Here is a 92,266-nt window from a genome sequence, read left to right as displayed (position 1 = left end):
TAGGGCAGAGGTGGAAGTGCAGCAATGCATGGAGCTGACTGTTACTAATCGGTCGAGGGCTTGACCTGAAGACTTAGAGAAGCCGAGCCAAAGGCAGAAATCAGGCAGGTGAGACGCAAGTCGAACCGGAACTGGTAAAAGGCAAATCTAAGTATTACGGAAAAGTGTTGCAAAGTGAAAAAAAAAGATGTATAATCGTGTATGTGGTTTTGAAGGTATGGAAATACTTTTAATAAAGAAGAAGTAATCCTCGATAGCTCAATGGTAGAGCATTCGGCTGTTAACCGAAGGGTTGTTGGTTCGAGCCCAACTCGGGGAGCTTTTTTACTGTAAAGAAACGAGAAGGCTCCATGGTCAAGCGGTTAAGACACCGCCCTTTCACGGCGGTAACAGGGGTTCAAATCCCCTTGGAGTCACTTTCAAAAAGTACTTGCATATTTTTGAAAATATGGTAATATAATATAATGTATGGCGCAGTAGCCAAGTGGTAAGGCAATGGTCTGCAACACCAGTATCCACCGGTTCAAATCCGGTCTGCGCCTCTATTTAAAGCCTGGAAATGGAAAATTTCTAAGGCTTTTTTTATGTAATATAGAAAATGTAGTCCCTAAAAAATCTGTCGCTGAAAAACAGCGGCAGAACTTTTATAGGATCTTATTATTTGGCAATTTTATATTTACGTTTATGTGTCAAGTATTTTAAATCTGTCTACAAGATTCTTTAACATCTGTGCCTGAGCTGAAAGTTCTTCGCTGGCAGCTGCACTTTCCTCTGCTGTGGCTGAATTTGATTGTATTACATCGGAGATTCGGTTGATGCCTTGTGTCACCTGTTGAATTGCATTCGCCTGCTCATTAGAAGCCAAAGATATTTTATCAATTTTTACGATTACTTGATTGACTCCTTCCACAACTATATGCAAAGCCTCAGCAGTTTCATCTACGATTTTTGTCCCTTCTTCTACTGCCGCCAAAGACCCGTTAATCAATGCGGATGCATTTTTGGAAGCCTTCGCAGATTTGCTGGCAAGGTTGCGGACCTCACTTGCAACTACAGCAAACCCTCTGCCAGCTTCCCCGGCGCGTGCGGCTTCCACCGCAGCATTCAGCGCAAGTATATTTGTTTGAAAAGCAATATCTTCTACTGCCTTATTGATAGTTACAATTTCTCTGGAACTATTGCTGATTTTTTCCATTGCTTCGATCATATTCTGCATTTTCTGATTACTATGGGTCATTTCTTTTCCAACAATATTAGCTTGTCCGCTGGCTGTCTTCGCATTGACAGCAGTTTCTTTTACCTGTGTAGATATTTGTTCTATGGCAACTGCAAGTTCTTCCACAGATGAAGCTTGTTCAGAGGAGCCATAAGAAAGATCCTGCGCACCAGAGGATACCTGTTCACTGCCTGCAGATACCTGGTCAGCGGCCATATTGATTTGATGAAGGGTTTCGCTTAAATTGTCTCTAAGCGTCCTCATTGACGTAAGAATTTCACTGTAATTTCCGGTGTAAAATTCTAAAGCATTGGAATGGGCTGTAAAGTCTCCCTTCGACAAATCATACATTATATGTGCAATATCCAGAATAATCTTTTCTTGTGTATGGATTAGATTACGGATGCTTTCGGATAATTTTCCTAATTCATCTTTGGATGTATACATAATATTTGTGGAATCCAACTCGCCCCTTGCTAATTTTTGGGCAGCAAGTTCTATTTCATTGATTGGCCTTCGTATACCGTTTGAAATATATATTCCAAGAACCGCAGCGAGAACCCCTCCTAACACAGTGATTGAAAGGATGAGAACAATCGCCGTCTTTTGCGCCTGTTGGCCGCCATCTACCATTTTCAAGGCGTTCTCTCCCGCAACATCTGCAATTTCCTGCAGCTTATCACCCATTTGATCAAGAAGAGGTATGTAGCTGTTTATTGCCACCTCAAAAGCTTCGTCACTTTTTAATGCCATCAATAAATCAAATACCTGATCTCGATATATCATCGCCTGAGACAGAATTTCATCCACTTCATCCACTAACTTTTTGTCACCTTTAAATCTTTCTCTTATGACTGGAAAAGTTGCCCTCATATTAGCCAGGCTTTTACTGGCTTTATCAACCATCTCTTTTACCGTATTGCTGTCTGTTTCAATGACTGCTTCTAAAATATCAGCCCGGGCTGATTGCATCTCTCTTCTGGCTATTGACACATTAGTTGTGACTGTATAGTTGTTCTCATAGAAGCTGGTTAAATTATTGCCCAGTTTATTGAGCAAAAAAAAGGAGATGATGCTGGCAAACATGCTAATGAAGATGATTATCACATAAGATAACAATAGTCTGGAACGTATTTTCATATTTTTCATTTAGAAACTTCTCACTTTCCTTTTTCTGTAGCGTATCAAGGAGTTAATAATTTATGGATCCTCTGGCAGTCCGTCCTCACCTTTATCATATACCACTTTATTTTTCATTATAACAATAGAAAACCAAAATAGCAATGAGCAAAAGAATATTTTAAACTCATAAAAAACACCAAAACCTTTTATTTTAGGTTTTGGTGTCTACAAAGTATTATTGATATAACGGCTTAATGCTCTGGTGGTGCAGGGGATACGTTTAGTCCCGGAAATAAGAGACTGGTGACATTTTTTACACCCAGTTCATCCAGACGGGTTACTGCAAATTGTAGCTCATAAAACAGCAGGTTCTCCAACACGTCGGTCAATCCATCCCAGTCGCAGCTGTCAAGTTTTTCAAGAAAGAAATTAAGATAGGGGAGATAAAATTTGTTGATTTCCTCTCGGGAGCCGTGCATACTGCGTAGGGGATAACCCCAAAGAAGAAAGCAAACTAAGTGCTCATATATCTGCTGCATGGTTTGATTTTGGGTGTAACGGGGGATAATCTCGACGGAAGCGTACACAACTGACTCATACCGAAAGTTTTCTTTTGTGTACGCCAATCGCTTTTTCCACATATCAACGGCGGAAGGGTTCGTTAAAACACTTTTCATACAGGCTGCGCAAGTCATTGCCAGAATTTGCAGGCTTTGTGCGAAGTTCAGCAGCCGTTTTTGAATCAGTGGCTGGTTAAAGTCGCAATTTTCCATACTGTGTTCTACACTTAAAATTTTAGTGCCAACTCCATTAATGGATTGGGTAACACCTAATTGATTCAGCATTTTTATGGTGCGGCGGACTGTTATAGCAGAAACCTGCATATATTCTGCAATTTTTGCAGGGGGTGGCAGGAAACCGTCCTGTGCGAAAATGCCCAGACGGATACCCTTTAAAATATCTATCCCCAAGGAGTAGCATCGCTGTGAGGAGTTCTGATAGGCGTTCCAATGGAAGGAAACGGGTACTTCGTTCTTTGACGGGGTGATGTAGTACTGATAAAACCATTGGATTGCAGATGTAATGTGGGCTTGAGAGTATGTGACTGTTTTCCAAAGCCCGTCCCAATCTTTCTTTCGGCAGAGATTTATCATATCCAGCAAGGGGATGTTGTAGTCTTTTAAATCCACTATGTTTGCAGGTAAGCTCATAAAAGGCGCTTGACAAAAAAGAAATGCTTGCCAGATTAGCCGCAGCACAAGGTCATTTTTGAGTGAACCGTAGATTAGATGAATGCGTTGAACTATGATATAGGGTCTAAGTATTTTCTGTTGTGAACAAAGGCGCTCTAATTCATCCAGCTGCACCGTTCCTGCATTTTTCATACCATACCACAGGACGTGACTGAAAAGTGGTGTAAAAGATTGGCAAAGGTCTATGACCGCATCTTTACGTGGAGAGAAGAACGTCTGGATATTTCTATCTATCTCCGCTTCCTCAAACTGAATGGCTACAGCAGCTCCAGCCTTCTTGGTCAAAGTGATATAGCCTTCCTTTTTTAACTGGTGATAAGCAGCTTTTACTGTATCCAGCGAAACGGAAAACCACTGGCTTATGTCGTCCATCTTGGGCAGCGGGTCTTTAAATTTATAGGTTCCGAATTTTATCTGCGACAACAATAAGTCGTAAATGATTTTATGTAATTCCATCACTCATCCATCCTCTGCAAAGTTTGTTGCTGATAAGGAGATATCTTATCCATTTAATTTATAATAGCATACAATACAGGATATTACTAACAGCATTTCTGGTGTGAAGAACAGTAATTTTTCCTTTTTATATTCTTTTGTTATGCTAAAATAAAGGTAACTATGAATCAGGTACGTATGGCCTTAGTTGCCCCAGTGAGGGGGGACAATAGTATATTACTGTGTAAACCGTTAGGATATAGGAAAGGCGGAAACTATATGAATACGATATTGATCGTAGAAGATGATAAAGAAATCAGTCAGCTTCTTACCGAGTATTTGAATGAAAATGGCTATGAGACAATTGCCCTGTATCAGGGATTAAAAATTATGGATTACTTAAAGAAAGGGGAGGTAGCTATGATACTCTTAGACATCATGCTGCCGTATAAAAATGGAGACCAGATTCTGGCTGAAATTAGGTCTGTATCAAAGGTACCTGTGATTGTCATTTCTGCTAAAGGCACAACCCAAAATAAGATCGATCTGCTTCGAATGGGTGCAGATGACTATATCACGAAGCCTTTTGACTTAGAAGAAACCTTGGCCAGAATAGAAAGCAATCTCCGCAGAGTGAGGTTTCAGGAGAAGCCCTTAAGTCTTTTGAAATTCCAGGGATTAGAGCTAGATGCTGAGCGGCATCTGGTGTATTGCCAGGGACAGGAAATCAACCTGACATCTAAAGAATACAGCATTTTGGAGCTCTTGATGTGCAATCCGAATAAAGTCTTTTCAAAAGCTAATCTATTTCAAAGTATATGGAGAGAGGAATACCTGAGTGAGGACAATACGTTAAATGTGCATATCAGCAATTTGAGAAATAAACTTAAGGCTGCGAATCCACAGCAAGAATATATTGATACGGTATGGGGCATTGGATACCGCCTGCATAAAGATTGAAGGAGTAAATTATTAGGCTTTACTTTTATTTTATAAATTACGGTTGGTATTTAAGAAATTCTTTAATCTTTTCTATTAAACTAAGCAGAATAGAAAGGAGTGGATACAGATGAGCACTATTATCTTAAAAACTACTAATCTGACCAAGCGTTATAAGCAGACAACGGCCTTGGACCATGTCAACCTACAGATAGAGAAGGGAAAGATTTATGGGTTTATTGGTCAGAACGGGGCAGGAAAGACAAGCCTTCTTCGATTGATTACAGGTCTTTCATTTCCCACAGAGGGCAGCATGGCTTTGTGGGGGAAAAGCGGGAGGTCCCAACTGCAGGAACAGCGCAGGAGGATAGGATGCATGATTGAGACTCCGGCATTATACCCCAACTTAACTGCAGCACAAAATATGGAAGTGCAGCGGTTACAGAGGGGGATTCCGGATAAGTCTGTGGCAGAAGACTGCCTGTGTATGGTAGGGCTGAATTCTACAGGGAAAAAGCCGGTGCGAAATTTTTCATTAGGTATGCGCCAGCGTCTTGGAATTGCTATGGCTCTTATGAATACTCCGGAATTTTTAATTTTAGACGAACCTATCAACGGCCTGGATCCTTCTGGTATTGCGGAAGTCCGTAAACTGCTGAAGCAGCTCAATAGGGAATACGGAATGACGATTCTGGTGTCCAGCCACATTCTGGAAGAGTTATATCAAACAGCGTCGCAGTTTATACTCATTCATAAAGGAAAAATTATTGAGGAGATAACCCACCAGGAATTAGATCTGCGGTGCAAACGTCATATTTCCATTCGCGCGAAGGAACCAGAAAAGGCCCTGTTGATCCTGGAGGAACGTCTTCATACACAAAATATGAAGCTAATGCCGGATAACACGATTCAGCTGTATGATCAGCTGGAGCAGCTGGAGGATGTGGCAAAGATTCTGTCAGATGCACAGATCCTTGTTACGGGTCTTCAGATTTCCGGAGATACCCTGGAGAATTATTTTCTGGAGAAAATAGGAGGGACGCCCTGTGAGTGATCTTCTGAAGGCTGAATTCTATAAAATGTTCAGGACGAAAATGCTTTGGGGACTGTTAGCATTTGCGGCGGTCATGGGTAATCTTATGATTTTAGATGGTAATCTGCCTGGGACGGCCCGGGAGTTTTTAGATGCTTTTGTGTATAACATGCCGCTTCTCTATTTTCTGCTTATTATTTTTGGGGCAATGTTTATTGGGACAGAATTTGATAACCGCACACTGCAGAGTTATCTTACTGCTGGTCATAAAAGAGGTACGGTATTGGCAGCAAAAAGTATTTCTTATTTTGCAGCCTGCCTTGTGATTCTGTTTATTCCCCTTTTTGGGGATCTGCTGCTGGGAATAGCTGTTTGGGGGAACAATGGGAACGGTTCAGCAGGTACTGCAAGAACAATGTTTCTTGCTCTTTATATGATTCTGGCTATGGGAAGCCTTATTTTACTTTTGGGATTTGCCTTTCAGGATACAGGCAAAACGCTTACAGTCCCTCTGATACTGTACTTTTTGATGATATTTTTTATGAATGGCGACTCTGCACAGATAATTGCCAGGTATCTTCCCATGGGGCAGCTCAGGCTTTTGGCATTACATCAAATGGAGGGCATTTATGTGCAGACACTTGTGACAGACAGCCTCTGGATTGCCGGCGGGTGTATAGGGGCATATGGCTTTTTTGTCCATTCTGACTTAAAATAAGGGGGAATATATTTGAATAATCTGTTTAAAATGGAGCGATATCAGTTGTTTCACAATCCCATCTATTGGAGCACCCTTGTTGGGGTTTTTTTCCTGGGCTTTCTGACGGGGGAAACCTATTTACGGGAGCCCCTAGGTCCTGGAAGCGGAGTTTCTTCTGCTCTGTGGGATATTCTGGATGGTATGGTATATGATTCTACGTTTTTGCTGATTTTGCTTTCTAGCATTTTAGCTCTGATGCTTGGACAGGAGTTTACTTGGAGAACCATTAACATGGAGATATGTACGGGCCATTCAAGGTCTTCTGTATTTGCTGGAAAGATATGGGTATATCTATGTGCATTTAACCTTTTGATGCTGGTATTCCCTCTGGGGGGCTGCCTCAGGGAGTTCTCACGCTTTGGACTGGAAAATGCAGGGGTGTTCACGGGCCACGTGTTAAAGGCAGTATTCTACTCGTTTCTTTGCAATAGTATCTGCTTTATGATTCCGGTGTTTTTCTGCATAGTACTCCGCAGTATGCCGAAAGCGCTGGGCGTGACAGCTCTGGTAACATTTTCCATGAGTATGTATTTGGGATATGGAATGAAGCTTGGATTGCCCTTGCGTTTTCTGCCGATTTTCCAAATTAGAAATGCAGTGGCAGATCCCAGGTTCATCTGTGGGGAAAGCGTTATTGTTCCACTGGTCTGGGGGATTGTGCTTTTTTTTGCATCATGGAAAGTTTTTCAGCAGTGTGAGCTGAAATAGTTGGAGGTGCCAGACATGATTGCAGGGATAATAGTTCTTTGTGTACTGCTTACTGTGGTTACTACACGGTATTATTTACTAAAGCGGGAGATTCGAAGCTTATCTCATCAAATCGGGGCATGGTTGTCTGATGAGACGGAAAAAATGCTGGATATCTCGCTCATAGACCGGGATCTGGAGAGTCTGGCAGCCCGTCTTAACCGGAACCTTGAGAAACAGCGGTCAGCAGTTGCGGGAGCCCTGCAGCATGAGGAGCATCTCAAGGAGTCCATAGCCAGCATCTCCCATGACCTGCGGACGCCCCTGACCGTGATTATGGGGCATATCCAACTGCTACAAAATTCTAAACTTGCCAAAGAACAGAAGGAGAGACTAGAGATCATTCAGCGCAGATGCTGGCGCATGAATGGATTAATCGCTTCGTTTTATGAGTTGGCAGTACTGGATACAGAGCAGTTAAAGCCGCAGTATGCAGTTACCAATGTATCAAATCTGCTTGCAGAATATTTGATAGAGAATGCACCTCTCTTTGAGAAAAAGAACATTCAGCCTGAAGTGATGTTCCCAGATGTCTCTGTGTTTGCAAATGTGGATCCTGGTATGTTAGGAAGAATTTATCAGAATCTTCTGGGAAACGCAATCCAATATTCCGGAGGAATGCTCAGAGTATCTCTGGAAACACTAGGTAATGATAAGCTGTTGTTTCGGATAGAAAACACAATTAAGGAAGATAAAAAAATAGAAACGGAGCGGCTGTTTGAACGGTTCTATACAGGAGACCAGTCCCGGCAGGGAGATAGCACCGGACTTGGTCTGGCTGTCGTAAAAAAGCTAGTGGAAATGATGCAGGGGTCGGTGAACGCATCTATAAAGGAGGGGATCCTGACCATTATTGTAATTATTTAAGTGTGACACCCGGTTAGCCCGGGGAGAAGACAAAGGGACAGATGAAAAATAAAAACTTAAGGAAGAAATGATATGAAGAGCAGCAGATGGAGAAGGTTATCAGAGTTATGGAAAACAGTATGGGTATTAGTATCATGGAACTGGACTGTTATTCTTTTATTTGAAATATTATATAAAATTTTGCTTACTGTTATGGCTCATTTTGGGGAGAGCATTATTACCTATGCTCTGGAGTCGGCAGGTGTAAGCTATCTTACAAACCAGAATATACTGGAGGTATTCAAAAATCCAGTCTCGTTAATCTCCCTGCTGGCCCTTTTCACCCTGTTTATCTATTTTTCATTTTTAGAGATAGCAGCCATCATTTTATACTGTGATTGTGCCAGGGAGGGAAGGAGGACAGGGCTCATGTGGCTTCTCCATCACAGCTTCAAAAGGGCATTGGCGATTTTTATGCCGAAGAATCTGGGTATGAGTATTGTAGTACTCCTTCTTATGCCATTGACCGGGATTCTTTTTGTGTCCGGTCCTCTGCGTTCACTCAAGATACCTGGTTTCATTTTAGAGTTTATAAAAGGACAGCCTTTGCTTGGTGTTATTTATTTCGGAATCACTTTGCTGCTGTTATTCTATTTCCTCCGATGGATTTTCAGCATTCACGAATTTGTGTTATATCCATGCAGCTTTAAAGAGGCAAGGATGAAAAGTGTAAAATTGGGAAAAGGTAAAAGAATCAGAACCTTTTTCCTTGTTCTGATCGGAATTCTATTTATCCATGTTATGGCATTGGGGAGTAAAGCAATCTATGTTTTATCACTTTTGCTTTGGACTAAATTTACCGTGAGCCCCCGGGAGGCAGAGTATGCATTCTGGTTCCATTATTATAGACAATCTGCTGTGGGTACGATTCTCTTTGCGTCTATAAGGGCTGTTTTCCTGATCAGTATAGTCATGGCAGCTTATTATAAGTACCAGGGCAGAACTATAGATAGGGTAAAGAGAAAAAGCACTTGGAGGAGGAACGTCTATAAATGTGTGCAGGTGTTGGTTTCCGTTATCTGTGTGACCATGTATTCAGAGATGATATATCCCCTTCAAAACGATATATTCAGAGATGAGAATATACAAATTGTGGCACACAGGGCCGGAGCTGTATTTGCACCGGAGAATACTCTGGCTGCTCTGAAAGAAGCTATCCGAAGCGGGGCAGATGCAGCAGAGATCGATGTCCAGCAAACGAAGGACGGCGTACTTGTGGTAATGCATGATACAGACTTTAAGCGGATTGCGGGGGTATCACAGAAAATTTGGGATGTAACCTATGAGGAGGGCAAGAGGTACGATATAGGAAAGCATTTAATGCAGGGATTTGAAGGAGAATATCTTCCCACACTGGAGGATATGTTAAAAGAAGCCCATGGTAAGATAAATCTGATGATAGAGCTGAAGAGCAGCGGGCATGAAAAGAAATTGGAAGAGAGAACCGTGGAGTTAATCCGCAGATATCATTTTGAATCCCAGTGCACAGTTGCATCTATGGATTATTCCATCCTTGAACGTGTGAAGGAGCTGGACCCCCATCTAAAAACGGTGTATATTGCAGCGTTAGCCTATGGAGATATGACAGAACTCAACGCTGCAGATGCATTTAGTATTGAGGAAACTTTTATTACGCCGCAGCTTCTTGCACAGGCCTCTGTTCTGAACAAAGAAGTCTATGCATGGACAATAAACGACGAGAAAAGCATGAAAAGGATGATGAAACTGCAGGTAAGCGGGATTATCACAGACAATACGTATTTTACCTCTTATATTCTGAACACAAAGGGGCAAAGCGAGTGGGTGATGAATTTAGCGGAAAAAGTTTTATGAACGTACAGGCTGGATAATCCCGTCAATCCCCGAGACTCCAATTTCCAAAAGAGTTTTCTTGGTTGTGATAAAATTATTGTCCATTAAATCCCTCCAGCTTCGTGCAAACTGTGTGGTATCTTTGTCACTGAGGCTGCGAAGCATTGACAGGGATAAGCTTTTCCACCCAGGAACAGTTTCCGCTCCTGTCTCATCCAGCCGCAGTACACTTCCTTTCAGCAGTAAAATGGTAATCTGACGGTATATTTCCTGAATACAGGCAAGCGGACAGCAGTGGACTACAGCCTGCATACATGCACTGATAACTGAAACCATAGATTTTTTTTCCTGAGGGATGGACAATGCCTGCTGGATGGACATAAGGTATTCTTCTGTGAAATTGGGAAAGGTGAACTTTATTACAGATTCACCTGTGACAGCCAGGAACTGAAGGGCTTCTAGAAAGTCTCTCAGATTATCATCAAAAGTCAGAGCCTTTAGCTTATAGGGGATACTGGAGTCTCCTGAGCAAGTAACGCGGGTGCCCACTCCATTGATGGTTTTTACTACTCCCAGCTGATTAAGCAATTGCATAGTGCGGCGGATCGTGATGGCTGACACATGATAAATATCTGCCAAAACTGCTCCGTTGGGAAGTAAGGTTCCGATAGGGTATTGTCCCTGATTGATTTTACAGATCAGTTCAATTGCCACGATATCACAGTAGCGGGTTCTTCCTTTATGAGGTTTCCAGTCAAAAGGCTCTTTTTCCTCACTGAGGGTGTGGGTATTTCTTATATATGGGTCAATCCTTTCAAAGAAAGCTGTACTTATAGCCTCCAGCTGCCGGATGATCTCCGAAGGAGTCTTTTGGGAAGCGGTCTGTGCACACTCCAGAAGGACTGCAGCAGTCTTTTCTAAAAACAAATTCGTATCATCCTTCCCATAGAGGGTATTCAGGATGTCCAGAAAGGAACTTTCAGCAAAAAATCCTATATCGTAGTACAGGCTTAATACCGTACGGCTGCCCAGGGCCTGAAGATATTTATAAAAGGTTTTGTAAAGAAGCTTCCCGTAATGAGTGGGGCTGCCCTTCTGCCCGGTTTCTCGGGGAAAAGCAAAGGCCTCTGTTGTATAAATACCCTGCATACAGATAGATGGGGAAATCAGATGAATGCCTTTGCAGAGATCTCCCAGGGCAGCTGCACGGCTCCTAAAAACATTACTGCTAAGATAATTATGATATGGCTTTGCCAGGACAACAGTTGGTTTCCCCCGGCAAAGCTGAACAAGACCATTCGTCTCAAGGCGCTTAAGGGCTCTCTGAGCCGGACAATATGAGACTCCATATCCCAATGCGATCTCCTGGGCGGATGGGAAGCGCTCCCCATCGTCAAAGAAACCCAGCTGGATCTGTCCGGCAAGACTCCGGTAAATGGTTTGTTCCTGACTGTTAGAGTAAGACATATGTACTTCCTTTCAATGCTCAGACAAGTAGTAAAATAACTGTTGAAGGCTCCATGGTTACCCTATCCATCTTTGCAGTACATTCATCAGCTGTTCCACATCAATAGGTTTTGCAATATGGTCATTCATTCCCACGCTACGCGCTTTGCCCACGTCAGCCACAAAGGCGTTGGCAGTCAGGGCCAGAATGGGAATGGTATGTGCGTCTATCCGCTTCATGGAGCGGATGGTTTCAGTGGCGATATAGCCATCCATCTCAGGCATCTGAATATCCATAAGCACGGCGTCGTAGTAACCGGGAAGGGAGGCCTGAAAGGCCTCTACCGCATGGCGGCCGTTTTCTACGGCATCCACTGTGATGCCCTGCATCTCAAGCAGCTCAGCGGCAATCTCACGATTCAAATCATTATCCTCGGCAAGAAGAATATGCTTTCCCGGGAGACCGGGATGTTTATTCTCTGCCGGATCATCAAGGGCATCCTGACGGCTGGTGGAGAGGAACAGCTGCAGAACATGGAGCATTTTGGACTTAAAGAGAGGCTTGGTAATAAACGCATCCGCCCCTGCACGGACAAACTCATCTTCAATGTCGGAGTAGTCATAGGCGGAAATGATTATGATTGGCACATGCTCTCCAAGCTGTTCCCGGATGGCTTTCAGGGTTTCCAGCCCATCCATCTCCGGCATCTGCCAATCCAGGATAACAGCAAAGAAATCATCCTTCCGGCTATGGGCAAAGGCCACGCATTCCACAGCTTCAAGACCTGATAATACCCAAAATCCGCGCATTCCCAGTTCATTCAGAAGTGCTGTGGCGTTCTCACAGACGATTTTGTCGTCGTCTACTACCAGTACAGGGAGACCTTCCAATTCTTTTTCACAGACCTCTTCCTCACTGATCCACTCAAACTGAACAGAAACAGTAAACTGTGAGCCTTCTCCCGGCCGGCTCTTGACATCGATAGAACCGTTCATCATCCTCACAATATTCTCTGTGATGGCCATACCGAGCCCAGTTCCCTGAATCTTGCTGATGCGGGGATCCTCTGCCCTGGAGAAAGGCTCGAAGATATGAGGAATATAGTCGCTGTTCATACCAATTCCATTATCCTGTATAACAAACTCAAACCGGGCTTTCTCGGGATTCAGAGAGGGAAGTTCGTTGATGAACAGACTGATCTTTCCTCCGTTGGGGGTATATTTAATGGCATTGGACAAAAGGTTCATAAAGACCTGATGCAGACGGTCACCGTCCGCTACGATTTTCTCGTGGCGGACCTGTCCCACACTAATCTGGAATTCCAGCTGCTTTTCTGCAATCAGCGGTTTGCACATATCGGCTACATTCTGTGTAAGCTCAGGCAGATTTACCTCTTCCGGCATAAGATCAATTTTTCCGCTCTCTATTTTGGACATATCTAACACTTCGTTAATAAGACTGAGCAGATGGCGGCTGGAGACATTAATTTTATTCAGGCAGTCATGGACCTTTTCCGGTGAGTCTAGATTAACCTGGGCAATAGCGGCCATTCCCATAATGGCGTTCATAGGGGTACGGATATCATGAGACATTGAGGACAGGAAATTTGTTTTTGCAGAACTGGCCACCTGCGCCGTCCGGTAGGCATCCTCCAGAGCCAGGCGCTGGCGCTCCTGTTCTTTCCGTTCCTGGGTTACATCAATCCCCACACGGTAATAGGAGGGAATTCCATCCCAGCTGTTCTCTCCGCTTATGTAGCATAAGGTCATGGTCAGAATTTTGAGCTCTCCGCTGTGAGAGATCACTCTGGCTTCTATAACTGCGCTTTCCCCTGTTTCCCGAATCTTCTGCATAACCGCTGTAACACGACTCTTATCCTCTGGATGAATATAGGTACACTGAAAGTGAAGTTCTTTTTCCAGCTGTTCTTTCGTATAGCCGATGACCTGCAGAAACTCGGCTCCGTACCAGAGGATGGTCTGGCAGTCTCTGGCGTCAATCCGCACAAAACCGCCGGGGATGGTCCTGAGAAGGGATTCCCTCTCCCTGTCCTTCTTGGCAAGTTTGTATTCCGTGCTGTACATATCATGAGACAACTCTATGCGGGCTTTGCGCCCCTTCCAGTTTACAATACGATTTTTAATCATAAAGGTCCGTTTCAGCACAGGGTTATTAAATTCCCATTGGTAAAATTCATCTTCCCGCAGCTTGTCATTGGTACAAAAGGGACAGGGGGAGGTCCGTCCCTGAATCACTTCGTAGCATTTCCGCCCCACTATGGATTCTCTGTGTGACTGAAGTGTCTCACATGCAACGGTATTTACAAAAAGAAGCTCGTAGGTTTCCATGTCACAGATATAGACATTTCCTACATATTCATCCATCATCCATTCAAAATACCGGGATTTCTCGTCCCGTGCCGAAATGATGTCATGGATGTCTGTATATACAGCCAGAAGGACAGGACAATCGCCGGATTGCTCCTGAGTGATGGTTCCCGTCATGCGAACCCATCTGCAGCCATTGCCCTTCTGAGGTGTCCGGCAGTCCAGGGTAAAAGTCTTATCTCCATTTTGAAAGGCAGCATAAGCGGTGTCTCTGATTTTAAGAAATTCTTTGATGTGTTTTTGATAGTATTGAGAGAGACTTGGAAAAAGTGTCTGGTATTCAGATTCTGTATATCCCATACTTTCGTAAAAATATTGATTTGCACAAAGGAGGGTGAATTCCTTATCCAATCTATATTTGCTGGCACTAATGCCAAGGGTGTCTATAAAAGCGTCCCGGTATCCTTCCATAAAAGTTCTCCTTTGTCAACCATAAATGTATTTGATGGAAATTTGTCAAATGTTAATCTTGATCATATTATATCTAATCAGATCTTCAAAAGCAATACAATACTGTATTTTCCCGTGGGCAGCCGGCCGATCGCAAGAGCCCTGGGGGAACGGGTGATTTTTACTTTTGTTTTGCATGCAAATATGATACTATTGTATTTATAAGCAGGTTCTGCGCCAGCGTGAGAACCTGCCCAGAGCATTTGCAAAAATGTGAGAGGGATAAGAGGATGGAAGAAAAAGCACCCAAGTATTATGTCATAAAAAAAGATATTATCAGGAAAATTGAGACTGAGGAGTATACTGCGGGGGAGACCATACCCAGCGAGCGGATACTTATGGATTACTATCAGGTGAGCAGGATCACCATCCGCAAGGCCGTGGATGAACTGGTCATGGAGGGATATCTGTATAAGGTACAGGGAAAAGGCACCTATGTAAAGACGGATGAAAATAGCCATGACTTATTTGCCATTACCAGTTGTACGGAGGATGTCAGGAAGATGGGGATGACCCCTACGAAAAGAGTGATTGTATCTCAGATTGTGCCTGCAGACAGAAGCAAGGCCAAAGCGCTGGGGCTGCTCCCTGGGGAGGAGGTTTTCCGCCTTGGCAGAGTCTTGTATGCCAGCGGGGAGCCATTGAATTATACGGTGACCAATCTGCCGTATAAACTTTTCCCCAGAATTGACCGGCATGATTTTGCGGCAGAGTCCCTGTATGAGACATTGAACAACGAGTACGGCTGTACACTTACTAAGGCAAGAAGAACTCTGGAGGCTGTTCTGGCCACAGATGAGATTGCAGAGTATCTGGACATAGGAGTGGGGATGCCTCTCATAAAGTTTGGATGCACTACCTACGGAATGATAGACGGGGAGGAATTTCCGGTGGAACGTTTTCACTGCTACTACCGGACGGACAAATATAAATTTTATATTGATCAGATAGCATCAGAAAATAACAGTTAATGTGAAAATATGAAACAGACAGAACCAGTTTTCCAAAGGCGGGGCCTTGGGAAACTGGTTCTGTTTTTCCCCGAAACGTACTGGTATCCTGCTGTGATATAAAAAAGTTGAAATTTTTCGTGTAGAAAATTTCTGGTTAAAATTGTAGAAAATCACCAAAAAACTAAAAAATGAGGGTAATCTATTGACAAAAACGGATAAAGGAGTAATATAAAAGCACAAGTGGTCATGACGACATAACGACATAATATGATGAGCTGAACAATACAAGAAAAAGGCAGGGTGAAGATGGAGGAAGAACACATACCCAAGTATTTCTCACTAAAGAGAGACATTATTCAAAAGATTGAAATGGAAGAATATGCAGGAGACTTGCCCATACCCAGTGAGAGGGAAATGATGGAGAACTACCAGGTAAGCAGAATTACCGTGCGCAAGGCCATTGATGAACTGGTGAAGGAAGGATATTTATATAAGGTTCAGGGAAAAGGTACTTATGTAAAATCCGATGAGAACAGCCAGGACCTGTTTGCCATTACCAGCTGTACGGAAGACGTTCTGCGGCTGGGGCTTCAGCCCTCCAAGCGGTTAATGACGGCAGAATACATACCTGCGGACAGCAAGAGGGCAAAAACGCTCCACATTACTACGGATGACCGGGTTTTCCGTATGGGCAGAATCCTGTATGCACAGGGAGAACCGCTGAATTATACGGTCACTTATCTTCCGGAAAAGATATTCTCCGGCATTGATCAATATGATTTTGTGAATGAATCTCTGTATCATGTCATTCCCCGCCAGTACGGGATACGCATAACCAAGGCCAGAAGAACCATTGAAGCAGTTCTTGCCAAGGACGAGATTGCGGAATATCTGGATATTGAGGAGGGGATGCCGATTATACTCTTTGGATGTACAACCAGTGGTATTGTAAATGGGATGGAGGTCCCCATAGAGTACTTTAAGTGCTACTACAGGACAGATAAGTTTAAGTTTTCTATTAACCAGATAAAATAAAGGAGGAAGAAAGGATGAAAAAAGGAACAAAGAAATTTTTAGGAGGATTACTGGCAGCTGTGATGGCTGTGGGTATGCTTGCAGGCTGTGGAGGTGATTCCGGGAAGGAAGACGGCAAAGAAGCGGCAGCAGGGGGCAGCGACGTTAAGATGGCTATCGTATGCTCTAACTCCGGACAGAACGACAATGGGTATAATCAGTCAGCCTGCACGGAGGGAAAAGAGATTGCAAAGGAACTGGGAGCAGAGTGTAAGATTGTGGAACCGGTAAATGGAGTTCCGGCAGCTCTGGAAACTCTGGCAGAGGATGGCTATAATCTTATCTTTAGCCTGGAGTATGATTTTGACGCTTTAATCAAAGGCGTTGGGGGAGCAAAGCCCATCGCAGAGCAGTATCCGGACACTTGGTTTGTAGTATTTAACGATAATCCCAACAGAGACGATAAAGGGGAAACAATCCATGATAACGTAATCTCTGTACTGTTCGATGTGCACGAAGCATCCTACCTGGCAGGATACCTGTCTGTGTATATGAATGAAAATATGGATAAACTGTTCCCTGAAGGATATTCCTTAACTCCGTTAGAACAGTCCAGAGGAATCGGATTCATCGGGGGAACCAACTCCAACGGTATTCTGGTTTATTCCTACGGATTTATCCAGGGAATCAACAAGGCAGCAGAAGAACTGAATGTAAACTATGATTATTATGCAAAATATGATGCTGGATTTACAGATCCCGCGCTGGGCAGCACTGTAGCAGGTACCTTCTATGAAAGCGGGGCCAATGTGGTTTTCGCAGATGCCGGTGTGGTAGGGGATGGAATCACTTCCAAAGCGAAGGAAGTTGGCAAGATAGCCATCCAGACAGATGCGAATCTGGACGATCAGCAGCCAGGACATGTATTAACCAGTGTACTGAAGATCACCGGAGTGCCCGTAAAAACGATTACGCAGGCATTTGCAGACGGAAAGATCAATGAGATGGAAAAGGAACAGAGCTACAATCTTGCGTCCGGCGCGACCGGTATTACAGACTTGGCAGAGATGAGTAAGCATGTGGCAGATTCTGCTGTATGGGATGAGATAAAAGCTAAAACGGATGAAATCAGCAAGCAGATTCAGGATGGATCCATTGATGTTGTTAATAAACAAATCGGAGAAGAATTCGATCCCGCAACCTGCCCCCATGTCACCATTAAAACAGAGTAGGAACAGCGGAAGAAGAGGGGCCTTTGGAATAAGGCCCCTGTCTGAGAAGGAGCAGATTCATGAGTATCATACAAACGGTTGATCTAACAAAGAAGTTCGATGCCTTTGTGGCAAATGATAAAATCAATATATCGGTAGAGCCCCAGGAGATCAAGTGTATTGTGGGGGAAAACGGCGCAGGAAAGTCTACCCTTATGAACATGCTGTACGGTGCTCTGCGTCCAAGCAGCGGCAAGATTTTAATCGAGGGAAAAGAAGTTGTATTCAAAAGCCCCACTGACGCAATCAGGCATGGGATTGGTATGGTTCATCAGCACTTTAAGCTGGTTCCCAGTCTTACCGTGTACGAGAATATACTTCTGGGGAGCGAGATTAATAAGACCTGGAAGGGAAAAAAGAGCCCTTTTATTGACCGGGACGCAGAGATTCAAAGAGTGAGGGAGCTGATAGAACAGTACCACTTTCAAATTGATCCTCTGGAGAAGGTAGAGAATATCTCCGTAGGCCTGTGCCAGCAGGTGGAAATCCTTAAAATGCTGTACCGGAATGTCCGGATCCTAATTCTGGACGAGCCCACCGCAGTGCTTACGCCTCAGGAGGTGGATCGCCTGATGGACAATCTGAAAGAGCTGCGAAATAATGGGAAGACAATTATAGTAATTACACATAAATTAAGAGAAGTTATGGAACTCAGTGACAGTGTAACCGTAATTAAACAGGGGAAGGTAATCGGAAATGTGGCTACCTGTGATACCAGTGAACAGGAACTGGCACAGATGATGGTGGGCAGGGATGTTGTTCTCACCGTGAGCAATGAGAACGGAACCCCATGCGGCTGCGAGGTGGCCTATTGTGTAAAAGATGTATGTACTGTGAACGGAGAACAAAAAGAGATTCTCCATGATATCTCCCTGGAAGTACACAAAGGTGAGATTCTTGGAATCGCAGGAGTGGAAGGCAACGGGCAAAGTGAACTGATCAAGGTCCTCACCGGACTGATGACTGTAACAAAGGGGAAGGTTACCCTGTGCGGCTGTGATGTGACCAACGCCTGGCCGGATGAGCTTAGAAAAAAAGGTCTCGGCATTATCCCGGAGGACCGTTATGCCCAGGGGCTGTGCAGGGATATGACAATACCTGAAAACTGCATTGCCGGTTATTTTGGAAATCATGAGGTGTGCAAGTCCGGGGTGCTGCATGGCAGAACCATACGAAGGCTCGCAGACTCTTACATAGAAAAATACGATATCCGTGTTGCGGATCCGGAGGGAGAGATCTCTCAGCTTTCCGGGGGGAATGCCCAGAAAGTAATTATTGCCAGAGAACTGGAGAATCATCCAAAGGTTATGATTGCGTGCCAGCCTACCAGAGGGGTGGATATCGGGTCCATTGAGTTTATTCACAAGCAGCTGCTGAAATTCAGAAATGAGGGATATTCCGTACTGCTCATCTCCAGTGAGCTGACGGAGATTATGAGTCTGTCTGACAGAATTGCCGTTATGTATAAGGGAGCAATCATTGGTGAGGCGGATCCCAGTGTACCTGTAGAAGAAATCGGCCTTTTAATGGCCGGAGCAAAAGCCAAGGAGAGAACAGCATGAAAAAATCAGAAAAAAAATTCAATATTTTTCCTAAAATAGTGAATACATTGCTGCCGGTACTGCTGGCCTTTCTGATCGGCGCCATTATCATTGCAGCCATAGGGGAAAACCCTCTGACCGTATACCGGATCATGCTGGGAAAATCCCTGTTTACTGCCAAAGGACTTTCTAACACCCTTCACTATGCCTCTCCGCTGCTGCTGACGGGTCTTGCCATAGCCATTACCTTTAAGGCCAATATTTTCAATATGGGCGTGGAGGGACAGCTGCTGCTGGGCGGCTTTTTCTCAGGCCTTGTGGGTGCCTCCCTGCAGATTGGGAGCCCGGTGCTTCACAAAATCATCTGTATGGCGGTTGGAATGCTGTTCGGTGTCTTATTTGCTCTGGTTCCGGCGCTCCTGAAGGCATTTTATCATGTGGACGAGATGGTCGTTACCCTGACATTGAACTATGCCATGATTAAGATTCTGGAGTACCTGTCCTCAGGACCTTTCAGAGAGGACGGATCCGGATATGTCTGTACGCCTACCATAAAGGAAACGGCTATGTTTTCCAGACTGGGGAACTCAAAGCTGACATTGTTCTTTTTCATAGCTCTTGGAGTTCTGATTCTAATGGCCTTTGTGATGAGAAAGACAAAGCTTGGATATGAAGTAACGGCAATCGGTAAAAACCCGGAATTCTCTGAGGCTACCGGTATGAGGGTGCGCAGAAAGATCATTGTCCTTATGTGTATCAGCGGCGCTTTGGCAGGACTGGCCGGATCCGGACAGATGATGAGCGAGGCGTTTAAGTATACACTGACCTTCTCCGGGACCACTGGACTTGGATGGGACGGTATGCTCATTGCGCTGCTGGGACGTCATACCCCGGGGGGGATTCTGCTGGCCGCAGTATTCTACAGCGGACTGAAGACAGGGGCGGATAATATTAATATGTATACGTCTGTGCCCAAGGAAATTGTGGGTGTCCTACAGGGATTGATCATACTTTTCCTTGCAGTACGGTTCTTTAATGAAAAATACGGGTTTACTGAACGCTATAAAATGTGGAGAGAGAGCAGGAGGGTGACAGAATGAACTTCTTAGGAAATATTTTATATGATTCCGTATACCATGCCACACCTATATTGCTGTGTGTGCTGGGAGGCATCTTTGCCTACAAAGCCAATGTTCTGAATATTGCGCTGGAAGGTATGATGCTGGCAGGGGCATTTGTATCCATGCTGGTCTCCTATCTCACAGGAAATATTGCCCTGGGATATATCGCGGCAATTGCAGTCTGCCTCCTTATCGGCCTGATTTTCTCCTTTATGACGGTTACGTACAAAGGTAATGTTATAGTGGTGGGTCTGGCTATCAATATGGTGGTTCCGGCCATAGCGGGTTTTGTGCTCCAGTATATGGAGTCGGCTAATATCCGTCTTACCTGGAAGAATGTATCTGATTTTAAAATACAGATCCCGGTGATCGATAAGATACCCATTCTCGGAGACATCCTAAGCGGTCACACGCCTATTACGTATCTGTCCTTCATAGGCATTTTCTTTATCTGGCTTTTGATGTACCGTACAAAATTCGGCATATATGTCCGGGTAGTGGGGGAAAATGAAGATGCGGCCAGGAATCTGGGGCTGAATACCAATAAGTACCGCTACCTGGCAATTCTTCTGGGAGCATTCTGCTGTTCTCTGGCCGGGATCAATCTGGCGCTGGAGCGTATGGTACTTTTTACAAATAATATGACCGCAGGCCGGGGCTTTATTGCTATCGCCGCAATCTACTGCGGCCAGGGAGATCCGGTGTCCAGCGCCCTTTATGCCATTGTATTCGGCGCGGCCAGAGCTCTGGCGGTTAATATGGGGCTTTACGCCGGTCCGGCTGCCGCTCTGTTTGATGTGATTCCCTACGTGGTTATGGGAATTGTGCTGACTATAGTGTCAATGCTCAAATACAGAAACCAAAAAGTCAGAGGATTCCATTAGATGCTTGAAGGAAAGGATAAGGTATGTATAAGACAGCGCTGCTTATTGTAGATATGGTAAAAGATTTTACGGATCCCGAGGGACTGGTTTTCTACCCTCAGAACCGGGAGATTCTGCCCAGGATTAAAAGGGTTCTGGATAAATGCAGAGAAAAGGATGTGCTTGTAGTCTTTCTGCAGCACTGCAACAGAAAAGGGAAATTCGACCGGAAGGCTGCTTCCATGCGCCCGAACTGCATAGAGGGCAGCGGGGGAGAAGAGATTGACCCTATGCTTCCGGTTCAGGAGGAGACAGATTACGTAATCAAAAAAAGGAGATACAGCGGATTCTTCGGAACGGATCTGGACCTGGTATTAAGAGAGAACGGGGTAAAAAATGTTATCGTTGTAGGTACAAAGACAAACTGCTGTATCCGGGCAACCATCACAGATGCCTTTTATCTGGACTATGACGGCTATGTGGTTTCAGACTGTGTTGCCACCAACTCTGAGACAGTAAACCAGGTGCATCTGGAGGATATCAGCAAGTATCTGGGGACTGTAGTGGACACAGAAGAATTATTTGGTCTGCTGGACAGCGGGAAATTATAAAGGGGGAAGAGCATGAGACAGATTGATGTATTAACCAGCGGATATGTAAGCATGGACCATATCATAAAGATTGCCTCGCCGGCTAAAGTTGGATATACTTCCCTGGTCACCAACCGGAATAACGTAGATATCTTTTACGGGGGATGTTCCGTCAATATTGCTTACGGCCTCAGCCGGCTGGGCCTCAACGGCCTTCCTGTTCTGAGGGTCGGAGGAGATTATATAGAAAACGGATTTAAGGCATTTCTGGAACAGGGCGGGGTATCCACAGAGGGCATCCGGGTCATTGAGGAGGAAGCTACTTCCGTGTGCTATCTGCTTCAGGACAATCAAAACGATCACATAACTATTTTTTATCCGGGAGCTATGGATGAGAAATACGCACAGCCACTGGAAGATGAATTATTTCAGAATACACGTCTGGGTGTGATTACCGTTGCCTCAAGGGCAGACAATGAAGAGTTCTACCGGCAGTGTGTCCGTCATCAGGTACCTGTTGTCTTTGGAATGAAAGATGATTTTGATGCTTTTCCCCAGGAGTTTCTGAAGGTTCTGCTCACCGGGAGCAAAATAATTTTTACCAATGAAGTGGAGCGGGGGATCATCGAGCAGATCTATGGGTTGGGGGATATCACAGAGCTCTTTTCTCTGGGAAGTGCTGAGATTATCGTGACTACCCTTGGAAAAGAGGGAAGCATCTGCTATCAGCGCACCCCTCAGGGAGTGGTAAAACATCAAATCGGGATCTGCAGAGCCGATGAGATTGCAGATGCAACAGGTTCAGGGGATGCCTATATCGCGGGCTTTCTCTATGGCTATCTCAAAGGCATGGAGCCGGCAGAATGCTGCAGGCTGGGCAGTGTACTCTCCTGGTTTGTTCTTCAGGCAGAGGGCTGCTGTACAAACATGCCCACAGAGGAAGCGCTGCTGGAAAAATACAGACAGCTGCTGAAAGAAAGCGGGAAGTGAGGAGAGAAAATATGAGCACATTATATTTAGGAGTGGATGCATCCACTGTGGCCAGGTACGTCCTTTTTTCAGGGGATCCCTGGCGGGTGGAGGTTTTAAAGCAGTATCTGGACAATCCCAGGAAGGTTGCCTTTCAGAGAGAGTTCAATACCTATACAGGTACATACAAAGGAGTGGAGGTAACCGTTACCTCTACCGGAATCGGTGCCCCTTCAGCGGCCATCGCCCTTGAGGAAATGTATGAGGCAGGCATGGAGGTTGCGGTGCGAATGGGAACAGTCATGGGGCTTCAGGATGATCTCCTGGGAAAATTTATCATTCCTATAGCAGCCATGCGCAGGGAGGGGACCAGTTTATCCTATGTGGAAGAATCCTATCCCGCAGTGGCAGACGTAGATCTGGTGAATGTTATGAATGAGACTGTAAACCTAATGGGAGCGGAGTATGTCAATGGAATTAACTGCACTATGGACGGGTTTTACAGTCAGATGCACGATTCCAGGTTCTCAAAGGAGTGGGGCCGGGATATGGCAGGTACCTTTGAAGAACTCCGCAAATTAAAGGTTACAGGGATTGATATGGAATCCTCCTGCTTATTGACACTGGGAAGATTAATGGGAGTCAAAACCTGTATTGTGACTATGACTACTGTACTGGAAAATCTGAAAGAAACTCTTCAGGGGCAGGCAAGAAAGGACGCAGAGGATCTTCTTTGCCGCACCGTACTGGAGGGAATCTATCGGTACGATGAAAGAAATAAGGACGGGAGGCTGTAATTATGAATAAAGCAGGATTATTTACAACAGAGGCAAAGACAATTATCGGCATGGTACACTGTCTTCCCCTGCCCGGGACCCCGGGGTTTGACGGGGACTACCAGGGGATCATCCGCCGTGCAGTGGAGGATGCCGTTACCCTGGAAAAAGCCGGAGTAGACGCTGTGATTGTAGAAAATATGGGAGATACTCCTTTTAAAGCTATGCTGAATACCGCCCAGGTGGCCGCGCTGTCCGCTGCTGCTGCAGCGGTAAAGGACGCAATCCGTATTCCTGTGGGGATCGATGCGGCATTTAACGACTGCAAGGCTTCCCTGGCCATTGCGGGGATTACAGGGGCACAGTTTATCCGCGTCCCGGTATTTGTGGATACCGTATTGTTCACCGACGGAGTGATCGCACCCTGCGCCAGAGAATGTGTGGAGTACAGAAAGCAGCTGGGCCTGGAGCACGTAAGGATTCTCGCGGACGTACAGGTAAAACACGCCCATATGCTTCTTCCCCATATTACAGTGGAACAGTCTGCAAGGGAGGCAGAGGCAAACGGAGCGGACGGTATCATTGTGACGGGAAGTGAGATTGGCGTGGAAACCCCAATTGATATGATAGCAAGAGTAAAAAAAGTAGTGCATCTTCCTGTATTTGCAGGGAGCGGCGTAAAGGCTTCGAATATCGGGGAGCAGATGCATGTGGCAGACGGCGGTATCATAGGATCCAGCCTGAAAAAGGACGGAATTCTGACGAATCCCATTGACTATGAACTGGTCCGTGAAGTTATGCAGGGAATGGAAGAATAAAGAGGAGGAAAAAAATTATGATGAGACCTATGAAACTGGCAGGCAGCCAGCTGTTATTTGGAAAGGGCTGCCTGGAACACATAAAATCTCTGGAGTATAAAAGAGTAGTAATTGTTCTGGGAGGATCCAGCATGGTAAAAAGCGGTATGCTGGATAAAGTAAGGGATATGTTTAAGAGCAGCGGCGCAGAGGTTGCAGTAATCGAGGGTGTGGAGCCGGATCCCTCCTTTGCCACTGTAAAGCGGGGGGCAAAGGAGATGCTTGCGTTCCGGCCTGACTTGATTGTTGCTCTGGGCGGAGGCTCTGTCATGGACGCCGGCAAGACGATGTGGATCTACTATGAACATCCGGAGCTGGAGACACTGGAGGATGTATTACAGGCCGTACCGTTTCCAAAGCTGAGAGAGAAAGCACACTTCTGCTGCATTCCATCCACAGCAGGAACCGCCAGCGAAGTATCCCGGTCAGTGGTAATCTCTGACACAGAGACAGGAATGAAGCACGGCATTGGCAATATGGAGATGATGCCTGACATTGCTATCTGTGACCCGGAGGTAACCCTGTCAATGCCTGCCCGCATTACCGCAGAGACAGGAATGGACGCCCTGACACATGCTATAGAGGCACTGGTTTCTACAAGGGCAAACTATATTGGCGACACTCTGGCCCTTCAGGCAGCTCTGGATATTATGGAGTATCTGCCCCAGGCATATGCAAACGGGGGAGATCTGGAGATAAGAGAAAAGATGCTGAATGCTTCTATGGCTGCCGGTCTTGCCTTTACAAATGTATCTCTAGGAATCGTTCATTCTATGGCCCATACGCTGGGAGGATATTTCCACGTACCTCACGGTCTGGGGGACGCCATGCTTCTTCCCTACATTATAGAGTTTAACAGTCAGGATGAGAGGGCAGCCGGCATTTATCGTTCCCTGGCTGAGAAGGCAGGGGGAGAGGAGCTGGCAGCGATGATCCGGGAACTGAACGGAAAATTACATATTCCGGCATCTTTTCAGGAGATTATTAAAGAAGAAGAAAAATATAATGAGCTTTTAGAGGAAATGGCAAAGGCAGCGAAAGCTGACGGCTGTACAAAAACCAATCCCGTCATACCGGAGTTGGATCAGTTTAAAGCATTATTCCAGAAAGCATATAAAGGAGAATAAATCATGGAAATCATATGTTATTTATCCAACGGCTATCCCACAATTGAGAGCAGCTATGAGATGGCAATCGAATACGCCGATGCAGGGTGTACAATGATAGAAATTGACTTTCCCTCCAGGGATCCATACCTGGAAGGAGAATATATTGCAGGAAGAATGGCAAAGGCGCTGGAAGCCTGTGATGATTACGACAAATATATGGAGAGTATGGTGGCCGTGAAAAAAAGACTTCCGGATATTAAACTGCTGGTTCTGGCCTATGAAAATACCGTGGAAGAGATTGGCACGGAAAGATTTATCAGCTTCTGCCTGGAGAATGATTTTAAAGATATTCTTCTGGTAGGCCTGAAGGACAATCGGATCAAAGACCAGATCATTGCCGCCGGTCTGAGAGTGTCATGCTACGTACAGTACCAGATGCTGCCTGAGGAAATCGAGATGGCAAAGCAGTCCAATGGCTTCGTCTACATGCAGGCTAAGCCAACCAAAGAGGTGAATCCTCAGTACCCGGATCTAAAAGCTTGTATTGCCCATCTGCGTGCCTGCGGAATCGAACGCCCCATCTACTGCGGAGTGGGCGTGCATGCACCGGAGGATGTGCGTATGGTGAAAGAAGCCGGAGGGGACGCGGCATTCGTGGGAAGCACCATCCTAAAGCTTCATGAAGATATTCCTGCTATGAAGGAAATGATAAGAAAATTTGCAGAACAATGCTGAGGAGGTAAGGAGAGATTGGGAAAAGCAGACAGCTATAAAGCACAGAGCATTTCTATTATTACTCTGGGGGTAGAGGACGTGGATCGCTCAGTAAAGTTTTATGAGGCCCTTGGATGGGAATTATCCCCGGATTCGGATCCCGGGATGTGTACCTTTATGGTTACAAGCAACATTGCCATAGGCCTTGTACCCTATGACTTTCTGGCCAATGACGCCCTTCTTCCCGTGAGCCCCAAGCAGGAGTACCACGGATTTACACTGGCGCTCAACGGCGCCAGCCCGGAGGAAGTTGATGCATTGTTTAACCGGGCCGTAGAAGCAGGCGGAAAAAGCCACCAGGTACCTCAGTGGAAGGACTGGGGGGGATATGAGGGGTATTCAGGGTATTTTCTGGATCCTGACGGGTATCCCTGGGAAGTGGCATATGCTCCCTTTCTAAAGTTATCTCCGGATAACCGATTGCTGCCGAATATAAAAGAAAAGTAGAAAAAGACACTGCCGGAGCACATCCGGCAGTGTCTTTTTATCCGCAGCAATAACCTGCTGACAGGCTAAAGGATTGAAAGCATATAGGACTTTCTGGTGAGGAGTGCAGCCTGCAAAAGCATATAGTTATCCCACGGATAGGGGCATATGTATATTATAAAGGAAGGTTTATAAATAAAATAGAGAAGAGGTGTCAAAAAATAGCATAAAGTGACGAAATTGCGGCTATAATCTCTACAATTGTGGCGTAATTTGATATAATCCTTTTCATAAGGATGGAGAGGAGCCGTAAAAAATGAATACAATTGACAATATAAGGTTTTACTTTTTGTCCATTCATAAGTTTGTATTCAGCAGGGAGTGGATTGGTTCCCGGCGTATGATACCCTACAGCATGTTCTGGTATGTTGAGGATGGAGAGGCGGAGCTTCGCATAAATAAGGAAAAAGTAAAAGTCTATAAAGATCAGATTGTATATATACCCAGAGGATGCGGATTCAGCTACAGTGCGGCCAGCAGCAAATTTTCTATCATAGATATCCGTTTTATGACTTCTGTGTACTATGAAGGGGGCGACGTGCTGGAAGATTACTTTGGGATCCCCAGGGTGACAGACAGTGAGAATGAAAAACTGTATTTTTCACACATCTATAATTGGAGTAATAAAAAATCTCATACAAACATTTTTTTCATAAAAGGTTATATGAATCTGCTGATTGCCAGTTTGTGCTCTCACAACCCGGACTGGCCTGCGGACAGAGACATTGGCAGGATTGCCGCTAATATCAATGAGGGCCTGATAAAGAACTATGAGAATGTGGATACCAGAATTCGGTTGGTACTAGACTATATCGCCGTCCACCCTTCCGAGAGGTATACACTGGAAAGTATGGCGGAGATTGCAAGATTAAGCAAATCACGGTTCCGTCAGCTATTTAAAGATCAGCTGGGGAAATCCCCCAAACAGTATCTGCGGGAAATCCGAATGATTATGGCTGCCCGGCTTCTTCTGGAGACAGATGATTACATCAGCGGAATCGGGTATCAGGTGGGATACGAAGATCCCAATTATTTTGCCCGGGAGTTTAAGCTGTCTTTTGGCATCACTCCAAAAAAATACAGAGAAATGAAGGAAATCGTAATATAAAATGTCTGCTCTTGTGCTGAGAGCAGGCTTTTTTCATATATCATTTATATAGATGCTTTCCGAATTCATATGCTTCCTGCAGATGATTTGTTTGAGCGATTTGCGGCTTCCCATTGGTATCCCCGCAGCCGCCCTGTATCACAAGAATATTCTTCATTATTCCAGATCCCTCCCTAAGTTTGTTTGTCGCTATGATTTTATCATATTTATGAAAGCAAATCTACTTTTGCAAATTATATATACACTGTGCTGGACGAAAGGACTGGAATTGGATATAATCGAATTATGTAAAATTATAGCAGAAAGGGCAGAAGATTCTAAGAGAAGGTAATACATATGAAATTGGGCAATAAGTTAGAAGTGGTACAAAGCCAGACTCTGTCAGCAAATCAGGTACAATCGCTGAATATCCTGGCCTATACGAACCAGGAGCTGGATGAATTCCTTACCAATGAATATCTGGAGAACCCGATTCTGGATTGTGTATCCAACAAAGAGGAAGAGATGCTGACCAATGTTGAACAGCTCTATGAAAAAGGGATATCCTATAAGGATCACTATATGGAATGGGAAGAGGAAGAGATTCAGCGGAAGAATGATATAGCAGCAAAACCGGCGGACGAATTAAAAAGTATGCTGCTTATGCAGATGGACAAAAAGAAGTATACAGCAGGAGAGTGGAAGCTCATACAGTATCTCACAGAATGTCTGGATGAGGACGGGTTTTTTCCATATGAACCTCAGGAGATAGCTGACGCTTCAGGATTCGGCATAGAGTCAGTGAAGGCATGTCTCAGGGAATTAAAAAATCTGGAACCTGCAGGGGTATTTTCCAGGGACATCGGTGAGTGCCTTCTGAAGCAGATAGAGGCGGAGGGATTGGACGACGGAAATCTGTCTGCCATCATCAGGGATTATATGCCGGAGATTATGAAAGGGCACATTGGGGAAGTGTCCAGGAAACTGAAACTGACCACTGCCGAAGTGAAAAAATACATTCATGTCATAGGAGGGCTGAATCCCCGGCCTTTGATGAATGTCCAGAGAGAGTCACCGGAATATATCATCCCGGATGTAATTATTACCCGCCAGCATAACCAGTGGGAGATTCAGCTGAACGACGGCTGGATGGGGGAATACAGGTATAATGATTATTATATACGTATGATGCGGGAGGCAGAAGATCCGGAACTGGCAGCTTATTTTAAGGAGAAACTGGAACGGGCCAGGTTCATTGTGAACTGCGTGGAGCAGAGACGGAGTACCATCATCCGCATTGTAGAGGCGATTTTGGAACTGCAGAAGGATTACTTTGAGAACCGCGGGCAGCTTCAGCCGATGAGTATGTCAGAAGTGGCCAAAAAGGTAGATATGCATGTGTCTACGGTGAGCAGAGCTGTAAAGGGCAAGTATCTTCAGTATAGGAATGTAGTTCTTATGAAGGATTTATTTACCGGAGCTGTTGGGACGAAAGAGGGAACCGGGGAAATGTCTGCGGATGGGGTGAAAAACCGGATCGCACAGCTCATTGGAAAGGAAAAAAGTGAAGAGACCCTCAGTGATTCCAGGATCGCGGAGATTCTGAAGGCGGAGGGGACGGATATTTCCAGGAGGACGGTGGCGAAATACAGGGCGGAGCTTGGAATCCTGGATTCCAGGCAGAGGGCGTATGTGAATTGACAATCCTACAGCGCTGCATTAAGATAACAATATGGAGTTAAAGGGTAAAGTTAGCAAATATATAATCACAGGAGGTTAACCATGGATTACTACAATTTAATGGAAAAGAGAATGTCAATCAGAGATTTTAAGGACTGGGATTTGTCTGAGAAGCAGATGGAAGATATCCGGGAACATTTTCAGAAGGGTTCCAGACTGATTCCCCACATTGACGTGGACCTTGTGCTGCTGCAGAAGGAGGGGGAGAAGCTTCTGGATGGAGTTGCGGGATATAAGGGCTTTTTGATTAAGGCACCGTATTATCTCTTAATCTTATCCGAGGATCATCCATATGCGGCTCAGAATGCAGGGTACATAGGGGAAGATTTGGTTTTGAAGCTGTCGGAGATGGAGCTGGACAGCTGCTGGGTGACACTGACTGACAGTGACGCTGTTAAGGAGGCTGTGGGACTTTCTTCTGATAAAAATGTCGCGGCTATTATTGCGTTTGGATACGGGAACTCTCTGGGGGACAGAACACGTCTGGATATTAAGAGTCCTTCTGATATACATGTCATCACAAGAGAAGGGCACCTGGCTCCTAAAATCTGCGTGGAGGATCTGGTATATCTGGAAAAATGGGGGCAGAAATCAGGCTGGGAAGAGGATGTGATCGACGATACTATGGAGAAAGCCTTCTATGGGGCCAGTATTGCGCCGTCCTTTCTGAACCGGCAGCCCTACCGTTTTATCTATGACTATAATCAAATGATTCTGGCAGTGAAAGAGGATGAGCTTACAGGAGAACATGACGGAAAGCTGAACCAGGGAATTGTAATGTTTCACTTCTCGGCAGTTCTCTCCCAGTGGAGGCCAAGAGAGGTTCAGTGGGTCATGGGAGCGCCGGATAAGACTTACGAGATACCCGGGGAATATGAGATTGCAGGGTACTGCGAAGTATAAAAGATACTTACATGCTTCAGCGCATCAATCCTTCAAATTGCTGTCTGGATAAAGCAGGAAACCATTGACAGATATGTCCTGATTGGGGTATGATAGTAATCAGAATTTTAAGAAAGATTTTATAGATTATCCCTATAAAGTCGATCTGAAAGCGTGATATTGAAGGAGGATATGAGATGAAAAACATGAAAAGAATTGCAGCTTTTTCCGTGGCTGCAGTATTGGCTGTGTCTATGATGGCCGGTTGTGGTGATGACAAGAAAGACAAAGCAGAAGGATCTGAGGCGGCAGGCGCAGGAGAAGAGACCTTCTTAATCGGAGGCATCGGCCCTGTAACTGGAGCTGCTGCTTCTTACGGAACCAGCGTTAAGCAGGGAGCTGAGATTGCGATTAAAGAAATTAATGATGCCGGCGGAGTGAAAGTGGGAGACACTACTTACAAATTCGCGCTGGAATTTGCAGATGATGAGGCTTCGGAAGATAAAGCGGTTCAGGCGTATAACACGGTTATGGACAAGGGAGCCAATGCAATTATGGGGTGTGTAACCAGCGGTGCCTGTATAGCTATTGTAGATCAGACATACCAGGATGGTATTCTGCAGGTAACCCCATCCGGTTCTGCAGAGGGCTGTATTGCCAATGACAATGCTTTCCGCATCTGCTTCTCAGATCCGGAGCAGGGCAAGGCAATGGCAGATTACGCGATTGATACTATGGGACTGAAAAAGATTGCCGTTATCTATAACGCAGCAGATGAATACAGTACAGGTCTTCAGAAAGCTTTTGAAGAAGAAGTAAAAGCAAAAGGCGGAGAGATTGTAGCCAGTGAAGCATTCAACACCAATGATGTTGAATTTAATACACAGCTGACCACAATCAAAGGTACGGATGCGGAAGCCATCTACGTACCTGCTTACTATCAGGATGCTACTTACATTACAAAACAGGCGAAGGATATGGGGATGACACTGCAGTTCTTAGGTTCTGACGGATGGGACGGCGTTCTTGATACAGTATCTGATGCTTCCACAGTAGAGGGATGTGTATTCTCCAGCCCATTCTGTGCAACGGTTGATGATGCAGATGTGAAAAAGTTTGTGGATGCTTATAATGAAGCCTATAAAGCAACTCCTGACCAGTTTGCTGCAGATGCTTACGATACTGTATACACATTCAAAGCAGCCATGGAAGAGGCTGGAAGCATTGAGAGTGCAGATATGATTGAAGCTATGACAAAGATTACTGTCAGCGGAATGACAGGCGATGAGATTACTTTTGACGCCTCAGGTGCTGCTGTAAAGGAAGTTAAGTTTGTAGAAGTAAAAGACGGAGCATATCAGTACAAAGCAGAGTAGTAAATCTGTAATCCATAGGATGATAGCAAAAGGAGATGGCAACAGCTGTCTCCTTTTACGGCTCCAAAGATATGCAGGATTTAAATATTACGAAAGAAGGTGGAGAAAGTATGGATTTGGTAAACAGTATCCTGGAACAGCTGATTAATGGATTGCGGACAGGAAGTATCTATGCGCTGATCGCTCTGGGATACACCATGGTGTACGGTATCGCGAAGATGATAAACTTTGCCCATGGAGACATTATTATGGTAGGAGCTTACGCCCTGTATGTGTTTGTAGGGCTCCTGGGACTTCATCCGGTGCCTGCGGTTCTGCTCACCATTGTGGTATGCGCAGTCCTCGGAATTACCATTGAAAAGGTGGCTTATAAGCCTCTGCGAAACGCAACCCCTCTGGCGGTGCTGATAACGGCGATTGGTGTCAGTTATCTTCTGCAGAACCTGTCACTGCTCATTTTTAAGGCAACCCCCATTCCTTTTGGTTCTATCATCAGGGTTCCGTCTGTGAAGGTGGGGAGTCTGAATATCTCAGGAATCACGATTGTGACTCTGGTTGTGACGACGGTTTCTATGATTGCTCTGACTTTGTTTATCAATAAGTCAAAAGCTGGACGTGCTATGAGGGCCGTATCGGAGGATAAGGGAGCGGCAGAGCTGATGGGAGTAAATGTAAATCAGACCATTTCCCTTACATTTGCCATCGGGTCTGCACTGGCTGCAGTAGCGGGTATCTTATTCATATCACAGTATGAGACCCTGCTCCCCACTATGGGGGCATTGCCTGGAATCAAAGCTTTTGTTGCGGCAGTGCTGGGGGGAATCGGCAGTATTCCCGGTGCCATGCTGGGAGGAATCATCCTTGGAATTATAGAGTCTCTTTCTAAGGCATACATATCCACACAGCTGGCAGATGCAATTGTATTCGGCATTCTGGTCATCGTGCTTCTCGTGAAACCCTCTGGTTTGCTGGGCAAACTGAAGATTGAGAAAGTGTAGGTGAGACAGATGAAGATAAACAAAAAGACCATAATTAATGTAATTATAGCGGTTGGTGTCTATGCCGTGATTCAGGGCCTTATCAGCGGGGGTATGCTGAGCAGGCAGATGACATCACTGATTATTCCTATCTGTGTGTATGTTATGATGGCAGTATCTCTCTGTCTGGTGGTAGGATTTCTGGGGGAACTGAGCCTGGGGCATGCAGGATTTATGTCTGTAGGGGCTTATTCCGGTGCTCTTTTTCTGACACATACAGAACTTCCCCAGCTTCCGGCAATTCTTATCGCCCTTTTGATCGGGGGAAGCGCTGCGGCCGTCTTCGGCCTTATCATAGGCGTGCCGGTGCTCAGGCTGAAAGGTGACTATCTAGCCATTGTGACACTGGGATTTGGAGAGATTATCAAATCTATCATCAACTTTATGACACCTATTACCGGTGGGGCAAAGGGGCTTTCGAAGATTCCTCTTTACACCACATACCGTAATTTTACCTTTGTATTTATTCTGACAGTTATTGTAGTGCTGCTGGTATCCAATATTGTGAGATCCCGCCACGGACGCGCAATTACTTCTATCCGTGACAACTACATTGCAGCGGAAGCGGCAGGGATACCTGTGAGCCGCTATAAGATTATGACGTTTGTAATTGCAGCTTTTTTTGCCGGTGTCGCAGGTGTTGTTTATGCGGGAAACATCGGTATATTAAAGCCGGTGAATTTTGACTATAATACTTCCATTGAGATACTGGTAATGGTAGTACTGGGCGGAATGGGCAATATCAAGGGATCCATTATTGCTGCTGTAATTCTCACAGCACTTCCGGAGGTGCTCCGGGGAGCGGCGGATTATCGTATGCTTTTATACTCCATCGTGCTGATTGCCCTGATGTTATTTAATAATTCCCCTATCAAGCGCGCTTTCATGGACAGAAGAAATATGCGTCAGGCGGGCAGACTTCAGAAGGAGGGAGAATAAGCATGGCATTATTAGAAGTAAAGAATCTCGGGATCTCCTTCGGAGGGCTCAGAGCAGTAGACAATCTGAATATGACCATAGAAGAGGGCAGCCTGGTGGGGCTGATAGGACCAAACGGCGCAGGCAAAACAACAGCTTTTAATCTTCTCACCGGCGTCTACCAGCCTACGGACGGTACGATTAGCCTGAACGGGGAAAAGATTGTGGGAAAAAAGCCTGCCGAGATCTGTCAAAGCGGTATTGCCAGGACCTTTCAGAACATCCGTCTGTTCAGTAAGATGAGCGTTAAGGACAATGTAAAGGTGGCTCTCCACAATCAGATTACTTATCGGCTGGCGGAGAGCATGCTGCATTTGCCCGGGTATTTTAAACGGGAAAGGGAAATGGATGAGAGAGCAGGAGATATTTTGAGAGTTTTCGACCTGGAACAGTTTTCAGAGACTCTGGCATCCAATCTTCCCTACGGAAAACAGAGAAAGCTGGAGATCGCCCGTGCTCTTGCAACCAATCCCAAACTTCTTCTGTTAGATGAACCTGCTGCGGGGATGAACCCCAATGAGACAGCGGAGCTGATGGAAACCATAGAACTGATCCGTAAGCAGTTTCAGGTGACGATCCTTCTGATTGAACATGATATGAAACTGGTGGCGGGAATCTGTGAATATTTGTATGTGCTGAATTTTGGCACGGAGCTTGCCAATGGAACCCCGGAAGAAGTACTGAACGATCCCAGAGTTATCACAGCTTATCTGGGAGAATAGGAGGAGGAGACCAATGGCAATGTTAAAAGTAACAGACCTGATAGTAAATTACGGCGTAATCCAGGCAATTAAGGGAGTCTCTTTCGAGGTAAACGAAGGGGAAATTATTGCCCTGATCGGAGCAAACGGCGCAGGAAAGACTACGATACTCCAGACCGTAACAGGACTAATCAGTCCCAAATCAGGCAAAATAGAGTTCGAAGGAAAAGAAATCACCAAGACTCCTGCACACAAGATTGTGACCCTGGGTATGGCTCATGTACCGGAGGGACGCCGGGTATTTGCTGATTTGACAGTATATGAGAACCTGATAATGGGGGCTTATACAAGAAAAGATAAAAATGAGATAAATGAGAGTATCCGTGAGGTGTATCAGCGTTTTCCCCGGCTGGAGGAGAGAAAGAATCAGCTGGCAGGTACCTTAAGCGGCGGAGAACAGCAGATGCTGGCTATGGGCAGGGCCTTAATGTCTCATCCCAAGATTATTCTCATGGATGAACCGTCCATGGGTCTTTCCCCAATCTTTGTAAATGAGATATTTAAAATCATTCAGGATGTAAGCGCAGGCGGTACTACCGTACTGCTGGTAGAGCAGAATGCAAAAAAAGCATTGTCTATCGCGGACCGTGCCTATGTGCTGGAGACGGGAAATATTGTCCTGGACGCAGAGGCGTCTGTGCTTATGGAAGATGATTCAATTAAAAAAGCATATCTTGGAGAATAGGAGGGGACTTATGGAACATCTGGTTTTTACTATTGCCCGGCACTATGGAAGCGGAGGGAATACCATCGGCCACATGCTGGCCCAAAACCTGGGGATTCCCTGCTACGAAAGGGAGATTCTCCGTCTGGCCTCCGATGACAGCGGGATAAATGAGAGACTCTTTAATGAGGCGGATGAGAAGCTGAGAAGTAATCCCATCTTTAAAAGAAGAGGGACTAATGTATACAAAGGAGAGTTGATTCCACCCGGAAGTGACGATTTTGTATCCAATGACAACCTGTTTTATTATCAGGCTAAGGTGATGAAGGATCTGGCCCAGTCACAGTCTTGCGTTATGGTAGGACACTGTGCCGACTTCGTACTGAAAGAGTATCCCAATGTGGTGCGGGTGTTTATCCATGCGCCATGGGATTACTGTGTGGCCCGCTGTATGGAGAAAAATGATATTGATGAGCGGGAAGCAGAAAAGTATATCGAAAAGGTGAATAAGTATTTTGGAGATTATTATTACTACTATACAGGGAACTACTGGAACGATGCGAGGAATTATGATTTGTGCCTCGACAGCAGCAAGATGAGCTGGGATGAGTGCGTGGAGGAGATCAAAGCCTACACAAAAATCCGGTTCAGAGAAGAACTCTGAGTACGCAGGTGATATAAGACCCGGGAGCGGAGAGCAGGTGGGAAACCGCCGGACTCTGCTTTTGGGTCTTTTCAGCAATTACAGGGAGATATATACCCTGGGGTGAGGAGAATACATATGAAGAAAAGACGAACAGGCAGACGATATTTTGCGGCCTTGGCAGCAGCAATTATTCTTCAAAGCATGGCGGTGTTCTGCGTCTGGGGGGCAAATCAGACAGCACCGGACAGACAGGATACAGAGACAGAAGGGAAAGAGGAACAGATCCCTCAGACCGGTCTGTGGCACCAGGAGGAGAAAGGACGCTGGTACGAGATGCCGGACGGTACAAGGCTGGCTTCCTGCTGGAGGTTTATTGACAATGTATGGTATGCGTTTGACGAAGACGGCTGGGCAAGGACCGGCTGGTTTCAGGAGGGAAGCAGATGGTATTACCTGAATCAGGACGGTGGTATGGCTACGGGCTGGCTGCTGAATGGAGGCCAGTGGTATTACCTGAGGGAGAATGGGGCCATGGCGACCGGCTGGCTGCAGGAGGGAAGTACCTGGTATTACCTGAGCGGAAACGGGGCCATGGCCACGGGCTGGCAATGGATCGGCCGTTCCTGGTATTATCTTAGAGGGAACGGAAGTATGGCCACAGACTGGCTGAAGGAGGGGAGCACCTGGTACTATCTGAAAGACAGCGGAGCTATGGCCACGGGCTGGCAGCTGATTGGGAATACCTGGTATTATCTGAAAGGAAACGGGGCCATGGCCACGGGCTGGCTGCAGGAGAGAAATACCTGGTATTACCTGAAAGGAAACGGAGCCATGGCCACGGGCTGGCTGCAGAAGGGAAGTACCTGGTATTACCTGAAAGACAGCGGAGCTATGGCCACGGGCTGGCAGCTGGACGGAAGCACCTGGTATTATCTGAAAGGAAGCGGAGCCATGGCCACGGGCTGGCAGCTGATGGGGAATACCTGGTATTATCTGAAAGGAAACGGGGCTATGGCCGTCGGCTGGCAGTTGATTGGGAGCACCTGGTACTATCTGAAGGACAACGGGGCCATGGCCACGGGTTGGATCCAGCTGGGGAATACCTGGTATTATCTGAAAAGCAGCGGGAAAATGGCAGCTGACGAGTGGATAGGAAACTATTTTGTGGATAAGAGCGGCGCCTGGATCCCGGACAAGGCGAGAGGGAAACTTATCGCCATAGATGCCGGACATCAGTTAAAAGGAAACAGTGAAAAGGAACCCATAGGACCGGGAGCGTCGGCAACAAAAGCGAAGGTTACCGGAGGGGCGAAGGGAACCGCCACGGGACTGTACGAGTATGAATTAAACCTGCAGGTATCATTGAAATTAAGAGATGAACTTAAAGCCAGAGGATATGAAGTTTATATGATACGTGAGACGAACAATGTAAATATCAGCAACGCGGAAAGGGCTAAGATGGCAGCCCGCGCCGGTGCGGATATCTTGGTGCGGATTCACGCAAACAGCGACTCCAGCAGCTCAGCGACCGGCGCCCTGACGATCGCACCGTCTAAAAACAATCCGTATATCAGGGGACTTGTAAACGATTCCCGCCGTCTTTCCCAGAATATCCTGGACAGCTTCTGCGCAGCAACAGGTGCCAAGAACAGAGGGATTCTTACCTCTGACGAGATGAGCGGTATCAATTGGAGTACAGTGCCTGTTACCATTGTTGAGATGGGATTCATGAGCAATGCTTCCGAAGACCGCAGGATGGCGGATGCAGGTTACCAGAAAAAGATGGCAAAGGGAATTGCCGACGGGATAGATAACTATTTTAACTAGGGGAGGAGAACAATGAGAGTATGAAGAAAAAGGCATTTAGAGCGGCATTTCCGTATACTATACCAATCTGTGCAGGCTTTATGTTTCTTGGGATCGCATACGGAATCTTTATGCGGAGCAAGGGGTTTGCCTTCTGGTATCCCATGCTGATGAGCGCCACTATCTTTGCGGGGTCTATGGAGTTTGTGGCAGTCAGTCTGCTGCTTTCACCCTTTCAGCCATTTTATGCTTTGCTTCTGGCGCTGATGGTGAATGCCCGGCATCTGTTTTACGGCATATCCATGCTGGAAAAATACAGGGGAACTGGCAGAAAAAAGTGGTATTTAATCTTTGGCATGTGTGACGAGTCCTTTTCTATTAATTGCACCACAGATCCCCCGGCAGGCATTGATCGGGGGTGGTTTATGTTTTTTGTAACTCTCCTGAATCAATGTTACTGGTTTGCAGGTGCAACTGCGGGGGCAGTGCTGGGGGGCTTCCTCCACTTTGATACAAAGGGTCTGGACTTTGTGATGACTGCTCTGTTTGTTGTGATTTTCCTGGATCAATGGTTCGCATCCAGAGATCACTTCCCTGCGGTTATCGGAGTGGTGGCCACCGCAGTCTGTCTGTTTCTGTTCGGACCTGACAATTTTATCCTGCCGTCCATGGCAACTATGCTGGCCATACTGACTATCCTGAGGGGGAGGCTGGAGAAGAAAGAAGGTGACGTATGTCCATAACACAGCAGATGATAACCATAGGAATGGTAGTACTGGGAACTATGCTTACCCGCTTTCTGCCTTTTATGATTTTTCCGGATAATAAGCCGATACCCAAATATATTCAGTATCTGGGCAAGGTACTGCCCTACAGTGTGATAGGGCTTTTGATTGTGTACTGCCTCAAAGGGGTATCCTGGACTTCCCCGTCCTACGGCCTTCCGGAGATCATTTCAATTGCAGGGGTAGTCTGCGTCCACCGTTGGAAGAAGAATATGCTGCTGTCTATTGCCACAGGCACGGTACTGTATATGATCCTGGTGCAGGCAGTTTTCTGATCCAGAGCCTTGTTGGATGCCAAAAAGGGTTGTATAATGAAGAAAATGCAGGAAAACAGTGCGGACAAATCTTCAGAAAAGGCAGATGAGTACTATGGAAGAGACAAAAGACAGTACCTTGTTACAGCCCGACCTGAGACGGGGACTTACATCGGAACAGGTGAGGCAGAGAAAAAAAGACGGCCTGCTAAATGAGCAGGAGGATAAGAACAGTAAAAGCATAAAACAGATCGTCAGAGACAATCTCATGACGTTTTTTAACTTGATAAATATTATTCTGGCCGGACTTGTAATCTTCGTGGGTTCTTTTAAGAATCTGCTTTTTATGGGGATTGTGATCTGCAACACCGGCATTGGAATCTTTCAGGAAATACGGGCCAAGAAGACACTGGACAAGCTGTCCCTGATTACTGCCACTAAAGTCAAGGTAGTAAGAGAGGGAACGCTGAAAGAAATCCCTGTGGAGGAGGTCGTGCTGGACGACATTATGCTTCTGGGGGCGGGAAATCAAATCTGTGCGGATGCCACGGTGAGAGAGGGCATGCTGGAGGTCAATGAATCCCTTATCAGCGGGGAGTCGGATATCATTGTAAAGCGGCAGGGGGACCAGCTGTTTTCCGGAAGCTTTGTGGTGTCCGGGCAGGCGATGGTCCAGGTAATCCATGTGGGAACAGAGAATTTTTCCTATAAGATCATGTCAGAGGCCAGAGCATATAAAAAGCATAAATCAGAGCTTCAGAAGTCTATAGATGTGATTTTGAAGATTATTGGCATTCTGATTATCCCTCTGGGGGTAGGGATGTTCTACAGCCAGTATGCGGTGGCCCACGCCTCCTTTGGGGATGCTGTGGTGAACATGGTTGCCGCAGTTTTGGGTATGATCCCGGAGGGGCTGGTACTGCTGACCAGCATCGCCCTGGCCGTAGGCGTTATTCATCTGGGGAAACATAATACCCTGGTACACGAACTCTTCTGTATAGAAACCCTGGCAAGGGTGGATGTGCTCTGCCTGGATAAGACGGGAACTCTCACGGAAGGGCGGATGAAGGTGGAGGATGTGATCCCCCTGGAAGAAGTCCCGGTGGATGAGATTGTGGGAAATATGCTTCACTGCCTGAAGGATAACAATGCCACCTTTATGGCAATGAAGGAATATTTTCCGGATCGTGCGGATTATACTGCCGTGCATACTATACCATTTTCTTCTGCCAGGAAATACAGCGGTGCATCCTTCCAGGGGAAGGGTACCTTTCTGATAGGGGCATATGAATTCATGTTCCCTCAGGAGAAGGAAGAAGATTCTCTCAAATATCAGATTGATCAGCATACCAGGAAGGGCATCCGGGTGCTGGTTCTGGCCCACAGCGAGGAAATTGCCGAGGAAAACGAGCTGCCGGAGGATATGATTCCCTGCGCCATTATACTTTTAAGTGATATTATCCGGGAGGACGCCAGAGAAACCTTGAAGTACTTTGCGGACAGGGATGTGCGGCTTATGGTGATATCCGGGGACAATCCCGCCACGGTCTCCAATATTGCGAAGAAGGCAGGACTTGCAGATGCAGATTCTTATGTGGATGCAACCACTTTGGATTCTGATTCGGCTCTGGAGGCTGCGGTTGAGAAGTATCATATATTCGGGCGTGTGACACCCGAACAGAAGAAGAAGATTGTGCTGGCCCTGAAAAAACAGAAACACATTGTGGCAATGACCGGTGACGGGGTAAATGACGTTCTGGCGTTAAAAGAGGCAGACTGCAGCATTGCCATGGCAGCAGGAAGCGATGCCGCCAAGAACTGCTCCAATCTGGTACTGTTGGATTCTAATTTCAGTTCTATGCCTTACATTGTAAAAGAGGGGCGCAGAGTGATCAATAATATTCAGAGTGCAGCCTCCCTGTTCCTGGTAAAGACAATCTTTTCCCTGGTACTGTCTATTTTCACCTTGATGTTTACCTGGCAGTATCCCTTTATTCCCATCCAGCTTTCTGTCATCAGTATGTGCGGTGTGGGAATTCCTACCTTTATTCTGGCTCTGGAGCCCAACTTTAACCGGGTGAGGGGAGACTTCCTGAGAAACGTGCTGCAGAATGCTCTCACGGGAGCGCTCACCATTGTGGCGGAGGTGATTCTTATCACAATCCTCTGCGGATACCTGAAGTCAGGTGCGGCTGTGCGCTCTACCATGTGTGTGCTGGCCACAGGTGTGGTCAGCCTGTATATGATCCGGAAGGTGTATCCTTTGCAGTCGAAGCTTAGAAAGGCTGTTTATTATGCCATGTTTGGCTTGTTCTTCTGCTGCCTGTTTGTGCTTCCGCCACTGTTTAGTGTAGAGGACATACCGTTCCGGGAAATGATAGTTTTGCTTCTTCTCCTCATTTTTACTCCTTACCTGATAGACGGCATATATGGCGCCATGGAGTGGGTCAAATCCTGGTGGAGGAAGATGAGATTAAAATGGAAGGAAAGAGAACACTGGAAGCCGGACAGTTAAAGCCGGCCGGTTCTTCATTCCGTGGGAGTCCTAAATAGGGCTCCCACAGCCGAAGGCCAGGATAGAAAATGAATAAATAGGTATAATTTACAAATTTATTCATATAATAGAAACAGATACAGCAGAATTCCTCCCTATGCTTGACAAAGAATATAGATAGGACTATAATAGGGGAGTGATAAGAAATTAACGCGGGGTGGAGCAGTCTGGAAGCTCGTCGGGCTCATAACCCGAAGGTCACAGGTTCAAATCCTGTCCCCGCTACTACAAAGAAAAGTCAGGACATTGTTGTCTTGGCTTTTTTTATGGATATCTTTAGAAGCCCTGCCGGTAACTGACTCTATAAAACCTGGTGTACAAATAATAAATTGTAGCTTATACTATACTTAAATATAAACAGGTATATGCGGACAGTTGCTCCTATGCCTGACATAGGAAGTATTGGGAGGAAAAGAGATGGCAAAGTACAAGTGCAGACAGTGTGGTTATATTTATGATGAAGAGGAGCAGGGGAAACCAATTGGGGAGCTGGAGGCATGTCCCATATGCAGCCGGCCGGCAGGTATCTTTGAGAAGCTTGGGGAGGCGGTACAGGCTGCTCCTAAGCCGGGAGAGCAGAGACGGGATCTGGATTATCCGGCGGAATATGCAAGGGTTGATGAGTCCTGCCGCTATATGAAGGAGATCCATGAGATGGCGGTGACGGGCAGGCCAATCATTGAGGCTATGGGAACCAGAATGGCAATGCCAGGATGGGATGATATCCTGATTCTGGGGGCTCAGCTTAACCCAATGCCGCTGGATGAGCATGCAGAGGTAAACACCACCACCGTGATCGGAAAGCATGCAAAAAAGCCTATGGTCATAGAAAATCCGGTATACATATCCCATATGTCCTTCGGCGCCCTTTCCAAAGAGACAAAGGTGGCCCTGGCCAGGGGCAGCGCCATGGCACAAACTGCTATGTGCAGCGGAGAGGGCGGAATACTTCCGGAAGAAATGGCGGCAGCCTACAAATATATATTTGAATATGTTCCAAATCTCTACAGTGTAAATCCTGAAAACCTAAGAAATGCCGATGCAATAGAAATTAAAATCGGGCAGGGTACCAAGCCCGGAATGGGAGGGCATCTCCCGGGGGATAAGGTAACGCCCGAGATTGCCAGGATCCGAAATAAGCCTCTGGGAAAAGATGTGATAAGCCCCTCCAGATTCTCTATGGTACAGTCCAGGGAAGATTTAAAGGATCTGGTAGATCAGCTTCGGATGGCTTCTGACGGGAGGCCTGTGGGAATTAAGATCGCTGCGGGACGGATTGAGAGGGATCTGGAATTCTGCGTCTATGCCGGACCTGACTTTATAACCATTGACGGAAGAGGAGGGGCTACAGGCGCCAGTCCAAAATTGGTTCGGGATTCTGCCAGTGTTCCCACGATTTATGCTCTGTACAGGGCCAAAAAGTATCTGCGGGAAGCAGGAGCCGACATTGATCTGGTTATTACCGGAGGGCTAAGGGTATCGTCCGACTTTGCGAAGGCCATAGCCATGGGAGCGGACGCGGTGGCAGTGGCCTCTGCGGGGTTAATTGCCGCGGCCTGTCAGCAGTACCGCATCTGCGGCACAGGGAAATGCCCGGTTGGAGTGGCAACCCAGGATCCTGCACTGAGGGCCAGATTTCAGGAAGACGCGGCGGCGGTTCGGGTGGCCAATTTCCTGAACTGTACCCGTGAGGAATTGAAGACATTTGCCAGGATCACGGGACATGAGGACATTCATGAACTGGATACAGAGGACTTGTGTACCATCAGCAGAGAAATCTCAGAGTATACCAATATCAGACATGCATAAGTGATAAAAAATTCAGGGGCGGCAGATACTCGGCCGCCCCGTCAGTGAGTGAGGAGTTAAACGTATGGCAGAGATTAGAAAGATAGGAATTATCGGGCAGGGGGCTTTGGGGGTCATGTATGGCTGGCAGCTCACCAGGCACTTGGGAAGTGAGCGCGTGTTTTTCATTGCGGATTCCCGGAGAATTGAAAAGTATCAGAGGGAGGGGATTTACTGCAACGGAGAGAAGACAGAGTTTCAATATCTGACGCCGGATACAAAGGGAGTACAGGCTGATCTGCTTATATTCGCCGTAAAATATACGGCCATTGAGGAAGCTCTTGACGATACGGCAAACTTTGTAGGGGGTTCCACTATTCTGTTATCTCTGCTCAACGGTATCGCAAGTGAGGAGCGGATTGGAGCCAGATACGGGGAGGATAAGATGCTGTACTGCGTGGCCCAGGAGATGGATGCCCTGAAAGAGGGAAACCAGTTCAGCCATACCAATATGGGCACATTAGTAATCGGGAACCGGGATAATAAAAGAGATGAAAGGCTTTCAGCTGTGGAGAATATTCTCAGGAAAGCCGGTATTCCGTATCTGATTCCGGAGGACATAATGCATTGCCTGTGGAGTAAGCTAATGTTTAATACAGGAGTCAATCAGACCGCTGCAGTATATGCCTGTAATTACCGCCAGATGCAGGAGGAGGGGCAGATCCGTGACACCGCTCTGTCTGCTATGGAAGAGGCAAGATGTATTGCAGAAGCGGAGGGAACGGTGATTACAGACAGAGAATTTTCAGAGTGGATGCAGATCCTTGGGAGGCTGAATCCGGAAGGAATGCCGTCCATGCGGCAGGATACCAAGGCTAAGCGCAAAACAGAGGTGGAGCTGTTTTCGGGGACCCTAAGAAAGCTGGGAAAAAAGCATCAGATACCCACACCGGTCAATAACTGGCTGTATGAAAAAATACAGGAAATAGAACATGACAGAACGCTGGGCGGAGGGGACGAAACACTATGAGGCTGACACTGGAAGAAGGACGTCCCCTTTATATACAGGGGCGTCCCCAAAAAGAGATACGGACGTATGAGCTCCTGGAAAAGCTTCAGATTCCTTTTCAGAGGATCGATCATGAGCCTATGTACACCATAGATGCCTGCGGGGAAGTAGACCGGGTTCTCGGAACAGAGATATGTAAAAATCTGTTCCTGTGCAATTCCAGAGGGACAGAATATTATCTTTTACTGCTCCCGGGAAGAAAGAAATTTATAACAAAAGAAGTATCAGGGAAGCTTGGCACTACAAGGCTATCCTTTGCCGGGGAAGCGCAGATGGCTGAGTATCTGGATCTCACCCCCGGCTCTGTGAGTGTTATGGGGCTTATGAACGATACCGGGTGCCGGGTACAACTGGTGATAGACCGGGAGGTTAAGGAACAGCCATCCTTTGCCTGCCATCCCTGTATTAATACCTCAAGTATACGGATGTCTACAGCGGATCTCCTGGAGAAGTTCCTTCCGGCAGTGCATCATACGCCTGTATTTTTGGAATTATAGTGGGGGCAGGCGGGAACTTGAAAACCTGCAAAATAATAGACAAGAAAAAGTGGGTATCACTGGTAAAACTTGACAAAAATAGTAGAAATGTCATATTTTGTAGAAACTTAATAGATTTGTAATTGAATCTTTTCCTAAAACCTTGTATCATAAGAGAGTAAATAAGGGACTGAAGAAAAGGGAAGAGGTAACAATGAACATAGATGAGAGAAACTTGGATTCGGAAGAAATAGAATATCAGCGAAGACGGGCAGAGAGAATGAGAAAACGGAGAGAAGCCCTGAGGCGGCAGCTGTTTATCAGAAAGTGTATCCGCCTGGGGGTGATAGCCTTTCTTCTTGTATTGATCGCAGGGGTGGGAGGTTATAAGCTTGTAAGTTTCATCGGCGGCAAGACCCAGTCGGGGAATGCCGGGGTTGTAGATGTACAGGCCAAGACCCCGGACGATCCCAGTGAGGCGGCCCGTCAGCCCATCAGGGATGCCGATAATATGGAAAAGCTGGCATCAGCGTCCACCGGATGGCAGACCGATGACAAGGGAACCTGGTATCAGAATGCGGACGGCTCTTTCTATGTCAGCGGATGGAAGGAGATAGACGGCAACCAATATTATTTTGATGACAGCGGATACATAATCAAGGATGACTGGCTGGAAAAGGACGGGGAAGATTTTTATTTCAATGCAGACGGCCAGTACGACGCAACTGTTAAAAAGCCTATGGTAGCTCTTACCTTTGATGACGGACCGGGCAAATATACGGACCGGCTCCTGGATGTGCTGGAGGCTAACAACGCGAAGGCTACTTTTTTCCTCCTGGGACAGAATGCAGAGAAGTTTCCGGAACAGGTAAAGCGGGAAAAGGACCTTGGGATGGAGATCGGCAACCATACTTACGACCACCAGATACTGACAAAGATAGATATCGGGAATGTAAGCACTGAAGTATCACAGACAAATGAAGCGATCAAGAATATTATCGGGGAACCGGCAACTGTAATGCGTACGCCTGGAGGAGCCCAGAACGCTGACGTTTTGGCCCAGATTGGGATGCCGGTTGTCCTGTGGAGTATTGATACAAAAGACTGGAAGACGAAGGATGTACAGAATACCATAGATGTTACGCTGAATAATGTGCAGGATGGTTCTGTTGTGCTGATGCATGATATCCATGAGTTTACGGTAGAGGCAGCGGAGCAGATTATACCTGCATTGGTAGAAAAAGGATATAAGCTGGTTACCGTCAGTGAGCTGGCAAAAGCGAAGGGAATTACCCTGGAAAACGGCAAGTCTTACTCCTACTTCGGAGAAGGAGAGCAGACGGTAGAATAATAGAAATAATTACATAGCAAAGGAACCGCCCGACAGTTACTGCTGCCGGGCGGTTTTTTGGTTAAGTCTTATTTTCCGTAGTATGCTTTCAGATAAATCTCCTTAATCTCGGACATCAGCGGGTATCTCGGATTCGCTCCGGTACACTGATCATCAAAAGCCTGTTCCACCATTCTGTCAAGAGTATCCAGGAAGTATTTCTCGTCAACTCCGTAATCCTTGATGGTTTTCTTAATGCCTATCTTTTCTTTCAGCTCTTCCAGAGCCGCAATTAATTTGTCAAAGGTATCCGAATCGTCCTTGCCCACAATTCCTGCAAAACGGGCGGCTTCCGCATAGCGCTCCAGTGCGTGTGGATACTGATACTGAGAGAAGGTACCCATCTTTGTAGGAGCGGCGGCCGCATTGAATTTCATAACCTCTGTCAGGATAATAGCGTTTGCCACACCGTGAGGCAGGTGATGGAAGGCACCTAATTTATGTGCCAGGGAGTGGTTGATCCCAAGGAAGGCATTGGCAAAAGCCATACCGGCCAGACACGCCGCATCTGCCATCTTAACTCTGGCTTCCACATCTGCAGCTCCGTATTCAAAGGCTCTTGGCAGATATGTAAATACATTTTTGATAGCCTTCAGGGCAAGACCGTCTGTGTAGTCGGTAGCCATAATGGAAACATAGGCCTCAAGTGCGTGTGTCATAACATCAATACCGGATGCGGCGGTCAGGCCTTTCGGCTGATTCATCATATTATCCGCATCGATGATCGCCATATTAGGCATTAATTCGTAGTCTGCAAGGGGATATTTGGTTCCTGTCTTTTCATCGGTGATAATAGCAAAAGGAGTAACCTCTGAGCCTGTTCCGGAGGAAGTAGGGATGGCGATAAAGAACGCTTTCTCACCCATCTTCGGGAAAGTATAAACTCTCTTGCGGATATCCATGAAGTCCATTGCCATCTTCATAAAGTCTGCGTCCGGATGCTCATACATCACCCACATAATCTTGCCGGCGTCCATGGCGGAACCGCCGCCCAGGGCAATAATGCAGTCCGGCTCAAACTGTCTCATAGCCTCAGCGCCCTTAGTAGCGCAGCCAAGCGTAGGATCCGGGGCAACTTCATAGAAACAGGTATGCTGAATTCCCATCTGATCTAATTTATCTTCGATAGGTTTGGTATATCCGTTTTTATAGAGGAAGGTGTCGGTTACAATGAAGCATTTCTTTTTGCCGTACACTGCTCTCAGCTCATCCAGAGCCACTGGCATACATCCTTTCTTAAAGTAAACCTTATCAGGCGTTCTGAACCAAAGCATATTTTCTCTCCTCTCTGCAACGGTCTTGATGTTAATCAGGTGCTTCACTCCGACGTTTTCAGAAACAGAGTTTCCGCCCCAGGAACCGCAGCCCAGTGTGAGAGATGGCTCCAGTTTAAAGTTATAAAGATCACCGATTCCGCCGTGGGAGGAAGGGGTATTAACCAGGATACGGCAGGTTTTCATGGCAGCCGCATGTTTTGCCATCTTTTCGGTCTCCGCCGGGTTTACATACAGGGAGGATGTATGGCCGTAACCTCCGTCCGCAACTAATTTTGCCGCCTTGTCAAGGGCCTCGTCAAAGGTTTTGGCTTTGTACATAGCAAGTACCGGTGATAATTTTTCATGGGCAAATGGCTCGGAGATATCTACAGAATCAACCTCACCGATTAATATCTTAGTCTCAGGGGGAACCTTTACTCCGGCCATCTCAGCGATAGTTGCGGCTTTTTGGCCAACAATCTTAGCATTGACTGTACCGGACGGAGCCAGGATAATACTGCGGACTTTGTCCAGCTCATCCTTTTTCAGGAAATAGCAGCCTCTGTAGGCGAACTCCTTTTTCACTTCCTCATAGATGCCGGCCAGAACAGTGACAGACTGTTCCGAAGCACAGATCATTCCGTTGTCAAAGGTCTTTGAGTGGATGACAGAATATACAGCCATCTTTATATCCGCACTGTCGTCAATAATGACCGGGGTATTTCCAGGGCCAACACCGATAGCAGGTTTGCCAGAGGAATATGCGGATTTGACCATACCGGGGCCGCCGGTAGCCAGGATACAGTCAGCTTCCTGCATTACCTGGTTAGTAAGCTCCAGAGAAGGTACGTCGATCCAGCCGATAATTCCTTCCGGTGCCCCTGCCTTTACAGCTGCTTCCAGCACAACCCTGGCAGCCTCAATGGTACAAGCCTTGGCGCGGGGATGAGGACTGATAATAATGGCATTTCTTGTTTTCAGACAAATAAGGGTCTTAAAAATGGCAGTAGAAGTAGGGTTGGTGGTTGGGATAACCGCAGCGACCAGTCCCAGTGGTTCTGCGATCTTTTTGATTCCGTATGCCGGATCTTCATCGATAACACCGCAGGTCTTTGTGTTTTTATAGGCATTGTACATATACTCTGCAGCATAATGGTTTTTGATTACTTTGTCCTCGACCACACCCATACCTGTCTCCTCCACAGCCATTTTGGCTAATGGAATACGCTGCTGATTGGCTGCTATAGAGGCGGCCAGGAAAATATTGTCTACCTGTTCCTGAGTAAAAGTCGCGAAAACCTTCTGAGCCTCTTTCATTGCGGCTAATTTAGCTGCCAGTGTCTCCGGGCTGTCCACGATAGTTGGAACTTTTGTTTCTTTTTTTGCCATAAGTTAATCCTCCTTAAATTGAATAGAAAAATGGTAAAAAAGCTTCTTGTGATTGATAATATTTTAACAAATGTTAAAGGGATTATACCTCATTGTTAAAATATAGTCAATACATTTTTTGGGAAAAAATTCTTCAGAAACAGGCTTTTTTGAACTTTTGTTGAATTGAATTTTCATAGGTTGAGTATAACACAGAATTGACCCGAAAGGAAGAAAAGTTAAATAATAAACAAGAAAAAGGAATACAATTACAGGAAAAAACAGTGTGATAATAAAAAATTGAGAAATCTTTATGAAAAATTAACGCAAAATAAGCACTGTACAGGCAAATGAATTGCCATAACAGCGCTTATAATCAAAAAATATTCGATGCCTTTCCGTTCTGTGACAGAACGTTTGTCTTTAATCTGAAAATTGTACGTGCTGGAAAATTCTACAAAATATAAACAAAAAATTAACGATTTTCTCTCTTCCTCATGCGGGAATCCAGTATTTTTTTCCGAATCCGGAGACTGTTGGGGGTAATCTCCAGAAGCTCATCACTGTCTATAAATTCCAGGGCCTGTTCCAGGCTAAGGATCCTCGGGGGCGTCAGCTTTAAAGCCTCGTCGGCGGAAGAGGAGCGGGTATTGGTGAGGTGCTTTGTCTTACATACGTTCAGTTCAATATCCTCTGCCTTGCCGTTCTGGCCGATGACCATGCCGGCATATACTTTCTCGCCTGGTCCAATGAACAAGGTTCCCCTGTCCTGAGCGGAAAAGAGGCCGTAGGTTACAGCATCCCCTGATTCAAAGGCAATGAGAGAACCCTGCTTTCTGTACTGGATATCACCCTTATAAGGACCGTATCCGTCAAACGCAGTATTGATGATTCCATTCCCTTTTGTGGCAGTCATAAACTCACCCCGGAATCCAATCAGACCTCTAGAAGGAATGTGAAATTCCAGACGGGTGGAACCATCGCTGGCAAGACTCATACCCTGCAGTTCTCCCTTGCGTTCACTGAGTTTTTGGATTACCGTTCCGGAAAACTCTTCGGGCACGTCAATATAAGCGATTTCCATGGGTTCCTGAAGCTTGCCCCTCTCGTCCGTATGGTAAAGGACCTCTGCCTTGCTCACTGCAAACTCATATCCTTCCCGGCGCATATTTTCGATCAGAACGGAAAGATGCAGTTCTCCCCTTCCGGACACTTTAAAACATTCGGTAGTGTCTGTGTCTTCCACCCGAAGGCTTACGTCGGTATTCAACTCCCTAAAGAGCCGCTCCCTCAGATGCCGGGAGGTTACATACTTACCTTCCTGGCCGGCCAGGGGGCTGTCATTTACCATAAAATGCATGGCAATGGTAGGCTCGGAAATCTTCTGGAAGGGAATGGGATCAGGATTGTCGGGAGAGCAGAGGGTATCCCCGATATGAATATCAGAGATTCCGGAGATTGCTACGATAGAACCCACAGAGGCAGAAGAAACCTCTGTTTTGCTTAACCCGTCGAACTCGTACAGCTTGCTGATCTTGACCTTTTTCTTTTTGTCCGGGTCGTGGTGGTTCACAATGACAACTTCCTGATTCACAGAAATGGTTCCGTTGTCTACCTTTCCCACGCCGATACGGCCAACGTATTCATTGTAGTCGATGGTGCTGATCAATACCTGTGTTCCTGCATCCGGGTCTCCCTCAGGAGCGGGAATATATTTCAGGATAGTCTCAAACAGCGGCTCCATATTGTGGGGCGCGTCATTGAGATCCAGGACTGCATGGCCTCTTTTAGCTGAAGCATACAGAAAGGGACAATCCAGCTGCTCATCCGAGGCATCTAGGTCCATAAGGAGTTCAAGCACTTCATCGATCACTTCGTCAGGACGTGCTTCCGGACGATCGATTTTATTTATGCATACAATTACATGGAGATCCAGCTCCAGAGCTTTTTTCAGAACAAATTTGGTCTGTGGCATGGCGCCTTCAAAAGCATCAACCACCAGAATTACGCCGTTAACCATTTTCAGCACACGCTCAACCTCACCGCCGAAATCTGCGTGCCCGGGGGTATCTATAATATTAATTTTAGTGTCCTTATAATAAACAGCAGTATTTTTGGACAGAATGGTGATTCCACGTTCTCTTTCTATATCATTGGAGTCCATGACCCGTTCCTGTACTTCCTGATTCTCACGAAAAACACCGCTTTGCTTCAGCAGCTCATCAACCAGAGTGGTTTTACCGTGATCTACGTGTGCAATAATAGCCACGTTCCTAACATCTTCTCTTTTTATTTTCATTGTTACATCCTCTCTTCTATAGTAAGAAGTATAGCCAACTAATAAATTCTTAACTTATAAATTTTAGCATACAACCCTGTCACATTCAAGAGGTCAAAAATTTTTCATTTTTTTAGTTCTAAAATGTTCTGCCGGAGAATAAATATGATATAGACAAAATACCACAAAGAGGAAGGGGAACTATCATTCATGGCAGATAAGATTATTGAAAACAACCAGGTATCCATTATGGGGAGAATCGCATCAGGATTCACATTTAGTCATCAGGTATTCGGAGAAGGCTTTTACACGCTTGACCTTATGGTGAAAAGACTAAGTGATTCAGAAGACCGCATTCCGCTGATGATATCGGAGCGTCTCATTGATGTGACACAGGACTATGAGGGGGAATACATCCAGGTTCACGGACAATTCCGCTCTTACAACCGTCACGAGGAGAAAAAGAACCGCCTTGTGCTGTCCGTATTTGTACGGGAATTAAGTTTTGTGGAGGAGGAAGACGACTCCATTAAGACCAACCAGATTTTTCTGGATGGCTACATCTGTAAGCCGCCGGTATACCGCAAGACTCCGCTGGGGCGGGAGATTGCCGACCTGCTTTTGGCAGTAAACCGGCCGTATGGCAAATCAGATTACATACCCTGTATCTGCTGGGGAAGAAATGCCAGGTATGCTTCGGCATTTACAGTAGGCGGTCATGTGCTTGTATGGGGCCGCATTCAAAGCAGAGAGTATATCAAAAAGATTGGAGAGAGTGAGACAGAAAAGAGAATAGCCTACGAAGTATCCGTAAGCAAGCTGGAATATATGGAATAAAACCGTTTTATTTTTAGCAAATCTTGCAATCTTCTACCAGGTGTAGTAATATATACACGTTATCTGATGAAAGTCGGCAGATATTATCAATAGAAGAGACTCTTTGGCCGGCTGCGGGATTTCAAACAGACGTGTAGGGACAGGTCTGGAAGAGGTAAAAATATGGAAAAAGGTTTAGTCGAGGTATACTGTGGGCTGGGCATGGGCAAGACGCCGGTTGCGATTGGCCAGGCTATCAGAGCTGTAGGTCAGGGCAAATCAGTGATTCTCATACAATTTCTTAAGGGAAGAGCAATGGATGAACTGAATTTTATGGAACGCCTTGAGCCAGAGATAAAAGTATTCCGTTTTGAGAAGAATGAGAAGTATTATCAGGAACTGACCGAGGAAGAAAAGCAGGAAGAGGACTGGAATATTAAGAATGGTCTGAATTTTGCACGGAAGGTTCTGGGAACCGAGGAATGTGACTTATTAATTCTGGATGAGATTCTGGGAGTAGTGGAACATGGCATCATAACGGGAGAGGAATTGAAGACTCTTATAGAATGCAAGGACAAACACACAGGTTTGATTCTTACCGGTTATCATATGTGTGAAGAAATCAGGGATTGTGTGGATACAATAACGATATTTGAAAGCATGGAAAATGAGAAAAAAAAGCAGGAAGACGATAATAAATAGAGATGAAAGCCGGACTTTATGGACCTCAGCACCGAAAGGTGCTGGGGTCCATTTCCCGTTTTGGGGAAAATTGGAAGAATATTCCAGAGAGAATATACAGAATTGAATGGATATATGAAAGTAGGAAGTATTCTTAAAACGAATAAATAGATACCAAAATTGGAATTGTTAATTTTCAGAACGTTTGTTAGTATTTGACTATAAAATACAAGAAAATACAAAATGAAGAGAGAAAATTGTGCATTACGATGAAAAAATCAGTACTACTATGTGCGGGACCACGAAAAAATGATGAAATTTCATCGAAGAAAGGAGAAGTACTTATGAAAAGAAAAAAACTGGTAGCACTCTTAATGGCAGCCGCTATGGCTGTTTCCATGCTTGGAGGATGCGGAGCGGATGACGGAAAGAGCGAAGACGCTTCCAATGCTGCGGAGACCGGAGATGCGGAACCCGACAAAGAAGAGGCAAAAGACGATGCCGGTGAGGAAAGTGCTGATTCGGGAAGCGGCTGGAAATCAGATCCAGACCATGAGCCGTATGAGATTGAGATCTATACAAACGCTCAGGGCGGAGCAACCTATGTTCTTGGTGTTGCCTTTGCAGATTTAATTAACAAATACAGCTCCTGGCTGAAGGCCACAGCTATGGAGTCTCCGGGACCAGACCAGACAGCTTCTATGGTTTTAGCGGATGATAACTATAAAGAACACGTGATGGGGTATATGATTGGCGTGGATGCAATCCTGGGAGAAGATCCTTTTACTGAGCCTAATTATGACCTTCGCTGTCTGATCGGCTATGGACTGGTATCCAATGTTTTCCTTACACTGGATGAGAATATAAAGACACTCCAGGATTTAGACGGCAAGACAGTTGCTCTAAGAACCAAACCCAATGTTCCGGCCGTTGATATCCCCACAAAAATGTTTGAAGTTCTGGGGATTGAGCCCAAATATGAATATCTTTCCTTTGCGGATTCTGCCACTGCGCTGGCTGACGGGAAAGTAGACGCCATCTTATCCGGCGGTATGGCACTCAATGCGGAGGCAACAGAGTGGACGCAGATGGCAGCCTTGGCAGAGGTATATGCCCGCAATGATGTTTATTATGTATCCCTGGACGAAAAGGCGCTGTTTGAAGCAAAGGACGCTCTGAACCATTCCCTCCTCCCGGGCGTTATGACTCTGGAGCCCGGGCAGTATGACTCCAAATTTAATGATGAGGTTACCATTATGGCGGATTACCTGTGCTGGTATGTACACAAAGATTTCCCGGAGGATGTTCAGGAAGAGCTTTTGAATATCTACTATGAACACTGCGATGAATTTGCGGAATATAAGGATGAAGGCAGATACTGTACAAAAGATAATATGGGCAAGATTGATACCCCAGAGCTGATCTCCGATGTGGCAAAGAAATTCTATGAAGAGAAGGGCATTGAAGTAAATTACAGAGAAACTCCTTATGAGACCTATGTTCCGAAATAGATAATAGGCGAGGCTGAAGCAAAGCAGATGATGCGAAAGTACTGATTATCTGAACACGGTATACTCATTTTGTATTGAACTATTTTAAACGGTTGTTATGTATATTGGAAGAGTGCGGCGGATGTATCTTTTTGTATCCTGTCCCGGCAGAGAGCGACATCCGCAGCGCCCCTGAAAGAAAGATAGTAAAAGTGAAAATAATACCATATTTATAAGAATAAATGAAACAGCCATAAGTACTCAAAGGAGGTGTACAGATGGGATTTGGCAAGAAAAAGAAAGATAAAGAAGAACAGGCCATAGAGCAGGCGGTGGAAGTCAAAGCTTACGGGGGTGTCCTGCCGGAAAAAGTCTATGATTATCTGCTGGTTGTGTTCTGTCTGGCTATGTGCATGATGCATATGATATGTGCTAAGAAATCGTTTCTGCAGCAGGAAGTATATCTGACCATGCATATGTTTTTTTCGTTTATAATTTTATTTTTGTCAACAGCGAAAAAGAGCGAAAGTAAAATACATAATGCGTTTTTATTTTTGTCAGTGGCGCTGACATTTGCGTTTACCATCTATGTGTGCTGTAATCTGGAGGCTCTGAGAGTCCGTCAGTGGGTCAGCACAAATCTGGATATTGTCGTGGGATGTACCATGATCGTCCTGGCGCTGTATGCATGCTGGCTGGGGTTTGGAAAATTTATCCCCATACTTGTAATCATTGTCTGCATCTATCCGTTTTTCGGAAAGATGATGCCCGGACCGTTTCACACGAGTGCCCTTCCCTTCAGCAGGACAATCTCCAACCTTTCCATAGGGCTGACTACCGGGCTGTACGACAGTACGCTGACCATATCGGCGAATTATACCTTTTTATTCTGTGTCTTCGGCGGTGTTATGTCAGCCACAGGAGTGCAGAAATTTTTCGGCGAATTTGGAAAATGGACTGTGGGACGTTTCCGGTCCGGGAGTGCTCAGATTAGCGTGGTGAATACGGCAATGGTTGGCATGGTATGCGGAAATGCCATTGCAAATGTAACCATGACCGGACCTTATTGTATCGATAACATGAAAAAGAACGGCTATAATCCTACGACTGCTACTGCCATTTCCTGTGTGGGGTCTAACGGAGGACAGATCCTTCCGCCGGTTATGGGAATTGTAGCTTTTTCTATGGCTGGATATGCCGGAATCCCCTATTGGACCATCTGTAAAATGGCTATTATTTCTGCCATTCTTTATTACCTCTCCCTGTCTCTGTATGCCCATCTTCACGCCCTGAAGACCCCGGAGCTCAGAACACGGATTGTGGAAAAGCCTGTGGTGGACTGGGACGTAATGAAGTGGAAAGGCCCCGCATTTGTGGTACCTTTTATCATTATTATAACCCTGCTGATCCAGGGGAAATCCGTTATGGTGTGCGGCTTTTGGGCTATTATCTCTGTTATTGTTATGAGCTATCTGGCGCCAAAGAGACACAGACCAAAGTTTCGTGAGCTGATAGGCGGATTTGTGGAAGGGGCAAAGCAGGGGGCCCAGATGGGAGCCTGCTGTGCTGTCATCGGTATGCTTGTGTGTACCTTCACCACCAGCGGAATGGGCGTAAAACTTACCTCTGGTATTGAGAGCTGGAGCCACGGGTCTTTATTCCTGGCCCTTTTGATTCTCTATATTGCCAGTATTATAGCCGGTATGGCAGGGGTGTCTGTGGCAGCGTACTTTACCGCGGCAGCATTTGCGGTTCCCGCCCTGCAGAAGCTGGGGATTGCCTATGCCACCGCTCACTTCTTCTGTGTCTATCCGGCTTCCTACTCAACGATTACACCGCCGGTAGCCCTGACCACTCTGGTGGGCACACAGATATCCGGGACACCTTATGGCAAGACTGCTATAGAGTGCTGTAAGATCTGCGGCGTTTCCTTCCTGGCTCCATTTTTATTTGTATATGCACCGGTTCTGCTGCTGGAGGGAAGCCTGACGGATCCTACCTCCTATATCCAGCTCCTGGCGGTCATTGTACTTACCGTCGCGGCGCAGTTCTGCTGGGTAAATTATTTCTGTACGGACCTTACACTGCTGGAGCGGGCGATGTTTTTCCTCAGCTTCCTGACATTGATTCTCTATATCTTTATGAGCATGAATATATTGTGCATCATTGGCCTGGCGCTCTTTGCAGCTGCCACGGTGTCTCACGTAGCAAAATGGAAAAAGAATAAAAAGAAATTAGTTTCATCTGCTGCTGTCTGAGCAATGGAGACTATATAATCCTGGATTATTCATGTTAATTTGTATGTCAATGCTGCAAGAGTAATTCAGGATTATTAGGTTTCTGTGCTGCGTTCCTAATGAAAAGAGGTGACAGAACTATGGATTTTTTTAAGGAATATACAAAAAAGAGCTGTTCTCCCGACGAGGCGGTGGGCAGAATCCCCTCCCTGAGCCGCGTTCTTCTGTGCAGCGAACCGGCTGCCCTGGCGGAGGCGCTTTATAAACAGAGGGAGAGATTTCATCCCTTGTATCTTTATTCTATGATGGGATTTGCAAACCCTGAGATCTACCAGCGGTTATACAGCGAAGGGGCCAAAGAAAACTTTTCTGTGGGGATTAGCTATATGACAAAACCCGAGGCCCAGGCAATCAGAAGAGGGATAAAAATAGATCACCTTCTCACCCATTTCAGCAATATCGAGGAGATGTTCCGGGAGAGAATACGGCCGGATTATGTCCTCTGTCACGTATCCCCTATGGACTCAGAAGGGTATCTCTATATGGGAATCTGTCCCGGACCGGGGAGAGTCTCCATCGACAGCGGGGCAAAGGTAATTCTGCAGGTGAACCGGAATCTGCCTATGATTAACACAGACTTTAACAGAATACATATCAGCGAGGCCGAGGCACTGTGTGAAATGGATACCGTGCTGGCGGAGATACCGGATATGGTTCCCACGGAATTAGAAAAGAAAATGGCTCAGCATATTGTGGAGCGGATAGACGATGGCTCTGTGATTCAGCTGGGGGTTGGAGGCGTGCCCAGCGCTGTTGGAAATTTTCTGGGACATCACAGACATCTGGGAATTCACACGGAGGTCTTTACCGACGTTATGAGAGTACTGATGGAAAAAGGGGTGGTGGATAACAGCCGAAAACAAGTCCGTCCCGGCCAGTCAGTGGCAGGATTTCTCCAGGGAACCAGAGACACCTATAAATTTGTCCATGAGAATAAGGAACTCTATTTTGATCGTCTGTCCTGGGTGAATCACCCGGAAACCATTGCCCGGAATGATAATATGATATCCATTAATTCCTGTATGGCGGTAGACCTTCGAGGCCAGGTATGCTCTGAGTGCATTGGGCTTGATACTTATGCGGGGAGCGGCGGCCAGCTTGACTTTGTCAGAGGGGTGCGGGGTTCCAAGGGCGGAAAATCCTTTATTGCCATGAGATCCAGTCTGGAAAAGGCGGACGGCACCAGTATATCAAAAATTACGCTGACGCTGCCTCCAGGCTCTGCGGTTACCACCCCCCGCAATGACACGCATTTTATTGTAACCGAGTATGGTGTGGCGGAGATGAGAAACCGTACACTGAGTGAAAAGGCAAAAGCGCTTATCGGCATCGCACATCCGAAGTTTCGTGAGGAACTTATGTATCAGGCGAAACAGCAGCTGATAATTTAGCTAAGTACTGCGGAGGTAGAACTATGAACCGAATTGTAATTGATCAGGAGCTGTGCAAGGGATGCGGTTTCTGTATTGCTTACTGCCCCAAGGAGATAATTCATCTGGGCAGTAAATGTAATTCCCTGGGGTTTAAATATGCTGAGACAGAAGCGGGGGAAGGAGCCTGTACGGCATGCAAAGTATGTGCCTTAATGTGTCCTGATGCGGCAATTACTGTTTTTCGCGAAAGCAGATAAGACGCAGGCCTCCGGCTGGGCCGAAAAGACAAATGTGCTCCCTTCCGGAGCGTCAGAGTATCAGGAACTATGAGATGGAATAGGAGGGAAATTATGTCAACCAAATTTATAGACGGCAATGTGGCTATGGCAGAAGCTGCGGTAGCAGCCGGGTGCCGGCTGTTTGCCGGTTTTCCCATTACTCCCCAGAGCCCTATGCCGGAGTATTTATCCGGCCGGCTTCCGGAAGTGGGAGGAAGCTTTATTCAGGCAGAAAGCGAGGTAGTGTCTGCCAATATTTTATTAGGGGCAAGCTGCGGAGGGCTCCGCTGTATGACCAGTACCTCAGGCCCGGGGTTTTCTCTGATGGCAGAGGGCATCAGCTTTATCATAGGATGTGAGGCCCCCTGTGTTTTCATTGATGTGGCCAGACCGGGGCCGGGAATGGGGGGAATCGGCGGATGCAGCCAGGATTACCTGTATGCGGTAAAGGGGCTGGGCGCCGGAGGGGGCCGAGCTTTTGTCATTTCGCCCAGTACGATCCAGGAGGCGGTAAACATAGTTTATGAGAGTTTTGATATTGCAGATCGATACCGGACGCCTGTAGTGGTGCTGACAGATAAGCTTCTGGCGGCCACAACAGAGGTGGTGGAACTTCCGCCTCTCAGAGAGCTTTCCACATTACCCGACAAATCTTCCTGGCTGATTACCAAAAGGGACAGTATGAAGTTTGAAGATAAACGAATCTGCCAGTCTATGCTTCTGCCTGTATCTTCTCAGGAAGAATTCTGCATAAAGCTGGCCGATAAGTATAAAGCGTGGGAAGAAAACGAAATCAGATACGAGGAATTTATGCTGGAGGATGCAGAAGCAGTTCTCTTTGCCTACGGGTCCGTGGGGCGTATCGTAAGAGAAGCAGTACGGCAGCTGAGGAAGGAAGGGATAAAAGCAGGGCTGTTCCGCCCCATTACACTTTTTCCATTTCCCCGAAAACAGATTGGCAGCCTGAATTACGGAAGGATAAAAAAGGCAATATGTGTGGAAATGGCCATCCCCGGCCAGATGCTGGAGGATGTGGAACGGAGTGTAGAAGGCCGGATTGAGGTGGACTTCTACGGGAGAGGCGGCGGTATGCTGGTGACGCCGGAAGAGGTAGTCTGCCAAGTAAAACATCAGATGGAAGGGAGCGGTGACTGATGGAACAGGTTGTTTATGAACGATCCAAACTATACAAGGGCAGCCATCCCCTGTGCTCTGGGTGTATGCATGGCCTGATAGGAAAATTAATTCTGGACACCATGGATGAATTGAAGATTGCTCCGGAAAATACGACACTGCTGTTTCCCCCGGGATGCGGACCCCAGCAGGATTTCTGCATTAATATTAATACCGTGATGGTAGGGCTGGGGAGATCGGCTGCTGTGGGAACAGGGATCAAAAGGGCGGATCCGGACCATTTTGTCTTGTGCTGGGACGGCGACGGGGCGGACGCCGCGATTGGGATTGGCGATGTAATCCATGCGGCCGCCAGAAATGAAAATCTTACGGTGATTATGGTGAACAATTCGCTGTTTGCCAATACAGGAGGGCAGATGGCGCCCACAACGCTGATGGGACAGAAGTCCACTACCTGCCCCCGTGGAAGAATGGCTGACCGGGAAGGCTATCCCATTAACCTGGCAGAGATTCTGGCTCAGGTGGAGGGGACCCAGTATTCTGCCCGGATGGCGGTATACGATCCGAAACATGTAATGCAGGCAAAAAAGGCCTTAGAGAAAGCATTCCGTCTTCAGACAGAACACAAAGGGTTTGCCTTTCTTGAGTTCTTGTCTAATTGTCCCACGAACTGGCATATGACGCCTCTCCAGTCCATAGAACACATTAAAGAAATGTCGGAGAGTCAGTATCCAATCGGTGTTTTTAAAGGAGAATAAGCATGGAAAATAAAATCTTTTTAGGAGGCCTGGGAGGCCAGGGTGTAGTCCTTGGGGGGAAGCTGTTAGGAATGGCCGCGGTGGAGGCGCATCAATATGCCACCTCTTATTCTGAATATGCGCCTGCCATGAGAAACGGATATACTTACACCACTTTGATTCTCTCTGACAGAGAAGTGGGAGCGCAGGTGACAGCATCTTATGACTGCATGGCTTTCTTTGACGAGGAATCTTGTGCAGCCCAAAGCCAGTATTTAAAGGACGGGGGAAGCTATATCGTAAATACCTCTCTGGTCAGAACCATGCCGGAGGAGAATAAGGGAACTGTATACCTTATACCGGCATCCGATATTGCGGAGGAACTTAAAAATGACAGGCTTTTAAATGTGATTATGCTGGGGGCTGTGGTGGAAGCTACCCGGGGGGTGGAACCCTCGGTGATGGAGCAGGTGCTCCAGTCTGCCTTCGGGAAAAAGCCCCAGATTGCAAAGCTGAATATTGCGGCATTCCGACGGGGAATGGAGGCGGTCAGAAGCCAGAGAGCTGCAGATGAGGAGGGAGGAAGTGTATGAAGATAGGAATTCTTGGGGCCGGCGCCATGGGATCCCTTGTGGGCGCCCATCTGATGAAGGGCGGTGCTGAGGTATACTTTGTAGATCCCTATGTGAAGCATATGCAGGCCGTGGAACGGGAAGGGCTCCATATGGAACTGGAGGAACAGGAAGAAGAAACCGTAAAAATAACCATGGCTGTCTCAGATGCCTCAAAGGCAGGAACCTGTGATCTGGTAATTCTGCTGGTTAAGGGAATGAACACGAAAAGCAGCATTGAAGCCAACCGGGAACTGTTCGGAGAGGATACGGTTGTAATCTCTCTGCAGAACGGACTGGGAAATGTGGATATACTAAAGGAATTCTTCTCCACAGGGCAGATTGGGTATGGGGTGTTAAAAGCATCTGCCACCCTCAGAGCGCCGGGAAGAATCGCAGGGCGGGTAAAATTTCCGTACAGTCCCAAGGGCGTCTGGTTCTCCCCTCTAGAGAAGGACACCCCATACCGGCATCTCTTTGAGGAGATGGAGAAGATACTGGAGAGGGGAGGGTTCCCCGCAGCTCTGTCTGAGCAGACAGAGGCAATTATGTGGGACAAGCTGTTTATCAATATACTGTATAATGCCCCCTGTGCTCTGGTACAGCTGGCAGGGGAGGACTTTATGAGACATGAGGAGGGCAGAAAGCTCCTGAAAGAACTGGCCCGTGAGGTCTGTGAGGTTGCATCCGCCAGAGGAGTACCCATGGATCCGGAGGAATACTGGAAAAAAGAGCGTGAAAATATGGCCCAGGTGCCTCTTAACGAGCATCACTTTACCTCAACCGTACTGGATGTCTTTAAACAGAGAAAGACAGAGGTAGAGTTCCTGAACGGGGCAGTGTGCAGGGAAGGAAAAAAGTACGGGATTCCCACGCCATACAATGAGGCAGTTTATTATTTACTTAGAGTGCGTGAGGATACGTATGATTTGATGTTTGAGGGGTAGGGGGGCGGTGAAAAAGTTATCCCATCCTCCTTGTTTTTGAATATAATATTTTTATAAAAGAGGCATTGACAAGGATTTTTAATAATGCTATAGTTACTGTAAATTATATAAAGAATGATAGAGGTTGCGCTTTTTATGAGTATTTTATCAGATGTGACAGGCACAGATGACGATAGAAAAAAGGAAACGGCGCCGAAAGGGTGGGAACCCTGCAGTCCTATACCTTGGGCATGAAGTGAATAATTTCATGACTGTCATCGTAAGATGGTGCGCTATCCGAAGAATTCATAAATGTGATACAATGTAGTATTCTTTAGAGGCGGCTTACGGGTTTGCCTCTTTTCTTTATTAGCAGAATTATATGCAAACCTAAAACCGAGTGGAAATGAAGGAGGAATTATTATGGCTATTTTTACAGGAGCAGGCGTAGCGATTGTTACCCCTATGTATGACAATGGAAAAGTTAATTTCGACAAATTGGGAGAATTGATTGAATTTCAGATTGAAGGGGGAACGGACGCCATTATCATCTGCGGCACTACCGGGGAATCTTCTACCCTGACCCATGAGGAGCATCTGGAAGCTATCAAATATACCGTTGACAAGGTAGCGAAAAGAATACCTGTTGTTGCAGGCACAGGTTCCAATTGTACGGAAACTGCAATCTATCTTTCACAGGAGGCAGAGAAATTCGGCGCAGACGGCCTGCTGATTGTGACTCCTTACTACAACAAAGCAACTCAAAAGGGGCTGATCGCCCATTATACGGCAATTGCGAATGCAGTCAGCATTCCGCTGATTATGTATAATGTGCCCAGCAGAACCGGATGCAATATTCTGCCTGAGACTGCGGCATATCTTGCTAAGAATGTAGAAAACATTACGGGTATCAAAGAGGCAACAGGCAATATCGCACAGGTGGCTAAGACCATGCAGCTTGCCGGAGATGACCTTGACCTGTATTCCGGAAATGATGATCAGATCGTTCCTATTATGTCACTGGGCGGAAAAGGTGTGATCTCCGTATTGTCAAATGTGGCGCCCAGAGAAACCCACGAGATTGTATCTAAATATTTGGAAGGAGATGTGAAAGGCAGCTGTGCACTGCAGCTCAGAGCGCTTCCCCTTGTGAATGCGCTGTTCAGTGAGGTCAATCCTATTCCTGTGAAGGCTGCTCTGAATCTTATGGGGAAAGAAGTTGGACCATTGAGAATGCCTTTGACAACTATGGAAGAAGAAAATCAGAAAAAATTAGCCCAGACTATGAAGGATTTCGGTATAGAGCTGGCATAGGACAGAAAAGGGGATAAACAGATGACAAAGATTATAATGCACGGATGCTGCGGCCATATGGGGCAGGTGATTTCCGGTTTAGTAAAAGAAGATCCGGCAGCCGAGATAGTGGCCGGTATTGATATGGCAGATAATGGCCGGTGTGAATATCCTGTATTTACAGATATTGATACCTGTGATGCAGAGGCAGATGTTTTGATCGATTTTTCTTCTGCAAAAGCGACGGACCGCCTGCTGGATTACTGTGAGAGAAGAAAACTGCCCGTTGTTTTGTGCACCACCGGACTCAGTGAAGAGCAGCTGGAAAAAGCACGGAGGGTCAGCGGGGAGGTGGCAGTGCTGCGTTCCGCTAACATGTCTCTTGGAATTAATACACTGTTAAAGCTTGTACAGGACGCTGCCAGGGTTTTGGCAGAAGCCGGATTTGATATGGAAATTGTGGAAAAACACCACAAATTAAAACTGGATGCTCCCAGCGGAACAGCTATTGCGCTGGCAGACAGCCTGAATGAAGCCATGGATCACCAGTATCATTATGTATATGACAGAAGCCAGAGGAGAGAGCAGAGGGATCCAAAAGAAATAGGAATCTCTGCGGTCAGAGGCGGGACCATCGTGGGGGATCACGATGTGATCTTTGCGGGTCCGGACGAGGTCATAACGTTCTCCCATACAGCGTATTCCAAGACTGTGTTTGGAAAAGGAGCTGTGGAAGCAGCCAAGTTCCTGGGTGGAAAGCCGGCAGGGATGTATAATATGGCTGATGTAATCCAGGCAAAATAATATGAAAAAATTGGGAAAAGATCCATATACTCGTGGGTCTTTTTTCTTTATAAAATAGTTTCCGGATTCAAAGATTTTATCCTGCGAATAAATCAGGAGAAATCAGCACATATTAATAACACTGAAGATAAAAAAATAATGAATCAAAGGAGACTATAGTGATGAAGAAATGTAAAACACTTTTGCTTGGTGCCCTGTTAGTTCTGACTCTCAGCTTTGCTACAGGATGCGGAAGCAATAATGACAACGGAGATAACGGCAGCAATACGACAGAAAACGGAACAACCGACAACAAGGATACGAAAGACACTGACAGCAATACTCCTAATGACACAAACAGTAACAATAACAGTGTAACAGAGGGAAATGACGCTGACGGAGACGGTGTTGTAGATGAAGTTGGCGATGACATCAAAGACGGCGTTGAGGATGTAGGCGACGGCATTGAGGATCTTGGAGATGACCTCACAGGAAATGACGCCAATGGCAATGCCAATGACAACACAGATCCAGGTGCCAACAACACAACAACAGAAAATAATACCCAGGCAAAATAAAGGTACAGGGGCAGGGAGTGTACTCTCTGCCCTCCCTTTTTGGGTAAAGCCGTATTGATCAATTAGTCTTAACATGGTATGATACCCCATATAGTAGTAACAGGAGGTTTTCGGATGAATTTTCGCCCTTGCATAGATATACATAATGGTAAAGTAAAACAGATTGTCGGGGGGACTTTGAAGGATGAAAATGACATGGCGGCAGAAAACTTTGTAGCCGAACAGGATGCGCCCTTTTTCGCAAAGATGTATAAGGAGTCAGGGATTCGGGGGGGGCATATTATTCTGCTGAACCCTCTGGCATCTGCTTATTATCCGCAGACGAAGGGCCAGGCTCTGGACGCACTCAGGGAGTATCCCGGCGGCCTCCAGGTGGGCGGAGGAATCACACCGGAAAACAGCCTTGAGTTTCTGCAGGCAGGAGCAAGTCATGTTATCGTAACCTCTTATGTATTCAGAGACGGAAAAGTATCCATGCAAAACCTGGAGCGGATGGCTGAGACCGTTGGCAAAGAACATCTGGTGCTGGATTTGAGCTGCAGAAAGCGTGATGGGAACTATTATATAGTTACGGATCGGTGGCAGAAATTTACAGAGGTGACAATCAGCAGAAGTGTGCTCCGGGAGCTTGCTTTTTTTTGCGATGAGTTTCTGGTTCATGCAGTGGATGTGGAGGGAAAAGCATCGGGGATTGAAACCGGTCTAGTATCCCTGCTTGCAGAGGGCAGTGAGATTCCGACCACCTATGCAGGCGGTGTGGGTACCTTTGAGGACTTAAAAACTCTGGCAGAGTTGGGAAAAGGCCGCCTGGATGTCACCATTGGCAGTGCACTTGACTTGTTCGGAGGTCCCATGAAATATGAGGACGTCTTAGAATGCTGCAGAAATAACTGTCAAATATAATACAATAATGAAAATTTTCTAAATTCCGTTGCAATAAAAACTGAATATTGATATAATGGGGTTACATTACAAATGACCTTGGTAAAGAATTCCAAAGGGATTTGTAAAATACACGTTAAAGGGGTTGACAGCATGAATTTTATCATAAGTGGAAAAAATCTTGAAGTAACCGACGGGTTACGCACAGCAGTCCAGGACAAGCTTGGAAAGTTAAGTAGATATTTTACGGAAGATACGGAAATTATAGTAACGCTCAGCGTGGAAAAGGAGCGCCAGAAGATCGAAGTTACCATACCTGTGAAGGGTAATATTATCCGTTCAGAACAGGTAAGCAATGATATGTACGTATCCATTGATCTTGTGGAAGAGGTCATAGAGCGCCAGCTGAGAAAGTACAAAAACAAAATCATCCAGAGAGAGCAGGGCGTAAAGGAGCAGGAAGAATATACTCACTTCCAGAAGGCTTATGTGGAAAAGGATTATGAGGATGATGGAGAGATAAAGATTATCCGTACCAAACGTTTTGGTTTCAAACCCATGTATCCGGAAGACGCCTGTGTGCAGATGGAGCTTCTGGGGCATAATTTCTATGTTTTCCTGAATGCGGAGACAGAGGAAGTAAATGTGGTATACAAGAGAAAAGGCAATACTTATGGTTTGATTGAACCAGAGTTCTAAGATAAGAATCACCGGCACCCGGAGCCTGCAGAGGGCTTTCGGGTGCTTTTTCATGGTTTGTTCACGAAAAATTTATTGTTTTCAACATAGGAAAGTGCTAAAATGAACAATAGTGCTATGACTTAATTTGAAAACGAAGAAAAAATAGGAGTATTTTTTATGAATGTTATAAACAAGATATTCGGAACCCATAGTGAAAGAGAAGTAAAGCGGCTGGTGGCTACAGTGGACAAGATCGAGGCTCTGCGCCCCAAGATGCAGAAGCTCAGTGACGAGGAGCTGCGGGAAAAGACCAGGGAATTCAAAAACCGGCTCTCTGAGGGGGCTTCTCTGGATGATATTCTCCCGGAGGCTTTTGCCACTGTGAGAGAGGCGGCCAAGCGTGTTCTCAATATGGAACATTACCGGGTACAGCTGATCGGCGGTATTATCCTGCATCAGGGGCGTATTGCGGAGATGAGAACCGGTGAAGGTAAGACACTGGTATCTACGCTTCCTGCCTATCTGAACGCTTTGGAGGGGGAAGGGGTGCATATTGTAACGGTCAATGATTACCTGGCGCACCGTGATGCGGAGTGGATGGGCAAGGTTCATGAATTTTTGGGACTGACGGTAGGTGTGGTGCTGAATTCCATGAATAATGACGAGAGACGCGCTGCCTATGCCTGTGACATTACCTATGTGACGAACAACGAGCTGGGCTTTGACTACCTGCGTGACAACATGGTAATTTACAAAGAACAGCTGGTGCAAAGAGATCTCCACTATGCTATCATCGATGAGGTTGACTCGGTTCTCATTGATGAGGCGAGAACCCCTCTGATTATATCCGGACAGAGTGAAAAGTCCACCAAGCTCTACGAAGTCTGTGACATTCTTGCCAGACAGCTGGAACGGGGCGAGGCCAGCGGTGAGATGACGAAGATGACCGCTATTATGGGAGAGGAAATCATTGAAACCGGGGACTTTATCGTTAATGAAAAAGATAAGATTGTAAACCTGACAGAACAGGGCGTCAAGAAAGTAGAGAAGTTCTTCAGCATTGAGAATCTGGCGGATCCTGAGAATCTGGAGATTCAGCACAATATTATACTGGCTCTGCGGGCGCACAATCTGATGTTCAGAGACCAGGATTATGTGGTAAAGGATGATCAGGTTCTGATTGTAGATGAATTTACCGGCCGTATTATGCCCGGGCGCCGCTATTCTGACGGGCTTCACCAGGCAATTGAGGCAAAAGAGCATGTGAAGGTAAGAAGGGAGAGTAAAACCCTGGCAACCATTACCTTCCAGAACTTCTTTAACAAATACACCAAAAAGTCGGGTATGACAGGTACGGCTCTTACAGAGGAAAAGGAGTTCAGGGAAATCTACGGCATGGACGTTGTAGAGATTCCAACGAATATGCCTGTCATCCGTAAAGACTACGACGATGCGGTATATATGACCCAGAAGGAAAAGTTCCGGGCTGTAGTGGAGGAGATCAAAGAGGCTCACGCCAAGAATCAGCCGGTTCTGGTCGGTACCATTACCATTGAGAACTCCGAGCTTCTCAGCGGCATGCTGAAAAGAGAGGGAATCAAGCATACGGTATTGAATGCCAAGTTCCATGAGCTGGAGGCGGAGATTGTAGCCGGAGCCGGAGAGGCCGGAGCGGTTACCATCGCAACCAATATGGCCGGGCGTGGTACAGATATCAAGCTGGACGATGTGTCCAGAGAAGCAGGCGGACTTAAAATTATTGGTACGGAGCGCCACGAATCCAGGCGTATTGACAACCAGCTCCGCGGCCGTTCCGGACGGCAGGGAGATCCCGGTGAATCCAGATTCTATATTTCTTTGGAAGACGATCTGATGCGTCTGTTTGGTTCGGAAAAGCTGATGAATGTATTTAAATCTTTGGGTGTTGCGGAGAATGAGCAGATTGAGCATAAAATGCTGTCCAGTGCCATTGAAAAGGCGCAGATGAAGATAGAGAGCAATAACTACGGAATTCGTAAGAACCTGCTGGAATATGACCAGGTAAATAACGAACAGCGGGAGATTATCTACAAAGAGAGACGCCGTGTTCTGGACGGAGAGAACATGAGAGAGTCTATCTATAAGATGATTACTGATATCGTGGACAGTACGGTAGATATGTGTATCTCTGACGACGTAGAGAACGACGAGTGGGATCTCAGCGAACTGAACAGTGTATTAATTCCCATCATACCGGTAAAACCAGTGACAAAAGAGAAGGTAGATGGGATTAAGAAAAATCAGCTGAAACAGGATCTGAAGGAAGAGGCAGTAAAGATTTATGAAGAAAAAGAAGTGGAATTCCCGGAACCAGAACAGCTGAGAGAACTGGAGCGTGTCATTCTGCTGAAGGTAATCGACCGGAAGTGGATGGATCATATCGATGACATGGATCAGCTGCGTCAGGGAATCGGCCTGCAGGCCTATGGCCAGAGGGATCCGAAGGTAGAATATAAGATGAGCGGCTATGAGATGTTCAATGCCATGACCGCTGCGATCCAGGAGGATACACTTCGTCTGCTGTACCATGTAAAAGTAGAGCAGAAAGTAGAAAGAGAGCAGGTAGCAAAGGTAACCGGAACGAATAAAGACGAATCCGGTCCTAAGAAACCAATGCAGAGAGCAGTGAAAAAAGTATATCCCAATGACCCGTGTCCATGCGGCAGCGGCAAGAAATACAAACAGTGCTGCGGGCGCAAAGCAGTCTAAAGGGTAAAAAAGGGGACGTGTTCTTTTTAGAAAGAACACGTCCCCTTTTGGGATCGGCCTGTCCCTTTATACAACAGACCCGTCCCTACATGACTTCTTCCCCGTCTGTAAGATGCCCGAAACTATCCTGGACATATTCGATAAATGTCCGGGATACATCGCTTAACATTTCTTCTTTGGTTGCCAGTGCCAGATTCACTATGGGATGTTCTTTCAGATAGACGATATGTATTCTGGGGTCTTTCATATACTCGATAGATGCCTTCATCATAAGAGAGATGCCCTGGCCGTTTGCCACCAGATTCTTAATGGTGCTGGAGCGGAGGTCCAGGCATCGTTCTTTTGGAATGAACCCCGCCTTTTTGCATGCCTTGATGCAGGTCTGATGCATACCGGTATTGGCTCCCAAAAAAAGAAATTCTTCATCCTCGGCCTCTTTTAGGTCGATTTCATCTCTGTTTGAAAAACGGTGGTCCTGACCGGTAATCAGTACCAGTTCATCATCGATCAAAGGGTAAATTAAGAATTCTCCTTCCGGAATATGATGACTTCTCAGAAAAACCAGATCGGCATCTCCCTTCTCCAGATCCTGGACTACGTAGCTTCCGTCCTTTTCCAGAACCTTTACTCTTACCCCAGGGTATTGCTGCTGAAAATGAAAAATGATGTCCGTGAGTCCGTAATGATTCATGACAGGTATGGCGGCTATCCTCAGGGTGTTCTTGGATTCGTCCGTATATCTCCGAAGCCTGCTGAGCATTTCTTTATACTCCTGCAGAATTCTTTGAGAATACATCACAAATTCCTCTCCCCCCTCGGTGAGCTCGATATTCCTGGTGGTCCTGTCAAAAAGTTTGAATCCCAGTTCTTCCTCCAGTGCTTTGATTTGCTTGGAGAGAGAAGACTGGGAGACAAAGCTTTCTTCGGCAGCAATAGAATAGTTCTTATATTTCGCAATTGCCAGAAAATGTTGTAATTGTTCAAATGTCATTCATCTCTCTCCTTTTATGCCTGCTCAACAAACTGTCAAGACTTATTATATCGCAAGATTCCGACGTTATCAAGCGGACATGAAACTTAATCTGACATCGGTTCGCGTACTTATTCGTTCCAGGAATAAAAAGGGAGGGAAAAGCGAATTGATACAACAGCCATAAAAAAGTAAACTTAAGTCATAAAATAAAAAATGCTTAAGCAGTATATAAAAAATAAGTGTGGAAAAGGAGAATGAGTATGGCGACAAAATTTAATCCAATCCTGGATCCCAGAGGGTATCAGGAAAGAAAAATGATTCAGCTAGCGCCCCGGGTATCTCTGGAAGAGCTGAAGTCAGGCAAAATACTTTTTTATAATAATACAAAACTTGGATTTTGTAATTATTACACGGTTTTTGATCGCATCAAAGAGCACTTTACAGAACTGGGGATTACAAACTTCGTAGAGTATACAGAAACTGTCCGGGGGAAGGATGCGGAGGCTCTGAAGAAATATGCGGAAATGCTGGCAGAAGAAAAACCAACGGCGGCTATTGTTGCCTTTGGTGATATGGGAACTTCTTCTTCCACCACCGTGTTAAGCATTGCCCTGGAAGAGCTGGGGATTCCTACTGTCTATATGACAGCACCTCCAGGAACCGGAATCACAGAGGGCGTCGGTGTATACCGTGCAGGACATCTCTGCCTCTGTTCGGTAGACATCTATCAGGCAAGTACCGTAGAGGAAGTGGCGGCTCAGGTGGATTTAAAATGGGATTACATCATAGAATCTCTGACCAGTAACGGAGAAAAGCTGGAGGAGCTTGCACACATTGACTTTAAGATGGACAAAGTACCTCCGAGAGCAGACGGACTGCTCCCAGTGACGGAGGAATTAGATATAGAAGAAGAAAAACTCTGTGAGCCGGGTGCTTATCTGGAGGAAATCAACGATTTCTTCAATGCAGAGCATATCAGCGACGGGCTTCCGATTATTCCTCCTACGAAAGCCCGGTACGAGAAAATGATGGAGTATTGTCCATTTGAAGAAGATCTGGTGCTGTGCAGCCCCAGCGGACCCAGCGGGAAGACTGTTACCGTTAAGGATGTGGCAGTGGCAGCAATTATGGCAGGATGTAAACCCACGGCCATGCCCATACTGGTAGCAGTATTTAAGGCACTGAACAGCCCCCTGTATAACCTGAACCAGTCTGTGACAACCTCTCACCCCGGCGGCAACATGGTAATCGTATCTGGTCCCATTGCGCAGGAAATTGGAATCTCCGGCAAGCAGGGCTGCCAGGGACCGGGCTATCCGGCCAATGCGACCATAGGAAGAGCCGTTAACCTGGTTATTATGAATATATTCCGCTCAGTTCCCGGGGTATGTGATCTGGACTGCATTGCTTCCCAGGCAGAATTTACCTACTGCTTTGCAGAGGAGCCTGAACTGGCACAGTGGAATATGATCAATGAGGATCGCTATGATTCAGATACAACCACAGTCTATGTACTGAAGGCAGAACCCATTCATGATATTATCGACTTCCTGAGCTTAAACGGACACGATCTGCTGGATACCATAACACACTGCTGTACCACACTTGGATCCAACAATGCCTATATGCCTGGCCCGCTGGTAGTCTGCCTGACGCCTGATCATGGAATGATGCTGAAGAAGTCCGGTTATACAAAGGAAATGATTCAGGAACATATTCATCAGTATGTATATCATGAGGTTCCTATGGTCCGCAACCGTGGACTTGTACCGGTGCGTCCGAAAGAATGGGAGAACAGACATCCTCTGCCAGTAACGCGCTCACCAAAAGATGTGGAAGTAGTAGTGATCGGCGGCCGGGGCGGCCATTCTGGTGTAATCCTTCCTTGGGCGCTTCACAGCGAAGGATGCGTAGAGCCGGTAGCTATGCCGGATGGAACCATTGCAAAATCAATTGAAGATTTCAAAAAATAGAAAAATAAAATGAAGGAGGGCACGTTATGGGGTACGACACACAATATGATGTAATTGTCTGCGGCGGCGGAACTTCAGGTGTGGCTGCGGCAATCGCCAGCGCGAGGAATGGTGCAAAAACCTTATTGATTGAGAAAACAGGAATCCTGGGAGGTCAGATGAGTCTTTCCGGACCTCCCGGATTTGCCTATGCAAGATTATTTAACCCCCGGGGCAAAAGAGATATCGGAGGGCTGGTGGAAGAAACATATCAGAGACTTCTGAAATCCGGGCATGCGCTGCCTGAGTGGAGAAGCAAGATCAGGGAAAAAGCAGGCTACACCTTTTCCTATGTAGATCCAGAATGGTGGGTATACCTCATCTTTGAAATGATGGAAGAAGAGGGGGTGGAACTCCTTTTAGACACTCTGGTGGTAGGGGTTACCAAGGAGGAGAACACCGTAACCGGAATTATCGTTGAAAATGCTAACGGCAGAAATGAGATGAAAGCAAAACGTGTGATCGACTGTACCGGAGAGGGATATGTGGCTATCCAGGCAGGATGTGAGACTGCGTGCGTCAGCCGCGATATTATCCAGCCCCATACCCTGGCATTCACCGTGGACGGGGTAGACTGGGACAAGCTCTTAACCTATATCCGCACCAATCCGGATCAGTTTTCCTTTAAACAGTTAATCTTCCCCTATGAGGATGCAAATACAAGGGAAGAAGTAGAAGATATGTACCGTAAGTGCTACGACATCAAAGAGCTGGGAGAGATCATGGGCTTTTATGAGCTGCGTGATATGGCCCTGAAAAACGGAGACTGGCATCCATATTCAGGAGCCGGGTTCTTCCTTACCCCAAGAGAAGGGGGACACATTCAGGCCCACTTCCAGCATTCCTCCCAGGTGGATCACGCGCTTCCTACGGATGCGTGGGATCTTACCAGATGCAACATTGAATGCAGGAAGCAGAATATGATTGCCTGGAGATTCTTCAAAAATTATGTGCCCGGATTTGAGCACGCATATATTACCAAGACCTGCACAGAGCTTCGTCTGAGAGAAGGTCCCAGGATTGTGGGCGAGTATATCCTTACCAGGGACGACGTGGAAGCATGCCGTCAGTTTGAGGACACGATTGGCAAGACTTCCTTCAAGGCAGGTGGATACCATGTGGCAGCCATGGATACACTGGCTGTATGCGTGGACGGCAAAACAGATATGGCATTCCCAAAGGATGGAGGATCTTACGATATTCCTTACCGGTGTCTGCTTCCTAAAACCATTGACAACCTGCTGGCAGCAGGCAAATCTGTTTCCACCGACCGGCCGGCATACCTGCGCTATCTCCACCAGACCATGGTAACCGGGCAGGCGGCGGGGACTGCAGCGGCACTTTCTGTAAAGAAGGACGTAACCCCCAGAGAACTTCAGAAGGATATCAAGGAACTGCAGGATAATCTGGTAGCTCAGGGAGCGATCCTGTTTGAGACAAGATAATAGTAAGGATTGTAGATAAGGATCTCCGTCTTGCGTTATAATGCTATAATGTGGGGCGGAGATTTTTGCAGAAAGAAGGGAGCAGTACTATGAAAATGATGATTGACGGACAGAAGACAGAGTCCGGTGACGGTAAAACTATACCGGTTATCAATCCCATTACAAATGAAGTGATTGACACCATACCTATGGCCACCAAAAAGGATGTGGACAGGGCGCTGGAGGCTTCCAAAAGAGGACTGAAGAAGTGGAGCGCTGTGCCCCTAAAGGAAAAGGAAGTTATTTTTGAGCGCTTTTTCCGGTTAATGGAGGAGAACAAAAGGGAGATTATCGGAACCCTGATGCGAGAAAGCGGAAGCAGCGTGCGAAACGGCCTGTTTCAGTGGCAGGGGATACCAGGTCTGTTCCGGGGATACCTGGAGACTGCAAAGCGCTGTGACGGGAAGCTTTTAGTGCCCGGCACTGAGGCCGGGCATGACGGCAAGACGGAGCAGGATCTGCAGATGGTAGTTTACGAACCGGTGGGAACCGTTCTGGCTATCGTACCCTTCAATGCTCCTCTGATGCTTTTCGGTTACAAAGTTGCCCCGGCTCTGGCTGCGGGGAATGCAGTAATTGTAAAGCCGCCCACCAGCAACCCACTGGCATTGATGAAGCTAATAGAGTTGCTGTGGGAGGCCGGTGTGCCGGGAGAAGCCCTGCAGGTGGTAACCGGTGCAGGGGGCGACATTGGGGATTGGCTGGTTGAAGATCCCAGAGTGGATGCCGTGACCCTTACCGGAAGCACAGAAGTAGGACTACATATAGCCGGCATCATGGCCAAACGGCTGGCGCCCTGTGCTCTGGAGCTGGGGGGGAATGATCCTTTTATTGTTCTGGAGGATGCAGATGTGGAGGCAGCCGCCAGGGAGGCAGCAGCCTGGCGGATGAATTCCGCGGGGCAGGTATGCATAGCCCCCAAGAGGTTCATTGTACAGAACTCCGTGAAGGAACAATTTACGAAGACAGTACTGGATGCAGTATCTAAAATAGAGATGGGATATGATATGGACGTAGAGGCAGAGCTGGATCAGTACATTGGGCTGGACTTCTCTCAGCTGAAGCCGGGAAAAACTCTGATGAACAGTCTGATTTCGGAAAAGGCGGCCATTCAGGTAGAGCAACAGATAAAGAAGACCCTGGACCAGGGGGCAAAGCTTTTGATCGGGGGCAGACGGAAAGGTGCGTTTATTGAGCCTACGGTAATTGGCGAGGTGGATAAGTCCATGGATATTGCCCGGGATATGGAAATCTTCGGTCCTGTTATGCCCATCATAGGATTTGACACTCCTGAGGAAGCGGTGGAAATTGCCAACAGCAGCTGCTTCGGGCTTTCGGGCTGTGTGATGACCAGAGACTGGAAAAAGGGCATGAACCTGGCGAGAAGCATAGAGTCCGGCGGTGTGGTAGTGAACGGGACAGGGACCTACCGGAACATGATGCAGCCCTTTGGCGGATATAAGCTGAGCGGTACGGGAAAAGAAGGTTTTACCACTTTGGGAGAGGTCGTAAAGGAAAAAGTAATTGTATTAAAGGGATTTCTGCAGTAAGAGACTTTCCACGGGAATGGGGTATATATTCTTTGGGGGAATAGATTGGCTGAGAAAACCGAATTGATAAATTGTATAAAATTGCTATATTATAGGCTTAATGGTAATGAAAATTGGTAAATACATACAAGAAGGGAGGGCTGCAGAAACAATGACAAGGCGTGAAAATGTGATATTGGCTATGAAACATCAGGAAACCCTGTGGATTCCCAATAATATTACAGACTGTGACATCGTATTGCAGCAGGCGGTGCAGGAGCGGTATGAAGGCCGCACGGAGGGCAGGGACGAATTCGGGGTAGAGTATGAGTACAACCTGGAAGCCAACGGGCCTGTACAAAAGGTAGGAACCCGGGCAGTATCCTGCGTGGAGGAATGGAAAAAGGAAATAGTCTTTCCCAACGTGGAGGACCGGGATTGGGAAGCTCTGGCAGCCAGGGATACCGCAGGGTGGGACAGAGAAAATAAGTTTTCCATTGTCCAGCTGTTCAACGGTATGTTTGAGCGGGCGCATCTGATGATGGGATTTGAGGATGTGTTGTGTGCACTGCTGGAGGATCCGGAGATAATGGAAGACTGGTTCCGGGAATTTACCGATTACAGACTGAGGCTGATCCGGCAAATAGGAAAATATTATAAACCGGATGCCATTATGGTTTTTGATGACTACAGTGCAAAGGAATCTATGATGATGTCTCTTTCCACATGGCGGGAACTCATAAAGCCTCAGCTTAAGAGAATGGTGGATACTGCCCATGAAATGGGAATGTTTTATATTCTCCACTGCTGCGGGTTCATGCGCCCCATGATAGAAGATTTTATTGAGCTTGGAGTGGACGCTGTTCACCCGGTACAGATCTCCAATCATCCGGAGGAACTGAAGGCGAAATACGGCAGGGACTTATGTTTCTGCGGGGGATTTAACAATGTGGAGATTCTGGACAGGGAAGATGTCACCCCGGAGGAGAGCCGGGAGGAGATACGGAGAGTATTTCAAAAGGTTGCCCCGGGCGGCAGCTTTGTGGCCTGGAAACCCTTCTTCTGTAAGCATCCCCGAATCTTTTTTGAGGAGTTAAAGCCCCTGGTAACAGAAAAAATGAGGGAGTATGGAGCAGAGATACCCCCGGAGCTTCGGTAGATAACATCTAAAAGGAGGAAATTTGGAATGAAAAATCACAGCTTTTCAGTAAAACAGGATATTGAATTTGGTGTCGGCATTGTTGAAAAATTAGGGGAATATATTCAGAGACTGCATGGGACCCGGGTGCTTCTGGTATCTGATCCGGGTCTGGTGAAGGCTGGCATTACGGGAAGGGTGGAGAAGATTATCGGGGCTGCAGGTTACCCCTGTGTGACTTTTACTGATGTGGAGCCGGACCCCGGCTGCTGGGTAGTGGAAAAAGTAGTTAAGATTATTGTGGAAGAAAAAGTGGACTGCGTGGTGGCAGTGGGAGGCGGAAGCTCCATGGATACGGCAAAGAGCGCTGCTCTGGTGGGGTACAGCGGAAAGCGTCTTCAGGACTTCTGGGGATACTATCTTCCGGTGGAACATGACCCGATTCCGGTGATCGCCATCCCCACCACAGCAGGTACCGGCAGTGAGGTGACAAGAAATACGGTTATCACAGATGAGAATAAATACAAGATGGTAATCCTGAATGATAAGATGCTTCCTCAGGTGGCTCTGCTGGATCCGGAACTGATAACTACACTCCCCGCAGGAGTTGCGGCTTCCACAGGAATGGATGCTTTGATCCATGCGGTAGAGTGCTATATGAGCGATCTGGCGACTCCGTTTTCCGACTCTGTGGCGGAAAAGGCTATGGAATTGATCGGACCTGCCCTGCCAAGGTTTGTGGCGAACCGGGCGGATATAGACGCAGCCTCTGATATGATTATGGGAAGCACGCTGGCGGGAATCACCTTATCCCTCTGCCTGCCGAACCAGGCCCACGCTTTGTCCCATCCTCTGACGGGGTTCTACCATGTGCCTCACGGACTGGCCAATGCCATGCTGTTCCCCACTACCATGGAGTTCAATGCGCTTGCCGACAGGGGAAAATATAAGAAAGTATATAATCTGCTCCGCAGGGAACACGCCTATACAGAGAACTTTGAGACAGAAATGCTCATTGACTATCTGGTGAAGCTCAATGAAAAGCTGGGCCTGCCTAAGAATCTTTCAGAGATGGGAATCGGTGAGGAGCATCTGGAAGAGATGATTGCGGACGCGCAGAAGACAAAAATCTGGGAACACTGCCCGAGGCTTACAACGCCGGAGGATATGCGAAGATTATATCTGAAAACCATGTACAGGGGAACACCCAAAGAAAAAGAAATAAAATAGTGAGAGTAAGGGGGTGAGGGTATGCCAAAGTATAATAGTCTTAGATCTGCCATCGAATTATTAAAAAAGGTTCCGGGCCAATATATAGAAACCGATGTTCCGGTAAAACCCCATGCGGAGATCTCCGGGATCTACCGGTATGTAGGGGCAGGGGGGACCGTCAAAAGGCCTACGAAACAAGGCCCGGCCCTGATGTTCAATCAGATCACAGGCCATGAGGATGCAAGGGTGCTGATTGGCCTTCTGGCATCCAGAGAAAGAGTGGGACTTCTTCTCGGGGAAAAGCCGGAGCGTCTCGGCTTTCTTTTAAAGGAAGCGGTAGAACATCCCATCCAGCCGGTGGTTATTTCAAACGCTGAGGCGGACTGCCAGGAGGTAAAACACTTTGCCACTGAGGAAGGGTTCGACATCAGAAAGATCCTTCCGGCGCCTACCAATACGCCGGAGGATGCCGGCCCGTATATCACCATGGGTATGTGCTATGCATCGGATGTTGAGACAGGGGAATCGGATATTACCATCCACAGGCTCTGTCTGCAGAGCAAAGACACCATTTCCATGTATTTTGTTCCGGGCGCCAGACATCTGGGGGCTTTCCGGGAAAAGGCGGAGGCTTTGGGCAGACCCCTCCCTATATCCATCAGCATTGGGGTGGATCCTGCCATTGAAATAGCCGCATGTTTTGAGCCGCCCACAACGCCTATCGGATTCAATGAGCTTTCCGTAGCAGGGGCTATCAGAAATTCCGCGGTGCGGCTGACCAACTGTCTCACCATAGAAGAAAAATGCATTGCCAATGCAGAATATGTTATTGAGGGGGAATTGATTCCGGACTCCTATATCCGGGAGGATATCAATACCAACACAGGGAAAGCCATGCCTGAATTCCCGGGATATACGGGAAATGCCAATCAGGCGGTTCCGCTTATCAAAGTAAAAGCAGTCACTCACAGGGAGAATCCTATTATGCAGACCTGCATCGGGCCCAGCGAGGAGCATGTAAATATGGCGGGTATCCCAACAGAGGCCAGCATCATACAGATGGTAGAGCGGGCTATGCCCGGCCGTCTTCAGAATGTGTATTGCTGTTCTGCCGGAGGGGGTAAATATATGGCGGTTCTCCAGTTTAAGAAGAGGAGCCAGAGCGACGAAGGCCGGCAGAGACAGGCCGCCCTGCTTGCATTCTCCGCATTTTCAGAATTAAAGCATATTTTTATTGTAGATGAGGATGTAGATCCCTTTGATATGAATGATGTATTGTTTGCCATGAATACCAGATACCAGGGGGACATTGACACCATCTTCATCCCTGGAGTCAGATGCCATCCCCTGGATCCTTCCCAGAAGATGGAGTACAATCTGGCGTTGCGGGACAACGGCATTTCCTGCAAGATGATCTTTGACTGTACGGTGCCGTATGCCCAGAAAAAACGGTTTGAGAGATCCAAGTTCCTGGAGGTGGATTACAGGAAATGGTGTCCGGAGCTATAAACAGCTGACAACAGAATTACATATGAGAAGGCGGCCTTAGGAAACCATCCAGGGCCGTTTTTTCGCAAAAAAAGGAGTGAACGTGTGATGAATGCCAAAGAAAATATATTGATGGCCTACCGGCATGAAGAGCCTTTGTGGGTACCCAGCCAGACCACGGATCAGGATACCTGTCTTCCCACAATCGTGATGGAGGGACCAAAGGGATACGGCGTTACCGTAGATGCCTTCGGCGTATCCTGGACCTTTGCAGAGGGGATGGAGGGGCCTATGGTGACCAGGGGAACAAAAAGACTGGAGGATATTACGGCGTGGAGAGCCCATCTGAAGATACCGGATCCCAAAAGCTATGACTGGGAGAGAGGCGCCAGGGAGGATACCGCACAGTGGGACAGGGAGAATAAGCTTAGCAGTGTGATTATAATAAACGGTCTATTCGAGCAGTTTCACGCTATGACAGGGGTGGAGGACGCTCTGTGCGGCCTTCTGATGGAAGAAGAGGCGTCCGAAGATCTATTGGGAGCTCTCACAGACTACCGGATAGAGGAAATAAAATTAATCGCTCAATACTATAAACCCGATAAGATACAGTTCCACGATGACTACGGATCCAACGACAGAATGTTTATGTCCCTGGAAACCTGGAGAAACATGATAAAACCCCATTTGAAACGGATTGTGGACACGGTACACAGCCAGGGCATGCTGTACGAACACCATTCCTGCGGGTACATAGCCCCTCTTATTGAAGATTTTATAGAGCTGGGGATAGACGCCCTGAACCCTCTGCAGTTATCCAACCATCCGTACGAGCTGAAACAGAAGTATGGAAAGCAGATCTGTTTTGTGGGAGGATTCGATAACCAGGGGATTCTGGACAGACAGGGCGCAGGATACCGTGAACGGTACGAGGAGTGCCTATACCGCATCGGATTAATGGCTCCGGGAGGAAGCTGGGTGGCGGAACCGGCTATGATCGATCCTGGGATTACCGGTCCTCTGGTGGACGCCCTGTATGAGTATAATGCTCCTTTGTGGGAGAAAGCCGACTATTGTCCCCCCGAGAAACCAAAGCAGATGACCAGGACGGCTTATACTGCGGCACATGAGGACGGGACAAAAACCGATTTCTGAGGGATTTCCGGGATTCATTCCCGCAAGGAATAGATCTTTCTTGAAATTCGAATTGTAAAAACGAATGAAAATACTATAATTACCTTAAAAGATATGCAAAATGCATAAAAATTTTATATAACTATATGTAAATATAGTAAAAATGTCGTAAAAAAGAACGGACAGGCAAGCAGGGAGGAAAAGGCCTATGAGCATATCTAATTTTCTGCATGTGGGGATTACGGTGCGGGATATTGAAAGAACTACTGCGTTTTATACAAAATATTTTGGGTTTCAGCTGGAGTATCAGGATGTGTTTTCAGAGGAATTTATCAGTTTGCACAATACGCTGTACCAGCTGTCAGATGGAGCTTTTTCAGATTTTTGCTTCTTAAAGTCCCCGGATGGGATTGTACTGGAGCTGTTTCAATTTCATCCTCAAAAAGAAGGAAAAGGAACAGTTTGGAACCAGCCGGGCTATACCCATATCTGTCTTCGTGTTCCCGATATATTTGAAGCATATGAAACTATGAAGGCAGACGGGGTTTACTTTTTCTTCCCTCCGGACAGAAGAGCAACCCCGGAGGAGCACTGGGCATTTTTAAAGGATCCGGATGGGAATTTAATTGAACTGCAGGACTAAGGAGTGTAACTTCGGATGTATTTTATATGAAAGCAGTATAAAACAGGAAGGAGAAAGAGTATGAAACCATTGCAGATTGCAGAACTGAGGAGTATCTATGAGATGCTCTCTCTGAAAGGAAAGGCAGCTCTTGTGACCGGAGGGGCCGGGGGGATCGGAAGATCCTGTGCGGCCGGACTGGCGGAAGCAGGAGCGGATATTGTATTGATGGATATTCCCCAGAAGGCACAGATTCTGGATGAGAATTGCAGAGAGATCGAAAAACGGTATGGAGTAAAGACTGGGAAATGCATGGGAAATGTTGCAAACGAAGCAGATGTGACCAGAATGATCCAGGAGACAGCAGAGCTGTTTGGAAGGCTGGATGTTGTATTCTCCAATGCCGGTGTTGCGGGACGCAGCGACAGTCCTTCCGGTATTCCCCTGGAGGAATGGAAGCGTGTGGTAGATATCAACCTTACGGGAATGTTTCTGGTTAACCGGATCGCCGCGAACAAGATGAAAGAGCTGGGAAACGGAGGCTCTATCATCAATACTGCTTCTATGTCAGGGCACATCATCAATAAAGGGAGCAGAAAGGATATGAGCCAGCATATGGCCGTGTATGCAGCCACAAAGGCAGGTGTGATTCAGTTCACCAAGTCTATGGCAGTCAGCTATGTGGAGGACGGCATCCGGTGCAACAGCATCAGCCCCGGGATGATTCTCTCCGGTCTGCACGATGATATGGATATGGCTCCTCTGGAGGAATTTGTAAGGGATGCGGTTCCTATGAACCGGTTTGCGTCCCTGAATGAGATTATGGGAATTGTTGTATTTCTGGCTTCCGAGCTGTCCTCTTATGCAACAGGAAGTGATTTTCTCATAGACGGCGGAGTGACCATCTGGTAAAGGAGGGGCAGGGATGAAAGCAGTTATGCTGGTAAAGGCATTTAATGAGAGTACCAAAGAACTGGGAGAGGTAGCCTGTATGGAGGTGCCGAAGCCGGAGATTGTAAATGATGACGAGGTTCTGATCAAAGTAGCGTATGCCTCTGTGTGCGGTTCCGATCCCCATCTGCTGGAGGGATATTTTGAGCTTCCCATTCCCTCGCCCTGCGGACACGAGCTTTCCGGAACCATCGAGGCCCTGGGACCAAAGGCAAACCGCAAAGGGCTGAAGGTGGGGGATAAAGTAACCGGCAATTTTTACCGGACCTGCGGTTCCTGTGACTACTGCCTTGGAGGGGAATCTCAGTTCTGCGAACATGCGGAAGGCCTGGGGGCCGCCCAGGCGGAGTACATTGTATGGCATGAGGATCAGGTATATAAGCTGCCGGAAGGGGTAAGTCTTTTGGACGCAGCACTGACAGAACCCTTTAATATTGCGGTGCGGGCAGTGGAGCTGGCGGACTTCCGGCTGGGGGCCCATGTGGCTGTCTCCGGCGGGGGCGGCATCGGCCTTATGATGACCCAGCTTCTGAAACGGAGCGGTGCAGGGCGGGTGACCGTGCTGGAGCCTATGGAGGGAAAGCGAAAGAGAGCGTTGGAGATGGGCGCCGATTACGTGCTCAATCCTCTGGATCCGGATATTGAAGAGCAGGTGCAAAAAATTACGGGCAAAAAAGGCTTTGATGCAGTGATTGAGTCCTCCGGGAACGGACCCGCGGCCAGAAAAACCCTGGATTTTGCCGCCAGGGGCGCACATCTGGTATTCATGTCCATGTACCGGCGGGACTATGAAATGTCTATGAATCTCCTGGAGTATACCTACCGGAAGGAACTGAGAATCCAGGGAATGTATCTGGCCCAGGAATCCTTCCCCAGGGCTGTTAATATGCTTCCCCAGATGAATTTTAAGCCCGTGGTGGAAAAGATATATGCATTGGATGAGTGTAAGCAGGCTTATGCGGATCAGAAATCAGGGAAATATGCAAAGCTGGTTTTTGACTGTACCAAGTGAGAAAGGAGCTTTTATGATAGAGTCTTTGGAACATGCATTTTCCCTGAAGGAGAAAGTTGTCCTGATAACCGGGGGGAATAAGGGAATTGGAAAAGGAATCTCCCTGGCCATGGCGCAGAGCGGAGCCAGCGTTGCGATTATGTGCAGAAACCTGGCAAGCGCAGCAGAGACCATAGAAGAGTTAGAGCAATTCGGCGGTGTCCACCGGGCCTATGAAGGGGATGTGACAAAACAGGAGGATGCTAAAAGAGTGGTTGCCAAAGTGGTTGAGGACTACGGAAGAATTGATGTGCTGGTAAACAATGCCGGGATTGCCACTCCCTTTGATCCCATGGAAGACACAGATGATCTGAGCGGGTGGTACCGGGTATTGGACGTAGACTTAAACGGAACATTTCTCATGTGCCATTATGCAGGGCTGAAGATGAAGGAACAGAACGGAGGGCGGATCATTAATATCACCTCCAATTCTTCCAGGATTGTGAATATCCCCCAGAAAAGCTGTTCCTACAACGCGGCCAAAGCGGCCGGGGACAGGCTGACCAAGTGCCTGGCCTATGAATGGGCGCAGTATGGAATACGGGTAAATGCAATTGCTCCCGGATATACAGAGACCAATCTGGTAACGGGAGTGAAGGATGAGGGAGAGACGAAGGGCTGGACGGATTACTGGCGGTCCTGCACTCCCACCGGGCGTTTTGGCAAACCCATTGAAATCGGGGCTGCGGCTGTCTATCTGGCCAGCGAGGCGGCAGAACAGGTTACGGGAGCAGTCCTTACCATAGACGGAGGATATATGCTGGCGAGATAGGAGGTGCGCTATGAGGAATTCAGAAAACTGGGTAGATATGCGCGGCATCTGCAAGCGGTTCGGCGGAGTTGTGGCTCTGGACAACGTATCTCTCAAGGTGAGAAAGGGTGAGATTCACGCGCTCATGGGAGAAAACGGGGCCGGTAAATCCACAATTATGAAGATTTTGGCTGGCTCCCTGGAAAAGGATGAGGGAGAAATATATATAGGAGGCAAGCTTGCCAATATAAAAAGTCCCAAGGATGGTATGGCCCATGGGATCTCCATTATCTATCAGGAGCTGATGCTGGTAAACGATCTTACAGTGGCAGAGAATATTTTCATCGACAGTCTGAACAAAGACAGTAAGATTATCAATTGGAAGGAGCTTCGGAAAAAGGCTCAGGAATATGTGAACGAGACAGGATTTTCGGATATAAAAGCAACGGATGAGGTAGGTGACTTGACAGTGGCCTATCAGCAGGTGGTGGAAATCTGCAAAGCCCTGTCCAGGAATGCTTCTGTGCTGATACTGGACGAGCCTACTTCTGTACTTTCCAACAATGAGGTCGTGCACCTGTTCCGGCTGCTGCGGAAACTGCGGGAGGAGGGAGTAGCCATCATCTATATCTCCCACCGGCTGGAAGAGGTCATGGAGCTGTGCGACAGAATTACAATTATGAGGGACGGTACCTACATTGACACGGTGGAGACTACTTCCATTACAAAACAGGAGCTGGCTAATAAAATGGTAGGCAGAGAGCTTCAGGACTACTATCCTAAGCGGGAGGTCCGGATAGGGCCGGTAAACTTCAAAGTGGAAAACATCAGTGTCAGGGGAAAGGTTAAAAATGTTTCTTTTGAGGTCCGCCAGGGGGAGGTCCTGGGGATCAATGGTCTTGTAGGGGCCGGGAGGACAGAGACCATCCGCGCTGTCTTCGGAGAGGATAAAAGAGATTCCGGCAAAATCTATCTGAATGGCAAAGAAGTAACCATTCGAAGTCCCAGAGATGCCATACACAACGGGATAGGACTGCTGCCTGAAGACAGAAAAACCCAGGGAGTTCTGCTGGATCTTCCGATCCGAAATAACATTACTCTGGGATGCCTGAAGCTTTTTAAGACAGCTTTCGGTAAAATTTCAGGTAAGAAGGAGACAGCGTATATCAACGATATGGTAGAGCAGCTGTCTATCAAGGTGGGAAGTATAGAAAATGATGTGTCCAGCCTGTCCGGCGGAAATCAGCAGAAGGTGGCAATTGCCAAGCTATTGGCCTCAGACTGTAAAGTACTGCTGCTGGACGAGCCTACCAGGGGTGTGGATGTAGGTGCAAAAAGAGAAATCTATAAAATTATCAATGATTTTGCGGCCAGGAACTATTCCATTGTGATGATATCTTCCGAGATGCAGGAAATTATGGGAATGTGTGACCGGGTGATTATCATGAGAGGCGGCGAGGTCACCGGGGAATTGGATAAGAAAGACTTTTCGGAAAGTAACCTAATCTCTTACTCTATGGGAGTCTAGGCTTCTACAGGATTATAAAAGCGGAGGATGCGAATATGAGCGAGGCAAAAGTAGCCAATAAATTCAACTTTAAGAAGTTTTTTAAGGAAAACAATGCGATTATCATCTTTGTTTTACTGATTATAATTGCCAGCTGCCTGTCACCCAATTTTCTTTCCCAGAGAAACGTTGTGAATGTACTGAGGCAGCAGGTGCCGTATGCCCTGGTGGGGATCGGGTGCATGCTTGTCATTATGACCGGGGGCATTGACCTGTCCTGCGGTGCAATTCTGGGGGTGGGAAGTGTGGTAATCGCCCTGCTTCTCACAAAGGAAAGCATAACATCAGTTCCCGCCCTTCTTGGGTGTGTTGTGATCACTGCCCTGGTGGGCGGAGTCATTGGCCTGCTGAACGGTGTGCTGGTGGCGTATTTTAAGATGGCGGCATTTATTGCCACCCTGGCGGTTATGACGATGGCCCAGGGTCTGGCTTACATTCTCACAAACGGACAGCCCATCCGTCTGCCGTCCACTCCTGCCACAGATGCACTTATTGCATTTGCGGAGATTAAAGATCCCCTTCTGGGAGTTCCGGTTGCTGTATACGTAACGCTGGTTGTAATTCTGCTTTTTGTGTTTTTAATAAAATGGACTTCCTACGGGCGTCTTACCATAGCGTCCGGCAGCAATGAGACCGCAGTGCGCCTGTCCGGTATCAATGTAAATCTTTACAAGGCAGCGGCATATACCATCTGCGGTGCGCTCAGTGCACTTGCCGGTATCTTTGTTACCTGCCGTGCTGCCATCGGAACTCCTGCTACCGTATCCGGGGGATACGAGCTGGATGCAATTGCTGCCGTGGTTATCGGCGGTGCGAATCTGGAAGGGGGAAAGGCATCGGTTGTAAATACCATCATCGGTGTGCTGATCATGGCGTTAATAGGAAATATCATGAATCTGCTGAGTATTGCTGCTTATCCTCAGAAGGTTGCAAAGGGTGTGATCATCATTGCGGCTGTTCTCCTGAAAAGTATAGGAAACAAAAAGCAGTAACAAAAGGAGTGAAATGAATTCACTAATAAAAAAGCGTAAATGAAAGGAGAAGGATTTATGCAGAAAAAGAAAGTAAGAAAACTATTGGCAATGGCACTGACAGTGGGGATGGTAGCAGGTTCCCTGGCAGGCTGCGGGGACACCAAGGCAAACTCTGATGAGGTGAAGGAAGAACCGGCAGCGGAAACGAAGGAGCCGGAAGCGGAGGAATCCGATGCCACGGACGCCAGTGACACCAAGACCCAGGACACTGCCGATACAGGCGACTTACATGAGATCTACAAGCTTACAGAGAGAAATGCGCTGAGCGGACTGGTATCTCCTGCCATGAAGGACAGAAAGGATATTGACAAGGCACTGCCTGCAGAGCAAAAAGGAAATCTTACCATTGGCTTATCTATGGGACAGATGGGAAGTTCTTTCTTTACAGAGATGATCGACAGTGCAACAAAAGCGGCTGAGGATTATGGGTATGAGTTGGTTATGCTGTGTGCGGACGGCAATATTTCCAAGCAGAGCGCAGATGTGGAATCCATGATTACAGCGGGATATGATGCGATTATCCTGAATCCCATGGACGTGACAGCAGCGGCAGCAGATGTAAAAAGAGCGGTGGAAGCAGGAATTCCAGTAATCGGCGCCGGTGTTGACTTTGCAGAGGACGTGCCGGTGGTTACTTCTATCCTTGCCAACAACTACTTCGGGGGCTGGGAATCCGGACTTTATATGGGGGATTTCTTCAAAGATCAGCATATTAAGGCAGCCGCAATTTTGGGTATGATGGGACACACCATTGATGAGAGCCGTATCAACGGCATGATCGCAGGAATACTGTACAAACGTGCGGAACAGCAGGGCAATCCCTACTCCTGCCAGGAAGATGCATACCTGGAGGCAAATGAACTGTTCAGTGAACTGAGAGACAAAGGTAAATTCAGCAGCGACAAATGGGACTTTGAAATTGTTGCCCAGGGCCAGGGAGACTGGACCAATGAAGGCGGACTTGCAGCAGCAGAAGATATCATCGCCGGAAATTCTGACATTAATTTAATTATGGCGGCCTGTGACCCCATGGGCGCCGGGGCAATCAAGGCAATCAAAAATGCGGGTCTTACTCCCGGTAAGGACATCTATGTAGCCTGCGCCGCAGACGGAGGAAAGGAAATGTTCCCGTACCTGGAGAGCGGAGAAATGCTGGTAACCGGATATAACAGCCCGAACTTAAACGGTTCCGCCGCAGTGGATCTGATTCATATGATGTTTGAGGAAGGATACGATGCAAGTAATCTTCCTGCCGCATCGGATCTTCCGAATGGGGCTATCACAAAGGAAAACTGGAAAGAGTATGAGGATCCGGATCTGCAGTACTGCAAGGTACTTCCTTTTGAGTGGAAAACCATTGATCAGATCAGAGAAGAGGTACAGAGCAAATAGTGTGCTGAAATATAGGGAATGAATTCTTGGGCAGGAGGTAGCGTATCTCCTGCCTAAAGACAAAAGGGACTTCGGGTGAAGTGTATGGAAAAAATGAAATCAGTATATTTTGCAGCAAAGGATAAGATTGAAGTCCGGGAAGTGGATATTCCAGAGGTACGTCCCGGAATGGTTAAGATAAAGACAGCCTATGCCGCTCTTTGTGCCACAGATGTGCATATGGTGACCATGGGAGTTCTGGGGGCTCAGCCGGGGATTCCTCTGGGGCATGAGGCGTCGGGCGTGATCACCGAACTGGGAGAAGGAACCGGGGATTACGGTTACCGGATCGGGGACAAGGTGGTGGTGGCCCCGGTGGCAGTGTGCGGAAAGTGCCCTATGTGCAAAAAGGGGCTGCCCCAGTACTGCCTTCAGGCAGCGCCGGTAGCGGCATTCAGTGAATATATTGTCACAGACATCAGCGCAGTATATAAGATACCCGCGGATGCAGATCTGAAGAAATATTCCCTGGTGGAGCCTTCCGTGTGCACCATACGCGCCATGGACCTGGCAGGTATCAAACACGGACAGACCGTGGCGGTGTCGGGGATCGGCGGCATAGGTTCCATACTGCTGAATATGGTGCTTCTCGCAGGGGGCGCCAGGATAACAGCCATTGATCCCGTGCCTGAGAAGCGTCAGCTGGCGCTGGACATGGGCGCGGAGTATGCGCTGGATCCCTTTCATGATGATTTGGAGAAGAGAAGCATGGAGATTACTGAGGGAAATGGGTTTGACCACGTATTTGAAGTGTCGGGCTCGCCAAAGGCGGCCAATGTATGCCTTGACCTTGTGGCTCACTGCGGCAAAGTAACATATTTTGCAGTGTTTCCCCCTGCGTATGAGATGCCTCTGAATCTCTATAAACTGTATATGAAGGAGGCCAGTATTCAGACAGTATTTACCAGCCATTATCTGTTCCCACGGGCAATTAACCTCATTCCCAGGGTACAGACGGAGAAAATTATCGGAAAGGTAATTCCTCTGGCACAGGCGCTGGATGCGTTTGCATTATTTCAGGAGTCCAGATATCCTAAGATTTTACTAGAATGTTAAACAGGCAGAATTCCAGAAGGGAGGAATATATATGGCCGACAGACAAGTTGTAATGAGTTTAAAAGAAAAAGCGTATCAGATGCGGGTGAACCTGCTCACTCTGTGCGGAACCTTTGAGGGCAGCGTCCACATAGGCGGAGATTTATCTATGACAGATATCATGATTGCCCTATACCACTATGGGCTGCATGTGGATCCAAAGGATATTAAGATGCCGGGACGGGACCGCTTTATTCTCAGTAAGGGACACGGTGCGGTAGGAATGTATATCGCTATGGCGCTGAAAGGATTTTTTGATTTTGATGAGATTCTGAAGACCTACGGCCAGCTGAACAGCGCATACGGAATGCATCCCTGCAAGGTCAATCTGCCAGGGGTGGAAACCTCTTCCGGGTCACTGGGGCACGGACTGCCCATTGGATGCGGCATGGCCTTTTCCGCAAAGGTAAACCAGGAAAAGCACAGAGTCTTTGTTCTCCTGGGCGACGGGGAATCCCAGGAGGGAACCACCTGGGAAGCGGCGCTGAACGCCCATCAGTATAAACTGGGAAACCTGGTTGCATTTGTAGACCGGAACTGTCTTCAGCTGGATGATTTCACAGAGGATATGATGAGGATGGAACCCTATGGGGACAAGTGGAAGGCATTTGGCTGGAATGTAGTGGAGGTCGACGGACACAATATGGCCCAGCTGGTGGATGCCATGGATCAGCTGCCTTCTCCCGAGTCGGATACCCCCACAGTTGTTATCTGCCGTACGGTAAAAGGAAAAGGCGTTTCCTTTATGGAAAATAATCCTGACTGGCATGCGGGTTCTGTCAGCGAGGAGGATATGAATAAGGCGCTTGCAGAGATTCGGGCAGCCTGGGATAAAGAAAGGGGTGAGTAATATGGGTGTAACGTTTAATTTTGGCCAATTCGCGGCATCCAGAACGATCTGCGGAGATACTCTTCAGGAAATGGGTGAGAGAAATCAGAAAATCTATGTGCTGACAGCGGATTTGATGCGTACCTGCAGTGTAAAAGGATGCAGAAAGGCATTCCCGGAGAGATTTATCAATGCAGGAATTGCAGAGCAGACGATGCTTGGCATGGCAGCGGGACTTGCCCTTGAGGGAAATATTCCCTATGCCACTACTATGTCCACCTTTGCTTCCATGCGCGCCTGTGAACAGCTCCGGACAGATATCTGTTACCAGAATCTTCCGGTGCGCATCATAGCGACAAACGGGGGGCTTACCTCCACCGGGGGCTCTACCCATAATGCCATGGAAGATCTGGGAATTGTACGCTCTATGGCAAATATGACTCTTATCGTTCCGGGGGATCCGGGAATTGTGAGGGATGTGCTGCTTTCTACCGAGAATCATCCCGGCCCGGTGTATATACGTCTGGCCAGAGGAAAAGGCGAGCCTGTGGTATACCAGCCCGGAGAAGTAACCTATCAGGTGGGGAAAGCTATCGAGACAAGGCCCGGAAAGGACGCGGTTATCATAGCCTGCGGGGTTATGGTAGCTCAGGCTGTTGATGCGGCGAATTCACTGGAAAAAGAAGGGATTTCTGTAAGGGTGCTGGATATGCATACCCTGAAACCCATTGATGAGGAAGCCATTGTGAAAGCGGCGCGGGACACCGGTGCGATCCTGACACTGGAAGACCATTACACCATTGGCGGCCTGGGAAGCGCTGTGGCAGAGGTAATTGCAGATAAGAACCTGGACTGCAGGTTTACCCGTATGGGTATCCCCCAGGTATTCCCGGGATTCGGCGATGGACCGGAGCTTTATGACAAATACGGATTCGGCCTGGAGGGAACCATCGCGGCATTGCGTGACATGATAAAATAGGGGGAAAGAGAATGAGAGAATTTGACCTGTTTGTAAATGGAGAGTGGATCTGTCCTGAAAGAGAAGCATGGATTGACAACGTTAATCCTGCAACGGGAGAAGTCTTCTGCCGGGTGAGCGCAGCGGGAGAAAAAGAGGTAGAAGAGGCCCTTCGGGGCGCCTATGAAGCCCGGAAAAGCTGGGGACGCTCCCTGGCCAAGGAAAGAGAAGCCATTCTCTTAAAAGCCGCTGACTGCCTGGAGGAAGACGCAGAAAAGTATATACCGTGGCTGATTGACGAGAGCGGATCCTCCCTCACAAAGATTACTGCAGAGATTGCCAGTTGTGCCGGACTTATCCGGACCGCTGCCGGGGAATGCTGCCGTATAGCGGGAGGGGTAATACAGGGGGAATACCCCAATCACCTCTCCTACTACACAAGAAATCCGCTGGGGGTGGTGGTGGGAATCGCCCCGTTTAATTATCCTTTATTTCTGGCAATCAACAAAGTAGCATTCGCCATTGCAATGGGAAATACTTTTATTCTGAAACCGTCGTCCTACACGCCCTTATCCGGTCTTGTGATTGCCAGGTGCTTTGAAAAGGCCGGGCTTCCCAAAGGTGTGCTCAGCGTCCTTCCGGGGTCCGGAAGAGTGGTGGGCGACGCCCTGACCGCCGATAAAAGAGTGCGGATGGTTGCCCTTACAGGTTCCAGCCAGGTGGGGCAGAGGATTGCCGTGCAGGCCGCCTCCTCCCTGAAACGCTACTCTCTGGAACTGGGAGGGAAGAACCCTATGTTGATATTAAAGGATTTCGATGTGGATAAAGCGGCGGATATTGCTGTCTTCGGTGGATATTTCCATCAGGGGCAGATCTGTATGGCCACCAGCAGAATCATTGCCGAGGAACCTGTCTATGAGAAGTTCTGTGAAGTGATGGCGGGGAAAACGGGCAAGATCATCATGGGAGATCCCCACGATCCGGACACAATCGTTGGTCCCCTGATTCACGAAAAACAGTGCCGGGTTTTAGACCGTCTGATAGAAGATGCGGTGAGCAAAGGGGCAAAGCTTCTTGCCGGGGGAAAGCACAGGGGCGCTTTTTACGAACCAACACTTTTAAAGGATGTCACCCAAGAGATGGATATTTTCTATGAAGAATGTTTCGGACCGGTGGTATGTGTAATCTGCGCAGAAGATGCCCGGCATGGGGTGGAGCTGTGCAATGATAATGAGTATGGCCTGTCCAGTTCTATTCTGACTAATGATATCACGCTGGCCATCTCCCTTTCTGAGGAGATAGAGGCGGGGATGGTGCATATTAATGAATCTACAGTTGTGGGATCCACCCGGGCACCCTTCGGAGGCGTGAAGATGAGCGGCGTAGGGCGGGAGAACAGCTCATTTTCAGCGGAGGAATATACGGAACTGAAATGGGTTACGGTTCAGCATTAAAGAGAGGGGGACAGTGACAGAACAGCAGTGCCGGGGGGCCAGAGGTGACCTGGCACTGCTGTTCTGTCATCTGGTTATTGGAAGGGCGAACTGGTATAATCATTCCATTTCTGCCATAGCTGTGTAGAGTTTACGACAGCATAGGTTGCCAGAGATATATCTTTGTTCTCTAGGGCATTCAGCAGAAGGGTATGATTTTCGATGGTTACTTCCGGTGAACTTTGTACTTGTCCCTTTCCATAATTACTTAGCATATAAGGCGAAAACAAACTCAAAGAAACCGCATATACGTCAGCCAACAGACGGTTTTTGGAGGCTTTTCCTAAAATGTTGTGGAACTGAATATCTAAATCATGTAAGACTACTGGCGATTTCTGCTCCTCATTTGTTATATATTGTGAAAATTGAAAAAGATTATTCTTTAATTCTTTTAAAATATCTTCAGTGACATTTCTTATGGCAAGCTGCATGATGCCTATTTCCAGTTGGATTCTATAATCTACAATTTCTTGAAAATCAATATCCTCTAATACAATTTTATATAATAAAGAATCAAAAGCCTTATTTTGGCGGACGTCGGAGATGTAAGTGCCATCACCCCTGCGTACGTTTAAAAGACTGATGGCTTCGAGACGTTTTACGGCTTCTCTTACCGAACCGCGTCCGACACCTAATTGTTCGCAAAGTTCATTTTCTGTTGGAAGCTTATCCCCTATACGCAATTCCCGGTTAAGGATAAGGTTTCGAATATAATTAATGACAGATTCAGTCGCTGTCTGGGTATGAGATGTATTTTCGGAAGCAGTTTTAAATGTGTCGGTAATATAATTTTGCATGTGTTTTCCTCCTATGGTATGAATGTACCCCAAAGCACAAAAAAATTCAAGTGCAAAAATGGAAATAATGCACAAAATACTAATTGGTATGATGTAACATATGACATATTTTAGGAAATACAACAAAAATCATTGAAAAAGTAAAAGATAAGTGGTAATATCTCATTAAAACATATGATGAATATAAATGATACATCATACAAATAGCACGAATTTCTAAAGGAGGTAACAACGATGAAAGCGATTGTAAAGACAGGACCCGAGCCGGGAATCGAACGGGAGGACATTCCTATTCCCGATCCGGGGGCCGGAGAGGTTTTGATCAAGATTGAAGCGGCGGCAATTTGCGGAACAGATATGCACTATTATCATTGGAATCAGGC

General features: G+C 46.9%; 79 protein-coding genes, 4 tRNA genes and 1 riboswitch (1 of these 84 only partly in view). Of the genes, 75 read left to right on the top strand and 8 right to left on the bottom strand.

Features of this window, described 5'->3' with window-relative positions:
- Positions 1 to 247: 247 nt before the first annotated feature.
- The 3 genes from GKG41_RS09325 to GKG41_RS09315 all read left to right on the top strand — a co-directional run bounded on the left by GKG41_RS09325 (position 248) and on the right by GKG41_RS09315 (position 542).
- A tRNA-Asn gene (locus GKG41_RS09325) sits at positions 248 to 319 on the top strand.
- A 25-nt stretch (positions 320 to 344) separates the two neighbouring features.
- Positions 345 to 416 (top strand) — tRNA-Glu (locus GKG41_RS09320).
- Positions 417 to 470: 54 nt separating this feature from the next.
- Positions 471 to 542: transfer RNA gene (locus GKG41_RS09315), tRNA-Cys, on the top strand.
- 140 nt (positions 543 to 682) lie between these two features.
- Here GKG41_RS09315 and GKG41_RS09310 read toward each other — a convergent pair.
- Together GKG41_RS09310 and GKG41_RS09305 are read right to left on the bottom strand one after the other, a co-directional pair.
- Positions 683 to 2,365, bottom strand: coding sequence for a methyl-accepting chemotaxis protein (locus GKG41_RS09310; RefSeq protein WP_154258234.1), 1,683 nt, complete (start codon positions 2,363 to 2,365; stop codon positions 683 to 685).
- 224 nt (positions 2,366 to 2,589) lie between these two features.
- The gene (locus GKG41_RS09305; RefSeq protein ID WP_154258233.1) at positions 2,590 to 4,047 is read right to left on the bottom strand and encodes a GntR family transcriptional regulator; all 1,458 of its coding nucleotides are present in this window, start codon (positions 4,045 to 4,047) and stop codon (positions 2,590 to 2,592) included.
- 258 nt (positions 4,048 to 4,305) lie between these two features.
- Between GKG41_RS09305 and GKG41_RS09300 the strand changes: the two genes are divergently transcribed.
- From GKG41_RS09300 to GKG41_RS09275, 6 genes are all read left to right on the top strand, one after another.
- Positions 4,306 to 4,986 (top strand): response regulator transcription factor, encoded by a 681-nt coding sequence (locus tag GKG41_RS09300; RefSeq protein ID WP_154258232.1) that lies wholly within the window; start codon positions 4,306 to 4,308, stop codon positions 4,984 to 4,986.
- A gap of 109 nt (positions 4,987 to 5,095) precedes the next feature.
- On the top strand, positions 5,096 to 6,019 hold the full coding sequence (locus tag GKG41_RS09295; protein WP_154258231.1) for an ATP-binding cassette domain-containing protein: 924 nt from the start codon (positions 5,096 to 5,098) through the stop codon (positions 6,017 to 6,019).
- On the top strand, positions 6,012 to 6,716 hold the full coding sequence (locus GKG41_RS09290) for an ABC transporter permease (protein ID WP_154258230.1): 705 nt from the start codon (positions 6,012 to 6,014) through the stop codon (positions 6,714 to 6,716). Before GKG41_RS09295 ends, GKG41_RS09290 begins: the two co-directional genes overlap by 8 nt.
- Positions 6,717 to 6,728: 12 nt before the next feature.
- A complete protein-coding gene (locus tag GKG41_RS09285) occupies positions 6,729 to 7,466 on the top strand; it encodes an ABC transporter permease (protein WP_243141006.1) in 738 nt (245 codons plus the stop codon).
- 15 nt (positions 7,467 to 7,481) lie between these two features.
- Entirely contained in the window at positions 7,482 to 8,372 is an 891-nt protein-coding gene (locus GKG41_RS09280; RefSeq protein ID WP_154258229.1) for a HAMP domain-containing sensor histidine kinase, read from the top strand.
- A gap of 72 nt (positions 8,373 to 8,444) precedes the next feature.
- Complete coding sequence (locus tag GKG41_RS09275) at positions 8,445 to 10,244, top strand: glycerophosphodiester phosphodiesterase (protein ID WP_154258228.1); 1,800 nt, start codon at positions 8,445 to 8,447, stop codon at positions 10,242 to 10,244.
- Here the strand turns inward: GKG41_RS09275 and GKG41_RS09270 are convergent.
- Positions 10,239 to 11,690 (bottom strand): GntR family transcriptional regulator, encoded by a 1,452-nt coding sequence (locus tag GKG41_RS09270; protein ID WP_154258227.1) that lies wholly within the window; start codon positions 11,688 to 11,690, stop codon positions 10,239 to 10,241. The genes GKG41_RS09275 and GKG41_RS09270 overlap by 6 nt on opposite strands.
- A 57-nt stretch (positions 11,691 to 11,747) precedes the next feature.
- A complete protein-coding gene (locus tag GKG41_RS09265) occupies positions 11,748 to 14,468 on the bottom strand; it encodes a response regulator (protein ID WP_154258226.1) in 2,721 nt (906 codons plus the stop codon).
- A gap of 269 nt (positions 14,469 to 14,737) precedes the next feature.
- On the opposite strand from GKG41_RS09265, the gene GKG41_RS09260 reads away from it, so the two are divergent.
- From GKG41_RS09260 to GKG41_RS09105, 31 genes are all read left to right on the top strand, one after another.
- On the top strand, positions 14,738 to 15,478 hold the full coding sequence (locus GKG41_RS09260; RefSeq protein ID WP_154258225.1) for a GntR family transcriptional regulator: 741 nt from the start codon (positions 14,738 to 14,740) through the stop codon (positions 15,476 to 15,478).
- Between the two features lie 288 nt (positions 15,479 to 15,766).
- Positions 15,767 to 16,495, top strand: a complete 729-nt coding sequence (locus GKG41_RS09255; protein WP_154258224.1) for a GntR family transcriptional regulator — start codon at positions 15,767 to 15,769, stop codon at positions 16,493 to 16,495.
- A 14-nt stretch (positions 16,496 to 16,509) separates the two neighbouring features.
- Positions 16,510 to 17,706, top strand: a complete 1,197-nt coding sequence (locus tag GKG41_RS09250; RefSeq protein ID WP_154258223.1) for a BMP family ABC transporter substrate-binding protein — start codon at positions 16,510 to 16,512, stop codon at positions 17,704 to 17,706.
- Between the two features lie 59 nt (positions 17,707 to 17,765).
- A complete protein-coding gene (locus GKG41_RS09245; protein WP_154258222.1) occupies positions 17,766 to 19,307 on the top strand; it encodes an ABC transporter ATP-binding protein in 1,542 nt (513 codons plus the stop codon).
- On the top strand, positions 19,304 to 20,386 hold the full coding sequence (locus GKG41_RS09240; RefSeq protein WP_072854448.1) for an ABC transporter permease: 1,083 nt from the start codon (positions 19,304 to 19,306) through the stop codon (positions 20,384 to 20,386). Before GKG41_RS09245 ends, GKG41_RS09240 begins: the two co-directional genes overlap by 4 nt.
- Positions 20,383 to 21,291, top strand: coding sequence for an ABC transporter permease (locus GKG41_RS09235; protein WP_154258221.1), 909 nt, complete (start codon positions 20,383 to 20,385; stop codon positions 21,289 to 21,291). Before GKG41_RS09240 ends, GKG41_RS09235 begins: the two co-directional genes overlap by 4 nt.
- Positions 21,292 to 21,314: 23 nt before the next feature.
- The gene (locus GKG41_RS09230; protein WP_072854450.1) at positions 21,315 to 21,881 is read left to right on the top strand and encodes an isochorismatase family cysteine hydrolase; all 567 of its coding nucleotides are present in this window, start codon (positions 21,315 to 21,317) and stop codon (positions 21,879 to 21,881) included.
- Positions 21,882 to 21,893: 12 nt separating this feature from the next.
- Entirely contained in the window at positions 21,894 to 22,850 is a 957-nt protein-coding gene (locus GKG41_RS09225; protein WP_154258220.1) for a PfkB family carbohydrate kinase, read from the top strand.
- Between the two features lie 11 nt (positions 22,851 to 22,861).
- Positions 22,862 to 23,626, top strand: coding sequence for a nucleoside phosphorylase (locus GKG41_RS09220; protein WP_154258219.1), 765 nt, complete (start codon positions 22,862 to 22,864; stop codon positions 23,624 to 23,626).
- Between the two features lie 2 nt (positions 23,627 to 23,628).
- Positions 23,629 to 24,423, top strand: a complete 795-nt coding sequence (locus GKG41_RS09215; RefSeq protein WP_154258218.1) for a BtpA/SgcQ family protein — start codon at positions 23,629 to 23,631, stop codon at positions 24,421 to 24,423.
- A 17-nt stretch (positions 24,424 to 24,440) separates the two neighbouring features.
- Entirely contained in the window at positions 24,441 to 25,589 is a 1,149-nt protein-coding gene (locus GKG41_RS09210; RefSeq protein WP_154258217.1) for an iron-containing alcohol dehydrogenase, read from the top strand.
- Positions 25,590 to 25,592: 3 nt separating this feature from the next.
- Positions 25,593 to 26,306: a tryptophan synthase subunit alpha gene (locus GKG41_RS09205; RefSeq protein ID WP_154258216.1), complete on the top strand. Its 714-nt coding sequence runs from the start codon at positions 25,593 to 25,595 to the stop codon at positions 26,304 to 26,306.
- A gap of 15 nt (positions 26,307 to 26,321) precedes the next feature.
- Complete coding sequence (locus tag GKG41_RS09200) at positions 26,322 to 26,792, top strand: VOC family protein (RefSeq protein WP_199884589.1); 471 nt, start codon at positions 26,322 to 26,324, stop codon at positions 26,790 to 26,792.
- 295 nt (positions 26,793 to 27,087) lie between these two features.
- On the top strand, positions 27,088 to 27,939 hold the full coding sequence (locus tag GKG41_RS09195) for an AraC family transcriptional regulator (RefSeq protein WP_154258215.1): 852 nt from the start codon (positions 27,088 to 27,090) through the stop codon (positions 27,937 to 27,939).
- A 336-nt stretch (positions 27,940 to 28,275) separates the two neighbouring features.
- Complete coding sequence (gene rpoN / locus GKG41_RS09185; RefSeq protein WP_154258214.1) at positions 28,276 to 29,619, top strand: RNA polymerase factor sigma-54; 1,344 nt, start codon at positions 28,276 to 28,278, stop codon at positions 29,617 to 29,619.
- Between the two features lie 81 nt (positions 29,620 to 29,700).
- A complete protein-coding gene (locus GKG41_RS09180; RefSeq protein ID WP_154258213.1) occupies positions 29,701 to 30,561 on the top strand; it encodes a nitroreductase family protein in 861 nt (286 codons plus the stop codon).
- 176 nt (positions 30,562 to 30,737) lie between these two features.
- Positions 30,738 to 31,916 (top strand): ABC transporter substrate-binding protein, encoded by a 1,179-nt coding sequence (locus tag GKG41_RS09175; protein WP_226903715.1) that lies wholly within the window; start codon positions 30,738 to 30,740, stop codon positions 31,914 to 31,916.
- Positions 31,917 to 32,026: 110 nt separating this feature from the next.
- Positions 32,027 to 32,914, top strand: a complete 888-nt coding sequence (locus tag GKG41_RS09170) for a branched-chain amino acid ABC transporter permease (RefSeq protein WP_347563302.1) — start codon at positions 32,027 to 32,029, stop codon at positions 32,912 to 32,914.
- A 9-nt stretch (positions 32,915 to 32,923) separates the two neighbouring features.
- Positions 32,924 to 33,892 (top strand): branched-chain amino acid ABC transporter permease, encoded by a 969-nt coding sequence (locus GKG41_RS09165; RefSeq protein ID WP_154258212.1) that lies wholly within the window; start codon positions 32,924 to 32,926, stop codon positions 33,890 to 33,892.
- Between the two features lie 2 nt (positions 33,893 to 33,894).
- A complete protein-coding gene (locus GKG41_RS09160; RefSeq protein ID WP_154258211.1) occupies positions 33,895 to 34,653 on the top strand; it encodes an ABC transporter ATP-binding protein in 759 nt (252 codons plus the stop codon).
- 19 nt (positions 34,654 to 34,672) lie between these two features.
- Positions 34,673 to 35,377 (top strand): ABC transporter ATP-binding protein, encoded by a 705-nt coding sequence (locus GKG41_RS09155; RefSeq protein ID WP_347563303.1) that lies wholly within the window; start codon positions 34,673 to 34,675, stop codon positions 35,375 to 35,377.
- A gap of 10 nt (positions 35,378 to 35,387) precedes the next feature.
- Positions 35,388 to 36,020 carry a cytidylate kinase-like family protein gene (locus GKG41_RS09150; protein ID WP_154258209.1) on the top strand — a complete coding sequence of 211 codons (633 nt, stop codon included), beginning with the start codon at positions 35,388 to 35,390 and terminating at the stop codon, positions 36,018 to 36,020.
- A 117-nt stretch (positions 36,021 to 36,137) separates the two neighbouring features.
- The gene (locus GKG41_RS23740) at positions 36,138 to 37,829 is read left to right on the top strand and encodes an N-acetylmuramoyl-L-alanine amidase (RefSeq protein ID WP_154258208.1); all 1,692 of its coding nucleotides are present in this window, start codon (positions 36,138 to 36,140) and stop codon (positions 37,827 to 37,829) included.
- A gap of 20 nt (positions 37,830 to 37,849) precedes the next feature.
- Complete coding sequence (locus GKG41_RS09140; RefSeq protein ID WP_154258207.1) at positions 37,850 to 38,551, top strand: AzlC family ABC transporter permease; 702 nt, start codon at positions 37,850 to 37,852, stop codon at positions 38,549 to 38,551.
- On the top strand, positions 38,542 to 38,868 hold the full coding sequence (locus tag GKG41_RS09135) for a branched-chain amino acid transporter permease (RefSeq protein ID WP_154258206.1): 327 nt from the start codon (positions 38,542 to 38,544) through the stop codon (positions 38,866 to 38,868). The genes GKG41_RS09140 and GKG41_RS09135 overlap by 10 nt, the downstream gene beginning before the upstream one ends.
- Positions 38,869 to 38,962: 94 nt before the next feature.
- Positions 38,963 to 41,362, top strand: a complete 2,400-nt coding sequence (locus tag GKG41_RS09130) for a cation-translocating P-type ATPase (RefSeq protein ID WP_173015568.1) — start codon at positions 38,963 to 38,965, stop codon at positions 41,360 to 41,362.
- 190 nt (positions 41,363 to 41,552) lie between these two features.
- A tRNA-Met gene (locus GKG41_RS09125) sits at positions 41,553 to 41,626 on the top strand.
- 192 nt (positions 41,627 to 41,818) lie between these two features.
- Positions 41,819 to 43,210: a glutamate synthase-related protein gene (locus tag GKG41_RS09120; protein WP_154258204.1), complete on the top strand. Its 1,392-nt coding sequence runs from the start codon at positions 41,819 to 41,821 to the stop codon at positions 43,208 to 43,210.
- A gap of 64 nt (positions 43,211 to 43,274) precedes the next feature.
- Entirely contained in the window at positions 43,275 to 44,219 is a 945-nt protein-coding gene (locus GKG41_RS09115; RefSeq protein WP_154258203.1) for a ketopantoate reductase family protein, read from the top strand.
- The gene (locus GKG41_RS09110; RefSeq protein ID WP_154258202.1) at positions 44,216 to 44,755 is read left to right on the top strand and encodes a prolyl-tRNA synthetase associated domain-containing protein; all 540 of its coding nucleotides are present in this window, start codon (positions 44,216 to 44,218) and stop codon (positions 44,753 to 44,755) included. Before GKG41_RS09115 ends, GKG41_RS09110 begins: the two co-directional genes overlap by 4 nt.
- A 193-nt stretch (positions 44,756 to 44,948) precedes the next feature.
- Entirely contained in the window at positions 44,949 to 46,085 is a 1,137-nt protein-coding gene (locus tag GKG41_RS09105; RefSeq protein WP_154258201.1) for a polysaccharide deacetylase family protein, read from the top strand.
- Between the two features lie 68 nt (positions 46,086 to 46,153).
- On the opposite strand, the gene adhE is transcribed toward GKG41_RS09105, so the two are convergent.
- Entirely contained in the window at positions 46,154 to 48,769 is a 2,616-nt protein-coding gene (gene adhE / locus GKG41_RS09100) for a bifunctional acetaldehyde-CoA/alcohol dehydrogenase (protein WP_154258200.1), read from the bottom strand.
- Between the two features lie 454 nt (positions 48,770 to 49,223).
- Positions 49,224 to 51,047: a translational GTPase TypA gene (typA, locus tag GKG41_RS09095; protein ID WP_154258199.1), complete on the bottom strand. Its 1,824-nt coding sequence runs from the start codon at positions 51,045 to 51,047 to the stop codon at positions 49,224 to 49,226.
- A 189-nt stretch (positions 51,048 to 51,236) separates the two neighbouring features.
- Here typA and GKG41_RS09090 point away from each other — a divergent pair, with 189 nt between their 5' ends.
- The 16 genes from GKG41_RS09090 to secA all read left to right on the top strand — a co-directional run bounded on the left by GKG41_RS09090 (position 51,237) and on the right by secA (position 68,334).
- On the top strand, positions 51,237 to 51,863 hold the full coding sequence (locus tag GKG41_RS09090) for a single-stranded DNA-binding protein (protein WP_072853466.1): 627 nt from the start codon (positions 51,237 to 51,239) through the stop codon (positions 51,861 to 51,863).
- A gap of 162 nt (positions 51,864 to 52,025) precedes the next feature.
- Positions 52,026 to 52,544 carry a cob(I)yrinic acid a,c-diamide adenosyltransferase gene (locus GKG41_RS09085; protein ID WP_154258198.1) on the top strand — a complete coding sequence of 173 codons (519 nt, stop codon included), beginning with the start codon at positions 52,026 to 52,028 and terminating at the stop codon, positions 52,542 to 52,544.
- Between the two features lie 323 nt (positions 52,545 to 52,867).
- Positions 52,868 to 54,034 (top strand): TAXI family TRAP transporter solute-binding subunit, encoded by a 1,167-nt coding sequence (locus GKG41_RS09080; protein ID WP_173015569.1) that lies wholly within the window; start codon positions 52,868 to 52,870, stop codon positions 54,032 to 54,034.
- 257 nt (positions 54,035 to 54,291) lie between these two features.
- Positions 54,292 to 56,271 carry a TRAP transporter fused permease subunit gene (locus GKG41_RS09075; protein WP_154258196.1) on the top strand — a complete coding sequence of 660 codons (1,980 nt, stop codon included), beginning with the start codon at positions 54,292 to 54,294 and terminating at the stop codon, positions 56,269 to 56,271.
- Between the two features lie 119 nt (positions 56,272 to 56,390).
- Positions 56,391 to 57,701 carry an acetyl-CoA hydrolase/transferase C-terminal domain-containing protein gene (locus GKG41_RS09070; protein WP_173015570.1) on the top strand — a complete coding sequence of 437 codons (1,311 nt, stop codon included), beginning with the start codon at positions 56,391 to 56,393 and terminating at the stop codon, positions 57,699 to 57,701.
- Positions 57,702 to 57,724: 23 nt separating this feature from the next.
- The gene (locus GKG41_RS09065) at positions 57,725 to 57,940 is read left to right on the top strand and encodes a 4Fe-4S binding protein (protein ID WP_154258194.1); all 216 of its coding nucleotides are present in this window, start codon (positions 57,725 to 57,727) and stop codon (positions 57,938 to 57,940) included.
- A gap of 93 nt (positions 57,941 to 58,033) precedes the next feature.
- On the top strand, positions 58,034 to 59,116 hold the full coding sequence (gene vorB / locus GKG41_RS09060; protein WP_154258193.1) for a 3-methyl-2-oxobutanoate dehydrogenase subunit VorB: 1,083 nt from the start codon (positions 58,034 to 58,036) through the stop codon (positions 59,114 to 59,116).
- Complete coding sequence (locus GKG41_RS09055) at positions 59,116 to 59,853, top strand: thiamine pyrophosphate-dependent enzyme (RefSeq protein ID WP_154258192.1); 738 nt, start codon at positions 59,116 to 59,118, stop codon at positions 59,851 to 59,853. Before vorB ends, GKG41_RS09055 begins: the two co-directional genes overlap by 1 nt.
- Positions 59,854 to 59,855: 2 nt before the next feature.
- The gene (locus GKG41_RS09050) at positions 59,856 to 60,425 is read left to right on the top strand and encodes a 2-oxoacid:acceptor oxidoreductase family protein (protein WP_154258191.1); all 570 of its coding nucleotides are present in this window, start codon (positions 59,856 to 59,858) and stop codon (positions 60,423 to 60,425) included.
- Complete coding sequence (locus tag GKG41_RS09045) at positions 60,422 to 61,390, top strand: 2-dehydropantoate 2-reductase (RefSeq protein WP_154258190.1); 969 nt, start codon at positions 60,422 to 60,424, stop codon at positions 61,388 to 61,390. Before GKG41_RS09050 ends, GKG41_RS09045 begins: the two co-directional genes overlap by 4 nt.
- A 110-nt stretch (positions 61,391 to 61,500) precedes the next feature.
- A riboswitch (Lysine riboswitch) is annotated at positions 61,501 to 61,673 on the top strand.
- Between the two features lie 119 nt (positions 61,674 to 61,792).
- The gene (gene dapA / locus GKG41_RS09040; RefSeq protein WP_154258189.1) at positions 61,793 to 62,683 is read left to right on the top strand and encodes a 4-hydroxy-tetrahydrodipicolinate synthase; all 891 of its coding nucleotides are present in this window, start codon (positions 61,793 to 61,795) and stop codon (positions 62,681 to 62,683) included.
- Between the two features lie 21 nt (positions 62,684 to 62,704).
- Positions 62,705 to 63,466, top strand: coding sequence for a 4-hydroxy-tetrahydrodipicolinate reductase (gene dapB / locus GKG41_RS09035; protein WP_154258188.1), 762 nt, complete (start codon positions 62,705 to 62,707; stop codon positions 63,464 to 63,466).
- 161 nt (positions 63,467 to 63,627) lie between these two features.
- The gene (locus GKG41_RS09030) at positions 63,628 to 64,023 is read left to right on the top strand and encodes a hypothetical protein (RefSeq protein WP_154258187.1); all 396 of its coding nucleotides are present in this window, start codon (positions 63,628 to 63,630) and stop codon (positions 64,021 to 64,023) included.
- Between the two features lie 114 nt (positions 64,024 to 64,137).
- The gene (hisA, locus tag GKG41_RS09025; protein ID WP_154258186.1) at positions 64,138 to 64,926 is read left to right on the top strand and encodes a phosphoribosylformimino-5-aminoimidazole carboxamide ribotide isomerase; all 789 of its coding nucleotides are present in this window, start codon (positions 64,138 to 64,140) and stop codon (positions 64,924 to 64,926) included.
- A 132-nt stretch (positions 64,927 to 65,058) separates the two neighbouring features.
- On the top strand, positions 65,059 to 65,604 hold the full coding sequence (gene raiA, locus GKG41_RS09020; protein WP_072853438.1) for a ribosome-associated translation inhibitor RaiA: 546 nt from the start codon (positions 65,059 to 65,061) through the stop codon (positions 65,602 to 65,604).
- 159 nt (positions 65,605 to 65,763) lie between these two features.
- Positions 65,764 to 68,334, top strand: a complete 2,571-nt coding sequence (gene secA / locus GKG41_RS09015; RefSeq protein WP_154258185.1) for a preprotein translocase subunit SecA — start codon at positions 65,764 to 65,766, stop codon at positions 68,332 to 68,334.
- Between the two features lie 85 nt (positions 68,335 to 68,419).
- Here the strand turns inward: secA and GKG41_RS09010 are convergent, their stop codons facing one another.
- Positions 68,420 to 69,325 carry a LysR family transcriptional regulator gene (locus tag GKG41_RS09010; RefSeq protein WP_154258184.1) on the bottom strand — a complete coding sequence of 302 codons (906 nt, stop codon included), beginning with the start codon at positions 69,323 to 69,325 and terminating at the stop codon, positions 68,420 to 68,422.
- 242 nt (positions 69,326 to 69,567) lie between these two features.
- Here GKG41_RS09010 and GKG41_RS09005 point away from each other — a divergent pair, with 242 nt between their 5' ends.
- The 18 genes from GKG41_RS09005 (at position 69,568) to GKG41_RS08920 (ending at position 91,047) form a co-directional block, all read left to right on the top strand.
- Positions 69,568 to 71,280, top strand: coding sequence for a hypothetical protein (locus tag GKG41_RS09005; protein WP_154258183.1), 1,713 nt, complete (start codon positions 69,568 to 69,570; stop codon positions 71,278 to 71,280).
- 26 nt (positions 71,281 to 71,306) lie between these two features.
- Positions 71,307 to 72,764, top strand: a complete 1,458-nt coding sequence (locus GKG41_RS09000; protein WP_154258182.1) for an FAD-dependent oxidoreductase — start codon at positions 71,307 to 71,309, stop codon at positions 72,762 to 72,764.
- Between the two features lie 89 nt (positions 72,765 to 72,853).
- Entirely contained in the window at positions 72,854 to 74,353 is a 1,500-nt protein-coding gene (locus GKG41_RS08995) for an aldehyde dehydrogenase family protein (protein ID WP_154258181.1), read from the top strand.
- 151 nt (positions 74,354 to 74,504) lie between these two features.
- Positions 74,505 to 75,491 (top strand): uroporphyrinogen decarboxylase family protein, encoded by a 987-nt coding sequence (locus tag GKG41_RS08990; RefSeq protein ID WP_173015571.1) that lies wholly within the window; start codon positions 74,505 to 74,507, stop codon positions 75,489 to 75,491.
- A 27-nt stretch (positions 75,492 to 75,518) separates the two neighbouring features.
- Complete coding sequence (locus tag GKG41_RS08985) at positions 75,519 to 76,700, top strand: iron-containing alcohol dehydrogenase (protein WP_154258179.1); 1,182 nt, start codon at positions 75,519 to 75,521, stop codon at positions 76,698 to 76,700.
- A gap of 21 nt (positions 76,701 to 76,721) precedes the next feature.
- The gene (locus GKG41_RS08980) at positions 76,722 to 78,191 is read left to right on the top strand and encodes a UbiD family decarboxylase (protein ID WP_154258178.1); all 1,470 of its coding nucleotides are present in this window, start codon (positions 76,722 to 76,724) and stop codon (positions 78,189 to 78,191) included.
- 87 nt (positions 78,192 to 78,278) lie between these two features.
- Positions 78,279 to 79,325, top strand: coding sequence for a uroporphyrinogen decarboxylase family protein (locus GKG41_RS08975; RefSeq protein WP_154258177.1), 1,047 nt, complete (start codon positions 78,279 to 78,281; stop codon positions 79,323 to 79,325).
- Positions 79,326 to 79,512: 187 nt separating this feature from the next.
- Entirely contained in the window at positions 79,513 to 79,947 is a 435-nt protein-coding gene (locus GKG41_RS08970) for a VOC family protein (protein ID WP_154258176.1), read from the top strand.
- A 60-nt stretch (positions 79,948 to 80,007) separates the two neighbouring features.
- Positions 80,008 to 80,838 (top strand): SDR family oxidoreductase, encoded by an 831-nt coding sequence (locus tag GKG41_RS08965; protein WP_154258175.1) that lies wholly within the window; start codon positions 80,008 to 80,010, stop codon positions 80,836 to 80,838.
- Positions 80,839 to 80,851: 13 nt separating this feature from the next.
- Positions 80,852 to 81,889 (top strand): alcohol dehydrogenase catalytic domain-containing protein, encoded by a 1,038-nt coding sequence (locus GKG41_RS08960; RefSeq protein ID WP_154258174.1) that lies wholly within the window; start codon positions 80,852 to 80,854, stop codon positions 81,887 to 81,889.
- Between the two features lie 13 nt (positions 81,890 to 81,902).
- A complete protein-coding gene (locus tag GKG41_RS08955) occupies positions 81,903 to 82,700 on the top strand; it encodes an SDR family oxidoreductase (RefSeq protein WP_173015572.1) in 798 nt (265 codons plus the stop codon).
- Between the two features lie 10 nt (positions 82,701 to 82,710).
- Entirely contained in the window at positions 82,711 to 84,207 is a 1,497-nt protein-coding gene (locus GKG41_RS08950; protein WP_154258172.1) for a sugar ABC transporter ATP-binding protein, read from the top strand.
- Positions 84,208 to 84,242: 35 nt separating this feature from the next.
- A complete protein-coding gene (locus GKG41_RS08945; RefSeq protein WP_154258171.1) occupies positions 84,243 to 85,238 on the top strand; it encodes an ABC transporter permease in 996 nt (331 codons plus the stop codon).
- A gap of 57 nt (positions 85,239 to 85,295) precedes the next feature.
- The gene (locus tag GKG41_RS08940) at positions 85,296 to 86,672 is read left to right on the top strand and encodes a substrate-binding domain-containing protein (RefSeq protein WP_173015573.1); all 1,377 of its coding nucleotides are present in this window, start codon (positions 85,296 to 85,298) and stop codon (positions 86,670 to 86,672) included.
- A gap of 84 nt (positions 86,673 to 86,756) precedes the next feature.
- Positions 86,757 to 87,767 carry a zinc-binding dehydrogenase gene (locus GKG41_RS08935; RefSeq protein WP_154258169.1) on the top strand — a complete coding sequence of 337 codons (1,011 nt, stop codon included), beginning with the start codon at positions 86,757 to 86,759 and terminating at the stop codon, positions 87,765 to 87,767.
- 31 nt (positions 87,768 to 87,798) lie between these two features.
- Positions 87,799 to 88,656 carry a transketolase gene (locus GKG41_RS08930; RefSeq protein WP_243141005.1) on the top strand — a complete coding sequence of 286 codons (858 nt, stop codon included), beginning with the start codon at positions 87,799 to 87,801 and terminating at the stop codon, positions 88,654 to 88,656.
- A 1-nt stretch (position 88,657) separates the two neighbouring features.
- Positions 88,658 to 89,614 (top strand): transketolase C-terminal domain-containing protein, encoded by a 957-nt coding sequence (locus GKG41_RS08925; protein WP_154258168.1) that lies wholly within the window; start codon positions 88,658 to 88,660, stop codon positions 89,612 to 89,614.
- A gap of 11 nt (positions 89,615 to 89,625) precedes the next feature.
- Entirely contained in the window at positions 89,626 to 91,047 is a 1,422-nt protein-coding gene (locus GKG41_RS08920; protein ID WP_154258167.1) for an aldehyde dehydrogenase family protein, read from the top strand.
- Positions 91,048 to 91,121: 74 nt separating this feature from the next.
- On the opposite strand, the gene GKG41_RS08915 is transcribed toward GKG41_RS08920, so the two are convergent.
- Positions 91,122 to 91,883 carry a GntR family transcriptional regulator gene (locus GKG41_RS08915; RefSeq protein ID WP_154258166.1) on the bottom strand — a complete coding sequence of 254 codons (762 nt, stop codon included), beginning with the start codon at positions 91,881 to 91,883 and terminating at the stop codon, positions 91,122 to 91,124.
- A gap of 234 nt (positions 91,884 to 92,117) precedes the next feature.
- Here GKG41_RS08915 and GKG41_RS08910 point away from each other — a divergent pair, with 234 nt between their 5' ends.
- A protein-coding gene (locus tag GKG41_RS08910; protein ID WP_154258165.1) for an alcohol dehydrogenase catalytic domain-containing protein crosses the window boundary here: on the top strand, positions 92,118 to 92,266 show its 5' end (the start). 898 nt of this gene lie beyond the right edge of the window; only the first 149 of its 1,047 coding nucleotides appear in the window; the start codon lies at positions 92,118 to 92,120; the stop codon falls past the right edge of the window.

The sequence above is a fragment of the Lactonifactor sp. BIOML-A5 genome, from assembly GCF_009677585.1.
Classification (GTDB): domain Bacteria; phylum Bacillota; class Clostridia; order Lachnospirales; family Lachnospiraceae; genus Lactonifactor.
Note: the sequence above shows the minus strand (reverse complement) of the source record. Positions and strands in the feature narration are given on the sequence as shown.

Excerpts from the sequence above, each read along its gene's own strand:
- GKG41_RS09310 (WP_154258234.1), bottom strand. The coding sequence starts at position 2,365 with ATGAAAAATATGAAAATACGTTCCAGACTATTGTTATCTTATGTGATA.
- GKG41_RS09305 (WP_154258233.1), bottom strand. The coding sequence starts at position 4,047 with ATGGAATTACATAAAATCATTTACGACTTATTGTTGTCGCAGATAAAA.
- GKG41_RS09300 (WP_154258232.1), top strand. The coding sequence starts at position 4,306 with ATGAATACGATATTGATCGTAGAAGATGATAAAGAAATCAGTCAGCTT.
- GKG41_RS09295 (WP_154258231.1), top strand. The coding sequence starts at position 5,096 with ATGAGCACTATTATCTTAAAAACTACTAATCTGACCAAGCGTTATAAG.
- GKG41_RS09280 (WP_154258229.1), top strand. The coding sequence starts at position 7,482 with ATGATTGCAGGGATAATAGTTCTTTGTGTACTGCTTACTGTGGTTACT.
- GKG41_RS09275 (WP_154258228.1), top strand. The coding sequence starts at position 8,445 with ATGAAGAGCAGCAGATGGAGAAGGTTATCAGAGTTATGGAAAACAGTA.
- GKG41_RS09270 (WP_154258227.1), bottom strand. The coding sequence starts at position 11,690 with ATGTCTTACTCTAACAGTCAGGAACAAACCATTTACCGGAGTCTTGCC.
- GKG41_RS09265 (WP_154258226.1), bottom strand. The coding sequence starts at position 14,468 with ATGGAAGGATACCGGGACGCTTTTATAGACACCCTTGGCATTAGTGCC.
- GKG41_RS09260 (WP_154258225.1), top strand. The coding sequence starts at position 14,738 with ATGGAAGAAAAAGCACCCAAGTATTATGTCATAAAAAAAGATATTATC.
- GKG41_RS09255 (WP_154258224.1), top strand. The coding sequence starts at position 15,767 with ATGGAGGAAGAACACATACCCAAGTATTTCTCACTAAAGAGAGACATT.
- GKG41_RS09250 (WP_154258223.1), top strand. The coding sequence starts at position 16,510 with ATGAAAAAAGGAACAAAGAAATTTTTAGGAGGATTACTGGCAGCTGTG.
- GKG41_RS09245 (WP_154258222.1), top strand. The coding sequence starts at position 17,766 with ATGAGTATCATACAAACGGTTGATCTAACAAAGAAGTTCGATGCCTTT.
- GKG41_RS09240 (WP_072854448.1), top strand. The coding sequence starts at position 19,304 with ATGAAAAAATCAGAAAAAAAATTCAATATTTTTCCTAAAATAGTGAAT.
- GKG41_RS09235 (WP_154258221.1), top strand. The coding sequence starts at position 20,383 with ATGAACTTCTTAGGAAATATTTTATATGATTCCGTATACCATGCCACA.
- GKG41_RS09230 (WP_072854450.1), top strand. The coding sequence starts at position 21,315 with ATGTATAAGACAGCGCTGCTTATTGTAGATATGGTAAAAGATTTTACG.
- GKG41_RS09225 (WP_154258220.1), top strand. The coding sequence starts at position 21,894 with ATGAGACAGATTGATGTATTAACCAGCGGATATGTAAGCATGGACCAT.
- GKG41_RS09220 (WP_154258219.1), top strand. The coding sequence starts at position 22,862 with ATGAGCACATTATATTTAGGAGTGGATGCATCCACTGTGGCCAGGTAC.
- GKG41_RS09215 (WP_154258218.1), top strand. The coding sequence starts at position 23,629 with ATGAATAAAGCAGGATTATTTACAACAGAGGCAAAGACAATTATCGGC.
- GKG41_RS09210 (WP_154258217.1), top strand. The coding sequence starts at position 24,441 with ATGATGAGACCTATGAAACTGGCAGGCAGCCAGCTGTTATTTGGAAAG.
- GKG41_RS09205 (WP_154258216.1), top strand. The coding sequence starts at position 25,593 with ATGGAAATCATATGTTATTTATCCAACGGCTATCCCACAATTGAGAGC.
- GKG41_RS09195 (WP_154258215.1), top strand. The coding sequence starts at position 27,088 with ATGAATACAATTGACAATATAAGGTTTTACTTTTTGTCCATTCATAAG.
- rpoN (WP_154258214.1), top strand. The coding sequence starts at position 28,276 with ATGAAATTGGGCAATAAGTTAGAAGTGGTACAAAGCCAGACTCTGTCA.
- GKG41_RS09180 (WP_154258213.1), top strand. The coding sequence starts at position 29,701 with ATGGATTACTACAATTTAATGGAAAAGAGAATGTCAATCAGAGATTTT.
- GKG41_RS09175 (WP_226903715.1), top strand. The coding sequence starts at position 30,738 with ATGAAAAACATGAAAAGAATTGCAGCTTTTTCCGTGGCTGCAGTATTG.
- GKG41_RS09170 (WP_347563302.1), top strand. The coding sequence starts at position 32,027 with ATGGATTTGGTAAACAGTATCCTGGAACAGCTGATTAATGGATTGCGG.
- GKG41_RS09165 (WP_154258212.1), top strand. The coding sequence starts at position 32,924 with ATGAAGATAAACAAAAAGACCATAATTAATGTAATTATAGCGGTTGGT.
- GKG41_RS09160 (WP_154258211.1), top strand. The coding sequence starts at position 33,895 with ATGGCATTATTAGAAGTAAAGAATCTCGGGATCTCCTTCGGAGGGCTC.
- GKG41_RS09155 (WP_347563303.1), top strand. The coding sequence starts at position 34,673 with ATGTTAAAAGTAACAGACCTGATAGTAAATTACGGCGTAATCCAGGCA.
- GKG41_RS09150 (WP_154258209.1), top strand. The coding sequence starts at position 35,388 with ATGGAACATCTGGTTTTTACTATTGCCCGGCACTATGGAAGCGGAGGG.
- GKG41_RS23740 (WP_154258208.1), top strand. The coding sequence starts at position 36,138 with ATGAAGAAAAGACGAACAGGCAGACGATATTTTGCGGCCTTGGCAGCA.
- GKG41_RS09140 (WP_154258207.1), top strand. The coding sequence starts at position 37,850 with ATGAAGAAAAAGGCATTTAGAGCGGCATTTCCGTATACTATACCAATC.
- GKG41_RS09135 (WP_154258206.1), top strand. The coding sequence starts at position 38,542 with ATGTCCATAACACAGCAGATGATAACCATAGGAATGGTAGTACTGGGA.
- GKG41_RS09130 (WP_173015568.1), top strand. The coding sequence starts at position 38,963 with ATGGAAGAGACAAAAGACAGTACCTTGTTACAGCCCGACCTGAGACGG.
- GKG41_RS09120 (WP_154258204.1), top strand. The coding sequence starts at position 41,819 with ATGGCAAAGTACAAGTGCAGACAGTGTGGTTATATTTATGATGAAGAG.
- GKG41_RS09115 (WP_154258203.1), top strand. The coding sequence starts at position 43,275 with ATGGCAGAGATTAGAAAGATAGGAATTATCGGGCAGGGGGCTTTGGGG.
- GKG41_RS09110 (WP_154258202.1), top strand. The coding sequence starts at position 44,216 with ATGAGGCTGACACTGGAAGAAGGACGTCCCCTTTATATACAGGGGCGT.
- GKG41_RS09105 (WP_154258201.1), top strand. The coding sequence starts at position 44,949 with ATGAACATAGATGAGAGAAACTTGGATTCGGAAGAAATAGAATATCAG.
- adhE (WP_154258200.1), bottom strand. The coding sequence starts at position 48,769 with ATGGCAAAAAAAGAAACAAAAGTTCCAACTATCGTGGACAGCCCGGAG.
- typA (WP_154258199.1), bottom strand. The coding sequence starts at position 51,047 with ATGAAAATAAAAAGAGAAGATGTTAGGAACGTGGCTATTATTGCACAC.
- GKG41_RS09090 (WP_072853466.1), top strand. The coding sequence starts at position 51,237 with ATGGCAGATAAGATTATTGAAAACAACCAGGTATCCATTATGGGGAGA.
- GKG41_RS09085 (WP_154258198.1), top strand. The coding sequence starts at position 52,026 with ATGGAAAAAGGTTTAGTCGAGGTATACTGTGGGCTGGGCATGGGCAAG.
- GKG41_RS09080 (WP_173015569.1), top strand. The coding sequence starts at position 52,868 with ATGAAAAGAAAAAAACTGGTAGCACTCTTAATGGCAGCCGCTATGGCT.
- GKG41_RS09075 (WP_154258196.1), top strand. The coding sequence starts at position 54,292 with ATGGGATTTGGCAAGAAAAAGAAAGATAAAGAAGAACAGGCCATAGAG.
- GKG41_RS09070 (WP_173015570.1), top strand. The coding sequence starts at position 56,391 with ATGGATTTTTTTAAGGAATATACAAAAAAGAGCTGTTCTCCCGACGAG.
- GKG41_RS09065 (WP_154258194.1), top strand. The coding sequence starts at position 57,725 with ATGAACCGAATTGTAATTGATCAGGAGCTGTGCAAGGGATGCGGTTTC.
- vorB (WP_154258193.1), top strand. The coding sequence starts at position 58,034 with ATGTCAACCAAATTTATAGACGGCAATGTGGCTATGGCAGAAGCTGCG.
- GKG41_RS09055 (WP_154258192.1), top strand. The coding sequence starts at position 59,116 with ATGGAACAGGTTGTTTATGAACGATCCAAACTATACAAGGGCAGCCAT.
- GKG41_RS09050 (WP_154258191.1), top strand. The coding sequence starts at position 59,856 with ATGGAAAATAAAATCTTTTTAGGAGGCCTGGGAGGCCAGGGTGTAGTC.
- GKG41_RS09045 (WP_154258190.1), top strand. The coding sequence starts at position 60,422 with ATGAAGATAGGAATTCTTGGGGCCGGCGCCATGGGATCCCTTGTGGGC.
- dapA (WP_154258189.1), top strand. The coding sequence starts at position 61,793 with ATGGCTATTTTTACAGGAGCAGGCGTAGCGATTGTTACCCCTATGTAT.
- dapB (WP_154258188.1), top strand. The coding sequence starts at position 62,705 with ATGACAAAGATTATAATGCACGGATGCTGCGGCCATATGGGGCAGGTG.
- GKG41_RS09030 (WP_154258187.1), top strand. The coding sequence starts at position 63,628 with ATGAAGAAATGTAAAACACTTTTGCTTGGTGCCCTGTTAGTTCTGACT.
- hisA (WP_154258186.1), top strand. The coding sequence starts at position 64,138 with ATGAATTTTCGCCCTTGCATAGATATACATAATGGTAAAGTAAAACAG.
- raiA (WP_072853438.1), top strand. The coding sequence starts at position 65,059 with ATGAATTTTATCATAAGTGGAAAAAATCTTGAAGTAACCGACGGGTTA.
- secA (WP_154258185.1), top strand. The coding sequence starts at position 65,764 with ATGAATGTTATAAACAAGATATTCGGAACCCATAGTGAAAGAGAAGTA.
- GKG41_RS09010 (WP_154258184.1), bottom strand. The coding sequence starts at position 69,325 with ATGACATTTGAACAATTACAACATTTTCTGGCAATTGCGAAATATAAG.
- GKG41_RS09005 (WP_154258183.1), top strand. The coding sequence starts at position 69,568 with ATGGCGACAAAATTTAATCCAATCCTGGATCCCAGAGGGTATCAGGAA.
- GKG41_RS09000 (WP_154258182.1), top strand. The coding sequence starts at position 71,307 with ATGGGGTACGACACACAATATGATGTAATTGTCTGCGGCGGCGGAACT.
- GKG41_RS08995 (WP_154258181.1), top strand. The coding sequence starts at position 72,854 with ATGAAAATGATGATTGACGGACAGAAGACAGAGTCCGGTGACGGTAAA.
- GKG41_RS08990 (WP_173015571.1), top strand. The coding sequence starts at position 74,505 with ATGACAAGGCGTGAAAATGTGATATTGGCTATGAAACATCAGGAAACC.
- GKG41_RS08985 (WP_154258179.1), top strand. The coding sequence starts at position 75,519 with ATGAAAAATCACAGCTTTTCAGTAAAACAGGATATTGAATTTGGTGTC.
- GKG41_RS08980 (WP_154258178.1), top strand. The coding sequence starts at position 76,722 with ATGCCAAAGTATAATAGTCTTAGATCTGCCATCGAATTATTAAAAAAG.
- GKG41_RS08975 (WP_154258177.1), top strand. The coding sequence starts at position 78,279 with ATGAATGCCAAAGAAAATATATTGATGGCCTACCGGCATGAAGAGCCT.
- GKG41_RS08970 (WP_154258176.1), top strand. The coding sequence starts at position 79,513 with ATGAGCATATCTAATTTTCTGCATGTGGGGATTACGGTGCGGGATATT.
- GKG41_RS08965 (WP_154258175.1), top strand. The coding sequence starts at position 80,008 with ATGAAACCATTGCAGATTGCAGAACTGAGGAGTATCTATGAGATGCTC.
- GKG41_RS08960 (WP_154258174.1), top strand. The coding sequence starts at position 80,852 with ATGAAAGCAGTTATGCTGGTAAAGGCATTTAATGAGAGTACCAAAGAA.
- GKG41_RS08955 (WP_173015572.1), top strand. The coding sequence starts at position 81,903 with ATGATAGAGTCTTTGGAACATGCATTTTCCCTGAAGGAGAAAGTTGTC.
- GKG41_RS08950 (WP_154258172.1), top strand. The coding sequence starts at position 82,711 with ATGAGGAATTCAGAAAACTGGGTAGATATGCGCGGCATCTGCAAGCGG.
- GKG41_RS08945 (WP_154258171.1), top strand. The coding sequence starts at position 84,243 with ATGAGCGAGGCAAAAGTAGCCAATAAATTCAACTTTAAGAAGTTTTTT.
- GKG41_RS08940 (WP_173015573.1), top strand. The coding sequence starts at position 85,296 with ATGCAGAAAAAGAAAGTAAGAAAACTATTGGCAATGGCACTGACAGTG.
- GKG41_RS08935 (WP_154258169.1), top strand. The coding sequence starts at position 86,757 with ATGGAAAAAATGAAATCAGTATATTTTGCAGCAAAGGATAAGATTGAA.
- GKG41_RS08930 (WP_243141005.1), top strand. The coding sequence starts at position 87,799 with ATGGCCGACAGACAAGTTGTAATGAGTTTAAAAGAAAAAGCGTATCAG.
- GKG41_RS08925 (WP_154258168.1), top strand. The coding sequence starts at position 88,658 with ATGGGTGTAACGTTTAATTTTGGCCAATTCGCGGCATCCAGAACGATC.
- GKG41_RS08920 (WP_154258167.1), top strand. The coding sequence starts at position 89,626 with ATGAGAGAATTTGACCTGTTTGTAAATGGAGAGTGGATCTGTCCTGAA.
- GKG41_RS08915 (WP_154258166.1), bottom strand. The coding sequence starts at position 91,883 with ATGCAAAATTATATTACCGACACATTTAAAACTGCTTCCGAAAATACA.